The sequence below is a fragment of the Pseudomonas sp. AC255 genome (genome assembly GCF_979258175.1).
Window position 1 is genome coordinate 3,248,252 of sequence record NZ_OZ409841.1, and the last position, 115,343, is coordinate 3,363,594.

98 protein-coding genes, 1 tRNA gene and 5 pseudogenes (1 of these 104 cut by a window edge) are annotated in these 115,343 nt (G+C 59.3%); 37 read left to right on the forward strand and 67 right to left on the reverse strand.

Annotation, left to right across the window (positions count from 1 at the left end; translation table 11 throughout):
• Both xdhC and guaD read left to right on the forward strand, forming a co-directional pair.
• Positions 1-858, forward strand: a complete 858-nt coding sequence (gene xdhC, locus ACZZ0K_RS14715) for a xanthine dehydrogenase accessory protein XdhC (RefSeq protein ID WP_258707844.1) — start codon at positions 1-3, stop codon at positions 856-858.
• 13 nt (positions 859-871) lie between these two features.
• Positions 872-2,176 carry a guanine deaminase gene (guaD, locus tag ACZZ0K_RS14720; protein WP_258707843.1) on the forward strand — a complete coding sequence of 435 codons (1,305 nt, stop codon included), beginning with the start codon at positions 872-874 and terminating at the stop codon, positions 2,174-2,176.
• Positions 2,177-2,451: 275 nt separating this feature from the next.
• Here the strand turns inward: guaD and ACZZ0K_RS14725 are convergent, their stop codons facing one another.
• A complete protein-coding gene (locus tag ACZZ0K_RS14725) occupies positions 2,452-3,216 on the reverse strand; it encodes a GntR family transcriptional regulator (RefSeq protein ID WP_007918375.1) in 765 nt (254 codons plus the stop codon).
• 357 nt (positions 3,217-3,573) lie between these two features.
• Here ACZZ0K_RS14725 and ACZZ0K_RS14730 point away from each other — a divergent pair, with 357 nt between their 5' ends.
• Positions 3,574-4,764: a benzoate/H(+) symporter BenE family transporter gene (locus tag ACZZ0K_RS14730; protein ID WP_323621436.1), complete on the forward strand. Its 1,191-nt coding sequence runs from the start codon at positions 3,574-3,576 to the stop codon at positions 4,762-4,764.
• Positions 4,765-5,004: 240 nt separating this feature from the next.
• Here the strand turns inward: ACZZ0K_RS14730 and ACZZ0K_RS14735 are convergent, their stop codons facing one another.
• A complete protein-coding gene (locus tag ACZZ0K_RS14735) occupies positions 5,005-5,349 on the reverse strand; it encodes a YggL family protein (RefSeq protein WP_056784184.1) in 345 nt (114 codons plus the stop codon).
• Positions 5,350-5,582: 233 nt separating this feature from the next.
• On the opposite strand from ACZZ0K_RS14735, the gene dacB reads away from it, so the two are divergent.
• Positions 5,583-7,043: a D-alanyl-D-alanine carboxypeptidase/D-alanyl-D-alanine endopeptidase gene (gene dacB, locus ACZZ0K_RS14740; protein ID WP_041479117.1), complete on the forward strand. Its 1,461-nt coding sequence runs from the start codon at positions 5,583-5,585 to the stop codon at positions 7,041-7,043.
• 145 nt (positions 7,044-7,188) lie between these two features.
• Here dacB and ACZZ0K_RS14745 read toward each other — a convergent pair whose 3' ends face one another.
• Together ACZZ0K_RS14745 and rlmKL are read right to left on the reverse strand one after the other, a co-directional pair.
• Positions 7,189-9,573, reverse strand: a complete 2,385-nt coding sequence (locus ACZZ0K_RS14745) for a sensor domain-containing diguanylate cyclase (protein WP_258707841.1) — start codon at positions 9,571-9,573, stop codon at positions 7,189-7,191.
• A gap of 144 nt (positions 9,574-9,717) precedes the next feature.
• Positions 9,718-11,988, reverse strand: coding sequence for a bifunctional 23S rRNA (guanine(2069)-N(7))-methyltransferase RlmK/23S rRNA (guanine(2445)-N(2))-methyltransferase RlmL (rlmKL, locus tag ACZZ0K_RS14750; protein WP_024012311.1), 2,271 nt, complete (start codon positions 11,986-11,988; stop codon positions 9,718-9,720).
• A 530-nt stretch (positions 11,989-12,518) separates the two neighbouring features.
• On the opposite strand from rlmKL, the gene rmf reads away from it, so the two are divergent.
• Entirely contained in the window at positions 12,519-12,734 is a 216-nt protein-coding gene (gene rmf, locus ACZZ0K_RS14755) for a ribosome modulation factor (RefSeq protein ID WP_003223300.1), read from the forward strand.
• 147 nt (positions 12,735-12,881) lie between these two features.
• Here rmf and ACZZ0K_RS14760 read toward each other — a convergent pair whose 3' ends face one another.
• Positions 12,882-13,904, reverse strand: coding sequence for a quinone-dependent dihydroorotate dehydrogenase (locus tag ACZZ0K_RS14760; RefSeq protein ID WP_252885648.1), 1,023 nt, complete (start codon positions 13,902-13,904; stop codon positions 12,882-12,884).
• Positions 13,905-14,120: 216 nt separating this feature from the next.
• Between ACZZ0K_RS14760 and ACZZ0K_RS14765 the strand changes: the two genes are divergently transcribed.
• Complete coding sequence (locus ACZZ0K_RS14765; RefSeq protein WP_463559158.1) at positions 14,121-15,365, forward strand: CmpA/NrtA family ABC transporter substrate-binding protein; 1,245 nt, start codon at positions 14,121-14,123, stop codon at positions 15,363-15,365.
• On the forward strand, positions 15,347-15,922 hold the full coding sequence (locus ACZZ0K_RS14770; protein ID WP_056784167.1) for an ANTAR domain-containing response regulator: 576 nt from the start codon (positions 15,347-15,349) through the stop codon (positions 15,920-15,922). Before ACZZ0K_RS14765 ends, ACZZ0K_RS14770 begins: the two co-directional genes overlap by 19 nt.
• A 96-nt stretch (positions 15,923-16,018) precedes the next feature.
• Here ACZZ0K_RS14770 and ACZZ0K_RS14775 read toward each other — a convergent pair whose 3' ends face one another.
• The gene (locus tag ACZZ0K_RS14775; protein ID WP_122740574.1) at positions 16,019-17,161 is read right to left on the reverse strand and encodes an IS481 family transposase; all 1,143 of its coding nucleotides are present in this window, start codon (positions 17,159-17,161) and stop codon (positions 16,019-16,021) included.
• A gap of 482 nt (positions 17,162-17,643) precedes the next feature.
• On the opposite strand from ACZZ0K_RS14775, the gene ACZZ0K_RS14780 reads away from it, so the two are divergent.
• The 6 genes and pseudogenes from ACZZ0K_RS14780 (at position 17,644) to cobA (ending at position 27,154) form a co-directional block, all read left to right on the forward strand.
• Positions 17,644-18,855, forward strand: a complete 1,212-nt coding sequence (locus ACZZ0K_RS14780) for a nitrate/nitrite transporter (protein ID WP_463559159.1) — start codon at positions 17,644-17,646, stop codon at positions 18,853-18,855.
• A gap of 7 nt (positions 18,856-18,862) precedes the next feature.
• Entirely contained in the window at positions 18,863-20,536 is a 1,674-nt protein-coding gene (locus ACZZ0K_RS14785) for a bifunctional protein-serine/threonine kinase/phosphatase (protein WP_258707839.1), read from the forward strand.
• Positions 20,537-20,910: 374 nt separating this feature from the next.
• On the forward strand, positions 20,911-23,364 hold the full coding sequence (gene nirB / locus ACZZ0K_RS14790) for a nitrite reductase large subunit NirB (protein WP_016773837.1): 2,454 nt from the start codon (positions 20,911-20,913) through the stop codon (positions 23,362-23,364).
• A complete protein-coding gene (nirD, locus tag ACZZ0K_RS14795) occupies positions 23,361-23,678 on the forward strand; it encodes a nitrite reductase small subunit NirD (protein WP_016773836.1) in 318 nt (105 codons plus the stop codon). Before nirB ends, nirD begins: the two co-directional genes overlap by 4 nt.
• Positions 23,678-26,388, forward strand: a pseudogene (locus ACZZ0K_RS14800) (nitrate reductase). Before nirD ends, ACZZ0K_RS14800 begins: the two are co-directional and overlap by 1 nt.
• A gap of 13 nt (positions 26,389-26,401) precedes the next feature.
• Entirely contained in the window at positions 26,402-27,154 is a 753-nt protein-coding gene (cobA, locus tag ACZZ0K_RS14805; protein WP_258707837.1) for a uroporphyrinogen-III C-methyltransferase, read from the forward strand.
• 88 nt (positions 27,155-27,242) lie between these two features.
• Here the strand turns inward: cobA and ACZZ0K_RS14810 are convergent, their stop codons facing one another.
• From ACZZ0K_RS14810 to ppsA, 8 genes are all read right to left on the reverse strand, one after another.
• Positions 27,243-28,277 carry an OmpA family protein gene (locus ACZZ0K_RS14810; RefSeq protein ID WP_039762998.1) on the reverse strand — a complete coding sequence of 345 codons (1,035 nt, stop codon included), beginning with the start codon at positions 28,275-28,277 and terminating at the stop codon, positions 27,243-27,245.
• Positions 28,278-28,384: 107 nt separating this feature from the next.
• Positions 28,385-28,975: an RNA polymerase sigma factor SigX gene (sigX, locus tag ACZZ0K_RS14815; RefSeq protein ID WP_016773832.1), complete on the reverse strand. Its 591-nt coding sequence runs from the start codon at positions 28,973-28,975 to the stop codon at positions 28,385-28,387.
• Positions 28,976-29,065: 90 nt separating this feature from the next.
• Complete coding sequence (locus ACZZ0K_RS14820) at positions 29,066-29,890, reverse strand: mechanosensitive ion channel family protein (protein WP_016773831.1); 825 nt, start codon at positions 29,888-29,890, stop codon at positions 29,066-29,068.
• Between the two features lie 2 nt (positions 29,891-29,892).
• The gene (locus ACZZ0K_RS14825; RefSeq protein WP_003223293.1) at positions 29,893-30,141 is read right to left on the reverse strand and encodes a hypothetical protein; all 249 of its coding nucleotides are present in this window, start codon (positions 30,139-30,141) and stop codon (positions 29,893-29,895) included.
• A gap of 63 nt (positions 30,142-30,204) precedes the next feature.
• On the reverse strand, positions 30,205-31,200 hold the full coding sequence (locus ACZZ0K_RS14830) for a zinc transporter ZntB (protein ID WP_016773830.1): 996 nt from the start codon (positions 31,198-31,200) through the stop codon (positions 30,205-30,207).
• 21 nt (positions 31,201-31,221) lie between these two features.
• The gene (gene rraA, locus ACZZ0K_RS14835) at positions 31,222-31,713 is read right to left on the reverse strand and encodes a ribonuclease E activity regulator RraA (RefSeq protein ID WP_039762996.1); all 492 of its coding nucleotides are present in this window, start codon (positions 31,711-31,713) and stop codon (positions 31,222-31,224) included.
• Between the two features lie 211 nt (positions 31,714-31,924).
• A complete protein-coding gene (locus ACZZ0K_RS14840) occupies positions 31,925-32,914 on the reverse strand; it encodes an alpha/beta fold hydrolase (RefSeq protein ID WP_252879746.1) in 990 nt (329 codons plus the stop codon).
• A gap of 184 nt (positions 32,915-33,098) precedes the next feature.
• A complete protein-coding gene (gene ppsA / locus ACZZ0K_RS14845; RefSeq protein ID WP_041479139.1) occupies positions 33,099-35,474 on the reverse strand; it encodes a phosphoenolpyruvate synthase in 2,376 nt (791 codons plus the stop codon).
• A 173-nt stretch (positions 35,475-35,647) separates the two neighbouring features.
• Here ppsA and ppsR point away from each other — a divergent pair, with 173 nt between their 5' ends.
• The gene (gene ppsR, locus ACZZ0K_RS14850) at positions 35,648-36,466 is read left to right on the forward strand and encodes a posphoenolpyruvate synthetase regulatory kinase/phosphorylase PpsR (RefSeq protein WP_252879745.1); all 819 of its coding nucleotides are present in this window, start codon (positions 35,648-35,650) and stop codon (positions 36,464-36,466) included.
• Between the two features lie 133 nt (positions 36,467-36,599).
• On the opposite strand, the gene prpD is transcribed toward ppsR, so the two are convergent.
• The 6 genes from prpD to ACZZ0K_RS14880 all read right to left on the reverse strand — a co-directional run bounded on the left by prpD (position 36,600) and on the right by ACZZ0K_RS14880 (position 45,183).
• The gene (prpD, locus tag ACZZ0K_RS14855) at positions 36,600-38,084 is read right to left on the reverse strand and encodes a 2-methylcitrate dehydratase (protein ID WP_463559160.1); all 1,485 of its coding nucleotides are present in this window, start codon (positions 38,082-38,084) and stop codon (positions 36,600-36,602) included.
• A gap of 186 nt (positions 38,085-38,270) precedes the next feature.
• A complete protein-coding gene (prpF, locus tag ACZZ0K_RS14860) occupies positions 38,271-39,461 on the reverse strand; it encodes a 2-methylaconitate cis-trans isomerase PrpF (protein ID WP_463559161.1) in 1,191 nt (396 codons plus the stop codon).
• 53 nt (positions 39,462-39,514) lie between these two features.
• The gene (acnD, locus tag ACZZ0K_RS14865; RefSeq protein ID WP_016773823.1) at positions 39,515-42,109 is read right to left on the reverse strand and encodes a Fe/S-dependent 2-methylisocitrate dehydratase AcnD; all 2,595 of its coding nucleotides are present in this window, start codon (positions 42,107-42,109) and stop codon (positions 39,515-39,517) included.
• A 197-nt stretch (positions 42,110-42,306) separates the two neighbouring features.
• Entirely contained in the window at positions 42,307-43,434 is a 1,128-nt protein-coding gene (gene prpC / locus ACZZ0K_RS14870) for a bifunctional 2-methylcitrate synthase/citrate synthase (protein WP_463559162.1), read from the reverse strand.
• A 136-nt stretch (positions 43,435-43,570) separates the two neighbouring features.
• Positions 43,571-44,464, reverse strand: coding sequence for a methylisocitrate lyase (gene prpB, locus ACZZ0K_RS14875; protein ID WP_024012298.1), 894 nt, complete (start codon positions 44,462-44,464; stop codon positions 43,571-43,573).
• Complete coding sequence (locus ACZZ0K_RS14880; protein WP_172834046.1) at positions 44,461-45,183, reverse strand: GntR family transcriptional regulator; 723 nt, start codon at positions 45,181-45,183, stop codon at positions 44,461-44,463. Before ACZZ0K_RS14880 ends, prpB begins: the two co-directional genes overlap by 4 nt.
• Before the next feature lie 404 nt (positions 45,184-45,587).
• Here ACZZ0K_RS14880 and rloA point away from each other — a divergent pair.
• The 4 genes and pseudogenes from rloA to pabB all read left to right on the forward strand — a co-directional run bounded on the left by rloA (position 45,588) and on the right by pabB (position 50,238).
• Positions 45,588-46,123, forward strand: a pseudogene (rloA, locus tag ACZZ0K_RS14885) (retropepsin-like aspartic peptidase RloA).
• 5 nt (positions 46,124-46,128) lie between these two features.
• Positions 46,129-47,664: an osmotic stress tolerance membrane protein RloB gene (gene rloB, locus ACZZ0K_RS14890; protein ID WP_024012295.1), complete on the forward strand. Its 1,536-nt coding sequence runs from the start codon at positions 46,129-46,131 to the stop codon at positions 47,662-47,664.
• Positions 47,664-48,650, forward strand: a complete 987-nt coding sequence (locus ACZZ0K_RS14895; RefSeq protein ID WP_056784132.1) for an alpha-L-glutamate ligase-like protein — start codon at positions 47,664-47,666, stop codon at positions 48,648-48,650. The genes rloB and ACZZ0K_RS14895 overlap by 1 nt, the downstream gene beginning before the upstream one ends.
• Before the next feature lie 244 nt (positions 48,651-48,894).
• Entirely contained in the window at positions 48,895-50,238 is a 1,344-nt protein-coding gene (gene pabB / locus ACZZ0K_RS14900) for an aminodeoxychorismate synthase component I (protein WP_150741373.1), read from the forward strand.
• 131 nt (positions 50,239-50,369) lie between these two features.
• Here pabB and thrH read toward each other — a convergent pair whose 3' ends face one another.
• A complete protein-coding gene (gene thrH, locus ACZZ0K_RS14905) occupies positions 50,370-50,987 on the reverse strand; it encodes a bifunctional phosphoserine phosphatase/homoserine phosphotransferase ThrH (protein WP_071171568.1) in 618 nt (205 codons plus the stop codon).
• A 165-nt stretch (positions 50,988-51,152) separates the two neighbouring features.
• Here thrH and ACZZ0K_RS14910 point away from each other — a divergent pair, with 165 nt between their 5' ends.
• The 3 genes from ACZZ0K_RS14910 to ACZZ0K_RS14920 all read left to right on the forward strand — a co-directional run bounded on the left by ACZZ0K_RS14910 (position 51,153) and on the right by ACZZ0K_RS14920 (position 54,789).
• Entirely contained in the window at positions 51,153-51,893 is a 741-nt protein-coding gene (locus tag ACZZ0K_RS14910; RefSeq protein WP_073473953.1) for a phosphoadenylyl-sulfate reductase, read from the forward strand.
• 574 nt (positions 51,894-52,467) lie between these two features.
• Positions 52,468-54,006: an NCS1 family nucleobase:cation symporter-1 gene (locus ACZZ0K_RS14915; protein ID WP_236169904.1), complete on the forward strand. Its 1,539-nt coding sequence runs from the start codon at positions 52,468-52,470 to the stop codon at positions 54,004-54,006.
• 54 nt (positions 54,007-54,060) lie between these two features.
• Entirely contained in the window at positions 54,061-54,789 is a 729-nt protein-coding gene (locus ACZZ0K_RS14920) for an aspartate/glutamate racemase family protein (RefSeq protein WP_252879741.1), read from the forward strand.
• Between the two features lie 131 nt (positions 54,790-54,920).
• On the opposite strand, the gene ACZZ0K_RS14925 is transcribed toward ACZZ0K_RS14920, so the two are convergent.
• On the reverse strand, positions 54,921-55,844 hold the full coding sequence (locus ACZZ0K_RS14925; RefSeq protein WP_258707832.1) for a LysR family transcriptional regulator: 924 nt from the start codon (positions 55,842-55,844) through the stop codon (positions 54,921-54,923).
• Positions 55,845-55,969: 125 nt separating this feature from the next.
• Here ACZZ0K_RS14925 and ACZZ0K_RS14930 point away from each other — a divergent pair, with 125 nt between their 5' ends.
• Positions 55,970-56,716, forward strand: coding sequence for a 3-oxoacyl-ACP reductase family protein (locus tag ACZZ0K_RS14930; RefSeq protein WP_150741369.1), 747 nt, complete (start codon positions 55,970-55,972; stop codon positions 56,714-56,716).
• A gap of 62 nt (positions 56,717-56,778) precedes the next feature.
• Here the strand turns inward: ACZZ0K_RS14930 and ACZZ0K_RS14935 are convergent, their stop codons facing one another.
• Positions 56,779-57,474 carry an HAD-IA family hydrolase gene (locus ACZZ0K_RS14935; RefSeq protein ID WP_236169901.1) on the reverse strand — a complete coding sequence of 232 codons (696 nt, stop codon included), beginning with the start codon at positions 57,472-57,474 and terminating at the stop codon, positions 56,779-56,781.
• 239 nt (positions 57,475-57,713) lie between these two features.
• On the opposite strand from ACZZ0K_RS14935, the gene ACZZ0K_RS14940 reads away from it, so the two are divergent.
• Together ACZZ0K_RS14940 and ACZZ0K_RS14945 are read left to right on the forward strand one after the other, a co-directional pair.
• Positions 57,714-62,492 carry an RHS repeat-associated core domain-containing protein gene (locus tag ACZZ0K_RS14940; protein WP_309475377.1) on the forward strand — a complete coding sequence of 1,593 codons (4,779 nt, stop codon included), beginning with the start codon at positions 57,714-57,716 and terminating at the stop codon, positions 62,490-62,492.
• Positions 62,489-62,917 (forward strand): DUF6896 domain-containing protein, encoded by a 429-nt coding sequence (locus tag ACZZ0K_RS14945; protein ID WP_056784098.1) that lies wholly within the window; start codon positions 62,489-62,491, stop codon positions 62,915-62,917. The genes ACZZ0K_RS14940 and ACZZ0K_RS14945 overlap by 4 nt, the downstream gene beginning before the upstream one ends.
• A gap of 76 nt (positions 62,918-62,993) precedes the next feature.
• Here ACZZ0K_RS14945 and ACZZ0K_RS14950 read toward each other — a convergent pair whose 3' ends face one another.
• The 4 genes from ACZZ0K_RS14950 to ACZZ0K_RS14965 form a co-directional block, all read right to left on the reverse strand.
• On the reverse strand, positions 62,994-63,161 hold the full coding sequence (locus tag ACZZ0K_RS14950; protein ID WP_016773805.1) for a hypothetical protein: 168 nt from the start codon (positions 63,159-63,161) through the stop codon (positions 62,994-62,996).
• A gap of 118 nt (positions 63,162-63,279) precedes the next feature.
• Complete coding sequence (locus ACZZ0K_RS14955) at positions 63,280-63,699, reverse strand: YMGG-like glycine zipper-containing protein (RefSeq protein WP_024012287.1); 420 nt, start codon at positions 63,697-63,699, stop codon at positions 63,280-63,282.
• A gap of 135 nt (positions 63,700-63,834) precedes the next feature.
• Complete coding sequence (locus tag ACZZ0K_RS14960; protein WP_016773803.1) at positions 63,835-64,206, reverse strand: hypothetical protein; 372 nt, start codon at positions 64,204-64,206, stop codon at positions 63,835-63,837.
• Positions 64,207-64,516: 310 nt separating this feature from the next.
• A complete protein-coding gene (locus tag ACZZ0K_RS14965; protein ID WP_024012286.1) occupies positions 64,517-64,705 on the reverse strand; it encodes a hypothetical protein in 189 nt (62 codons plus the stop codon).
• Between the two features lie 220 nt (positions 64,706-64,925).
• On the opposite strand from ACZZ0K_RS14965, the gene ACZZ0K_RS14970 reads away from it, so the two are divergent.
• Positions 64,926-65,204: a hypothetical protein gene (locus tag ACZZ0K_RS14970; RefSeq protein ID WP_056784095.1), complete on the forward strand. Its 279-nt coding sequence runs from the start codon at positions 64,926-64,928 to the stop codon at positions 65,202-65,204.
• A 57-nt stretch (positions 65,205-65,261) separates the two neighbouring features.
• Here the strand turns inward: ACZZ0K_RS14970 and ACZZ0K_RS14975 are convergent, their stop codons facing one another.
• The 5 genes from ACZZ0K_RS14975 to ACZZ0K_RS14995 form a co-directional block, all read right to left on the reverse strand.
• On the reverse strand, positions 65,262-65,582 hold the full coding sequence (locus ACZZ0K_RS14975; RefSeq protein ID WP_150741366.1) for a YbjQ family protein: 321 nt from the start codon (positions 65,580-65,582) through the stop codon (positions 65,262-65,264).
• Between the two features lie 70 nt (positions 65,583-65,652).
• On the reverse strand, positions 65,653-66,933 hold the full coding sequence (locus tag ACZZ0K_RS14980; protein ID WP_258707831.1) for a Y-family DNA polymerase: 1,281 nt from the start codon (positions 66,931-66,933) through the stop codon (positions 65,653-65,655).
• Complete coding sequence (locus tag ACZZ0K_RS14985; RefSeq protein ID WP_041479371.1) at positions 66,920-67,351, reverse strand: LexA family protein; 432 nt, start codon at positions 67,349-67,351, stop codon at positions 66,920-66,922. Before ACZZ0K_RS14985 ends, ACZZ0K_RS14980 begins: the two co-directional genes overlap by 14 nt.
• A gap of 248 nt (positions 67,352-67,599) precedes the next feature.
• Positions 67,600-67,689: transfer RNA gene (locus ACZZ0K_RS14990), tRNA-Ser, on the reverse strand.
• On the reverse strand, positions 67,685-67,921 hold the full coding sequence (locus ACZZ0K_RS14995) for a hypothetical protein (protein ID WP_150638707.1): 237 nt from the start codon (positions 67,919-67,921) through the stop codon (positions 67,685-67,687). Before ACZZ0K_RS14995 ends, ACZZ0K_RS14990 begins: the two co-directional genes overlap by 5 nt.
• A gap of 64 nt (positions 67,922-67,985) precedes the next feature.
• Between ACZZ0K_RS14995 and ACZZ0K_RS15000 the strand changes: the two genes are divergently transcribed.
• From ACZZ0K_RS15000 to ACZZ0K_RS15010, 3 genes are all read left to right on the forward strand, one after another.
• Complete coding sequence (locus ACZZ0K_RS15000) at positions 67,986-68,675, forward strand: crotonase/enoyl-CoA hydratase family protein (RefSeq protein WP_076566844.1); 690 nt, start codon at positions 67,986-67,988, stop codon at positions 68,673-68,675.
• Positions 68,676-68,894: 219 nt separating this feature from the next.
• Positions 68,895-69,617 carry a 1-acylglycerol-3-phosphate O-acyltransferase gene (locus ACZZ0K_RS15005; RefSeq protein WP_076566842.1) on the forward strand — a complete coding sequence of 241 codons (723 nt, stop codon included), beginning with the start codon at positions 68,895-68,897 and terminating at the stop codon, positions 69,615-69,617.
• Between the two features lie 132 nt (positions 69,618-69,749).
• Positions 69,750-70,721: a magnesium and cobalt transport protein CorA gene (locus ACZZ0K_RS15010; protein ID WP_056784082.1), complete on the forward strand. Its 972-nt coding sequence runs from the start codon at positions 69,750-69,752 to the stop codon at positions 70,719-70,721.
• Positions 70,722-70,789: 68 nt separating this feature from the next.
• On the opposite strand, the gene ACZZ0K_RS15015 is transcribed toward ACZZ0K_RS15010, so the two are convergent.
• The 3 genes and pseudogenes from ACZZ0K_RS15015 to ACZZ0K_RS15025 form a co-directional block, all read right to left on the reverse strand.
• Complete coding sequence (locus tag ACZZ0K_RS15015; RefSeq protein WP_252869065.1) at positions 70,790-71,518, reverse strand: amidotransferase; 729 nt, start codon at positions 71,516-71,518, stop codon at positions 70,790-70,792.
• A gap of 92 nt (positions 71,519-71,610) precedes the next feature.
• Positions 71,611-73,754, reverse strand: a pseudogene (locus ACZZ0K_RS15020) (3-hydroxyacyl-CoA dehydrogenase NAD-binding domain-containing protein).
• 24 nt (positions 73,755-73,778) lie between these two features.
• A pseudogene (locus ACZZ0K_RS15025) lies at positions 73,779-74,983 on the reverse strand (acetyl-CoA C-acetyltransferase).
• Between the two features lie 576 nt (positions 74,984-75,559).
• Here ACZZ0K_RS15025 and ACZZ0K_RS15030 point away from each other — a divergent pair.
• Positions 75,560-76,380 (forward strand): annotated as a pseudogene (locus ACZZ0K_RS15030) (c-type cytochrome).
• Between the two features lie 120 nt (positions 76,381-76,500).
• Here the strand turns inward: ACZZ0K_RS15030 and ACZZ0K_RS15035 are convergent.
• The 10 genes from ACZZ0K_RS15035 to ACZZ0K_RS15080 form a co-directional block, all read right to left on the reverse strand.
• Positions 76,501-77,304, reverse strand: a complete 804-nt coding sequence (locus ACZZ0K_RS15035; protein ID WP_056784068.1) for a transglutaminase family protein — start codon at positions 77,302-77,304, stop codon at positions 76,501-76,503.
• Positions 77,301-78,251 carry an alpha-E domain-containing protein gene (locus ACZZ0K_RS15040; RefSeq protein WP_016773788.1) on the reverse strand — a complete coding sequence of 317 codons (951 nt, stop codon included), beginning with the start codon at positions 78,249-78,251 and terminating at the stop codon, positions 77,301-77,303. The genes ACZZ0K_RS15035 and ACZZ0K_RS15040 overlap by 4 nt, the downstream gene beginning before the upstream one ends.
• A gap of 12 nt (positions 78,252-78,263) precedes the next feature.
• Positions 78,264-79,673 (reverse strand): circularly permuted type 2 ATP-grasp protein, encoded by a 1,410-nt coding sequence (locus tag ACZZ0K_RS15045; RefSeq protein ID WP_056784066.1) that lies wholly within the window; start codon positions 79,671-79,673, stop codon positions 78,264-78,266.
• A 477-nt stretch (positions 79,674-80,150) separates the two neighbouring features.
• Positions 80,151-80,498: a ribonuclease E inhibitor RraB gene (locus ACZZ0K_RS15050; protein WP_003223226.1), complete on the reverse strand. Its 348-nt coding sequence runs from the start codon at positions 80,496-80,498 to the stop codon at positions 80,151-80,153.
• A 209-nt stretch (positions 80,499-80,707) separates the two neighbouring features.
• Positions 80,708-80,941, reverse strand: coding sequence for a hypothetical protein (locus tag ACZZ0K_RS15055; RefSeq protein ID WP_122602845.1), 234 nt, complete (start codon positions 80,939-80,941; stop codon positions 80,708-80,710).
• A gap of 288 nt (positions 80,942-81,229) precedes the next feature.
• A complete protein-coding gene (speE, locus tag ACZZ0K_RS15060) occupies positions 81,230-82,105 on the reverse strand; it encodes a polyamine aminopropyltransferase (protein WP_016773785.1) in 876 nt (291 codons plus the stop codon).
• A 241-nt stretch (positions 82,106-82,346) separates the two neighbouring features.
• Positions 82,347-82,538 carry a PLDc N-terminal domain-containing protein gene (locus tag ACZZ0K_RS15065; RefSeq protein WP_016773784.1) on the reverse strand — a complete coding sequence of 64 codons (192 nt, stop codon included), beginning with the start codon at positions 82,536-82,538 and terminating at the stop codon, positions 82,347-82,349.
• Between the two features lie 71 nt (positions 82,539-82,609).
• Entirely contained in the window at positions 82,610-83,140 is a 531-nt protein-coding gene (locus ACZZ0K_RS15070; RefSeq protein ID WP_258707829.1) for a hypothetical protein, read from the reverse strand.
• A 158-nt stretch (positions 83,141-83,298) separates the two neighbouring features.
• Positions 83,299-83,817, reverse strand: coding sequence for an ankyrin repeat domain-containing protein (locus tag ACZZ0K_RS15075; RefSeq protein ID WP_150741359.1), 519 nt, complete (start codon positions 83,815-83,817; stop codon positions 83,299-83,301).
• 94 nt (positions 83,818-83,911) lie between these two features.
• Positions 83,912-85,750 (reverse strand): long-chain-acyl-CoA synthetase, encoded by a 1,839-nt coding sequence (locus ACZZ0K_RS15080; protein ID WP_258707828.1) that lies wholly within the window; start codon positions 85,748-85,750, stop codon positions 83,912-83,914.
• A 385-nt stretch (positions 85,751-86,135) separates the two neighbouring features.
• Here ACZZ0K_RS15080 and ACZZ0K_RS15085 point away from each other — a divergent pair, with 385 nt between their 5' ends.
• The gene (locus tag ACZZ0K_RS15085) at positions 86,136-86,414 is read left to right on the forward strand and encodes a DUF3509 domain-containing protein (protein ID WP_016773780.1); all 279 of its coding nucleotides are present in this window, start codon (positions 86,136-86,138) and stop codon (positions 86,412-86,414) included.
• Positions 86,415-86,494: 80 nt separating this feature from the next.
• Here ACZZ0K_RS15085 and mtnC read toward each other — a convergent pair whose 3' ends face one another.
• The 5 genes from mtnC to aroC all read right to left on the reverse strand — a co-directional run bounded on the left by mtnC (position 86,495) and on the right by aroC (position 90,715).
• The gene (gene mtnC, locus ACZZ0K_RS15090) at positions 86,495-87,178 is read right to left on the reverse strand and encodes an acireductone synthase (RefSeq protein WP_206420757.1); all 684 of its coding nucleotides are present in this window, start codon (positions 87,176-87,178) and stop codon (positions 86,495-86,497) included.
• A 4-nt stretch (positions 87,179-87,182) separates the two neighbouring features.
• On the reverse strand, positions 87,183-87,728 hold the full coding sequence (locus ACZZ0K_RS15095; RefSeq protein ID WP_038861971.1) for a 1,2-dihydroxy-3-keto-5-methylthiopentene dioxygenase: 546 nt from the start codon (positions 87,726-87,728) through the stop codon (positions 87,183-87,185).
• A gap of 92 nt (positions 87,729-87,820) precedes the next feature.
• On the reverse strand, positions 87,821-88,447 hold the full coding sequence (locus tag ACZZ0K_RS15100; protein ID WP_024012225.1) for a methylthioribulose 1-phosphate dehydratase: 627 nt from the start codon (positions 88,445-88,447) through the stop codon (positions 87,821-87,823).
• On the reverse strand, positions 88,444-89,589 hold the full coding sequence (locus ACZZ0K_RS15105; RefSeq protein ID WP_258707827.1) for an MFS transporter: 1,146 nt from the start codon (positions 89,587-89,589) through the stop codon (positions 88,444-88,446). The genes ACZZ0K_RS15100 and ACZZ0K_RS15105 overlap by 4 nt, the downstream gene beginning before the upstream one ends.
• 34 nt (positions 89,590-89,623) lie before the next feature.
• Complete coding sequence (gene aroC, locus ACZZ0K_RS15110) at positions 89,624-90,715, reverse strand: chorismate synthase (protein ID WP_258707826.1); 1,092 nt, start codon at positions 90,713-90,715, stop codon at positions 89,624-89,626.
• A gap of 130 nt (positions 90,716-90,845) precedes the next feature.
• On the opposite strand from aroC, the gene ACZZ0K_RS15115 reads away from it, so the two are divergent.
• The gene (locus tag ACZZ0K_RS15115) at positions 90,846-91,799 is read left to right on the forward strand and encodes an alpha/beta hydrolase (RefSeq protein WP_258707825.1); all 954 of its coding nucleotides are present in this window, start codon (positions 90,846-90,848) and stop codon (positions 91,797-91,799) included.
• 99 nt (positions 91,800-91,898) lie between these two features.
• On the forward strand, positions 91,899-92,690 hold the full coding sequence (locus ACZZ0K_RS15120) for a hypothetical protein (RefSeq protein ID WP_125918579.1): 792 nt from the start codon (positions 91,899-91,901) through the stop codon (positions 92,688-92,690).
• Positions 92,691-92,824: 134 nt separating this feature from the next.
• Here ACZZ0K_RS15120 and prmB read toward each other — a convergent pair whose 3' ends face one another.
• A complete protein-coding gene (gene prmB / locus ACZZ0K_RS15125) occupies positions 92,825-93,733 on the reverse strand; it encodes a 50S ribosomal protein L3 N(5)-glutamine methyltransferase (RefSeq protein WP_016773773.1) in 909 nt (302 codons plus the stop codon).
• 237 nt (positions 93,734-93,970) lie between these two features.
• Here prmB and ACZZ0K_RS15130 point away from each other — a divergent pair, with 237 nt between their 5' ends.
• From ACZZ0K_RS15130 to ACZZ0K_RS15150, 5 genes are all read left to right on the forward strand, one after another.
• Entirely contained in the window at positions 93,971-94,561 is a 591-nt protein-coding gene (locus ACZZ0K_RS15130; RefSeq protein WP_016773772.1) for a cysteine hydrolase family protein, read from the forward strand.
• A 131-nt stretch (positions 94,562-94,692) separates the two neighbouring features.
• Positions 94,693-95,013, forward strand: a complete 321-nt coding sequence (locus ACZZ0K_RS15135) for a hypothetical protein (RefSeq protein ID WP_041479344.1) — start codon at positions 94,693-94,695, stop codon at positions 95,011-95,013.
• A 74-nt stretch (positions 95,014-95,087) separates the two neighbouring features.
• Positions 95,088-95,645 carry a Smr/MutS family protein gene (locus tag ACZZ0K_RS15140; protein WP_016773770.1) on the forward strand — a complete coding sequence of 186 codons (558 nt, stop codon included), beginning with the start codon at positions 95,088-95,090 and terminating at the stop codon, positions 95,643-95,645.
• 458 nt (positions 95,646-96,103) lie between these two features.
• Positions 96,104-98,587, forward strand: coding sequence for a P-loop NTPase (locus ACZZ0K_RS15145; RefSeq protein WP_463559163.1), 2,484 nt, complete (start codon positions 96,104-96,106; stop codon positions 98,585-98,587).
• A 534-nt stretch (positions 98,588-99,121) separates the two neighbouring features.
• Positions 99,122-99,631 (forward strand): hypothetical protein, encoded by a 510-nt coding sequence (locus tag ACZZ0K_RS15150; RefSeq protein ID WP_463559164.1) that lies wholly within the window; start codon positions 99,122-99,124, stop codon positions 99,629-99,631.
• 283 nt (positions 99,632-99,914) lie between these two features.
• Here ACZZ0K_RS15150 and ACZZ0K_RS15155 read toward each other — a convergent pair whose 3' ends face one another.
• From ACZZ0K_RS15155 to ACZZ0K_RS15230, 16 genes are all read right to left on the reverse strand, one after another.
• Positions 99,915-101,270 carry a hypothetical protein gene (locus ACZZ0K_RS15155; RefSeq protein ID WP_463559165.1) on the reverse strand — a complete coding sequence of 452 codons (1,356 nt, stop codon included), beginning with the start codon at positions 101,268-101,270 and terminating at the stop codon, positions 99,915-99,917.
• A gap of 561 nt (positions 101,271-101,831) precedes the next feature.
• Positions 101,832-102,050, reverse strand: coding sequence for a hypothetical protein (locus tag ACZZ0K_RS15160; protein WP_423662451.1), 219 nt, complete (start codon positions 102,048-102,050; stop codon positions 101,832-101,834).
• A gap of 401 nt (positions 102,051-102,451) precedes the next feature.
• The gene (locus ACZZ0K_RS15165; protein ID WP_463559166.1) at positions 102,452-103,246 is read right to left on the reverse strand and encodes a DNA adenine methylase; all 795 of its coding nucleotides are present in this window, start codon (positions 103,244-103,246) and stop codon (positions 102,452-102,454) included.
• A 149-nt stretch (positions 103,247-103,395) separates the two neighbouring features.
• Complete coding sequence (locus ACZZ0K_RS15170; RefSeq protein WP_463559167.1) at positions 103,396-103,938, reverse strand: lysis protein; 543 nt, start codon at positions 103,936-103,938, stop codon at positions 103,396-103,398.
• Positions 103,920-104,483, reverse strand: coding sequence for a glycoside hydrolase family 19 protein (locus ACZZ0K_RS15175; RefSeq protein ID WP_463559168.1), 564 nt, complete (start codon positions 104,481-104,483; stop codon positions 103,920-103,922). Before ACZZ0K_RS15175 ends, ACZZ0K_RS15170 begins: the two co-directional genes overlap by 19 nt.
• Positions 104,484-104,532: 49 nt before the next feature.
• Positions 104,533-105,582, reverse strand: a complete 1,050-nt coding sequence (locus ACZZ0K_RS15180) for a phage late control D family protein (RefSeq protein ID WP_463559169.1) — start codon at positions 105,580-105,582, stop codon at positions 104,533-104,535.
• Positions 105,583-105,672: 90 nt separating this feature from the next.
• Positions 105,673-105,879 (reverse strand): tail protein X, encoded by a 207-nt coding sequence (locus ACZZ0K_RS15185; RefSeq protein WP_123377010.1) that lies wholly within the window; start codon positions 105,877-105,879, stop codon positions 105,673-105,675.
• On the reverse strand, positions 105,854-106,699 hold the full coding sequence (locus tag ACZZ0K_RS15190) for a phage tail protein (RefSeq protein WP_463559170.1): 846 nt from the start codon (positions 106,697-106,699) through the stop codon (positions 105,854-105,856). The genes ACZZ0K_RS15185 and ACZZ0K_RS15190 overlap by 26 nt, the downstream gene beginning before the upstream one ends.
• Positions 106,700-106,708: 9 nt before the next feature.
• Positions 106,709-109,492 carry a phage tail tape measure protein gene (locus ACZZ0K_RS15195; RefSeq protein WP_463559171.1) on the reverse strand — a complete coding sequence of 928 codons (2,784 nt, stop codon included), beginning with the start codon at positions 109,490-109,492 and terminating at the stop codon, positions 106,709-106,711.
• Positions 109,493-109,642: 150 nt separating this feature from the next.
• Complete coding sequence (locus ACZZ0K_RS15200; protein ID WP_463559172.1) at positions 109,643-110,242, reverse strand: phage tail assembly protein; 600 nt, start codon at positions 110,240-110,242, stop codon at positions 109,643-109,645.
• Positions 110,243-110,254: 12 nt separating this feature from the next.
• Positions 110,255-110,758 (reverse strand): phage major tail tube protein, encoded by a 504-nt coding sequence (locus ACZZ0K_RS15205; protein ID WP_073473004.1) that lies wholly within the window; start codon positions 110,756-110,758, stop codon positions 110,255-110,257.
• A 14-nt stretch (positions 110,759-110,772) separates the two neighbouring features.
• The gene (locus ACZZ0K_RS15210) at positions 110,773-111,939 is read right to left on the reverse strand and encodes a phage tail sheath subtilisin-like domain-containing protein (RefSeq protein WP_463559173.1); all 1,167 of its coding nucleotides are present in this window, start codon (positions 111,937-111,939) and stop codon (positions 110,773-110,775) included.
• Positions 111,940-112,042: 103 nt separating this feature from the next.
• Positions 112,043-112,414: a phage tail protein gene (locus tag ACZZ0K_RS15215; protein ID WP_463559174.1), complete on the reverse strand. Its 372-nt coding sequence runs from the start codon at positions 112,412-112,414 to the stop codon at positions 112,043-112,045.
• A 65-nt stretch (positions 112,415-112,479) separates the two neighbouring features.
• The gene (locus ACZZ0K_RS15220; protein WP_463559175.1) at positions 112,480-114,450 is read right to left on the reverse strand and encodes a phage tail protein; all 1,971 of its coding nucleotides are present in this window, start codon (positions 114,448-114,450) and stop codon (positions 112,480-112,482) included.
• Positions 114,443-115,051, reverse strand: a complete 609-nt coding sequence (locus ACZZ0K_RS15225; protein WP_463559176.1) for a phage tail protein I — start codon at positions 115,049-115,051, stop codon at positions 114,443-114,445. Before ACZZ0K_RS15225 ends, ACZZ0K_RS15220 begins: the two co-directional genes overlap by 8 nt.
• Position 115,052: 1 nt before the next feature.
• A protein-coding gene (locus tag ACZZ0K_RS15230) for a baseplate assembly protein (protein WP_463559177.1) crosses the window boundary here: on the reverse strand, positions 115,053-115,343 show its 3' portion. 591 nt of this gene lie beyond the right edge of the window; the window shows 291 of its 882 coding nt (coding positions 592-882); its start codon lies off the right edge, out of view — the gene reads right to left on this strand; the stop codon is at positions 115,053-115,055.

Genomic DNA, 115,343 nt, shown 5'->3' on the forward strand with positions numbered 1-115,343 from the left:
ATGTACAACTGGATCGACGCCCTCGCCGACCTGCAGAATCAGGGCGAGCCCTGTGTGCTGGTGACGATCATCGAAGAACTCGGTTCGACGCCACGCAACGCCGGCTCGAAAATGGTCGTCAGTGCCGACCGCCTGTTCGACACCATCGGTGGCGGGCATCTGGAATTCAAAGCCATGCAGATCGCCCGCGAGATGCTCGCCAGCGGCAAGCAGGACACCCATCTGGAGCGCTTCAGCCTCGGCGCCAGTCTCGGCCAGTGCTGCGGTGGCGCTACGGTGTTGCTGTTCGAACCGATGGGCCAGGTGCAGGCGCAGATTGCCGTGTTCGGTGCCGGCCATGTTGGTCGCGCCCTCGTGCCGCTGCTGGCCAGCCTGCCCTGCCGGGTGCGCTGGATCGATTCGCGCGCGGCCGAGTTTCCTGAACACATCCCCCACGGCGTGCGTAAAATCGTCAGCGAAGAGCCGGTGGATGAAGTCGATGACCTGCCCGCCGGCAGCTACTGCATCGTCATGACCCACAACCATCAGCTCGATCTGGAGCTGACCGCGGCGATTCTCAAGCGTAACGATTTCACTTGGTTCGGCCTGATCGGCTCGAAAACCAAACGCGCCAAATTCGAACACCGTCTGCGTGATCGTGGTTTCGACCCGAGCGTGGTGCAGCGCATGCGCTGCCCGATGGGCATCGGCGAAGTCAAAGGCAAACTGCCTGTGGAAATCGCCATCTCCATCGCCGGCGAAATCATCGCCACTTACAACGCCAATTTCGGCCAGCACAGCGCCCGCGCCGAACCGATTGCCCGACTGCTGCCCGCCTCGCGCCGCAGTCAGGCCGCCAAACTCAAAGCCTCAAACTGATTAGAGAACCCTCATGCCTCTGACTCGCAAAGCCTACCGCGCCGCCATCCTGCACAGCATCGCCGACCCTGCCGAAGTCGGCATCGAAGCCTCGTATGAATATTTCGAGGATGGCCTGCTGGTGATCGACGACGGCAAGATCAGCGCCCTCGGCCACGCCAGCGAACTGCTGCCAACCCTGCCGGCGGATATCGAGATCAACCATTATCAGGATGCGCTGATCACCCCCGGCTTTATCGATACGCACATTCACCTGCCGCAGACCGGCATGGTCGGCTCCTATGGCGAGCAACTGCTCGACTGGCTGAACACCTACACCTTCCCCTGCGAAAGCCAGTTTGGCGACAAGGCCCACGCCGACGAAGTGGCGGACATTTTCATCAAGGAACTGCTGCGCAACGGCACCACCACGGCGCTGGTGTTCGGCAGCGTGCACCCGCAGTCAGTCAATTCGTTTTTTGAAGCGGCGGAAAAGCTTGATCTGCGCATGATCGCCGGCAAGGTGATGATGGACCGCAATGCCCCGGACTATCTGGTCGATACCGCCGAATCCAGTTACGTCGACAGCAAGGCGCTGATCGAGCGCTGGCACGGCAAGGGCCGCTTGCACTATGCGGTGACGCCGCGCTTCGCCCCCACCAGCACCCCGGAACAACTGACCCTCGCCGGGCAACTGCTGACTGAATACCCGGATCTGTACATGCAGACCCACATCAGCGAAAACCTCAAGGAAATCGAGTGGGTCAAGGAGCTGTTTCCGGAGCGCAAGGGCTACCTCGACGTCTACGATCACTACCAACTGCTCGGCGAGCGCTCGATATTCGCCCACGGCGTGCACCTGTGTGACGAAGAATGCGCGCGGCTGGCGGAAACCGGCTCGGCGATCTCGTTCTGCCCGACCTCGAACCTGTTCCTCGGCAGCGGCCTGTTCAACCTGCCGATGGCCGAGAAGCACAAGCTCAATGTCGGCCTCGGCACCGACGTCGGCGGCGGTACCAGTTTCTCCCTGCTGCAAACCCTCAACGAAGCCTACAAGGTCATGCAACTGCAGGGCGCGCGGTTGAGCCCGTTCAAGTCGCTGTATCTGGCGACCCTGGGTGGTGCGCGGGCGCTGCGTCTGGAAGACAGGATCGGCAATCTGCAACCGGGCTCCGATGCCGACTTCCTGGTACTGGATTACAACGCCACGCCGCTGCTGAGTTATCGCTTGAAGCAGTCCAATAACATTGCCGAGACGTTGTTTGTATTGATGACGCTGGGGGATGACCGCACGGTGGCGCAGACGTATGCGGCGGGGGCGCTGGTGCATCAGCGCTAACCTCTTCGCACTGATCGTTCCCACGCTCTGCGTGGGAATGCAGCCCGTGACGCTCCGCGTCACTGGACGCGGAGCGTCCCTAGAGGCGTTCCCACGCAGAGCGTGGGAACGATCATCCCCGGTGGTGTTTACCCCGGGGGATTTTTGTTGCCGGTCAGGGGGCTATCGCTGGCAAGCCAGCTCCCACAGGGTTTTGTGGGGTTCACCAAATCTGCGATACACCGAGAAACCTGTGGGAGCTGGCTTGCCAGCGATTGGGGCGACTCTGTTTCAGATCAGAGCTTGGCCGCTGGACGCCCCGGCTTCTTGGTCTGCAACAAGTGCGAGAACACCGCATGCAGATCATCCGACGCGCCTTCCTCGTCGAGGTTGAGCTTGCTGTCGATGTGATCCATGTGATGCATCATCAGATTCACCGCCAGTTCGCCGTCGCGCTTTTCAATGGCGTCGATCAACTGCGTGTGTTCGTCGTACGAGCAGTGCGAGCGGTTGCCGCTTTCATACTGGGCGATGATCAGCGAGGTCTGCGAAACCAGGCTGCGCTGGAAGCTGATCAACGGTGCGTTCATCGCCGCTTCCGCCAGTTTCAGGTGGAATTCGCCTGACAGACGAATACCGGCACCGCGATCGCCGCGCGAGAAGCTGTCGCGCTCATCGTTGACCATCTGCCGCAATTCGGCGATCTGCTCGGCCGTGGCGTGCTGCACGGCCAATTCAGTGATCGCACGCTCGACCAGACGGCGGGCGAGGAACACCTGTCGCGCCTCTTCAACGCTCGGGCTGGCGACGACGGCGCCACGATTCGGCCGCAACAGCACCACGCCTTCATGGGCCAGACGCGACAGCGCGCGGCGAATGATGGTGCGGCTGACCCCGAAGATTTCCCCCAGCGCCTCTTCGCTCAACTTGGTACCGGGCGCCAGACGCTGTTCGAGGATGGCCTCGAAGATATGCGCGTAGACAATATCGTCCTGGGTTCCGCTGCGGCCGGCTTTGCCTGCTCGCGGTTGTTTCTTGAGGGGTTGCAACTGTTCGTTCATGGGCACTCGAGTCGGGAAAACTGCGGCGAATAGACCGTGACTGTAATACGGCACAGTAGGTCGCTGGCAAGTATCGCGTAAAAAACAGCGCGATTGTACACAATGAATGGTGGCAACACGACTGTACGGCTGTTTGCGCCTGCGGCTGTATTGCAACGGTTTGTCAGGTTTGAGTTTAGGCTTGATCGCAGAATCCGCTGCATGACCGCAATCCCCGTGGGAGCGAGCCTGCTCGCGAAAGCCATTTCACATTCACTATGAATGTTGACTGACATAGCGCTTTCGCGAGCAGGCTCGCTCCCACAGAGGTTCTGTGTTGTGGCGGACATCTCCATTGCTATAAGGAACACCGCCGTCATGACCGACGCCACCCACGCCCGCCTGCGCCCTCTGGCCGACACTTCGCCTTCCGCCATCGTTGCCGGTTTCATCGCGATGATGACCGGCTACACCAGTTCGCTGGTGCTGATGTTCCAGGCCGGGCAAGCGGCCGGCCTGAGCAGCGGGCAGATTTCCTCGTGGATCTGGGCGATTTCTATCGGCATGGCGGTGTGTTCGATCGGCCTGTCGCTGCGCTATCGCACGCCGATCACCATCGCCTGGTCGACACCCGGCGCGGCGTTGCTGATCACCAGCCTGGGCGGTGTCAGTTATGGCGAGGCAATCGGCGCCTATGTCACGTGCGCGGTGCTGGTGACGATCTGCGGCCTGACCGGCAGCTTCGAACGGCTGGTAAAAAAGATCCCGGCCTCTTTGGCGGCAGCTCTGCTGGCAGGGATTCTGTTCAAGATCGGCAGCGAAATCTTCGTCGCCGCGCAACACCGTACCGGTCTGGTGTTGGGGATGTTCTTCACTTATCTGCTGGTCAAGCGCCTGTCGCCGCGCTATGCGGTGCTCGCGGCGCTGCTGATCGGCACCGCGCTGTCGGGCTTCATGGGGCTGCTGGATTTCAACGGCTTTCATCTGGAAGTGGCCACCCCGGTCTGGACCACGCCGCACTTCTCCCTGGCCGCAACCATCAGCATCGGCATTCCGCTGTTCGTGGTGGCGATGACCTCGCAGAACATGCCCGGCATCGCCGTGCTGCGCGCCGATGGCTATAACGTCCCGGCCTCGCCACTGATCACCACCACCGGCATCGCCTCGCTGTTGCTGGCGCCGTTCGGCTCCCACGGCATCAACCTCGCGGCCATCAGCGCGGCGATCTGCACCGGCCCGCATGCCCATGAAGATCGCAACAAGCGCTACACCGCAGCGGTGTGGTGCGGGGTGTTCTACGGGATTGCCGGGGTGTTCGGCGCCACGTTGGCAGCGTTGTTTGCCGCGTTGCCGAAAGAACTGGTGCTGTCGATTGCCGCGCTGGCGCTGTTCGGCTCGATCATCAATGGCTTGAGCATTGCCATGAGCGAGGCGAAGGAACGGGAAGCTGCACTGATCACCTTTATGGTCACCGCGTCGGGGCTGACGCTGTTTTCCATTGGCTCGGCGTTCTGGGGGATTGTTGCGGGGGTGGTGACGCTGGTGATTTTGAATTGGCGTAAAGCTTAAGATCAAAAGCCCCTCACCCTAGCCCTCTCCCGGAGGGAGAGGGAACTGACCGTGGTGTCTGGAAGAGGTGCGCCACATGAGGTACCGAGTCGAACTCATATCTTGAAAAGCCCACAAATCGGCTCCCTCTCCCTCGGGAGAGGGCTGGGGTGAGGGGTGAATCCACCACTGAATCCAAGTCGAACACCCAAACCCCAGACGAAAAAAAACGGCGACCCGAAGGTCGCCGTTTTTTCAGTATCACTTAGCCGCGTTGATCGGCTTTTCCGGATACCACACATCCAGCAGCGGGCTGACTTCGTACTTGGTCAGCTCGGAGCGGTTTTTCAGCCAGGCTTCAACGGCAGCGCGCTGCTCTTCGTTGACCGAGCCACGCTTCTGCAGGCACACCAGACCGAAGTCGTCGCCGCCAACATAACCCAGACCGTTGGCTGCCATGGCTTCTTTGATGAATGCTTCGAGGAAAGCGTCAATGGCTTCTTCGGACAAGTCTTCTTTGAAGTCCAGGTTCAGTTCGAAACCCAGCTCTTGAAATTCATCTACGCACAGTTTTTTGCGCAGACGCTGGGAACGGTTAGTCGCCATTGGAACAATCCTCTTAAGTAATAACGGCCGGCACTTTACCAGTTTAAGCCAGCGATTGCCCGACTCTCTGGTCGCTGCGGCCGACCGCCTGTAAAAAAATAACCACTTGGCCGGCCCCGACACGGCACAAGCTGTTACAGCTTGGGGCATAATGCCGACACTTTCATGACCACTGAGGGCCTTTTCATCCATGTCCTCGTCTTTTTCCCCTCTTTTGCAGGGTTTTATTGCATATGATCAAATCGTTGCGTCCACTGTTTCTCGCCGGCCTTCTTCTGCCTCTGGCCCTGCCTGTCTCCGCTGCCACCATCAACACTTCCCTCACCCCGAACGTCGAAAAAGCCCTCAAGGCCAGCAAGCTGCAGCCCACTGCGCTGTCGCTGGTGATGGTGCCGCTCGACGGTCCGGGCACGCCGACCGTGTTCAACGCCGACGTCTCGGTCAATCCGGCCTCGACGATGAAACTGGTCACCACTTACGCGGCGCTGGAAATGCTCGGGCCCAACCATCAGTGGAAAACCGAGTTCTACACCGATGGCACCCTGAGCGGCGGCATTCTCAACGGCAACCTTTACCTCAAGGGCGGCGGTGACCCGAAGCTGAACATGGAGAAACTCTGGCTGTTGATGCGCGACCTGCGCGCCAATGGCGTGACCCAGATCACCGGCGACCTGATCCTCGACCGCAACTTCTTCGTGCAGCCGCAATTGCCGGAATTCAACGATGACGGCAACGACGACAACAAGCCGTTCCTGGTCAAGCCCGACTCGCTGCTGGTCAACCTCAAGGCCCTGCGCTTTGTTGCGCGCAATGACGGTGGCCGCGTGTTGATTTCCGTGGAGCCGCCGATCGCGAACATCCGCATCGAAAACACCGTCAAAGCCCTGCCGTCCAAGCAATGCACCGGCGGCGTGCGCTACAACCCGGTGCCGCAGGCCGATGGCAGCGTGACCGTAACCGTCGGCGGCCAGTTGGGCGAAGGCTGCAGCTCGCAGACTTATCTGTCGCTGCTCGACCACGCGACCTACACCGCCGGCGCCGTGCGGGCGATCTGGAAGGAACTGGGTGGCAGCATTCAGGGCAAGGATCGTCTGGCGCCGACGCCGAGCAGCGCCAAACTGCTTGCCCGTGCGTACTCGCCGGATCTGGCCGAGATCATCCGCGACATCAACAAATACAGTAACAACACCATGGCCCAGCAGCTGTTCCTCAGCCTTGGCCAGCGTTTCCGCAACGATGCCGACGGTGATGACGCGCGGGCTGCGCAGCGCGTGGTACGTCAGTGGCTGGCGAAGAAAGGCATCACCGCGCCGCATCTGGTGATGGAGAATGGTTCTGGTCTGTCGCGGGCCGAGCGGGTCAGTGCGCGGGAAATGGCCAACATGCTGCAGGCCGCCTGGCACAGCCCGTACGCCGCCGAATACATCAGCTCGCTGCCGATTGCCGGCACCGACGGCACCATGCGCAAACGCCTGAAAACCACGGCGATGCGCGGCGAAGCCCACGTCAAGACCGGCACCCTGAACACCGTGCGCGCGATCGCCGGTTTCAGTCGCGATGTGAACGGCAATACCTGGGCGGTGGTAGCGATCCTCAACGACAAGGCCCCGTTCGGCGCCTCGTCGGTGCTCGATCAGGTGCTGCTGGATCTGTACAAACAGCCGAAACTGCCGCAGACCGCTTCGGTGCTGTAACCCAATCCAAGCCACACCACAAAACCCTGTGGGAGCTGGCTTGCCAGCGATAGCGGACTGTCAGTCACCGAATATGCTGACTGGAATAACCCTATCGCTGGCAAGCCAGCTCCCACAGGTGTGTGGTGTATCGAGCATCAGCGGCTCAGCTCATCTCCCGCTCAACCCGATCCCGGCCATTCTGCTTCGCTGCATAAACCCCTGAGTCAGCGCGCAGCAACAGCGCATCCGCGCCCTCCCCCGGGCGCCAACTGGCGATGCCGAAACTGGCGGTGACTACGCCGACCACGTCCACCGGCGCGCCGCGCAAACCTTCCCACAATTCCCTCGCCAGCATGTAAGCGTGTTCGCCGTCGATGTCCGGGCACAGCACCATGAACTCTTCGCCGCCCAGACGGCAGAACACGTCGGTGCGGCGCAAGCGATGGCCGATCCGCTCGCAAACTGCTTGCAGCACGCGGTCGCCGACGGCGTGGCCGAACTGATCGTTGATGCGTTTGAAGTGGTCGATGTCGAGCATGATCACCGACAACTCACCGCCGCCACGCTCAACCCGGGCCATTTCGGTGGTCAGGCGTTCCTGGAAATAGCGGCGATTGTGAATGCCGGTCAGCGAATCGGTGATCGACAACGCGCGCAATTCTTCTTCCACGCGCTTGAGGTCAGAAATATCCGAGATGTAACCGTGCCACAGCACCCCGCCGCCCGGCAGCTCTTCCGGTGTCGCCTCGCCGCGCACCCAGCGCAGGCCGCGTTCAGGCAGTTGCACGCGGTATTCCTCGCGCCACGGGCTGAGATTTTCCGCCGATTCGCGGATGGATGAGCGCACGCGAATCGCGTCCTGCGGGTGAATGCGACTGAAAATCGCCTCGGAGTCGAGCAGCAGCACATCCGGCTCCAACTCGTAGATTTCGCGGATGCCATCGCTGGCGTAGATCACGCTGAAGCGTCCGTCGAATTCCATTTTGAATTGGTAAATGCCGCCCGGAACATGGGCGCTGAGCTTCTTCAGCAACGTGTCGCGTGCTGCCAGCACTTCGTGCACGCGTTTGCGCTCGGTGATGTCGATGCAGATCGCCAGATGACCGACCCACAGGCCTTGCTCGTCAAGCACCGGCGTGGCGAGCATGTTCACCGGCAGATGACTGCCATCGCTGCGCACCATGGTCCATTCGCGTGCTTCATGACCGCCGACTTCGCCGCCCTCGACCAGCATCGCGTGGCAAGTCGGGATGCTTTTGCCGTAGCGCGCACTCAACTCGGCCGAACGCGCCGCCAGTTCCCTGGGTAAATGCAGGTTCTCCAGGGTCATGCGCCCGACCACTTCGGCGCTGCTGTAGCCGAGCATTTGCTCGGCACCGGGATTGAAAGTGTTGATCACGCCGCGCAGGTCGGTGGCAATGATCGCGACCTGAGTGGCGGCATTCAGCACGCCGCGCAACTGACCGTGGGTGCCGCGCAGTTCCTGCTCGCGCTCGTGCAATTCCTGGGTGCGCACCTCGACCAGCCGCACCGCGCGCTGGCGCTGGCTGACCAGCACGTAAAGCAAGGCGCTGAGCAATGCGCTGAGCAAGCCGCCAAGAATGATCACGCTGCCCACCGACGAATGGTTGGCCTGCATGAACGCCTCGCTCGGAAGGATATCGACCTGATAGTCGTGGTCGGCCATGCGCAGCAAGCGCGTCGCCGCCAGATCGCCGGGCACCGCCTCGTTGCTCGATTCGAACAGCGCCTCGTGCTGATCCTGGGTCGACAGGTCGAGAATGCGCACCGACAGGTAATCGTGCAGGGCATCGGGCAAACCGTCGGCGAGCAACTGGCGCATGCTGATCACCGCCATCACATAGCCGAACGGCTGCGATTCTCCGGCGCGACTGACCGGCGCCAGTAGCAACACCCCACGCGCGTAGGACGGCTCAATCCCGACAAGATGCATCGGTTGCGACACCGCCATGCTGCCGAGCTGGTCGGCGCGTTGCAGGGTTTCGCGGCGCAAGGGTTGGGCGAGCAAGTCATAACCCAGTGGTGGCGCCAATCGGCTTTGGGTCTGGGTGTACAGCACCGGCACATATGCGTCGCGCGCTGCCGCCAGTTGCAGCTCGCCATTGGCGTCGAGCTCGCGAATGGTGAAGTTGCTCAGGCCTTCGTCACGCACCTGCTGTTCGAACGCGGCGCGTTCGGCACCACTGACTCTCGGGGCATAGGTATAGGCTTGGGTGCGCAGCAATAAAGGGCGGGAGTAGCCGTCGAATTCGGCGCGGGACACCGATTCGGAGTTGGCGAAGAACCGCCGCAGACCATCGAGACGTTGCTCCTGGTCCTGAAAACGTTCGGCGATACGGCTGTAGCGTTCGTTGGCCAGCAGTTGAAAGCGCTGACGCGATTGTTGCTGAAACTGGTTGAAGGTGCCCCACGCGAGCAGCCCGGTGAGAATCCCGCCGGCAAGCAACACCAGCAAAGCGACCAGCCAGGCTGAGACGTCTTCACTGATGAAACCGAGGATTTTCGGGCGCACGGGGTGCAACGGCATAAGCACGACTCACTCCGCCAGATTCACGGGAAAACCCCATTGGCGGTGTGTGAGTTATAGCTATTAGCCACTAATTTAGCCAGCACCGCTGGATCCACCGAGCCGTTAAAAATCAAGGCTCTGTGGATCCAACCAGTGAAAGCGTCAACGAGCCGTGATTTTCCAGGCGCGGTGGATCTTGGTATTGCGGGCGAAATCCGGATCAATGGTCTGCGCGCTGATTTCCTCGACCGCATAACGCTCGGCGAGGTTTTCCTCCAACTGGAACTTGCGGAAGTTGTTGGAGAAATACAGCACGCCACCCGGTGCCAGCCGCGCCATCGCCAAGTCGATCAACTGCACCTGATCGCGCTGTACGTCGAAGATGCCTTCCATGCGCTTGGAGTTGGAGAACGTCGGCGGGTCGATGAAGATCAGGTCGTATTCGTCGCGGCTGCTTTCCAGCCACGCCATCACATCACCCTGCTCCAGACGGTTCTTGTCCGAGAAGCCGTTCAGCGACAGGTTGCGGCGCGCCCAGTCCAGATAGGTTTTCGACAGGTCGACGCTGGTAGTGCTGCGCGCGCCGCCCTTGGCCGCGTGTACGCTGGCGGTCGCGGTGTAGCAGAACAGATTGAGGAAGCGCTTGCCGGCCGCCTCTTTCTGGATACGCATGCGCATCGGCCGGTGATCGAGGAACAGGCCGGTGTCGAGGTAGTCGGTGAGGTTGACCAGCAACTTCACACCACCTTCATTGACCTCGACGAACTTGCCCTGGGCCGCCTGACGCTCGTACTGCTTGGTGCCGCTCTGCCGCTCGCGGCGCTTGACCACCACGCGGTTCTTGTCGACGTTCAATGCCTGCGGGATGGCCGCCAAAGCGTCGAACATGCGCGCCGAGGCTTTTTCCGGGTCGATGGATTTCGGCGCGGCGTATTCCTGAACGTGCACCCAGTCGTGGTACAGGTCGATGGCCATTGCGTATTCGGGCATGTCGGCATCATAGACGCGGTAGCAATCGATGCCTTCGCGCTTGACCCACTTGCCCATCGCCTTGAGATTTTTCTGCAAGCGATTGGCAAACATCTGCCCGCCTTCGCTCAGGCGCGGTTGTTCGATCACTGGCGCCGGGGCTGGCGTCGGCTTGATCGGGTTGCCGTTCTTGTTGAACTTGCGCTCTTGCGGCTCGTCCGGGGTCTGGTCGTAAGCCGCTTGCTCGCGCTCGGCCTGACGCTGTTCCGGAGTGCGGCGTTCGCCAGTGACGAACTGATCGGGCAGGACCTTGATCAGCAGCAGCTTGCACGGCAGCGCGCCGTTCCAGAACGAATACTGTTTATGGCTGCGAATGCCCATGCGCTTGCCCAGATCCGGGGCGCCGGTGAACACCGCCGCTTCCCAGTTCAGGCAGGCCTGACGCAGACGCTCGCCGAGGTTCTGGTAGAGATACAGCAGGCTGGCTTCGTCACCGAGACGCTCGCCGTACGGCGGGTTGCAGATGACCAGACCTTTCTGGTTCTGATCCGGGCGCGGCTCGAAGGTCGCCACTTCGCCCTGGTAGATCTTGATCCACTCGCTGAGGCCGGCGCGCTCAACGTTATTGCGGCCTGGCTGAATCAGTCGTGGATCGGCTTCGTAACCGCGAATCCACAGCGGCGGTTTGGCCAGACCGGCGGCAGCACGCTCGACGGCTTCTTCGTGGAGTTTTTTCCACAGTGCCGGCACATGACCGAGCCACGCGGTAAAGCCCCACTGCTCGCGACGCAGGTTCGGCGCCATGTCGGCGGCAATCATCCCCGCTTCGACGAGAAACGTACCGACACCGCACATCGGGTCAGCCAGTGCGCCACCTTCGGCGGCAATTCGCGGCCAGCCGGAACGGATGAGGATTGCCGCCGCGAGGTTTTCCTTCAGCGGCGCCGCGCCCTGCTGCAAGCGATAGCCACGCTGGTGCAGGCTGTGGCCGGACAGGTCGAGGGACAGAATCGCTTCGCCGCGATCCAGTCGCAGGTGAATGCGCAGGTCCGGGTTGAGTTTGTCGATGGATGGACGATCGCCCTGTGGCGTGCGCAGTTTGTCGACGATGGCATCTTTGACTTTCAGCGCGCCGAAGTGGGTGTTGTCGATGCCCGAGCCGTGGCCGCTGAATTCGACGGCCAGGGTGCCGTCGCTGAGCATGTGATCCTGCCAGTCGATGTCGAGCACGCCGTGGTAGAGGTCTTCGGCGTCCTTCATCGGGAAACGCTTGAGCACCAGCAACACACGGTTGGCCAGACGCGACCAGAGGCACAGGCGATAAGCGGTTTCCATGGTCGCCATGCCACGCACGGCGGAGGTGTGCTCGCGCGCTTCTTCAAGGCCAAGCCCGACGGCTTCCTCGATGAGCAGGCCTTCAAGGCCTTTGGGGCAAGTGAGGAAGAGTTCGAAACGATCGGACATGGTAATTCCAGAGCCTTTGGCTAGTGGGCCGGCAACGCATTGCCGACCCGGTTTTCAATCAGGCGCTTTTCTGAAAGAGCGCCCGCGTGGCACGAAGGTGTGCCGTTCCATCCCCGCTGCTCGGGTTAAAAGAGCTTAGATGCCGGGACAGATAAAAAAGTTGGTGAAACAAAAAGACTGAAAGCGACCCTTCGTCGAATATTACCCAAGCGCAAACGTGGGTCATTCTCACTAAAGGATTAACCCCCTGAGTCAGCGGGGCGCCGATCATACCGGGGTTTGCGCAATGAACGTTGAATAAATACGCGGTTACTTATCGCCATAGCATCCTTTACGTTACGTGCTTATGACAAAACGATCATTCCCTCGGTGTGACTCATTGGTTAGAACTGAGCACAGGTTGACGTCGCAACGGCGTCAACACCTTGGCTCGCCACGCCGGCAGCGAGCCGCACGATGGCAGGTTTTTTCTGCCAGACCTCAATTGAGGTCAACGCGACACTACAGTCAACAAGTGAGGGAAACACCCTATGAGAAGACTTAAGCGTGATCCGTTGGAAAGAGCATTTTTGCGCGGATATCAATATGGCGTTGGTGGCAAATCCCGTGAGCTTTGCCCATTTACTCTACCGTCGGTACGTCAAGCCTGGATCAACGGCTGGCGAGAAGGACGCGGCGACAACTGGGACGGTATGACCGGCACTGCGGGAATCCACAGACTCAACGAACTTCACGCCGTCGGCTGACACAGGGCATTTATTCCGACACGACAATCTGAATTTGCATTGAATTAACCACGCACGTCCTTCCCGGACGGCGGGCTACGGCCCAGGGGCTCCTTCGAGGAGCCCTTTTTTATGCCTGCATTTTTGTGCCGAGCACATAACCCGGTGTTATTTTCGCAACGCGGCGATGGCGTCTACCGATTCACGAATCAGCGCCGGGCCTTTGTAGATGAAGCCCGAATAGATCTGCACCAGGCTCGCGCCAGCAGTAATTTTCTCCGCCGCGTGTTTGCCCTCGGTAATCCCGCCCGCAGCAATGATCGGCAAACGCCCGGCCAATTCGCCCGCCAGCACCTTCACGGTATGGGTGCTCTTTTCACGCACCGGCGCACCCGACAGACCGCCCGCCTCGTCACCATGCTCCATGCCTTCGACGCCGACACGGCTCAGAGTCGTATTGGTGGCGATCACCGCATCCATGCCGGTTTCGATCAACGCCTGGGCGACCTGCGCAGTTTCTTCGTCGGTCATGTCCGGCGCGATCTTGATCGCCAGCGGCACATGCTTGCCGTGACGCAGGGCCAGTTCGGCGCGGCGCGTGGCCAGGTCCGCGAGCAATTGTTTGAGCGAATCACCGAACTGCAGGCTGCGCAGGCCCGGGGTATTCGGCGAGCTGACGTTGACCGTGATGTAACTGGCGTGGGCGTAGACCTTGTCCAGGCAGATCAGGTAATCATCCACCGCGCGCTCGACCGGGGTATCGAAGTTCTTGCCGATATTGATGCCCAGCACGCCTGTGTATTTCGCCGCAGCGACCCGCGCCAGCAGGTTATCCACGCCAAGGTTGTTGAAGCCCATGCGGTTGATGATCGCCTCGGCTTCCGGCAGGCGGAAGATTCGTGGTTTCGGGTTACCCGGCTGCGGACGCGGGGTCACGGTGCCGATTTCGACAAAACCGAAACCCAGTTGCGCAAAGCCATCGATGGCCGCGCCGTTCTTGTCCAGACCTGCCGCCAGCCCTACCGGGTTCGGAAACTCCAGCCCCATGACGGTCACCGGCATTTTCGCCGGTGCCTTGCACAGCAAGCCGTTGAGGCCCAAACGTCCACCCGCGCCGATCAGATCCAGCGACAGATCGTGGGAGGTTTCCGGGGAAAGTTTGAACAACAGCTGACGGGCCAGGGTGTACATGGGCGGCAATGACTCGGGCGGCGAAAAGAGGCGGCGATTATAGCCGGGCATCGTCCCCCGGCGCGAGGCGCCTGCGCGAATCAGGCGACTGGCATATGCCTTGCACCACCCTGCTCATCAGTCTGCCGACCAATGACGGCGCGCAGGCCAGGACAATGGCGTCGTCCCCGGGTTTTGCCTGCGCAGAATCCGGGACGACGTTTTTTGAGGTAGCGTATGAACGAAACGTCCTTGGGGCCTCTGGCCTGGGTCAATGGCAGCGATGCGCCGGAGAAGAGCGCGATCAATCTCGGCTTCATGGCGCTGAGCGACTGCGCCTCGGTGGTGGTCGCCGCCACCCAGGGCTTCGCCCAGCCCTACGGCCTGACGCTGAACCTCAAACGTCAGGCCTCATGGGCCAACCTGCGCGACAAACTGGTCAGCGGCGAACTGGATGCCGCGCACAGCCTGTACGGACTGATTTACGCGGTGCACCTGGGCATCGGCGGCGTCGCCCCGACCGACATGGCAGTGCTGATGGGCCTGAACCAGAATGGCCAGAGCCTGAACCTGTCCCATGGTTTGCAACAGGCTGGCGTGAACAGTCCTGAAGCGCTCGATCAGCATGTGCACCAAAGCCGCGCAAAACTGACCTTCGCCCAGACCTTCCCCACCGGCACCCATGCGATGTGGCTTTATTACTGGCTGGCGAGCCAGGGCATTCATCCGTTGCAGGACGTCGACAGCGTGGTGGTGCCGCCGCCGCAAATGGTTGCGCACCTGCAAGCCGGGCGCATCGACGGCTTTTGCGTCGGCGAACCGTGGGCGGCCAGCGCCGTGCAGCAGAATCTCGGTTTCACCCTGGCGACCAGCCAGAGCATCTGGCCCGACCATCCGGAAAAAGTCCTCGGCTGCACCCGCGAATTTGTCGAGCAATACCCCAACACCGCGCGGGCGCTGGTCATGGCCATTCTTGAGGCCAGCCGCTTCATCGAAGAAAGCCCGGAAAACCGCCGCAGTACCGCGCAATTGCTCAGCGCCACCGAATACCTCGACACCCCCGCCGCCTGCATCGAGCCGCGTTTCATGGGCGACTACGCCGACGGCCTCGGCAATCGCTGGCAGGACCCGCATGCGCTGCGTTTTCACGGCGGTGGCGAGGTCAATCTGCCGTACCTCTCCGACGGCATGTGGTTCATGACCCAGTTTCGTCGCTGGGGTCTGTTGCGCGAGGATCCGGATTATCTGGCCGTAGCCCGCCAGGTTCAGCGTCTGGATCTGTATCGCGAGGCCGCCAGCGCTGTCGGTGTTGCGACTTCGTACGCAGACCTGCGCAGCAGCCAGTTGCTCGACGGCAAGGTCTGGGACGGCAGCGACCCGGCGGGTTATGCGCGCAGTTTCAAACTGCATGCCCTGAGCGACACCGCCCCCTTCTCGCCCAGCGCTGACAGGAGACCGCGAACATGTTGCGCATTCTGCTGATCAACGACACCGCGAAAAAAGTCGGACGCCTGAAAGCGGCGCTGACAGAGGCCGGCTTCGAGGTAATCGACGAGTCCGGCCTGACCATCGATCTACCGGCGCGCGTCGAAACGGTGCGCCCGGACGTGATCCTGATCGATACCGAGTCACCGAGCCGCGATGTCATGGAGCAAGTGGTACTGGTCAGCCGCGACCAGCCCCGGCCGATCGTGATGTTTACCGACGAACATGACCCGGGGGTGATGCGTCAGGCGATCAAGTCCGGGGTCAGTGCCTACATCGTCGAAGGCATTCACGCACAACGGTTGCAGCCGATTCTCGACGTGGCGATGGCGCGCTTCGAGAGTGACCAGGCCTTGCGCGCGCAATTGCAGGCCCGTGACCAGCAACTGGCCGAGCGCAAGCGCATCGAACTGGCCAAGGGTTTATTGATGAAGATGAAGGATTGCAACGAGGAACAGGCCTACACGCTGATGCGCCGCCAGGCGATGAGCCGCCAGCAGAAGCTGATTCAGGTGGCGGAGCAGATCATTGCCATGAGTGAGTTGCTGGGCTGAAATTTTCGCTGCAAATCAAGAGCCCCTCACCCTAGCCCTCTCCCTGTATGTACCGGGGACATGGTGGACACATGTTCGGAGACATGGTGGACGGTTTTAGATCTTCTTACCTGCCGTCACGATCTGCAAGTTCAAGTCGATTCGAGCGACACGATGTCTACTCCAGTAGACATCGTGGATGCCGTCCTCCGTCGTCTCCCTGATCGCTATGCACCTGCCATAAAAAGCCTTTCCGATCTTGTATTCCCGATTCCTCCAGAAGATTTCGCCTCCCACCTGTACCTTCCTGACCACATCTGCGTCGTTGTACTCCGGCTCCGCCGGTTGCTCCTGATATTCCCGTGGGCTGCCACTGTAACGAGTCGCCGGCACCGCCATGCCCAGCGCCTGATGAGGGCGTTTCTGGTTGTAGATGTCGCGCCAGGTATCAAACGCCCGTTGTGCGTCGTCGAGATCGGTGAAAAACCGGCCTTGCAGGACTTCATTTTTCAGGCTGCGGTGGAAGCGCTCCAGTTTTCCCTGAGTCTGCGGGTGATAAGGCCGGGAGTGGCCGACCTTGATGCCCTGGCTCATCAGCCAGACTTCCAGCGCGGTGTAAACGCCTGTCTGATCGCCCCATGGCGAGCCGTTGTCCATCGTCATGCGCAACGGCAGGCCGTAGCGTCGAAACGACCGGATTAGATGGTCCTGTACCGTTTGGCGCTGTTCATTGGCACATGCGGCAATGCACAGCGAAAAGCGTGAGTGATCATCCAGGGCTGTGAATGGATGACAACGTCCGTGGCTCAGACTGAAATGTCCCTTGAAGTCGATCTGCCATAGATCGTTAGGCGCTTCGTGCTCAAAGCGGATAAATGGTTTGATCTCGGCAGCCTTTGGATCAACACGCGAATGACGCTGCAAAACCGCATGCACCGTGCTGACGGAGGGCATCACAGCGCCTTCATCTTCCAGCACGCGCTTGAGCTTGCGGGCGCCCCAAGCCTCGTATTGCTGACTCATGGTCAAAATTTGCTGCTCAACCTCATCAGCACAACGTTTGGGTGATGTTTTTGGTCGCCGGGACTGATCGTGCAAACCCTCTGCACCCGAGGTTTCAAACCTGTTGAGCCATTTGTAGGCAGTACTTGGGCTGATATTGAATCGACGGCAAAGCTGCCGAATATTCACCCCTTCTTGCCGAGCCAAATGCACAAACTCTGTACGAAGTTGCATGGTGGATGCCTCTTGCCAGGACACAGGTCATTTCCTTGATGATGAGCAATGTGCCTATTAAAAAGTGTCCACCATGTCTCCGAACACCTGTCCACCATGTGTCCGGTACATACACTCCCGGAGGGAGAGGGGACCGACCGCGTTGTCTTGCGCTGTCCGCCGACCTGAACGACCGAGTCGATTATGGATTCACTCGAAATCGTTCAGATCGGCAAATGATTCGGCCATCCCCCGCTCGGTTCCCTCTCCCTCTGGGAGAGGGCTAGGGTGAGGGGCTTTTGCTTTTCAGCTGTTGGCACAAATCTCGCTAAGTAAACCGCACAGGTAACCAACGGCGGTTGCCCCACCTACGACAAAGACGTCGCTCACCCCGTTCGCCCCCCGGCGAATCAGGTAGCGGCGTTTTTGCGTTTTGGCCCCACAGAACGGGGCCGGTGGTGCGGCCGTGAGGCGCTCCACCTGCTGTGCATGACTCCTTTCGAGACTCTTTTCAGCCGAGGTGCGCGATGAATTCAAGCTTCTGGAAATCCGGCCATACCCCGACCCTGTTCGCGGCCTTTCTGTATTTCGACCTGAGCTTCATGGTCTGGTACCTGCTCGGCCCGCTGGCGGTGCAGATTGCCGCCGACCTGCACCTGACCACCCAGCAACGCGGCCTCGTCGTCGCCACGCCGATTCTCGCCGGCGCGGTGTTGCGCTTCGCCATGGGCATGCTCGCCGATCGCTTGTCGCCCAAGACCGCCGGACTGATCGGCCAGGTCATCGTCATCTGCGCGCTGTTCGACGCCTGGAAACTGGGCATCCACAGTTATGAACAGGCGCTGATCCTCGGCCTGTTCCTTGGTATGGCCGGCGCGTCGTTCGCCGTGGCCCTGCCGCTGGCCTCGCAATGGTATCCGCCAGAGCACCAAGGCAAAGCCATGGGCATCGCCGGTGCGGGCAACTCCGGCACCGTGTTCGCCGCGCTGCTGGCGCCAGTGATTGCCGCCGCGTTCGGCTGGAGCAATGTCTTCGGTTTCGCCCTGATCCCGCTGGTTTTGACCTTGGTGCTGTTCGCACTGTTGGCAAAAAACGCCCCGCAGCGGCCAAAGCCGAAAGCCATGGCCGACTACTTCAAGGCCCTCGGTGATCGCGACAGTTGGTGGTTCATGTTTTTCTACAGCGTCACCTTCGGCGGTTTCATCGGCCTGGCGAGTGCCCTGCCCGGTTACTTCAACGATCAATACGGTCTGAGCCCGGTAACCGCCGGTTACTACACCGCTGCCTGCGTGTTCGGCGGCAGCCTGATGCGGCCATTGGGTGGCGCGCTGGCCGATCGCTTCGGCGGCATCCGCACCTTGCTGGCGATGTACACCGTCGCTGCCATCTGCATCGCAGCGGTGGGCTTCAATCTGCCAAGTTCCTACGCGGCGCTGGCGCTTTTCGTCTGCACCATGCTCGGCTTGGGCGCCGGCAACGGTGCGGTTTTCCAACTGGTGCCGCAGCGTTTTCGTCTGGAGATCGGCGTGATGACCGGGCTGATCGGCATGGCCGGCGGAATTGGCGGCTTCGCCCTGGCGGCCGGTATGGGCGCGATCAAGCAAAGCACCGGCAGTTATCAATTGGCGCTGTGGTTGTTCGCCAGCCTCGGCGTGCTGGCATGGTTTGGCCTGCACGGCGTCAAGCGTCGCTGGAGAACCACCTGGGGCTCGGCGGCGGTGACAGCGGCGCGGGTCTGAGGCCTCAATGGCCCTGCAACTGAGCTTCGCCGAAGCCAGCGCCACCGGCCCGCGCGCGGAGAATCAGGACGCCCTGCGTTCAGTGACACCGGCGCCGGCACTGGCGGTGAGCAAGGGTTATCTTTTCGCCATCGCCGACGGCGTCAGCCAGTGCGCCGATGGCGGCCTCGCCGCGCGTTCGACCTTGCAGGCCCTGGCGCTGGACTACTACGCCACGCCGGAAACCTGGAGCGTGGCCCAGGCGCTGGATCGCCTGCTGCTCGCGCAAAATCGCTGGCTGCAGGCCAACGGCGGCGGGCAACCGCTGCTGACCACGGTCAGCGCGCTGGTGATGCGCGGTCGGCGCTTCACCCTCGCCCACGTCGGCGATTGCCGGGTCTATCGCTGGCACGCCGAGCGCTTGCAGCGCATCAGCGAGGATCACGTCTGGGAGCAACCGGGCATGCAACACGTGCTCAAACGTGCGCTCGGGCTCGATCAGCATCTGGTCCTGGATTTCCTCGACGGCGAACTGCGTGAGGGCGAAAGCTTCGTGCTGCTCAGCGACGGCGTCTGGTCGACCTTGGGCGATACCGCGATCGCGGCGATTCTGCGCGATCAAGTGGATCTGCACAGCGCGGCGCAAACCTTGGTCAACGCCGCGCATCTGGCCGGCAGTCAGGACAACGCCAGTGCCCTGCTGGTGCGCGTCGATGCGCTGGGCGAAGCGAGCATCGGCGATGCGCTGGTGCAATTGCAGCAATGGCCACTGCCGCCAACGCTGAAACCCGGGCAAGCGTTTGAAGGCTGGCAGGTGCAAGGCATCATCGGCCAGAGCCAGCAATCATTGCTGTATCGCGTGCTCGATAGTCAGGGCCAGCCTTGGCTGTTGAAGACCTTGCCGACGCGCTTGGCCGACGACCCGCAAGCCGGGCAGGCGCTGCTGTCCGAGGAATGGTTTCTCAAGCGCGTGGCCGGCCGGCATTTTCCGCAAATCCATGCCTGCACTCAGCGTCAGCATTTGTATTACGTCATGCGCGAATACGCCGGGACGACGCTGGCCGACGTGTTTCAACACAGCGGCCTGTTGCCTTTGGCGCAGTGGCAGGACATCGCCGAGCGGCTGTTGCGCGCGGTCGGGTTGCTGCATCGACGGCAGATTCTGCATCGCGACATCAAACCGGAAAATCTGTTGCTGGGGGATGACGGCGAGCTGCGCCTGCTGGATTTCGGTCTGGCTTACTGCCCCGGGCTGTCGGAGGACGCGCCGGCGACGCTGCCGGGAACGCCAAGCTTTATCGCCCCCGAAGCGTTTCGTGGCGAACCACCGAATGCGCAGCAGGATTTGTATTCAGTCGGCGTCACTCTCTATTACCTGCTCACCGGGCATTTCCCCTATGGCGAGATCGAAGCGTTTCAGCGGCCCCGATTCGGCGTGCCGGTGAGTGCCAGTCGCTATCGCCCGGACTTGCCGGACTGGCTGGCGCAAAGTCTGGAACGTGGCGTTGCCGCCGATCCGCAGCAACGCTTCGAAACCGCTGAAGAGTGGCTGCTAGTGCTGGAACAGGGTGAGCGGCAAAGTTTGAGTGTGCGGCCCCGGCCTTTGTTGGAGCGGGAGCCGTTGAAGGTCTGGCGGACGATGGCGCTTCTGGCATTGATGGGTAATGTGGTGCTGCTGGTTTTGTTGTTTCATCAGCCCTGAAAAGATCGCAGCCTTCGGCAGCTCCTACAGTTGGTTGCGTACACCTGTAGGAGCTGCCGAAGGCTGCGATCTTTTGATCCTGCGCTCCAAAAAGCGCAACACGCCTCGAGAAAGTGCATCGAGCCAGCTCCAATCGGGCAAAAAAACCAGCAATTGCGGCGCCATAACAAGTTGGCACAACCACTGCATTACCCTTTTCACCATACATAAAGCCCAACCTTCAACGACGAAGGCTGCGCTTCCCGAGAGAACGGGACCAGGACAAAGGCGTCCTCGCTAGGCAACTAGCGGGACGCCTTTTTTTGTTTGCGCAAAATTTGTCGAGCAAGGCCCGACGGCCCACCAGAGGCCAGCCGCAGCTCCCGGAGAACCTGATGAAAAAACTCAAACTGGTGATGATCGGCAATGGCATGGCCGGGGTGCGTACCCTGGAAGAACTGCTCAAGCTGAGCGACGAGCTCTACGACATCACCGTCTTCGGCGCCGAACCGCACACCAACTACAACCGCATCCTGCTGTCGCCGGTGCTAGCCGGTGAGCAGACCTTCGAAGAGATCGTGCTCAACGACCTCGACTGGTACCTGGAAAACAACATCAAATTGCTGCTCAACCGCAAAGTGGTGGAGATCGACCGGGTCAAACGCCGAGTGATTGCCGAGGACGGCACCGAGGCCGAGTACGATCGCCTGCTGATCGCCACCGGCTCGACCCCGTTCATCCTGCCAATCCCCGGCAACACTTTGCAGGGCGTGATCGGTTACCGCGACATCGCCGACACCCAGGCCATGATCGACACCGCCAGGACCCACAAGCACGCCGTGGTCATCGGCGGCGGTCTGCTCGGCCTCGAAGCGGCCAACGGCCTGATGCTGCGCGGCATGCACGTGACCGTGGTGCACCTCGGCGAATGGCTGCTGGAGCGGCAACTGGACAAGACCAGCGGCCAGCTTCTGCAATCGGCGCTGGAATCCCGTGGCCTGCATTTTCGCCTGTGCGAACAGACCCAAGCCCTGCACGACGCCGGCAATGGCCGGGTCGGCTCGGTGCAGTTCAAGAACGGCGACATCATCCCTGCCGATCTGGTGGTGATGGCCGCCGGCATCCGTCCCAACACTGAACTGGCAGAAAAGGCCGGCATTCCGTGCAATCGCGGGATTCTGGTCAATGACACCCTGCAAACCTACGACCCGCGCATCTACGCAATCGGCGAATGCGCCAGCCATCGCGGCATCGCCTACGGTCTGGTCGCGCCGCTGTTCGAACAAGCCAAGGTCTGCGCCAATCACCTCGCGCAACTGGGTTTCGCTCGCTATCAGGGTTCAGTGACCTCGACCAAATTGAAAGTCACCGGCATCGACCTGTTCTCCGCCGGCGATTTCATGGGCGGCGAAGGCACCGAGACCATCACCCTCTCCGACCCGATCGGCGGCGTGTACAAAAAACTGGTGATCAAGGATGACGTGCTGGTCGGCGCCTGTCTGTACGGCGATACGGCAGATGGCGGTTGGTATTTCCGGCAGATTCGTGAGAATCACGCCATCGGCGAAATCCGCGATCACCTCATGTTCGGCGAAAACGCCTTAGGCGACGTAGGACATCAGGGCCAGGACAAAGCCATGGTCATGGCCGACAGCGCCGAAGTCTGCGGCTGCAACGGTGTGTGCAAGGGCACCATCGTCAAGGCGATTCAGGAACACGGCCTGTTCAGCGTCGATGAAGTGAAGAAACACACCAAGGCTGCCAGCTCCTGCGGTTCCTGCGCCGGTCTGGTCGAGCAAATTCTGATCAATACCGTGGGCGGCGCGGCGGACGTCAAACCGAAAAGCGAAAAAGCCATCTGCGGTTGCAGCGACCTCAACCACGGGCAGATTCGTCAGGCGATCCGTCAGGAACACCTGCTGACCATCGCCGAGACCATGAGCTACCTGAACTGGCGCACGCCCAATGGCTGCGCGACCTGTCGCCCGGCGCTCAACTACTACCTGATTTCCACCTGGCCGGGCGAAGCCAAGGACGACCCGCAATCGCGTCTGATCAACGAACGCGCCCACGCCAACATCCAGAAGGACGGCACCTATTCGGTGGTGCCGCGCATGTGGGGCGGCGTGACCAATCCGTCGGAACTGCGGCGGATCGCCGATGTGGCCGACAAGTACAACGTGCCGATGGTCAAGGTCACCGGCGGTCAGCGCATCGACTTGCTGGGGATCAAGAAACAGGATCTGCCCGGCGTCTGGAAAGACCTCGACATGCCGTCCGGCCACGCCTACGGCAAATCCATCCGCACGGTGAAAACCTGCGTTGGCAGCGAGTTCTGCCGCTTCGGCACGCAGAACTCGACGCAACTGGGCATCGAACTCGAGCACGACCTGTTCAACATGTGGTCGCCGCACAAGGTGAAGCTGGCGGTGTCCGGTTGCCCACGCAACTGCTCGGAAGCGGGCATCAAGGACGTAGGAATTATCGGCGTCGACTCCGGCTGGGAGATGTACATCGGTGGCAACGGCGGGATCAAGACCGAAGTCGCCGAGTTCTTCGTCAAGCTCAAGACTGCCGAAGAAGTCCGCGAATACAACGGCGCGTTCCTCCAGCTCTACCGCGAAGAAGCCTTCTACCTCGAACGCACCGTGCACTACCTGCAACGGGTCGGCATGGAGCACATCAAGAAGAACGTGCTCGAAGACGCCGAGCGGCGCAAGGCCTTGAACGAGCGCCTGCAATTCTCCCTGTCGTTCGAACAGGACCCATGGAAAGAGCGCCTGGCGCAGCCGCAACTTAAGAAAGAATTCGACGTGATTCCCGTGAAAAACCTGGAGGTGCCGGCATGAACTGGCTCGATATCTGTGCGCTGGAAGAGATCAACGCCCTCGGTTCGCGGATCATTGCCGGGCCGAAAGGAGACATCGCGATTTTTCGTACAAGCGACGACGAGGTTTTCGCACTCGATGACCGCTGCCCGCACAAGGGCGGCCCGCTGTCGCAAGGTCTGATCTATGGCAAGCGCGTGGCCTGCCCGCTGCATAACTGGCAGATCGACCTCGAAACCGGCGAAGCCCAGGCGCCGGACATCGGCTGTGCGCACCATCATCCGGCGCGGGTCGAGAATGGCCGGGTGCAACTGGCCCTGCGGGACGCCATCTGATGAACCGCCAGACGACCGCCTCGACCTGCTGTTACTGCGGGGTCGGCTGCGGCGTACTGATCGAGCATGACGGCGAGCGCATCCTCGGCGTCAGCGGCGATCCGGCGCACCCGGCCAACTTCGGCAAACTGTGCAGCAAAGGCTCGACGCTGCACCTGACCGGCGACCTCGCCGCCCGCGCCTTGTACCCGGAACTGCGCCTGGGCAAAGGCCTGGCGCGCAGCCGTACTGACTGGGATACCGCCCTCGACCACGCGACCAACGTGTTTGCCGAAACCATCGCCGAACACGGCCCGGACAGCGTGGCGTTCTACATCTCCGGGCAGTTGCTCACCGAGGACTACTACGCCTTCAACAAACTGGCGCGGGCGCTGGTCGGCACCAACAACATCGACAGCAATTCGCGGCTGTGCATGTCCTCGGCGGTGGTCGGCTACAAACGCAGCCTCGGCGCCGACGCGCCGCCGTGCAGTTACGAAGACCTGGAGCTCAGCGACTGCGTGATGATCGTCGGCAGTAACATGGCCTACGCCCATCCGGTACTTTTCCGTCGACTGGAGGAAGCCAAATCCCGTCGCCCGCAGATGAAAGTCATCGTGATCGACCCGCGTCGCACCGATACCTGCGATTTGGCTGACCTGCACCTGGCGATTCTTCCGGGCACCGATGTCGCTTTGTTCCATGGGATTTTGCATCTGCTGTTGTGGGAAGACTGGATTGATCGCGATTTCATCAAGGCGCACACCGAAGGCCTCGCCGAACTCAAAACCCTTGTGCGCGATTACACCCCGCAAATGGTTTCGCAACTGTGCGGCATCAGCATCGAGCAACTGCAGCAATGCGCAGAATGGGTCGGCACTGCGCCGAGCTTCCTGTCGCTGTGGTGCATGGGCCTGAATCAGTCCACCGCCGGCAGCGCAAAAAACAGTGCGCTGATCAATCTGCACCTGGCCACCGGGCAAATTGGCCGGCCCGGTGCTGGACCTTCTCCCTGACGGGTCAGCCAAACGCCATGGGCGGGCGGGAAACCGGCAGTCTGTCCAATCTGCTACCGGGCCATCGCGATGCCGGCAATGCGGAACATCGCGCCGAGGTGGCGGCGTACTGGGGCGTCGAGAGCTTGCCCGAGGCGCCGGGCCTGAGCGCCATCGAGCTGTTCGAAAGCCTGCGCAGCGGCAAGATCAAAGCGCTGTGGATCGCCTGTACCAACCCGGCGCAATCGATGCCTGATCAGAGCGCAGTACGCGCAGCGCTTGAGGCCTGCCCTTTTGTAGTGTTGCAGGAAGCCTTTCGCACCACCGAAACCGCTGCGTTTGCGGACCTGCTGTTACCCGCCGCCAGTTGGGGCGAGAAAGAAGGTTCGGTGACCAACTCCGAACGGCGCATTTCCCACGTGCGCAAAGCGGTTGTCGCACCGGGCGAAGCGCGGCCGGACTGGGCAATCACGGTGGATTTCGCACAGCGTCTGGAGAAACGTCTGCGCCCCAGGCAGCCGAGCCTGTTCGCTTTCGATCAACCTTCGCAGTTGTTTGATGAATTCAAAGCGCTGACCCGTGGGCGAGACCTGGATCTGTGCGGAATCAGTCATGCCTTGATCGACGAGATCGGTCCGCAGCAATGGCCCTTCCCTGCCGGCGCCCGGCGAGGCACTACAAGACTCTACGAAGACGGCGTCTTTCCTACGGCTAGCGGCCGCGCGCAATTCATTGCCGATCCGTACCGCGCCGCCAAGGAACAACGCGACGCGCGCTTCCCGCTGACTTTGATCACCGGTCGCCTGCGTGACCAGTGGCACGGCATGAGCCGCACCGGCACCGCCGCGCAATTGTTCGGCCACGTCAGCGAAGCCGTGCTGAGCCTGCACCCTGACGAAATGCGTCGGCACCGCTTGCAGCCCGGTGATCTGGTCAATCTGAAAAGCCGCCGTGGCGCGGTGATTGTTGCGGTCGGCAGCGACGACAGCGTGCGTCCGGGCCAGGCGTTTCTGCCGATGCACTGGGGCGATCGCTATCTCAAGGGCGGCGTCAACACGCTGACCTTGCCGGCGTTTGATCCACTGTCCAAACAACCGGAGCTCAAGCACAGCGGCGTGCGTCTGGAGGCAGTCAACCTGCCGTGGCAACTGTTCGCCTTGATCGAGGGTGATGTTCAACGGCATTTCGAGACGCTACGGCCGCTGTGTGAGGCGTTTTCCTACGTCAGCCTCAGCCTTGTCGGTCGTGAGCGGCCAGCGTTGCTGATACGCGCTGCACACGATGAGGCGCCCGATCCACAGTTGCTGGGCGAGATCGACCAATGCCTCTCGCTGCTGGATGGCCCGGTTCTGGCCTACGACGACCCTCGCCGAGCCATCGGCAAGCGGGTGCGTATCGAAAACGGCCGTATCACCGCGATTCGCCTGGCCGGCGAAACCCTGGCGCAACACTGGCTGCAAAGCCTGTGGCTGGAGGGCCGCGCCGACCAACAACTGCGGCGCTGGCTGCTCGCGCCGATGAGCGCGCCGCCGGGCACTGTCGGAGCGATCGCCACCGACAAGACCTTGTGCAATTGCGAAAACGTCAGCCTCAACGCAGTCTGCGCCGGCATTCGCCAGGGCCTGGATCTGCAAGGCCTGAAAAACAATCTCCGATGCGGTACTCAATGCGGTTCCTGCGTGCCGGAAATCAAGCGTCTGCTGGCTGCCGAAGCGCGGCCGGTCGCGGTCATTTAACGAGGACAACACCATGAATGCGAAAGTCTGGCTGGTGGGCGCAGGCCCTGGCGATCCGGAGTTGTTGACGCTCAAAGCGGTGCGGGCGTTGCGCGAGGCCGATGTGGTGATGATCGATGATCTGGTCAACGACGCCGTGCTGGAACACTGCCCGACTGCGCGGGTTATTCCCGTTGGCAAGCGCGGCGGCTGCCGCTCGACGCCGCAGGCATTCATTCATCGCCTGATGCTGCGTTATGCACGCCAAGGCAAATGCGTAGTGCGCCTGAAGGGCGGCGATCCGTGCATTTTCGGCCGCGGTGGCGAAGAAGCGCAGTGGTTGCGCGAGCGCGGGGTTGAAGTGGAACTGGTCAATGGCATTACCGCCGGGCTGGCCGGGGCGACGCAGTGCGATATTCCGCTGACGTTGCGGGGCGTGGCGCGCGGAGTAACGTTGGTGACTGCGCACACCCAGGATGACAGCCAGTTGAACTGGCAGGCGCTGGCGCAAGGCGGGACGACGCTGGTGGTTTACATGGGCGTGGCCAAGCTGGGCGAGATTCGTGATCAGCTGCTGGCGGGAGGGATGGCGGCGGATACGCCGGTGGCGATGATCGAAAACGCCTCGTTGGCGCATCAGCGTGAATGTCGCAGTGACCTGAGTGCGATGGCTGAGGATGCCTCGGCGTTTGAATTGAAGAGCCCGGCGATTCTGGTGATTGGTGCGGTGGCTGGTGTCGTGCAAGAGCAAAAGATCGCAGCCTTCGGCAGCTCCTGCACGGCGTAACGCGCGCACGCGCTTTTAAGCGGCGAAGCCAAATCGCAGACAAAGAAAAGCCCGGCCTGAGCCGGGCTTTTCCATCAGCGGCAGCTAATTACTTAGCTTGAGCTTCAACCTGCGCTTCTACGCGACGGTTTACAGCGCGGCCAGCTTCAGTTTTGTTGTCAGCAACTGGGCGGGATTCGCCGTAGCCAACAGACTGAACGCGGGACGATTCAACACCGTACTGGTTGGTCAGAACTTGCTTAACGGCGTTTGCACGACGCTCGGACAGTTTCTGGTTGTAAGCGTCAGGACCGACGGAGTCAGTGTGACCTTCAACAGTAGTGGTGGTGGATGGGTACTGCTTCATGAAGTCAGCCAGGTTTTTGATGTCGCCGTAGCTGTTAGGCTTGACTACCGACTTGTCGAAGTCGAATTTCACGTCCAGCTCAACACGAACAACTTCAGCAACTGCTGGGCAGCCATCAGCGTCAACGGTTACGTTGGCTGGGGTGTCCGGGCACTTGTCAACGTTGTCGCAAACGCCATCGTTGTCGCTGTCGGAGCAGACTTCAGCAGGTGCTGGAACTGGAGCAGCAGCTGGCTTGGAGCCGCCACCGAAGTTCACACCGATACCGACGCTAGGAGCCCACTCGGTGTCGCCCTGGTCGATGTTGTACTGAGCTTCAACGCCGGCACGGGCGTAGAAGTTCTCGGTGAAGTACAGCTTGGCACCGCCGCCAACGTTGGCGAAGGTGGAACGGTTACGACCGTTCGAACCGTTCTGGTCGATGCTCTGGTCAGAGAAACCGGCCGAAACGTATGGACGAATCATGTCGCCTGGGTTGTTGAAGTGGTACAGAGCGTCCAGAGCGGTGTTAGCGCCTTTGACGTTCTTGCCATCGTCGGCACGTACGTTGTGCACTTCGTCGTAGCCCAGACGCAGTTCAACGTCGTCGGTCAGGAAGTAACCGATCGAACCGCCGAACAGGTTGCCGTTGTTCTTGAAGTTACGAGCGCTGTCGAATTGTTCTTTCTTAGCGAAGCCTTCGATTTCAACTGCGCCTTGGCCTTGTGCCAGAGCGCCGAACGAAGTGGCGGCAATCAGAGAACCAATGGCCAAGCCCAAGGTGTTTTTCAGTTTCATCCGTTAAATCCCCATCTGGTGATTGTGAAGCAGTCCCGCAAACCGGGGGACAACTCGGCGGCAAGTCTATCAGAACTTGCCTACACGTAAGAGATATTTGCGCTGAACTAAGTTTCAGCAATGCCTGCAAATTTCTCACGCAATTTATCTAGAGCGCGTTTGTAACGCATTTTTGTCGCACTCAAACCCATGTGCATGATGTCTGCGATCTCCTGAAACTCCAGCTCTGCGACAAATCGTAGCACCAGAATTTCGCGGTCAATCGGATTCACATACACCAGCCAGCGATCAAGCCCACCCTTCTCCTCCGGCTTCGGCGCCTTTTCTTCAGACGCTTCTTCAAGAGGGTCCAGACTGAGAGCGTCCATCAAGCGACGCTTACGCCGTTCCTTCCGATACTGCGTGATGCATTCGTTGTAAGTGATGCTGTAAAGCCAGGTTTTGAACTTCGATTTCCCCTCGAAGTTCTTCAGGCCGTACAGCACCTTCAGCATCACTTCCTGACAGACATCGTCTGCGTCGCGATCGTTCCCAAGATATCTCGCGCAGACGTTAAATAATGTTCGCTGGTAACGCCGCATCAACTCTTCGTAGGCGCGCGTTACGTGAAACAGCTCGGTATGCGAGCGCGCGACCAACTCCTCATCAGAGAGCTCGCGGGGGTCGTAGCGCGTGGATAGCGGTTGGGCTTTATTCAAAACAAGTCGTGCCGACAGTCAGGTCAATGTCCGCCACAACCAGCCTCGGCTGGCATTTTGCGGCGGCATACATTAGCAGGGTTTGCCGGTTTAGCGGCTACTCACATGCTGTTCCAGCAGGATCCGATTGGAGAGAGAGACTAGCTCACCCTCATCGGTCAGCAATGTGGTTTTAACCGTGCCGATCTCTTCGATCTGGCCTTCGACCTCGCCAACACGCACTTGTTGCCCAACCTCGTACAGCTCACGCACATAGATTCCCGCAAGAATCTGACCGGCGATTTCCCGGCTTCCCAAACCCATGGCCAGCGCAACTGCCAGACCAACGGTAATCAATACGATGACAATCACATGGTTCAGCAGGTCGGTCTTGACCTCGAGCTGGCTGATCGCTACCGAGATGCTGATGATGATCACCAGCCCCTGCGCGATCCGCCCCAACCCCGAAGCGTAGTCCAGGCCCACGCCTTCTGCTGCGCCGCGCACCAGCCCGTTGGCCAGTTGCGCCAGCAGGACACCGACCAGCAACACCAGCGCGGCGCCGAATACTTTCGGCAGATACAACGCCAGCATGTCCAGCGTAGCTGAAACTCGCTCGAGGCCAAGGGATTCTGCCGCAGAAACCAGAAAAATCAGCAGAACGAACCAGTAGACGATTTTACCGATCAGCGTCGAGATCGGCACTTGCAGCCCGGCGCGCGACATCAGCTTGGTCAGCCCGGTACCGCCCATCAGGCGATCAAGGCCCAGTTTTGCGAGCAATTTGGAGAGCAAGGTGTCGAGCAGCTTGGCCACGACGAAACCCAACAGCAGCACAACCAGTGCGCCGAACAGGTTCGGAATGAAGTTAGCGACTTTGGTCCACAACGCAGTCATTGCAGTGACGAGGCTCTGAGTCCAGAGATCAAGTTCCATATTCAATCAGCCTTATCAGCAGTGCGAGCGGTAGTTTTACGAAGACGGGAAACCGGCGAGACATGCGCCGAGCCATTGTTCAGGGCGATCATCAGCGCGGGCAGCCAGCGGCCCAGCAGGCTGAACAAATCACCGGCGCCGACCTGGCGGTTGGCGGTTTTGAGTACGCGGCCCAGGCACGCATCGTCGTCGCGGCTGGACGGCGAAGCGTTGAGCATGTCGCGCAAAGACTGTTCAAACGGATCGTGCATACGCACCTCTCGTGATGTCTGTGAAAGACGCGGGCAGATTTGCTCGGGTCACATGCGCCATGTTCACACCCAGCGCAATCGACGGAACAACCACCACTGACCGAACGCCAGGGCGAGTACCGTTAAGCAGGCAATCAGGAAACCATACGGGCTTTCGGCAAACGGAATACCGCCGACATTGATGCCCAGCAGACCGGTGATGAAACTCATCGGCAAAAAGATGCAGGTAATGATGCCGAAGCGGTACATGGTGCGATTCATGTGCACGCTCAAACGCCGGTCTTCGGCCTCCAGCACAAGCCCCACACGCTCTCGAGTCAATTCGAGCTCTTCCAGATAACGGGTCAGGCTGTTGTTCAATTCGTTCCAGTAGTCGGCGTCGTCTTCGACGAACCACGGCAATTTTATCCGCGTCAGCTGTCCGAAAATATCCCGCTGTGGCGCAAGAAAACGCTTCAGCCCGGCCGCTCTACGGCGGATGTGCAAAATCGCCCCGTGCTCGGGCGTATACCGTTCGTCGGCGTCGAGTTTTTCTTCCTCTTCATCGACCACTTCCGACAGGCACGTGACCAGATCCTGCACTTTATTGGTGAGGAACTGCGCCAGATACAGCATCAATTCAGAAGACGTTTTCGGACCTTTGCCCTCCCCCAGCAGCGCCAGCAACTCATCCGTAGCCCGCAACGGGCGCAAACGCAGGGAAATCACCCGCTGAGCGGAGGCGAAAATCCGCACCGAGACCATGTCTTCCGGCTCGGCGCCCGGGTTGAGATTGACCCCGCGCAGAAACAGCAGCAGCTCGGAGTCGGGCAATGGCAACAGACGCGGGCGGGTGTTCTCTTCCAGCAGCAGATCGCAGGTGAATTCGTTGAGCCCGCTGGATTTGCGCAGCCAGGTTTGGGTCTGCGGATGGCTGCGATCCCAGTGCAGCCACAGGCTTTCATGGGCCTGCAGCTGCAAATCGTCGAGCTCAGTCCTGGCTATCGAACGCGCACCGCCCTTGCCGTCCAGTACCAGGGCATGTACCAGCCCCCATTGCGCGTTTTCTTCCTCGAACATCCGCATCCCTTGTCGAAAACCTTATTCAGGCATTTTCAGCGGAGTCGGCGAAACGATCACGCCGTTGTTGTCCGCATAAATGTACTGGCCCGGGTGAAACGTTACGCCTGCGAAAGTCACCGGGACGTTGAGGTCGCCAATGCCGCGCTTGTCGGTTTTCATCGGGTGACTGGCCAGCGCCTGCACGCCGAGATCGGTCTGGGCGATGACGTCGACGTCACGGATGCAACCGTAGATCACCAGCCCTTCCCAGCCGTTCTGCGCGGCCTTGGCGGCGATCATGTCGCCCAGCAGGGCGCGGCGCAGCGAACCGCCGCCATCAACCACCAGCACTTTGCCTTTGCCGTTGAGTTCGGCTTGCTCCTTGACCAGCGAATTGTCTTCGAAGCACTTGATGGTCACGATTTCGCCGCCGAAGGAATCCCGGCCGCCGAAATTGCTGAACATCGGTTCCAGCACCTGCACCAGCTCCGGGTAGGCGTCGCACAGGTCAGGCGTAAGGTAATGTTCCATCGAAAAACTCCTGTAACAAGGAAGACGATCAAGGGATGCCGCATTCTGATGAGACGAGTTCCGGCGGTCGCTGTTTACCTTAGTCCATGCCATGGTCGCTGACGCAACCTGAACAAACCCTGAAACGTAATAGCTAAACAGTCACGAAATATGACCAGAACCGCACAATGCGTCATATCTTAGCCGCAAGCCAGGCTGAACGGAACGCCCCTCACACTGCGGCGGCCAGATTCGCTGGCTGCGCAAGCAACGGTGTCTGCTGATCCTTCAACCAGCGCGCCACCAGCGGCCACACTTCAGCCTGCGCTGCTTTGCTCACCAGCATTTCGACATGGCCGAAATTATCCGAGAAGCCCTGCTCGCGGCCCAGGTTGATGAACTGCTTGCACTCTGAGCCGATCTGCTCGAACAGCTTGCGGCAGGCCCACGCCGGATCCTGATGATCGCCCGCTGCCGTCACCGCCAGCACCGGTACCTGAACCTCGGCAAGTCCGGCCCACCAGTCCTTGTCCTTGTCGCCGAAGCGACCGAACAAGCCGTACCAGCGCATGCTTTCGATGGCCAGGCCGATCGGTTCGTCTTCCGGACCGCGTTTGAGGCGTGAGCCGGACAACTGCGCGAAACGCTTGAGAATAAAGCGCCCGCCCCACTCCACCGGTGGGATTTTCAACGGCCAGTAGGTGCGGCTGACCTGGGTGCCGAAAAACGCCGCCGAGGCCACGGCCGGTTCGCCGAGATACTCGCCACCGAGCGCCGCCGCCAGGGTGATGCCGCCCAGCGAATGGCCGATCCAGTGCGGGATCTGTCCGCTCTGCTCACGCACGAACGCGGCAATCGCCGGCAGATCGTAACGGGCATAATCGGCCACGCGGTTGCGCCGATAGTCTTCGTTGCGCTGGGACAGGCCGTGACCGCGCATTTCCGGAATCCACACGTCGAAGCCCAGCCGCGTCAGATACGCGCCGAGCCCGAGGCCTTTGGGGGAAAACCAGAAGCGCCGATTGGAAAAGCTGCCGTGTAACAGAATCACCGGCACGCCGCGTGGCGCCGTGTCATCGGCCATGCCCAGGCGGGTGACGGCGATCTCTACGGACCAGTCCGGGCTGTTGCCGGGTTTCAATCGATAGACGTCTTCGCTCAGATCGCCGCGCCGCTCGGCGCTGATCAGCGCGACAGGAAACAGGTTGCTGCTGCTTTGCATAATGCTCTTGCACAAAAAAGGGCGGCATCCGATGGAGCCCGCCCTACTTCAATCTCAAGGCCCGGCCCATGTGGGAGCGAGCCTGCTCGCGAAAGCGGTGTATCAATCAACATCCATGGTGAATGTTGCTCCGTCTTCGCGAGCAGGCTCGCTCCTACAGGGGCGCGGCCCGTTCACATGTTGATCAAGCCTGCGCCTGACCTTCGGCGAGGAAGAACCAGGTTTCCAGCACGGTGTCCGGGTTCAGCGACACGCTCTCGATGCCCTGTTCCATCAGCCACTTGGCCAGATCCGGGTGGTCCGAAGGACCCTGACCGCAGATGCCGATGTACTTGCCAGCCTTGTTGCAGGCCTGAATGGCGTTGGCCAACAGTTTCTTCACCGCCGGATTACGTTCGTCGAACAGGTGCGCGATGATCCCCGAGTCACGGTCCAGACCCAGCGTCAGTTGGGTCAGGTCGTTGGAGCCGATCGAGAAACCGTCGAAGAATTCGAGGAATTCCTCAGCCAGAATCGCGTTGGATGGCAGCTCGCACATCATGATCACGCGTAGACCGTTCTCGCCACGCTTCAAGCCGTTCTCGGCGAGCAGATCGACCACCTGGCTGGCTTCGCCGAGAGTACGGACGAACGGCACCATGATTTCCACGTTGGTCAGGCCCATCTCGTTGCGCACGCGTTTCAGCGCGCGGCATTCGAGTTCGAAGCAGTCGCGGAACGATTCGCTGATGTAACGCGAAGCACCACGGAAGCCCAGCATCGGGTTTTCTTCTTCCGGCTCGTAGAGCTTGCCGCCGATCAGGTTGGCGTATTCGTTGGACTTGAAGTCCGACAAACGCACGATGACTTTTTTCGGCGTGAACGCTGCAGCCAGGGTGCTGATGCCTTCCACCAGTTTGTCGACGTAGAAGTCGACCGGGTCGCTGTAGCCGGCAATACGCTTGTCGACGCTGTCCTTGATTTCCTGCGGCAGGCCGTCGTAGTTCAACAGCGCTTTCGGGTGCACGCCGATCATGCGGTTGATGATGAATTCCAGACGCGCCAGACCAACGCCGGCGTTCGGCAATTGGGCGAAGTCGAAGGCGCGATCCGGATTGCCGACGTTCATCATGATCTTGAACGGCAGCTCCGGCATGGCATCGACGGAGTTCTTCTTGATGTCGAAGCCCAGTTCGCCTTCGAAAATGTAGCCGGTGTCGCCTTCGGCGCAGGATACGGTCACGCCCTGGCCATCCTTCAGCAACTGGGTGGCGTTACCGCAACCGACCACCGCCGGAATGCCCAGCTCACGGGCGATGATCGCCGCGTGGCAGGTACGCCCGCCACGGTTGGTGACGATGGCGCTGGCGCGCTTCATCACTGGTTCCCAGTCCGGGTCGGTCATGTCGGAAACCAGCACGTCGCCCGGCTGGACTTTGTCCATTTCCGAGACGTCTTTGATGATCCGTACTTTGCCGGCGCCGATGCGCTGGCCGATCGCCCGGCCTTCCACCAGCACGGTGCCGGTCTCTTTCAGCAGGTAACGTTCCATGACGTTGGCCTGGGTGCGGCTTTTCACGGTTTCCGGACGCGCTTGCACGATGTACAGCTTGCCGTCGTCACCGTCCTTGGCCCACTCGATGTCCATCGGGCAGCCGTAGTGCTTCTCGATGATCATCGCCTGCTTGGCCAGCTCGCTGACTTCGGCGTCGGTCAGGCAGAAACGCGCGCGTTCGGCCTTGTCGACATCGACGGTCTTGACCGAACGACCGGCCTTGGCCTCGTCGCCGTAGATCATCTTGATGGCTTTGCTGCCCAGATTGCGACGCAGGATCGCCGGACGACCGGCCTCCAGCGTGCCTTTGTGTACGTAGAACTCATCCGGGTTGACCGCGCCTTGTACGACGGTTTCGCCCAGGCCGTAAGCGCCGGTGATGAACACCACGTCACGGAAACCCGATTCGGTATCGAGGGTGAACATCACGCCGGCGGTGCCGGTTTCCGAGCGCACCATGCGCTGCACGCCAGCCGACAGGGCGACCAGTTTGTGGTCGAAGCCCTGGTGCACGCGGTAGGAAATCGCACGGTCGTTGAACAGCGAAGCGAACACCTCTTTGGCGGCGCGGATTACGTTTTCCACGCCACGGATGTTCAGGAAGGTTTCCTGCTGACCGGCGAACGAGGCATCCGGCAGGTCTTCGGCGGTAGCAGAAGAACGCACGGCCACAGCCACATCAGGATTGCCCGCCGACAGCGCGGCGAACGCGGTGCGGATCTCGGCATTCAGTTTTTCCGGGAATTCGGCGTCCATGATCCATTGGCGGATCTGCGCGCCGGTCTTGGCCAGGGCATTGACGTCGTCGACGTCAAGCGCGTCGAGGGCCTTGTGGATCTGCTCGTTCAGGCCGCTCAGTTCGAGGAAGTCACGATAGGCCTGAGCCGTCGTGGCGAAGCCGCCGGGGACCGAAACACCGGCGCCTGCCAGGTTACTGATCATCTCGCCCAGGGATGCGTTCTTGCCCCCCACATGCTCAACATCGTGTTTGCCGAGCTTATCGAGGGAAACTACGTACTCTACCAAGGTGATCTCTCCACTAACTGTGTTGGAAAAGCTCAGAAACCGGCGGCCCGGGGAGCCTTGGCCGGTTGTATGGCCTGGACCTGGAAAATAAGTGAGAATGCGGGCCAATGGCGGCCGGCAAATCGCGCCTATCATATCCAGAAATGCTCATCAGCTTAAGGCCCAAGGTGCAAATGAAACGATCTGCTTTCTTCATCTCCGATGGCACCGGCATTACCGCCGAAACCCTGGGTCAAAGCCTGTTGGCGCAGTTCGAAAACATTACCTTCAGCAAATTCACGCGGCCCTACATCGACAGCGTGGAAAAAGCGCGGGCCATGGTACAACAAATCAACAAAGCCGCTGAAACCGACGGCTTTCGGCCGATCATCTTCGACACCATCGTCAATCAGGACATCCGTGAGATTCTCGCAACGTCCAATGGTTTCATGATCGACATTTTCTCGACTTTCCTCGCGCCGCTCGAACAGGAGCTTACCGAGCACTCTTCCTACACCGTCGGCAAGTCCCATTCCATCGGGCACAACTCCAATTACATGGAGCGCATCGAGGCGGTGAACTTCGCCCTCGACAACGATGACGGCGCGCGCACCCACTATTACGACAAAGCCGATCTGATACTAGTGGGCGTGTCGCGATGCGGCAAAACGCCGACGTGTCTGTACATGGCCATGCAGTTCGGTATCCGCGCGGCCAACTATCCGCTGACCGAAGACGACATGGAGCGCCTGACCCTGCCGCCGGCCCTGCGCGCCCATCAGCACAAGCTGTTCGGCCTGACCATCGACCCCGACCGCCTGACTGCGATCCGCAACGAGCGCAAGCCCAACAGCCGTTATTCGAGCTACGCCCAGTGCGAATTCGAAGTGCGCGAAGTGGAGAACCTGTTCCGCCGCGAGAACATTCCGCACATCAATTCCACGCATTTTTCCGTCGAGGAGATTTCTGCGAAGATTCTGGTGGAAAAAGGCGTTGAGCGGCGGTTCAAGTAGGTTTGCGGTGCCTGATCTGACGCTATCGCGGGCAAGCCCGCTCCCACAGGTTCTGAAGGCGTTCACAATTTCTGTGTTCATCACCATTCCCTGTGGGAGCGGGCTTGCCCGCGAAGAACGATAACGCGGTCTGTCAGAGCACAAACAGATCGATGAATCGATTCACCGCTGTGGCTTCCAGCCGCGCCTGATCCTCACAGAGCGCAAATATCTCAGCGCAACGCTGGCCGGCGAAACGCGTGGCCAGATTGGCCTTGAACTTGTCCTCCAGCAACGGAATACCTTCGGCGCGGCGGCGGCGATGGCCGATCGGGTACTCCACCAGCACTTTATCGGTGCTGCTGCCATCCTTGAAAAACACCTGCACGGCATTGGCAATCGAGCGCTTGTCGGCTTCGAGGTATTCGCGGCTGTAACGTGGTTCTTCGACGATGACCATTTTTTCGCGCAGCACATCGATGATCGGATGCGCCTTGTGGAAGTCGTCTTCGTAGTGCTCCGCCACCAGATTGCCGAATGCCAGCGGCACGGCAGTCATGTATTGCAGGCAGTGGTCGCGGTCGGCGGCATTGGCCAGCGGGCCGACCTTGGAAATGATGCGGATCGCCGATTCATGGGTGGTGATGACGATGCGGTCGATCTCATGCAGGCGATTGCGCACCTGCGGATGGAGGGTCACCGCCGCCTCGCATGCGGTTTGCGCATGGAATTCGGCGGGGAAGCTGATCTTGAACAGCACGTTTTCCATCACGTAACTGCCGAACGGCCGGGAAAAGCTGAAAGCGCGTTTGTCCGAGGGTTTCAGCGCCAGATCGTTGTTGGTGTGGCTGAACGAAACGTCATAGAAGCCCCACTGCTTCGCGCTCAAAACTCCGGGAATGCCCATCTCGCCGCGCATGGCGATGTCGGCCAGCCTTACGCCGCGACTCGCCGCATCCCCCGCCGCCCAGGATTTGCGCGAGCCGGCGTTCGGCGCGTGACGATAGGTGCGCAGCGCCTGACCGTCGGCGAAGGCATGGGACAGCGCCGACAGCATCTGCTCGCGATTGGCACCCATCAGTCTGGCGCTGACGGCGGTCGAGGCGACTTTCACCAGAATGACGTGGTCGAGTCCAACCCGGTTGAAGGAGTTTTCCAGAGCGATCACGCCTTGAATCTCGTGGGCCATGATCATTGCTTCCAGCACATCGCGGACCGTCAGCGGCGCTTCACCGTTAGCGACGCGTTTTTGCGACAGGTGATCGGCAACGGCGAGGATGGCGCCGAGGTTGTCCGATGGATGGCCCCATTCGGCGGCAAGCCAGGTGTCGTTGTAATCGAGCCAACGGACGATACAGCCGATGTCCCACGCGGCCTTGACCGGATCGAGGCGATAACGGGTGCCCGGCACTCGTGCGCCGAACGGCACCACCGTGCCCTCTACGATCGGGCCGAGGTGTTTCGTGCATTCGGGGAAACGCAGGGCCAGCAGACCGCAGCCCAGCGTGTCGATCAGGCAGTTGCGCGCGGTGTTCAGCGCCTCGGCGGATTCGGGCTTGAAGGTGAGGACGTAGTCGGCGATGTCCTGCAGGACTGCGTCGTAATCGGGACGGTTGTTCAGGTCGACGTTGGCGCTCATGTTCGATTCACTCGTAAAGTGGTTCGTTGATGGGACCTCGGTTCAGGGCTAACGATTTCTTATGATTGAAATGCAATCCACTGTGGGAGCGAGCCTGCTCGCGAAGGCTGAGCGTCAGTCAACATTTGCATGTCTGATGCATCGCTTTCGCGAGCAGGCTCGCTCCCACAAGGATATTGCTGTTGCTTAAAAGCAATCGCCGGGCACGCGGACATAGCCTTCCATGAGCACCCGCGCACTGCGACTCATGATGGCTTTCTTCACCACCCATTCGCCATTCTCCAGCGTCGCTTCAGCGCCCACGCGCAAAGTCCCCGACGGATGGCCGAAACGCACCGCGTTGCGTTCAATGCCTCCCGCAGCGAGATTCACCAACGTGCCGGAAATCGCTGCCGCCGTGCCGATCGCCACTGCCGCCGTGCCCATCATGGCGTGGTGCAGCTTGCCCATCGACAACGCGCGCACCAGCAGGTCCACATCACCAGCGGCAATCGCTTTACCACTCGACGCCACGTAATCCGCAGGCTTGGCGACGAATGCGACTTTCGGCGTGTGCTGCCGCTTGGCGGCTTCTTCCAGATTGGCGATCAGGCCCATGCGCAACGCACCGTAAGCACGAATCGTCTCGAACATCAGCAGCGCTTTTGGATCGCCGTTGATCGCGCCCTGGAGTTCGGTGCCGGTGTAACCGATGTCTTCGGCGTTGACGAAAATCGTCGGGATCCCGGCGTTGATCATGGTCGCCTTGAACGTGCCGACACCCGGCACTTCCAGCTCGTCGACCAGATTGCCCGTAGGGAACATCGAGCCACCGCCGCCCTCTTCTTCCGCCGCCGGATCCATGAATTCGACCTGCACTTCGGCCGCCGGAAAGGTCACGCCGTCGAGTTCGAAATCGCCGGTTTCCTGCACTTCGCCGTTGGTGATCGGCACGTGGGCGATGATGGTCTTGCCGATATTGGCCTGCCACACGCGCACTACCGCCACGCCGTTGTGCGGAATGCGGCTGGCGTCGACCAGACCGTTGCTGATGGCGAACGAACCGGCCGCCGCCGAGAGGTTGCCGCAGTTGCCGCTCCAGTCGACGAACGGCTTGTCGATCGACACTTGGCCGAACAGGTAATCGACGTCGTGATCGGCGCGGGTGCTTTTCGACAGGATCACGGTTTTGCTGGTGCTCGACGTTGCGCCGCCCATGCCGTCGATTTGCTTGTCGTAGGGATCGGGGCTGCCGATCACTCGCAGCAACAAAGCGTCGCGCGCCGGTCCTGGGACCTGCGCTGCTTCGGGCAGATCCTTGAGGCTGAAGAACACGCCTTTGCTGGTGCCGCCGCGCATGTAAGTCGCAGGGATTTTTATTTGTGGTGCGTGAGCCATGGTGCTCCTTACCGAAGGCATGGGACTTGAAAATCCCATGCCCACAAGTTGATTTAAACGGCGACCGCCGAGCCTTCGAGGAAGTCCTGCGCGAAGCGCTGCAACACGCCGCCGGCCTCGTAGATCGACACTTCTTCAGCGGTATCGAGACGGCAGGTCACCGGCACTTCGACACGCTCGCCATTCTTGCGATTGATCACCAGCGTAAGATCCGCACGCGGCTTGCGCTCGCCGATCACGTCGTAGGTTTCGCTGCCATCGATGGCCAGAGTGTGGCGGTTGGTGCCAGGTTTGAATTCCAGCGGCAACACGCCCATGCCCACCAGGTTGGTGCGGTGAATGCGCTCGAAACCTTCAGCGGCAATCGCCTCGACACCGGCCAGGCGCACGCCTTTCGCCGCCCAGTCGCGGGACGAACCCTGACCGTAGTCGGCACCAGCGATGATGATCAGCGGCTGCTTGCGCTGCATGTAGGTTTCGATGGCTTCCCACATGCGCATGACCTGGCCTTCCGGCTCGACACGCGCCAGCGAACCCTGCTTGACCTTGCCGTTTTCCACGACCATTTCGTTGAACAGCTTCGGATTGGCGAACGTCGCGCGCTGTGCGGTCAGGTGGTCGCCACGGTGGGTGGCGTAGGAGTTGAAGTCCTCTTCCGGCAGGCCCATTTTCGCCAGGTATTCGCCGGCGGCGCTGTCGAGCATGATCGCGTTCGATGGCGACAGGTGATCAGTGGTGATGTTGTCCGGCAGCACCGCCAGCGGGCGCATGCCCTTCAACGGACGGGCGCCGGCCAGTGCGCCTTCCCAGTACGGCGGACGGCGGATGTAGGTGCTCATCTCGCGCCAGTCGTACAGCGGCGCGACTTTCGGCCCGGTGTCTTCATGCACGGCGAACATCGGGATGTAGACCTGCCGGAACTGCTCGGGCTTGACCGACGACTTCACCACCGCATCGATTTCTTCGTCGCTCGGCCAGATGTCCTTGAGGCGGATTTCCCGGCCATCGACCACGCCCAGCACATCCTTCTCGATATCGAAACGGATGGTCCCGGCGATCGCGTAGGCAACCACCAGCGGCGGCGAGGCGAGGAATGCCTGTTTGGCGTACGGGTGAATGCGGCCGTCGAAGTTGCGATTGCCGGAAAGCACCGCGGTCGCGTACAGATCGCGGTCGATGATCTCTTGCTGGATCAGCGGATCGAGGGCGCCGGACATGCCATTGCAGGTGGTGCAGGCAAACGCGACGACGCCGAAGCCGAGCTGTTCCAGCTCAGTGGTCAGCCCCGCTTCATCGAGGTACAGCGCCACGGTTTTCGAGCCCGGCGCCAGCGAAGATTTGACCCACGGCTTGCGGGTCAGGCCGAGCTTGTTGGCGTTGCGCGCCAACAGGCCAGCGGCTATGACGTTGCGCGGGTTGCTGGTGTTGGTGCAACTGGTGATGGCGGCGATGATCACCGCGCCGTCGGGCATTTGCCCCGGCACGTCATCCCACTGGCCGGAGATGCCTTTGGCTGCCAGATCCGATACCGCAACGCGGGCGTGCGGGTTGCTCGGGCCGGCCATGTTGCGCACCACCGAGGACAGATCAAAAGTCAGGCCGCGCTCGTATTGCGCGCCTTTCAGGCTGTCAGCCCAGAGGCCGGTCAACTTGGCGTATTGCTCGACCAGTTGCACTTGCTGGTCTTCACGACCGGTCAGTTTCAGGTAATCGATGGTCTGCTGGTCGATGTAGAACATCGCCGCCGTGGCGCCGTATTCCGGGGCCATGTTGGAGATGGTCGCGCGGTCGCCGAGGGTCAGCGCTGCTGCACCTTCACCGAAGAACTCCAGCCACGCGCCAACGACTTTCTGTTTGCGCAGGTATTCGGTCAGGGCCAGGACCATGTCGGTGGCGGTGATGCCCGGTTGCAACTTGCCGGTCAGTTCGACGCCAACGCTTTCCGGCAGGCGCATCCACGACGCGCGACCGAGCATCACGCTCTCGGCTTCGAGGCCGCCGACACCAATGGCGATCACACCGAGCGCATCGACGTGCGGCGTGTGGCTGTCGGTGCCGACGCAAGTGTCGGGGAACGCCACGCCTTCGCGCACCTGAATCACCGGGGACATTTTCTCCAGGTTGATCTGGTGCATGATGCCGTTGCCCGGCGGGATCACATCGACGTTCTTGAAGGCCTTTTTGGTCCAGTTGATGAAGTGGAAACGGTCTTCGTTGCGGCGGTCTTCGATGGCGCGGTTCTTCTCGAAGGCCTGGGCATCGAAACCGCCCGCCTCGACGGCCAGCGAGTGGTCGACGATCAATTGCGTCGGCACCACCGGGTTAACCTGCGCCGGGTCACCGCCCTGCAAAGCGATGGCGTCACGCAGACCGGCGAGGTCGACCAGCGCGGTCTGGCCGAGGATGTCATGGCAGACCACCCGCGCCGGGAACCACGGGAAATCGAGGTCGCGCTTGCGTTCGATCAGTTGCTTGAGCGAGTCGGTGAGCGTGGCCGGGTCGCAGCGACGCACAAGGTTTTCCGCCAGCACGCGGGAGGTGTACGGCAGGGTGTCGTAGCTGCCAGGCGCAATCGCCTCGACCGCCGCGCGGGTGTCGAAGTAATCCAGCGGCGTGCCGGGCAGGTTCTTGCGGAATTCTGTGTTCATCGGGTCAGGACTCGGGTCACGGTGATTGCAAAGGGTGGGCCAGAAACCTGAGTTACACACCGTCCACTGTGGGAGCGAGCCTGCTCGCGAAAGCGGTATATCAGTCGACATCAATGTTGAATGTCAGTCCGTCTTCGCGAGCAGGCTCGCTCCCACAGGGTCTAGCGGTGTTCTCTGGTTCCGGGTCAGCCCACCATTCAGCGACGTTCGATTGCCACGAACTTGCGCTGTTCGACGCCGGTGTACTCGGCGCTTGGGCGGATGATGCGGTTGTTGGCGCGTTGTTCGAACACGTGCGCGGCCCAGCCGGTCAGGCGCGAGCAGACGAAGATCGGCGTGAACAGCTTGGTCGGGATGCCCATGAAGTGGTAAGCCGAGGCGTGATAGAAGTCGGCATTCGGGAACAGTTTCTTCTGCTCCCACATGGTCTTGTCGATGGCCTCGGAAACCGGGAACAGCACCTTGTCGCCGACCTCGTCCGCGAGTTTTTTCGCCCAGCCCTTGATCACCTCGTTGCGCGGGTCGCTGTCCTTATAGATCGCGTGGCCGAAGCCCATGATTTTGTCCTTGCGCTCGAGCATGCCGAGGGTGCCTTTGATCGCCTCTTCCGGCGACGAGAAGCGCTCGATCATTTCCATCGCCGCTTCGTTGGCGCCGCCGTGCAATGGACCGCGCAGCGAACCGATTGCCGCTGTTACGCAGGAATACAGATCGGAAAGGGTCGAGGCGCAAACCCGTGCGGTGAAGGTCGAGGCATTGAATTCGTGCTCGGCGTAGAGGATCAGCGACACGTTCATGACTTTGACGTGCAGTTCGCTCGGTTTCTTGCCGTGCAGCAAATGCAGGAAGTGGCCACCGATGGTCGGCTCGTCGCTGACGCAGTCGATGCGCTTGCCGTCGTGGCTGAAGCGATACCAGTAGCACATGATCGCCGGGAAAGCGGCGAGCAGGCGGTCGGTCTTGTCGCGCTGTTCGGCGAAGTCCTTCTCCGGTTCGATGTTGCCGAGGAATGAGCAACCGGTACGCATGACGTCCATCGGATGCGCGTCAGCCGGGATGCGCTCAAGCACTTCCTTGAGCGCTTGCGGCAGGTCGCGCAGCTTGCTCAGTTTGCTTTGATAGTCGGCCAGTTGCGCTTTGGTCGGCAGTTCGCCGTACAGCAGCAGATACGCGACTTCTTCAAATTGCGCGTCGGCGGCCAGTTCACGCACGTCGTAGCCGCGATAGGTCAGCCCGGCTCCGGCCTGGCCCACGGTGGACAGTGCGGTTTGCCCGGCTACCTGGCCACGGAGCCCGGCGCCACTGAGTACTTTTGCTTCGGCCATTGTGTTCTCCAATCTTCTTGAATTTGTATGGGGAAACTTGTGGGAGCGAGCCTGCTCGCGAAAGCGTCGTGTCAGTCACTTTGACATTGCCTGATCCACCGCTTTCGCGAGCAGGCTCGCTCCCACAGGGTTTTGTTCAGCCTTTCTTCTGTGCAAACAACGCATCGAGCTTCTGCTCGAAGGTGTGGTAGTCGATGCGATCGTAAAGCTCCATGCGAGTCTGCATGGTGTCGATGACATTCTGTTGCGTGCCATCGCGGCGGATCGCCGTGTAGACATTTTCCGCCGCCTTGTTCATCGCGCGGAATGCCGACAGCGGATACAGCACCAGAGAAACGTCGGCGCCGGCCAGTTGTTCGGTGGTGTAAAGCGGCGTTGCGCCGAACTCGGTGATGTTGGCCAGGATCGGCGCTTTCACGCGGTTGGCGAACAGCTTGTACATGTCCAGCTCGGTAATCGCCTCAGGGAAAATCATGTCAGCGCCGGCCTCGATGCACGCCGCCGCACGATCGAGTGCCGATTCCAGACCTTCCACCGCCAGCGCATCGGTGCGCGCCATGATCACGAAGCTGTCGTCGGTGCGCGCATCGACGGCGGCTTTGATGCGATCGACCATTTCCTGCTGGCTGACAATTTCTTTATTCGGGCGATGGCCGCAGCGCTTGGCGCCAACCTGGTCCTCGATGTGAATCGCCGCCGCGCCGAACTTGATCATCGACTTGACCGTGCGCGCGACGTTGAAGGCCGACGAGCCAAAACCGGTGTCAACATCCACCAGCAGCGGCAGGTCGCAGACATCGGTGATGCGACGCACGTCGGTCAGCACGTCGTCCAGCCCGGTGATGCCCAGGTCCGGCACGCCCAGCGAGCCTGCGGCCACGCCGCCACCGGACAGGTAGATCGCCTTGAAACCGGCGCGCTTGGCCAGCAGCGCGTGGTTGGCGTTGATCGCGCCGACCACTTGCAAAGGATGCTCGCTGGCGACCGCATCGCGGAAGCGCTGGCCCGGCGTGTTCAGGTTGGAAGTCATGCATCACCTCGTTCAGTGGCTGTCTTGTTGTGGGCGCCGTCCTCGTAGTGACGGGCGATGTTGCGTTTCGAGGCGCCGATGTGGCGGCGCATCAACAATTCCGCGAGTTCGCCGTCACGGTCGGCGATGGCATCGAGAATGCGGTGGTGTTCGGCGAAGGCCTGATGCGGGCGATTCGGCGTGGTGGAAAACTGGATGCGGTACATGCGCACTAGTTGATACAACTCGCCGCAGAGCATCTGCGTCAGCGTGCGATTGCCGCTGCCCTGGATGATCCGGTAATGAAAGTCGAAATCGCCTTCCTGCTGGTAGTAACCGACGCCGGCCTGAAACGCCGCATCGCGCTCGTGGGTTTCCAGGACCCGGCGCAGTTCGTCGATCTCCTCGACGCTCATGCGCTCGGCGGCGAGGCGGCAGGCCATGCCTTCAAGGGATTCACGGATTTCATAGAGTTCGATCAATTCGGCATGGCTGAGCGAGACCACCCGCGCACCGACGTGCGGCACGCGCACCAGCAAGCGCTGCCCTTCCAGACGATGGATCGCCTCACGCAGCGGCCCCCGGCTGATGCCATAGGTGCGCGCCAGCTCCGGCTCGGAGATCTTGCTGCCCGGGGCGATTTCGCCTTTGACGATTGCGGCCTGGATGCGCCGGAAGACGTTTTCCGACAGCGTCTCGGAATCGTCGCCATTGATGACCGGGGGATCGAGCTGATCCAGCATGATTGTCGACACCTTTAAATCCAATGCGGCAAAAACTAGCCAATCTGGCCCGATGAGTCAAAGGATAAATAGGCATTGTCGACAATCGTCTAATAACCGCTGCCAATCGATCATCTATTACTGTGGGAGCGAGCCTGCTCGCGAAGGCGGCAGGTCAGTCGGCTTCTGCATCGAATGACACAGCGCATTCGCGAGCAGGCTCGCTCCCACAAGGGTGGCACCCCTTGCAGGTTTTGGGTCGGCGCAAGCGCTGGCGCCATAAAACCACCGTGCTAGAATGCCGCCCGCATTTGCGGGTCTTTTGTACGGCTTGCCATAAAAAGCTGCCAGGCACACGCGGGGGCTTGCGCACGGTTGTGCGGGCACCTGAACCGATAACGGAACGCTGCGCACCAGGATTTATGAGACTCAAGCCTTTCCCCACCTTTTTTGCTCTGTTTTGCCTGCCCGGCCTCGCCGCCGCGGGGAAAAAACCGTGTATGGCCTCAACGAATACGCTTCGCTTGACGGCATCAATCTCGAAGTTGCGGCCAAACTCGACACCGGGGCGAAAACCGCCTCGCTGAGTGCCCGCGACATCAAACGCTTCAAACGCAACGGTGAATCCTGGGTACGTTTCTACCTGGCGATCGACACCGCGCATTCGCACCCCATCGAACGGCCGCTGGCGCGGGTCAGCAAGATCAAGCGCCGCGCCGGCGACTACGATCCGGAAGAAGGCAAGCAGTACACCGCCCGTCCGGTGATCGAGCTGGATATCTGCATGGGTTCGGCAATGCGCAGCATCGAAGTGAACCTGACCGACCGAAGTGCGTTCCAATACCCGCTTTTGATCGGCTCCGAGGCGCTGAAACGCTTCGACGCGCTGGTCGACCCCAGTCTTAAATACGCTGCCGGCAAACCTGCCTGCACCATCGCCGCTCACACCGCCGAGTAATTTCCATGCGTTCTCTAACCTTCCACCTGAAAATCCTGATCGCCGTGCTGGTGCTGCTGGGCGTTTCGGTTACGGCCTATCAGATTTTCGTGCTCGGCATCCCGGTGACCGAAGACGCCACCGACGACCTGTGGAACATCGACGCCAAGGTCGAGTTCGTCGCCAGCACCAAAGATCCGGTGAAGATCCAGATGTTCGTGCCGCCGTTGAGCCGCGACTACGTCAGTCTCAACGAAAGCTTCATTTCCAATAACTACGGCGTAGCGGTGAACCGCATCGACGGCAACCGCAAGGTGACCTGGTCGGCCCGTCGCGCCAAGGGTAACCAGACGCTGTATTACCGTCTGGTGCTGACCAAGCGCTACACCGCGGAAAAATCCAAGGTCAAAGGCCCGACCTTCCGTGACAGCATGGTCATCGAAGGCCCGGAAAAGATCGCCGCCGAAGCCCTGCTCGCGCCGATCCGCCAACATTCGGCCGACGTCGAAACCTTTATTGGCGAGGCGATCAAGCGCGTCAACAACGTGAATGACGACAACGTCAAATTGCTGCTGGCCGGCGATCCGTCGACTTCGCACAAAGCCAAGATCGTCGAACTGCTGCTGTCGATTGCCCACGTTCCGGTAGAAAAAGTCCACACCATCCGCCTCGTCGCCGATCAGCCTCAGACTCCCGAACTGTGGCTGCGCAGCTTCAACGGCAACGACTGGTTGTACTTCAACCCGGAAACCGGTGAGCAAGGCCTGCCGACCGATCGCCTGCTGTGGTGGACCGGCGACGAAAACCTGATCACCGTCGACGGTGGCAAGAAAGCCAACGTGACCTTCAGCTTGAACAACAGCGAGATGAACGCGATTCGTCTGGCCAAGCTGACCGACGAAAACACTGACGCCAACTTCCTCGATTACTCGCTATACGGCTTGCCGCTGCAGACCCAGCAGACCTTCATGATCATGGTGATGATCCCGATCGGTGTGCTGGTGATCCTGATCCTGCGCAACCTCGTCGGCCTGCAGACCCTCGGCACATTCACCCCGGTGCTGATCGCCCTCGCCTTCCGCGAAACGCAGCTGGGCTTCGGCATCCTGCTGTTCACAGTGATCACCGCGCTGGGCCTGTCGCTGCGCTCGTATCTCGAACATCTGAAGCTGCAAATGCTGCCGCGCCTGTCGGTGGTGCTGACGTTCGTGGTGGTGTTGATTGCGGCGATCAGTCTGTTCAGCCACAAGCTTGGCCTTGAGCGCGGCTTGTCGGTGGCGCTGTTCCCGATGGTGATTCTGACCATGACCATCGAACGTCTGTCGATCACCTGGGAAGAACGCGGCGCCAACCATGCGCTGAAAGTCGCGATCGGCACGCTGTTCGCCGCCTCTCTCGCACACCTGATCATGACCGTGCCAGAGCTGGTGTACTTCGTATTCACCTTCCCGGCGATCCTGCTGATTCTGGTCGGTTTCATGCTGGCGATGGGTCGCTATCGCGGCTACCGCCTGACCGAACTGGTACGTTTCAAGGCCTTCCTGAAGAAGGCTGACGCCTGATGTTCGGTTTCTGGAAGACCTGGAAGGCCCTCGAGGCGCGCGGCATCATGGGCATCAACCGCCGAAACGCGGACTACGTGCTCAAGTACAACAAGCGCAGCCTGTACCCGATCGTCGATGACAAGATCCTGACCAAGGAACGCGCCATCGCCGCCGGCATTCATGTGCCGGAGCTGTACGGGGTGATCTCCACCGAGAAGGAAATCGACAAGCTCGACGAGATCATCGGCGGGCGCAGCGACTTCGTGATCAAACCGGCGCAAGGCGCGGGTGGCGACGGCATCATCGTCATCGCCGACCGCTTCGAAGGCCGCTATCGCACGGTGTCGGGCAAGATCCTCGCCCACGAGGAGCTGGAACATCACATCTCCAGCATCCTCACCGGCCTGTACTCGCTGGGCGGCCACCGCGACCGCGCGCTGATCGAATACCGTGTGACCCCGGACCAGATCTTCAAAAGCATCAGCTACGAAGGCGTGCCGGACATCCGCATCATCGTGCTGATGGGTTACCCGGTGATGGCGATGTTGCGTCTGCCGACCCGCCAGTCCGGCGGCAAGGCCAACCTGCACCAGGGCGCCATTGGCGTCGGCGTCGATCTGGCCACCGGCCTTACGCTGCGCGGCACCTGGCTGAACAACATCATCACCAAACACCCCGACACCACCAACGCGGTGGATGGCGTGCAACTGCCCTACTGGGACGGTTTCATGAAACTCGCCGCCGGCTGCTATGAGCTGTGTGGGCTGGGTTATATCGGCGTGGACATGGTGCTTGATCAGGAAAAAGGCCCGCTGATCCTCGAGCTGAATGCGCGGCCGGGGCTGAACATTCAGATCGCCAACGATTGCGGGCTGACCTTGCGTACCCACGCGGTTGAAGCGCGGCTGGAAGAGTTGAAGGCGCGGGGCGTGACGGAGTCGGTTGAAGAGCGGGTGGCGTTTACCCAGGAGATGTTTGGGCATATTCCTGCGGTCGAGGGCTGATCCTCCACATTGATAGTTCCCACGCTCCGCGTGGGAATGCAGCCCGTGACGCTCCGCGTCACAGTGGACGCAGAGCGTCCATGGCGGCGTTACCACGCGGAGCGTGGGAACGATCAATCGGCTCCCTTTCCCCCTCGCCCCCTTGGGGGAGAGGGTTGGGGTGAGGGGGAGGCTTTTGACTTTGATCTGGCAGCGCAGAGGGCTACAATCCCCACCCCGCCTCAACGGCCGATCTGCCCCGCCCATGCTGACCTGCTCCGTACACCCACTGCCCTACCGCGCCAATCCGGCCGACTATTTCGCGGCCATTCGCAACGCACCCGGCGCCGTGCTGCTCGACAGCGGCCGGCCGAGCGCTGAACGCGGCCGTTATGACTTGCTCAGCGCCTGGCCGCTGGAACAACTGGCGGTGTTGCCGGACGAAAGCGGTGCGCATTTCCTCCAGCGCCTGCGTGACCACCTCAGCCGCTTGGGCGAAGCGCAGTTGCCTGCCGGGTATGAATTACCATTCGCCGGCGGACTGATCGGTTATTTGAGCTACGACTTCGGCCGGCATCTGGAAAACCTGCCGAGTCAGGCACTGGATGACCTGCAACTGCCCGATGCGCGTTTTGGCCTGTACGACTGGGCGCTGATCAGCGATCACCACGCGCAAACCAGCCAACTGGTCTTTCATCCTTCGCTTGTCGACAGTGAACGGCAGCGATTGGTCGCGCTGTTCACCCTGCCTCAAGTTGACGCGCTGGTGCCCTTCAGACTGAACGCCCCGATGGCCGGTGACCTCTCGGCCGACGATTACCGTCAGGCGTTCGAGCGCATTCAGGAGTACATCCAGGCCGGCGACTGCTATCAGGTCAACTTTGCGCAACGCTTCCGTGCCGAATGTCTGGGCGATCCATGGCTGGCCTATTGCGCATTGCGCCAGGCCTGCCCGACGCCGTTCTCCGGTTTCCAGAGCCTGCCCGACGGCGGCGCGGTGCTGAGCCTTTCACCGGAACGCTTCGTCAGAGTCAGCCAGCGTCAGGTCGAAACCCGTCCGATCAAGGGCACCCGCCCTCGCGGCCTGACTCCAGCCGAAGACGCCGCCAATGCCGCCGAACTGCTGGCCAGCCCCAAGGATCGCGCGGAAAACCTGATGATCGTCGACCTGCTGCGCAACGACCTCGGGCGCACCTGCCGCATCGGCTCGGTGCGGGTGCCGGAGTTGTTCAGTCTGGAGAGCTATCCGAATGTGCATCATCTGGTCAGCAGCGTGACCGGTGAACTGGCGGCGGATCGTGACGCGCTCGACCTGATCGCCGGCAGCTTCCCCGGCGGCTCGATCACCGGCGCACCGAAGATTCGGGCGATGCAGATCATCGACGAGCTGGAGCCGACCCGGCGCGGTTTGTATTGCGGCTCGTTGCTATATCTGGACGTGCGCGGTGAGATGGACAGCTCCATCGCTATTCGCAGTCTGTTGGTCAAGGATGGCCAGGTGTGCTGCTGGGGCGGCGGCGGGATCGTCGCCGATTCGGACTGGCAGGCGGAATATCAGGAGTCGATGACCAAAGTCAGAATTCTCTTGGAAACCCTGCAAAACCTCTGAGGAATGATCGTTCCCACGCTCCGCGTGGGAATGCAGCCCGGGACGCTCCGCGTCCCATCCAAAGCCGAACGCGGAGCGTCCGTTGAGGCATTCCCACGCAGAGCGTGGGAACGATCATCAGGTAGCAAGGCTTACAGGCTGAGATCGCGGTTTGAAGCCTTGAGAAATTCCTGCTTCAGCTCTTCAAACGTATGCACCGCCGGGAACTGCGGAAACTCGCGAATCACGTTGTCCGGCGCATGAAACAGAATCCCCGCGTCCGCCTCGCCGAGCATGGTCGTGTCGTTGTACGAATCACCCGCCGCGATCACCCGGTAGTACAGGCTCTTGAACGCCAGCACCGACTGGCGCTTGGGATCTTTCTGACGCAGTTGATAGCTGGTCACCCGCCCGCTTTCGTCAGTGATCAAGCGATGGCAAAGCAGAGTCGGGAAGCCCAGCTGGCGCATCAGTGGCTGTGAAAACTCATAAAAGGTGTCCGAGAGAATCACCACCTGAAAGCGCTCGCGCAGCCAGTTGACGAACTCCACCGCGCCGTCCAGCGGTTTGAGCGTGGCGATCACTTCCTGAATATCCGAGAGCTTGAGGCCGTGCTCGTCGAGGATGCGCAAACGCTGCTTCATCAATACGTCGTAATCGGGAATGTCCCGGGTGGTGGCCTTGAGGGAGTCGATTCCGGTTTTTTCGGCGAAGGCGATCCAGATTTCCGGTACCAGTACCCCTTCAAGATCCAGGCAAGCAATTTCCACAAGACACTCCCGTTTGTAGTGATTATTTGAGTCAAGCGAGGCCGAACTCTAGCGTCTGCACCAGACGCGCGCAACGCAGAGGACGCCCCGGCCGCGGCAGCTTTTTGTTACCATCGGCCCCCTATAGAGCGCCCGAGCGCCATTGACCTGTAGGAAGCCGACCTGATGAGCCCAACGTTCGACGTCGTGGAACTCGCCACGACCTATGCCAACAAATCCGCCCAGGACATCCTCAAGCTCGCCTTCGCCGAGTTCGGCGATGACTTGTGGATATCTTTCAGCGGCGCCGAGGACGTGGTGCTGGTGGACATGGCGTGGAAGCTGAACAAGAACGTCAAAGTCTTCAGCCTCGACACCGGCCGCCTGCATCCGGAGACTTACCGCTTCATCGAGCAGGTGCGCGAGCATTACCAGATCGATATTGAAATCGTCTCGCCGGACTACACGAAACTCGAACCGTTCGTGAAGGAAAAAGGCCTGTTCAGCTTCTATAAAGATGGCCACGGCGAATGCTGCGGCATCCGCAAGATCGAGCCGCTGCGCCGTAAGCTGTCCGACGTCAAAGCCTGGGCCACCGGCCAGCGCCGCGACCAGAGCCCGGGCACCCGCAGCGCCGTGGCGGTGCTGGAAATCGACACAGCCTTCTCGACACCGGAACGCACCCTGTACAAGTTCAACCCGCTGGCGCAGATGACCAGCGAGGAGATCTGGGGTTACATCCGCATGCTCGAACTGCCCTACAACAGCCTGCACGAGCGCGGTTTCATCAGCATCGGCTGCGAACCCTGCACCCGCCCGGTGCTGCCGAACCAGCACGAGCGCGAAGGCCGCTGGTGGTGGGAAGAAGCCACGCAGAAAGAATGCGGACTGCACGCGGGGAATATCATCAGCAAGAGCAAGGTCTGATCCCCCATTTATAGAAAGACCTGTGGGAGCAAGCCTGCTCGCGAAAGCGCAGTTCCAGTCAACGTTTCAGTTGCCTGATACACCGGATTCGCGAGCAGGCTCGCTCCCACATTGATATGTGCCGGGCACGCAAAAGGTGTACACAAGGTTGTCACCATCGGTGCCATTTATGTGTGCACTTTCTGTTTTTACGCCCTGAAAAGTTACATCCCCCAGCAGAATCCCGTCTGCGTGCGCCCCCCGCAAAATCCCTCCTCCAAAAAAAATACCTGTCCAATCGATCAATTTATATCGCCGGTTTTTCAGTCACTTACCCCGCATTGATAACTATTCGAAATGAGCCCTGGCGCTTATAGATTGGCAACTGGCACAAATCTGGCTTTATCGCATACATGTTTTGTATACAAAACTGCAAAACATGCACACTTTCGATCCGCAAGCCTGAAGCGCCCTATCCCGTACAGGCTGCAGATGCCCCGTAACCAGTGATGCCTTCACCGTCGCGACGAAGATTTGTCGAGCCTGAGCGCTCATGCACAGTCATCGCGGGAGTGACCGTCAGGAGCCTGCCGGAATGCGTACAAGTCTTTCGAATAACATCGCGCTGAATCTGCCCTCCTCCACGCTTGATCAACCGTTGCTTGATGACGGACTGAGCGAGCCGCTGCAACTGAGCCCGCGTCTGCACAACAGCGATCTGGCGCCGACCAAAGCCGAAGGGCGGCGCTGGGGCCAGTACAGCATCTTTGCCCTGTGGACGAATGACGTGCACAACATCGCCAACTATTCGTTCGCCATCGGCTTGTATGCACTGGGTCTGGGCGGCTGGCAAATCCTCTTGTCACTGGGGATCGGCGCGGCGCTGGTGTACTTCTTCATGAACCTGTCCGGGTACATGGGGCAGAAAACCGGGGTGCCGTTCCCGGTGATCAGCCGGATCAGTTTCGGCATCCACGGTGCGCAAATTCCTGCATTGATCAGGGCGGTTATCGCCATCGCCTGGTTCGGTATTCAGACGTACCTCGCCTCGGTGGTATTCCGCGTCCTGCTGACCGCCGTGCATCCCGGCTTTGCCGAATACGATCACGACTCAATTCTGGGCCTGTCCAGTCTGGGCTGGGTGTGCTTTGTAGCAATCTGGCTGGTGCAACTGGCGATCCTCGCCTACGGCATGGAGATGGTGCGCCGTTACGAGGCATTTGCCGGGCCGGTGATTCTGCTGACCGTAGCCGCACTCGCCGGGTGGATGTACTTCCAGGCTAACGCGACCATTGCCTGGTCGATCCGCGAGCCGCTGACCGGTGGCGAGATGTGGCGCAACATCTTTGCCGGCGGCGCGTTGTGGCTGGCGATCTACGGCACGCTGATCCTCAATTTCTGCGACTTCGCCCGTTCTTCGCCGTGCCGCAAAACCATCAAGGTAGGAAATTTCTGGGGTTTGCCGGTGAACATTCTGGTGTTCGCTGCGATAACCGTACTGCTGTGTGGCGCGCAGTTCCAGATCAACGGGCGAATCATCGAAAGCCCGACCGAGATCATCGCTTCGATACCCAACACGTTCTTTCTGGTGCTCGGCTGCCTGGCTTTTCTGATCGTCACCGTTGCGGTGAACATCATGGCCAACTTCGTCGCCCCGGCGTTCGTCCTCAGCAACCTGGCGCCGAAGTACCTGACATTCCGTCGCGCCGGATTGATCAGCGCGACCATCGCCGTGCTGATCCTGCCGTGGAACCTCTACAACAGTCCGCTGGTGATCGTGTATTTCCTGTCGGGCCTCGGCGCCCTGCTCGGCCCGTTGTACGGGGTGATCATGGTCGACTACTGGCTGATCCGCAAAGGCCGGATCAACGTGCCGCAGCTCTACAGCGAAGATCCCAACGGCGCTTATTACTACAGCCGTGGCATCAATTTCCGCGCGGTGGCGGCGTTTATTCCTGCAGCGCTGATCGCCATCGTTCTGGCCCTGGTACCCGGTTTCCACAGCGTCTCACCGTTCTCCTGGCTGATCGGTGCCGGCATCGCCGGCATGCTTTACCTGATCATCGCCAAGCGCCAGACCCATTACGCCGAAGTCAGCGGTGAATGCATCGCTGTGGATAACGTCAGCCACTGATCCCTTCGCGGCCCGGTTTTCGGGCCGCACCACTGCCCGCAATAAGGATTTTCCATGCGTATTCTCGTGGTCAACGTCAACACCACCGAATCCATCACCGACGCCATCGCCCGCTCGGCGCAGGCCGTCGCTTCGCCCGGTACCGAAATCGTCGGCCTGACGCCGTACTTCGGCGCCGAATCGATTGAAGGCAATTTCGAAAGTTACCTGGCCGCCATCGCCGTGATGGATCGAGTGATGTCTTACGATCAACCCTTCGATGCGGTGATCCAGGCCGGCTACGGCGAACATGGCCGCGAAGGTTTGCAGGAACTGCTCAACGTGCCAGTGGTAGATATCACTGACGCGGCGGCCAGCACCGCGATGTTTCTCGGCCATGCCTACTCGGTGGTGACCACACTGGATCGCACCGTGCCGCTGATCGAGGATCGGCTGAAATTGTCCGGTCTGTGGGATCGCTGTGCCTCGGTGCGCGCCAGTGGTCTGGCGGTTCTGGAGCTTGAACACGAACCGCAGCGCGCACTGGAAGCGATCGTGCAGCAGGCCGAACTGGCGGTGACCCAGGACAAGGCCGAGGTGATTTGCCTGGGCTGCGGCGGCATGGCCGGGCTGGACGAGCAGATTCGCCGGCGCACCGGCGTGCCGGTGGTGGATGGCGTGACAGCGGCGGTGACGATTGCCGAGTCGCTGGTGCGTTTGAAGTTGTCGACGTCGAAGGTTCGCACTTATGCGACGCCACGGCCGAAGAACATTGTTGGCTGGGCGCAGCGCTTTGCTCGATAGACCGAGTGATCGTTCATCGCGGGCAAGCCCGCTCCCACAGGGTTTTGTGTTGTTTGCAAGATGTGTGAACAACTCAAAACTTGTGGGAGCGGGCTTGCCCGCGATAGCCGCAACTCGGTTTGATGCCTGGCTCAGATAGCACTAAACCGCCGCCCCAGTCCCTGCTCAGCAAACTGTTCAATCACAAAATCCACAAACGCCCGGGTCTTGCCCGGCAACAATTTGTGCTCGGCGTAATAGATCGAAATGTTGCCGTCATCGACAAACCAGTCCGGCAGCACTCGCTGCAACGTCCCTGCGTGGAGATACGCGACCGCAAACGGCATGCTCACCAGCGCAACGCCCAAACCTTGCATCGCCGTTGCACAGGCAGCCTCGGAATCACTCATGGTCATCCGCGCCCGCAATGTCAGCGGACTGTGTTGCTGATCGCGGTGAGTCAGTTGCCAGGAGCGCACGCGCCCGGTCTGCGGTGAGCGAATCAGAATGCCGTCGTGTTGCTTGAGGTCATCGGGATGGCTGATCGGCGCATGTTTTTGCAGATAGTCCTCCGATGCCACCAACACCCGATGCGCCGGTGTCAGCCTGCGCGCAACCACGCCTTGTGGCAGTTCAAAGCCGCCGCCAATCGCCGCGTCGAAGCCCTGCCCGATCAGGTCGACCTGGCGGTTATCGAAATGCCAGTCCGGGTTGATCGCCGGATAGCGCCGCAGAAACTCACCGAGCAGCGGCACGATATACAGACGACCGAACACCGTGCCCATGCTGACTTTCAGCGTGCCGGCCGGTTGCCCGCCGGCACTGGCCAGATTGGCTACGGCATTCTGGATGGTGGTCAGGCTGGCGCTGACTTCACTCAAAAACAGCTGCCCCGCTTCGGTCAACGTCAGGCTGCGTGTACTACGCTGGAACAGCCGCACGCCAAGCCGCGCTTCCAGTTTCGCCACGCTCTTGCCGACCGCCGCCGGGGTCAGGCTCAAGCGTCGCGCGGCTTCGGCAAAGCTGCCGACTTCGGCGCTGCGCACAAAGCATTCGATACTGCTGAATGTTTCCATGATCGCCACTATAAACTTCTGCTTTACACAGACTATAGCAATCATGGTCTACCTGGTTGTCGATACCAGGCCGATACTCGGCACCAACACCAAGGCATTCCGCCTTGAACACTTGGAGATCGAACATGACCACTCAACACCTCAGCGGCAAGGTCGCTCTGATTCAAGGCGGTTCGCGCGGCATCGGCGCGGCCATCGTCAAACGTCTGGCCGCTGAAGGCGCCGCTGTCGCTTTCACCTACGTCAGCTCCGCCGCCAAAGCTGAAGAACTGCAGAACAGCATCACTGGCAACGGCGGCAAAGCCTTGGCGATCAAGGCAGACAGCGCCGATGCCAGGGCGATTCGCCACGCCGTCAGCGCCACCGTCGAAGCGTTTGGACGCCTGGACATTCTGGTCAACAACGCCGGCGTACTGGCCATCGCGCCGCTGGAAGACTTCAAACTCGAAGACTTCGATCAGACCCTGGCCATCAACGTGCGCAGCGTGTTCATCGCTTCGCAGGAAGCGGCGAAACACATGGGCGAAGGCTCGCGGATCATCAACATCGGCAGCACCAACGCCGACCGCATGCCCTTCGGCGGTGGCGGTGTCTACGCGATGAGCAAATCGGCACTGGTCGGCCTGACCAAAGGCCTTGCCCGCGATCTCGGCCCGCGGGGCATCACCATCAACAACGTGCAACCTGGCCCGGTCGACACCGACATGAACCCGGCCCATGGCGAATTCGCCGACAGCCTGATCCCGCTGATGGCCGTCGGTCGTTACGGCACCGCCGATGAAATCGCCAGCTTCGTCGCCTACCTGGCCGGGCCTGAAGCCGGCTACATCACCGGTGCCAGCCTGACCATCGACGGTGGTTTCGGCGCCTGACAGACCGGCAAGAAAAAACGCCGCCCTTCTTTACAGGAAGGACGGCGTTTTTGTGCGGACGGTCAAGCCAGTTCCAGCGTCGGCAAGCCAAAGGCGCTGGGCTTAAATGCTTTCAGCGAGCGGATAATGCCGTCAGCGTGAGCATATTTCTCATCAGCCATCGCTGCGTCGGGGATGGCGATTGCGGTCATGCCTGCCGCTTTCGCGGCGGTGACGCCGAACGGCGAATCCTCGAACACCAGACAATCCCCGGGCGCGATGCCCAGGCGCCGGGCGGCGGTGAGGAAGATATCCGGCGCCGGTTTGGCCGCGCCGACTTCCGGATCGTCCGCCGTGACGATGAAATCGAACAGCGCAAACCACTCACGGTGCAAGGTGGTTTTCTGCCCGAACGACTGGCGCGACGAACTGGTGCCGACTGCGATCGGGATGTTGTGCGCCTTGAGGTGACGCACCAGCGCTTCGGCCCCCGGCATCGCTTGCGCCTTGGGGAAACGCTCGCGCATCAGCGGCTCGCGAATCTGCAGAAATTCTTCCGGAGTGATCGGTAACTCCAGCGCCTGCACCACGTAGTTGGCCAGGTCATTGGCACCGCGACCAATGATGTTTTGTTTGACGCTCCAGTCGAAGGTTTTCCCGTAGCGCCCGGCAATCAGCGAGGTGACCTCGGTGTAAATGCCCTCGGTGTCGAGCAGCAAACCGTCCATATCGAAAATCACGGCCTTGATCGGGCCGAACGTCTTCAGCGGTGCATTCATCATCGGATCCGTTAACAAAGACATCCCGGGCGACAGGCAGCGTGCCGCAACGCGGATCTGATTAATGGGTTCAGCAGCATAGCGAGGCCGATGGACATTGAGCAACGGGCAATGCCATCGACGCCTTTTCGCATTTAGCGAAAACTCCTACAGACACTGCCTACTTCCCCGACTTCTTTCCTTTTTGATCCCCCGCAAAGTCCGCGCTCCCGTTTCTTCATATGCGCGAGCGACTGCGAATGTTTCAACCCGATCAGCTCCTGGCCCTGAACAACAGCATCGGACTGCTGGTGGTGGCCGCCCTGAATCCGAAGCAGCCAGATTTTGAAGCGCTGATCGACGAGTTCCGCCTGTGCCTGAACAACTACGACGCCTGGGCCGAGCAATTCTGGACGGGGACGGCGCTGGACATCGAGCAGGTGTTCAAGGTTGGCAATGACGTACAACTGAGCGCGCCGATCACTTCGCGCGCACCTGTCAGTTCATCGGTGGTCATGTGTTCGGCCAGCGGACCGCTGACCCTGGTGCATCTGTTTGAAGCAGCGCGCTTCGTGCCGATCGGCGACACCCCGGTGACCCTCGAACCGCTGCTCAGCGACGTCGACGGCGTGCTGACCTTCGGCGAACCAAAGCGCTACACCATTGGCCCGAGCGGGATCCTCGAGGTGACCGATTGCATGCGCGGCCAGCGCTATCGCGTCACCTTCTTTCCCAACGTTTCCTCCGCCCATGTCCGCGCCCTGTATGCCTCATATGAAGGGGTCATTGCCGGTCTTGAAGGCTGGCTGCGCAACGAATGGACAGGCTTCCAGCCGCAGTGGACGGAGTTTTCCAGCGCCGGTTTTCTTGATCGTTACGGGCAGTTGCAACGGGCCGATTGGCGCGGCCTGGAAAAAGCCCTGAATGGCGTCTGGGATGACATTCAGCAGCTGTTTGCCCTACTTGCCGATCTGCAGGAGCACAGCGCAAAGCTCCTCGAATATCTGAGCGAAGTCGAACTCGAGGCGCTGCTTGCTGCTTCAAACGAAGCGATCGCCAACGCCTTGTTGATGCTCAGCGACGAGCCGTTGTTGTTCATTCATCTGGCCGCGTTCACCAGTTGGCTGAAGATGCTGCCGCCGCAATACCTCGCCGAGGTGGTGGCCGAAGTTCGCACCGAGTTGCTGATCAGCTTCCTGTTGATGCGCGTGGCGGGCGGTGCCGGCGTATCGCTGCGTTTGAGCGGCAAGGTCTTGGCGAAGATCAAGTCGCCAAGGGCGCGGGAGTGGCTGGCCGCCTCAGCCTTGCGTCTGGCTGAGCTGACTTCGACACCGGAACTCAAACAGCACGCGAGCACGCTGAAGCCGCTGATGTTCCATGCCCGCGAAGTGGAGCTGAAGCCGACGCCATCGATTCCGCTGAACATTCGTCAGGCCGACGCGGTGGTGCTCCGCGTGCCGAATCCGGCGCCGCTCGCGCGGGAAAAATCCCAGGGCATGGCGCGCCTTGAGCGCCACGAGCCCCACGACGACGCCCCCGACCAGGCGAAAAACCCCAACGGCGACGCCGCCGACTGCGTCCCCAATACCTGCAAAAACGGCTGTCCGGTGTCGATGGTCACCGGCGAAGAACTGCTGACCCTGACCGACGCGGTGCTCGATGGCGTGCTGCCCTTCGAGTTCACCCGCTTGTACCGCAGCAGCGCGGTCGAGATCGACATCGGCCTGGGTTTCGGCTGGAGTCACACGCTCGCCCATCGGCTGGCCTTCGACGGCGATGGCGTGATCTGGATCGACCACGAAAACCGCCGCACTCGGTTTCCCCTGCCCAATGTCGCGCGCCCGGCGATCCACAACAGCCTGTCGCGGGCGGCGATTTTTCTCGGTGCTGAGCCGGAAGAATTGATCCTGGCGTTGGCCGGCGACAGCGCGCGGTTCTACCACTTTCGCGCCGGCCGGCTGACGGCGATCAGCGATGTCTACGGCAATCGTCTGACCCTGCAACGCGATCGCTCCGACCGCATTCAGCGTCTGGACAACGGCGCCGGCCGCGCCCTGCTGTTGCGTTATGACCGCGCGCAGCTGGTGGCAGTCGATTATCAGGTGTTCGTCCAAGGCGAGTGGACCACCGAGCAAACCCTCGCCACCTACAGCTTCGATGCCCGGCAACGCCTGCTGACCGCGACCAACGCGGTCGGCGACAGCGAACGCTACGACTACGACGATCACCACGTCATCCTCCAGCGCCAGCTGACCGGCGGCGCGAGCTTCTTCTGGGAGTGGCAGCGCGAGGGCAAAGCGGCGCGCTGCGTGAGGCATTGGGCGTCGTTCTCGCAGATGAACACCCGTTACGTCTGGAACGATGACGACGCCAGCGTGACCGTGCATTACGTCGACGGTACCGAAGAAGTTTACGTCCACGACGAACGTGCGCGGCTGGTGCGGCAGGTCGCGGCCGATGGTGGCGAGCAGCTCAAGGCTTATGACCAGCAGGGGCGATTGATCGCCGAGCAGGATGCTTTGGGCGCGGTTACCGAATACCGCTACGACGAGGTCGGACGGCTGATCGCGCTGATTCCGCCGGACGATGCACCAACGTCCTACGAGTACCGCAACGGCTTTCTCTACAAGCGTTGCCGTGGTGATGCGGTGTGGATCTTCCGGCGCAACGCTGAAGGCGCCGTCACCGAAGCGGTCGATCCCGACGGCCAGGTCACCCATTACTACTACAACCTGCGCGGGCAATTGCTGTCGCTGCGTTATCCGGACAGCAGCCGCCACCGCTGGGTGTGGAACGAGCTCGGCCAGCTCATCGAAGAAACCCTGCCCGATGGCGGCGTGCGGCGCTTTTCCTACGATGCGCTGGGACGGCGGATTACCACCCAGGACGAATTTGGTGTTGTCAGTCGTCAGCAGTGGGACGCGGCCGGCCGACTGATCCTGACGACTTCTCCTACGGGCAGCACGCGCGCCTACAGCTACGGCGCCTACGGCCAGATCACCGCTGAGCGCGACGAGCTCGGGCGCATTACCCGCTACGAATATGACGATGATTTGCACCTGGTCTCGCGACGGATCAATCCCGACGGCACCCACGTGCAGTACCGCTATGACCATGCGCGGCTGTTGCTGACCGAGATTGAAAACGAGTCCGGAGAAAAGTACCGACTGGATTACACGCCGACCGGATTGATCCGACAGGAAACCGGGTTTGATGGGCGGCGCACGGCGTATGCCTACGACCTCAACGGGCACCTGCTGGAGAAGACCGAGTGTGGCGAGCAGGGTTTATCGCTGGTCACCCACTACCAGCGCGATAAGGCCGGGCGCTTGCGGGTCAAAACCCTGCCCGATGGCGCCAAGATCCGCTACGACTACGATCGCCTCGGTCGGTTGATCGGCGTCGATGACGGGCAAAACCATCCGCTGGCCTTCGAGTACGACCGTCAGGACCGGCTGATCACCGAGCATCAGGGCTGGGGCACCTTGCGCTACGCCTATGACGCCTGCGGTCAGCTCAAGCGCCTGCGCCTGCCGGACAACAGCAAGCTCGATTACCACTACGCCAAGGGCGGTGCGCTGTCGGCCATCGACCTTAATGGCACGCCGCTCACGCGCCACGTCTACCAGTCCGGTCGCGAACAGCAACGCCAGCAAGGTTTGCTGCTCAGCGAATATTCTTACGACGATCAGGGCCGCTTGCTTGCCCACGCTGTAGGTCATCGCCACGCTTCGCTGTACCGCCGCGATTATGCCTACAGCGCCAACGGCAATCTCGAGCACATTGCCGACAGCCGCCACGGCCAGCGCACTTATGGCTACGACGCCCTCGACCGGTTGATCCGCGTACGTCACTCACGCGACGAGCTGCCCGAATCCTTCGCCCACGACCCGGCCGGCAACCTGCTGATGCAGGATCGTCCCGGCCCTGCGCAGATCAAGGGCAATCGCCTGTTGATGCAGGGCGACCGTCATTACGACTACGACGCCTTCGGCAACCTGATCCGCGAACGCCGTGGCCACGGCCAGACCCTGGTCACCGAATACCGCTACGACTGCCAGCACCGCCTGATCGGCCTGACCCGCCCCGACGGCCAGACCGCCACTTATCACTACGACGCCTTCGGCCGGCGCATCCGCAAAACAATCGACGGCGCCGTCACCGAATTCTTCTGGCAAGGCGAACACCTCGTCGCCGAAAGCAGCGCCACGCAATACCGCAGCTTCCTCTACGAACCCGGCACCTTCCGCCCACTGGCGATGCTCGACGGCAAAGGCCCGAAAAAAGCCTGCCCGTTCTACTACCAACTCGACCACCTCGGTACTCCGCAGGAACTCACCGACTACAGCGGCGAAATCGTCTGGTCCGCGCAATACGACGCCTACGGCAAAGTCGCCGCCGTCACCCTCGCCGGCGAAGACTACCTCGACCAACCGCTGCGCTTTCAGGGGCAGTATTTCGATGTTGAAAGCGGATTGCATTACAACCGGCATCGGTATTACGACCCAAGGCTTGGACGGTATTTGACGCCGGACCCGGTGAAGCTGGCGGGTGGGTTGAATCAGTACCAGTACGTGCCGAATCCGACGGGGTGGGTGGATCCGTTGGGGTTGACGTCCAACTGCCCTCCGCCGAATAAGCCTAGGTGTGAGGTGCCGGGGGCGAGTGATAGGGTTAAGGTTGATGAGGGGGAGCCGGACCTACCGGCCATTGCTCACAATATAGATCCAAACACTCTGAAACGAGTACATGCAATCGCGGGTAAGACCTCAACTAGGACAGTAGATGGGTATAAGGACAAAATGCGTGACGGATTCAATTCAGTACGCCCCATTGACGTTCTAGAACATAACGGCAGTTTATATATTCTGGATGGACACCACCGCGCAGCAGCTGCACGACAAACTTCGACCAATGTGACGATTAAACTCATAACAAATCTGAAAGCGTACGAAGGATCTCTAAGAAGCATTGAAGATATATTAGAGTCAGCAAATAATGTAGGCTTCGACAGATTGGAGCACCGGAGAAGAAGATGAGTGATCAAAGTGAAAATCTGGAGACCCTGATAAATGATTTTATCTCCATGGTAGATTCCAGCACGTTGATACTTGAAAGAAAATTTGGCACTCGAGATATTCGAAAGCTCTGGTATACCAAGGCGATCAAGCGATGCGGGAGAGTCACTCGAGGCGTTAAATATGAATTGCACGGCATTGGCTGCCGCATCAATCTATCGACAGGAACCGTAGATTTTGACTATGGACCTAATGGTGAAATCAATGGATTCGACACTTGGCGCTTATACAACTTTGCTTGTGAACGACCATCTAAGCATAGAAAGTATTGCAACGAAGAAACTATCGAAAAAGAATTCGCCGAATACATCAATCTAAAAAAAATCAAAAAAATTTCAGCCATAAGTAATCTATATATCTGGGCCGACTCGAAAGAAACGACCTAAACACGACCACAAAGAGGGCCTGTGGACTCAGGCCCTTTAAACCAATATTCAAAATCTCCATTCACCAAGAACACTCTCACTGCTCATCCCCATCCTCCTCATACTCCATATCCGCCTCATCCGCATCATTCAACGGCACCGTCGCATCATCCATCAGCGAGCCGGGATCTTCATTCCCCGGATCATTGATAAACGGCAATCCACTCGGGCCCTTCTCTTCTTTGCCTTCGGTTTCGGGAGTCATGGCGCACCTCTTGAGCGTGTGGGATGTATCACTTTCGAAAAGCCCTATCGCCAATCGTTCCTCTGCCTGACGGCCAGACACGAAAAACCCGGCGCCAGGCCGGGTTTTCGTTGATCAATCAGCGATGTTTATTTTTGTGTTTGTTCTTGTGCTTGTGGCCGCCGGAATGAGATCCGCCGTCGTCGTCGCCAAGATTGTTACCTACCGCGCCGCCTGCTGCGCCGCCCAGGCCCGCGCCAATGGCGGAGCCGGTGGAGCCGCCGAGGCTGTTGCCGACGACCGAGCCGCCTGCTGCGCCAAGACCGCCGCCAATCGCGGCTTCGGTGCGGTTGCGTTTGTTCGCGCCGACGGCACTGCCGGCCGCGCCGCCAACACCTGCGCCGACCGCTGCGCCCGTACTGCCGCCAAGTTGTCCGCCAACCACATTACCCAGCGCACCGCCGAGACCACCGCCTACGGCAGCGGTGCCATCTCCGGCCGCCATCGCGCCCTGCGCCACGACCAAGCCAAAAAACAGTGCAGATAATGACAATCGCATATGAACCTCGCAGTTCCCGAATCGGGACAGTCCGCCCAAGCGGGGCGTATGCAGATTGGAGATGATTTCGGACGAAACGTTCAGCCATGAAAAAGCCCGACATCGAGTCGGGCTTTTTCTGACAGGCCATCAGTCTCAGTGGCGCTTGTGACCTTTGCCCAGGTTGCTGCCGACTGCGCCGCCGGCCGCGCCGCCCAGACCTGCACCGATGGTGGCGCCGTTGCGGCCGCCCAGGCTGTTGCCGATCACCGAACCACCGGCTGCACCGACACCGCCGCCGATCGCCGCTTTGGTGCGGCTGCCCTTGCGTGCGGCGACGGCACTGCCTGCTGCGCCCGCGACGCCAGCGCCAATGGCGGCACCGGTGCTGCCGCCCATTTTCTGACCGACCACGTTACCCAGCGCGCCACCCAGGCCACCGCCCAGCGCAGCGGTGCCATCACCGGCAGCCATCGCACCTTGAGCAACCAGAAGGCCAAGAACCAGAGCAGGCAGTGTTAAACGCATGACGAAAACCTCAAATAAACGGGATGACGAAAAGGAGCGGGATTTAATGCGCTCGGCCCAGGAAAGTCCAGACGCGGGCGGCAGCGTCGATTGGACCGCAATCGTGGAAAAGGTTTTATGCCGGGCAAAAAAAGCCCGCTGGGGAGACGGGCTGGAGACTTGCTTTCTAACGGATGGCTTCACACTACGTTGGCCAACGTGAAAAGTTTGTGAAAAAAACCGACATTAATGTCAATGCCTGCCAGAGATTTCAAACCCCTATTCTTGCGCACATAAAAAACCCCGTTCAGTGACGGGGTGCAGGATGAAATCACTTTCTGGTCCTTGCCGTGACCTTGGGCAGGAATTTCGCTTTCGGCCCTTTTGGGGCCGTGGATTTGATTTTGCCGATGCTGACCGGATCCTCGCCAAACCCCGACTGATACTCCGACTGACCGCAGCGCACACAGTTGTTGAATGAAAACTCAGCGCCATCATCTTCGATAAATGGACCTGACATAGACTCTCCCCTACGCAACCGGGCCGACACCGGCAAAACAGTTTTGCCTGAAAATATCGTCCCTCAGCGCTTTTGAGACTAGATGGTCACTACTGGACTTGCTGTCCAGAAAGGCTGATCACCGACGAATGGAAAAACGTGTCGCGAGCGATCATTCGCTAAAGATTTCCATCGAACGGCCGCTGCCCTTACTCCTACAAATGAATCTCAAGGAGAGATCATGCAGATCAATGGATTCCCGAACATGCCAGTCGTAAAACTCACGGACGAGCAGATCGCTGCCGGCAAGGCCGGTGCGGAAAAACTCAAGGAAAAGATCGCCTCGGGTGAAATCACCATCAAATACCCAGACAAACCGCTTCTGCAACCGGGCGTCGTCTACCATCCCAGCGAGCCCGCACCATCGGCGCAGCCTGACGGGACGCCGCCCCTCGTTGCCATCGATACACCGCTGACCTATGACTCAAGAGGCGCTGTGTTGCTCAAGCCTCAGGGCTGATTGATACGGAAAAAAGCCCATTCCTCGTGCGAGTGGGCTTTGCCTTGAACGCAATGATCAGTGCAGCTTCACCGCCGTTCCGGTCACAAACACGACAACCATGCCACCCTTGCCTGCCGGCATGCTGATCTCAAAATCCACGCCAACCACAGCATCAGCCTGCAATGCCCGCGCTCGATCTTTCAGTTCGTCGGTGGCCTGAATGCGTGCTTCTTTAAGAGCCCGCTCCAACGTCTGCGAGCGCCCGCCAAAGAAGTCGCGCATGCCGGCGAACATATCGCGGATCACGTTGACCCCTTGCACAGACTCGGCGCTGACAATGTCCAGATAGGCCGTGATCTGCCGCCCCTCGACGGAATGAGTGGTGGAAATGATCATGAAAGTCGTCCTTTTACTGCAAAAGTGAAGGCGGCGATTGTAACGCGGCACCAGGCCTGGCAACCGTGCCTCAATTGGATTTAACGACCCACAATTGATCCAGCTTCGTCGTAAAACTCGAACTCATCATCTCCCGCCGCATGCCCCAGGCCGGATCCGCCGGCACACTCCCCGCTCGCAACGTTCCATGCCCCCAGCGCTGATTGATCTGGTCGAGCACCCCCATCACCTTCTCCGCCGTCTGCGGTTGCGACTGGGCAAACAAGTCTTCGGTAAATTCTCCGGGCTGCCGAAGATCCATCAATAACACTTCAGCCTTGCTGTACTTGAAGCCCGGCCGGAACAATCGATCAACCGCCTCGCTCGCCACCTTGCTCAGCAATCGCACATCATTGGTCGGATAAGGCAACTCGATCAGCGCGCCATTGGCGTACTTCGCCTCTTCCGGATTGAACATGCCGGTGCGGATACTCACGCGGATCTTTTTGCACAGCGAATTCTGCGCGCGCAGCTTTTCCGCCGCTCGATGCACATAAGTAGCAACGGCTTCCTTGATCGGCTCGATGGTAGTCAAACGGTTGCCGAACATGCGGCTGCTGCAGATTTCCTGCTTCGGCGGTTCTGTTTCCGACAGTTCCAGACAGGATGTGCCACCCAGTTCGCGCGCGGTCTTCTCGATCACCACGCTGAACTTGCGCCGCAGTGTCCACGGATCGGCCTTCGCCAGGTCCATCGCACTTCTGATTTGCATGCTTTCCAGATGAGCTTTCATCCGCCGTCCGACGCCCCACACTTCACCGACATCGGTATTGCGCAGCACCCAGTCGCGTTTGGACGGATCGCAGATGTCGACCACGCCGCCGGTGTGCGCCTGTAGGCGCTTCGCAGTGTGGTTGGCGAGCTTGGCCAGCGTTTTCGTGGGGGCGATGCCGACGCCGACCGGGATGCCGGTGCGCTTATAAACAGCAGAGCGAATGGTTCGGCCAAAACCTGTCAGGTCCCCAGGAATGCCGCTGAGATCGGCGAACGCCTCATCAATGCTGTAAACCTCGACCGCCGGCACCATGGACTCGATGATCGTCATCACCCGTTCGCTCATGTCGCCGTACAACGCGTAATTACTGCTGAACACCTGAATGCCGTGGCGGCGCAGATCATCACGAATCTGAAAATACGGCGCGCCCATTTTCACAAAAGGTTTGGCATCGTAGCTGCGCGCGATCACGCAGCCATCGTTATTGCTCAGCACGACAATCGGCGTCTTCGCCAGATCGGGCCGGAACACTCGCTCACAGCTGGCATAGAAGCTGTTGCAATCGATCAGCGCGAAAACCTGCTCACGATTTGCCATGGTCGCGCACGCTGTAAGTCACCACACCCCAGATCACCAGCTCATCCCCTTCCATCACATAGCGAGGCGGGTATTTGCTGTTGGCCGAAAGAAGGATGATGGTGTTGTCGCGCATGTGCAGGCGCTTGCAGACAGGTTCGGAGTTGAGACCGGCGATGACGATATCGCCGTGCTCGGCATTCAAGCTGCGGTCGACGATCACCAGATCACCGCAAAATATCCCGGCGTCCTGCATGCTCTCGCCTTCGATCTTCGCCAGATAAACGTGCGGTGCACGAATATCAAAAACCTCGTCCAGAGAGATGTGCTTTTCAATGTGATCAGCCGCGGGCGAAGGAAAACCGGCGGGAATCCGAAACGAATACAGCGCAAGCTGTTCGCCCGCGCCTGACAAAGGGCCGAGGATGGTGACGCTCATGATACGAACCTGATAGTGAATTTACTGTATGCGTATACAGTAGACTCGGGACGGTTCGGGGGTCAATGAGGCGTGTAGGAGATTTCGACGGGTGACAGGGTTTTGTACAACTTCTTGGTAATAAAAGACTGCCAACTCACGTTTCAGAGGCTTCGAACCAGTGGTCCTTTAGAAACTTTTTCCAGACACCAAAAACCACAAACCCCCGACTTTCTCTAGGAAAATCAGGGGTTTGCGTTTACTTAATGTGGCGGTGAAGGAGAGATTCGAACTCTCGATACAGTTTCCTGTATACACACTTTCCAGGCGTGCTCCTTAAGCCACTCGGACACTTCACCGTATCTCTGCAGACATGTTCTGTCTGTCGAGGCGCGCTAATGTAGTCGAAAGCTTTTCCGATGGCAAACTTTTTTTCAGAATTTTCATGCGCTTAAGAGAGGCCGTTGCGTTCAGCCAGAGCGGACGATGGCAAACCTGCCAATCTCGGGTAAGCCGTGCGCTTCCTTTATAGAAGGCAACACGCGCGCAGCGCTGGCCGAAGCGCAAAACGGTGACTGGCAGGTCAGTCACGGCGCTTTACCTGGCCTGCGGCGGTGGGTAACGTCTGCCCATCTTTCTAATAAGGAATAGCGTCATGAGCGAGTTGATTGCCTACCACCTCGAAGACGGTATCGCGACCCTGACCCTGAACAATGGCAAGGTCAACGCGATTTCTCCGGATGTGATTGCGGCGTTTAATGCGGCGCTGGATCAGGCGGTGGCGGATCGCGCCGTGGTGATCATTACCGGGCAGCCGGGGATTCTCTCCGGTGGTTATGACCTGAAGGTGATGACGGCCGGTCCGAAAGAGGCCGTTGCGCTGGTGACAGCCGGTTCGACCTTGGCGCGCCGCCTGCTCTCTCACCCGTTCCCGGTGATCGTTGCTTGCCCGGGGCACGCCGTGGCCAAGGGTGCTTTCCTGCTGTTGTCCGCCGATTACCGCATCGGTGTCGACGGCCCGTTCAGCATCGGTCTGAACGAAGTGCAGATCGGCATGACCATGCACCATGCCGGTATCGAGCTGGCACGCGACCGCTTGCGGCGTTCGGCTTTCCATCGCTCGGTAATCAATGGCGAGATGTTCGATCCGCAAAGTGCCGTTGATGCAGGCTTCCTCGACAAAGTCGTCACTGCCGAAGAATTGCAGGGCGCCGCGCTGGCTGCCGCGCGTCAGTTGAAGAAGATCAACATGCTGGCGCACAAGAACACCAAGCTCAAAGTGCGCAAGCAACTGCTGGAAACCCTCGACGACGCGATCCTGCAGGATCAGCAACATCTGGGCTGACTCGTCCAAAATCTGCCGGTAAGAGAATAGCCCGACCTTGGTCGGGCTTTTTCTTACGTTCAGCGTTGAAGATTCGCTGAAAGCTCTAGGACGCGCCTGACAGGCAATGCTGAAACATGCGCTTAAACATCGGCCATCTCCGGACTCTATAGCGGCAATTGCCGAAAACAGTGCACATCCGTACACTGCGCCACCTTTTGTCCCGGTGGGCCTGCAAAAATGCTGTTTGTGTTTCGTATGTTGTTGATGGGCCTGCACTTTATTCTGGCCGGCGTGCTCGGCGTGATCCTTGGATTGTGCCGCCCGTTCAACCCGGACAACAGCCGACTCTGCGCCCGCCTCTACGCTTTGCCGGCGATGTGTATCTTGCGTTTGCGGGTCAAGTCCGAGGTCAACGGCTTGATGAACAAGCCCGACAGTTGCGTGATCATCGCCAACCATCAGTCAAACTACGATCTGTTCGTGTTCGGCAATGTCGTCCCTCGTCGCACCGTTTGTATCGGCAAGAAGAGCCTGAAGTGGGTGCCGTTGTTCGGCCAGTTGTTCTGGCTGGCCGGCAATGTGTTGATCGACCGTGGCAATGCGCACAAGGCGCGGCAGTCGATGCTGACGACGACCCACACCTTGCAGAACGAAGACACCTCGATCTGGGTGTTTCCGGAGGGCACCCGCAACCTCGGTGAAGATCTATTGCCGTTCAAGAAAGGCGCGTTCCAGATGGCGATTGCTGCCGGCGTGCCGATCGTTCCGGTGTGCGTGAGCAGCTATATAAAGCACATGCGCCTGAATCGCTGGCGCAGTGGCAACGTTCTCATACGTTCCTTGCCGGCGATTCCTACAGTCGGATTGACCATGGACGACATGCCCATGCTGATCGAGCGATGCCGCGAGCAGATGCGCGAGTGCATCGAATCGATGGATCGGCAACTGCAAGCCGCGTGAAACCAAACCCGCCCCGTGCGGGTTTTCTTTTGCCGGGTGAACTGTAGAAGTTTCACTGACTCTCAAGCAGCGACACGGCTAAGCTGAAGCCTAGTTTCCCTGCCATCTGCCAAGAAGAAGTGAATCACCACCATGGGTCGAGTTGTTGCTGCTGCGGTGTACAGCGAGGGTAAGAAAGTCACCAATATTGCGCTGGACGAAGGTGCTGCCTGGGCCGCCAAACCCGGCCACTTCGTCTGGATCGGTCTGGAAGAACCGGACGCACAGGAATTATCCAACCTGCAACGACAGTTCAACCTGCATGAACTGGCCATCGAAGACGCGCTGGAAAAACACAGCCGACCAAAACTGGAAACCTTTGGTGACGCTCTGTTTATCGTCACCTACTCACCGGTTCGCGAAAACGGCGTTTTGCAATTCATCGAAACGCATATCTTCGCCGGCAGGGGTTACATCATTACCGCACGCAACGGCCATTCCGCGTCGTACGCCTATGTGCGTCAACGCTGTGAGGCGCGTCCGCTGTTGCTCGAGCACGGGGAAGATTTCGTCCTGTATGCGCTGCTCGATTTCGTCATCGAAAACTATCAGCCGGTGGGCGAAGCGATCCACGCCGAGATCGATGAGCTGGAGCGCAACGTGCTGTGCAGCGCCCTCAACGAGCGCGACATCCAGAAGCTGCACGGTCTGCGCCGCGATGTGGTGCGCTTGCGTCGGTACGCGGCACCGATGGTGGAGATCGGCGAGGAGCTGCAAAAGCTCAGTTTCCCGTTCATCGACAAGAACATGCGCCCGTACTTTCGCGATGTGCAGATTCATGTAACGCGGCAGATGGAAGACCTGACCACGCTGGCGGACATTGCCAGCCAGACCATCGAGATTGGCGTGTTGCTTGAGGCATCACGGCAGAGCGTGGTGCAGCGCAAGTTTGCAGCGTGGGCGGCGATTCTGGCGTTCCCGACTGCGGTAGCGGGGATCTACGGGATGAATTTCCAGAACATGCCCGAGTTGACCTGGCATTACGGTTATTTTGCAGTGCTGGGGTTTATTGCGGTGGGGTGTGTGAGTTTGTGGGCGAGCTTCAAGCGGTCCGGGTGGCTGTAGCCGGGACCGCGTTGCCCCGGAGATTCGCGAGCAGGCTCGCTCCCACAGGGATTGTGGGAGCAGGCCCTTTAGCGTTGAGCCGTTTCTGGCTTGTGCGCCACGAAGCGCATCATCCACTCCGCAACCGTAGCGCCATGATGTTCCTGCTCAAGGCTGGCCATGCCTTTGCTGTAAATCTGCGAACCCAGCGCTTCCTGGCGCAGATCAAGGAGCGCGCGGGAGTAATCGTGAATGAATTCCGGGTGGCCCTGGAAGCACAGCACTTGATCGTTGATGTGATAAGCCGCGAACGGGCAGAAATCGCTGGAGGCGATGACCGTGGCGTTTTCCGGAAGCTCGGTTACCTGATCCTGATGACTGATCAGCAGTGTCAGCTCTTCGCGCACCGGGCTCATCCACGGTGCCTTGGCTGCCAGCTTGTAATTGTGAGTACCGACGCCCCAACCCTGGGAGGCCCGCTCGCTCTTGCCGCCAAGCAGCAACGCCAGCAATTGGTGGCCGAAGCACACGCCGAGCAGTTTGTCGCCGCGTTCGTAGCGATCCAAAAGGTACGTCTTGAGGGTCTGGATCCACGGATCCGTACCGAACGAATCGGCTTTGCTGCCGGTGACCAGATACGCATCGAAAATCTCGTCGTCGCTAGGATACTCACCCTTCACCACGTTATAGACAGTGAAATCAGCGGCGATCGGTTGTTGCGAGAACAGCCGCTGAAACATGTGCCCATAGCCCTGATATTGGTCAATCAATTCGGGCCGCAGGATGTCGGTTTCGAGAATGCAGATGCGCAGCGACATAAAAAATACCTGACACGTGATGGGAATAATGAACACCCCAGAGCCTGCCCTGAAACACCCGGCCAAGGCAAGCCCCGAAATGCTCGCCGGCCCTAGAACATTTCACCTTTCGCCGCTTTGTCCAGCAGCAGCGCTGGCGGGGTAAAGCGCTCGCCGTATTGCTCGGCCAGATACTGCGCGCGGGCGACGAAGTCCTTCAGGCCATACTGGTTGATGAACTGCAGCGCCCCGCCGGTCCACGCGGCGAAACCGATGCCGAAGATCGAGCCGACGTTGGCATCCGCCGTCGAGGTCAGCACGCCCTCCTCCACACAGCGCACGGTTTCGATGGCCTGCACGAACAACAGACGATCACGCACATCCTTCGCAGAGATCTGTCCGTCGGCCTTCTCGAAGCGCGTTTTCAGCTCCGGCCACAAATGCTTCTGCGAGCCCGCTGGATACTCATAAAAACCGCCTCCGGCAGCTTTGCCCGGTCGCTTGAATTCATTGAGCATCAAATCGATCACGGCGAAGGCAGGGTGCTCAATCAGCGGTTTGCCTTCTGCCTGCAAGTCCTTGGCCGTCTGCTGACGGATATGGCTCATCAGGCTGAGGGAAACTTCATCGGAGATGGCCAGCGGCCCGACCGGCATCCCGGCCTTGCGCGCTTCGGTCTCGATCATCGGCGCACTGACACCCTCGCCGAGCATGGCGATGCCCTCGTTGGTGAATGTGCCGAAAACCCGCGAGGTAAAGAAGCCGCGACTGTCATTGACCACGATCGGAGTTTTCTTGATTTGCAGAACGAAGTCGAAACCGCGAGCGAGAGTTTCGTCGCTGGTCTGCGCGCCCTTGATGATTTCCACCAGCGGCATTTTTTCCACCGGACTGAAGAAATGCAGGCCGATGAATTTGCTTTGATCGGGCACGGCCGTCGCCAGGCCGGTGATCGGCAGGGTCGATGTGTTGGAGGCGATGACAGCGTCGCCACCCACCACCTGTTGCGCGGCGGCAGATACCTTGGCTTTGAGCTGGCGATCCTCGAACACCGCTTCGATGATCAGATCGCAACCGGCCAGATCGGCATCGCTTTCGCTCGCAACGATGCGCGCCAGCACCGCCTCGCGCTGCTCGACAGTCAGCTGGCCACGGGCAACTTTTTTATCCAGCAGCGCCGCTGAATGCGCCTTACCTTTCTCGGCAGCAGCGAGATTGATGTCCTTGAGGACGACTTCGATACCGGCCGAAGCGCTGACAAACGCGATGCCCGCGCCCATCATTCCGGCGCCGAGCACACCGACTTTCCGGGTTTTACAGGGCGCAAAACTTTGCGGTCTGGAACCGCCGGCGTTGATTTCGTTCAACTGGAACCAGAACGTGCCGATCAGGTTTTTCGAAATCTGCCCGGTCGTCAGCTCGGTGAAGTAGCGGGTTTCGATCAGGTGCGCGGTGTCGAAATCGACCTGAGCGCCCTCCACCGCCGCGCATAGAATCTTCTCCGGCGCCGGAAGGGTGCCTTGAGTTTTCGCGCGCAGGATCGACGGCGCAATCGCCAGCATCTGCGCCACTTTCGGGTTCGATGGCGTGCCGCCAGGAATCTGGTAGCCCTTCACGTCCCAGCGCTGCACTGCCGTCGGATTGGCGAGAATCCACGCGCGCGCCTTGGCCAGCAGCTCATCGCGATCCGCTGCCAGTTCATCAATCAGCCCGGCCTGCAACGCCTGTTGCGGGCGCACCTTCTTGCCTTCAAGCAAGTACGGCAGGGCTTTTTCGATACCGAGCATGCGCACCATGCGCACCACCCCGCCGCCGCCCGGCAACAGGCCCAGCGTCACCTCCGGCAAACCGAGTTGCACCGAGGCATCATCCACAGCGATGCGATGGTGGCAGGACAGACAGATTTCCCAGCCGCCGCCCAGTGCGGCGCCGTTGATCGCCGCGACCACCGGTTTGCCGAGGGTTTCCAGGCTGCGCAATTGCGCCTTGAGGGTCAGCACCATGTCGTAGAAAGCTTTGGCTTCGGGTTTGCCGACCTTGATCAATTCATTGAGGTCGCCGCCGGCAAAAAGGTTTTCTTCGCGGAGGTGATGATCACTCCGGCGATGCTGTCTTTCTCGGCCAGCAAGCGGGCAACGCAAGCGGCCATGGCCTCGCGGTACACGGCGTTCATGGTGTTGGCGCTCTGGCCCGGCATGTCCATGGTCAGCACGACGATAGCGTCCTGGCCTTTTTCGTAACGAATGGCTTCGCTCATAACAGGGTTCCTTGAAGTCGGGGCTCAGAGGCGTTCGATGATGGTGGCAATGCCCATGCCGCCGCCGACACACAGCGTCGCCAGGCCGTAGCGCAAGTTGCGCGCTTCCAGTTCATCAAGCAGGGTGCCGAGGATCGCGCAACCGGTGGCGCCCAGCGGGTGGCCCATGGCGATCGAGCCGCCGTTGACGTTGACCTTGCCCGGGTCGACGGCCATGTCCTTGATGAATTTCAACACCACCGAAGCAAACGCTTCGTTGACCTCGAACAGATCGATGTCCTCCACGCGCAGTCCGGCCTTGGCCAAGGCTTTGCGGGTCGCCGGCGCTGGGCCGGTGAGCATGATGGTCGGATCTGTGCTGGTGACGGCCGTGGCGACGATACGCGCGCGTGGCTGCAGCCCCAGCGCGCGGCCCTTGGCTTCGGAGCCGATGAGCATCAGCGCCGCACCGTCGACAATTCCGGAACTGTTGCCCGGCGTGTGCACGTGGTTGATCCGCTCGACATGGCTGTAGACCCGCAACGCCGTGGCGTCGAAGCCCATTTGCCCGATCATTTCGAAACTCGGCTTGAGCTTGCCCAGGCCCTCGAGGGTAGACTCGGCGCGGATGAACTCATCGTGGTCAAGCAGGATGATGCCGTTCTGATCCTGCACCGGCACCAGCGACTTGTTGAACGAGCCGTCGGCCCGCGCTCGTGCGGCTTTTGCTGGGAGTGCAGTGCGTAGGCATCGACATCCTGCCGGCTGAAGCCTTCGAGGGTGGCGATCAGATCGGCGCCGACGCCTTGCGGAGTGAAATGGCTGTGCAGGTTGGTCTGCGGGTCCAGTGCCCAGGCGCCGCCATCGCTGCCCATTGGCACCCGCGACATCGACTCGACGCCGCCAACCACCACCAGATCCTCGAATCCTGAGCGCACTTTCATCGCGCCAAGATTCACCGCTTCCAGACCCGAAGCGCAGAAACGGTTGATCTGCACACCGGCGACGCTGACGTCCCAGTCGGCCACTTGCACCGCCGTCTTGGCGATGTCCGAACCTTGATCGCCGATCGGCGTGACGCAGCCAAGGACGACGTCATCGACCTGACTGGTATCCAGCGCGGTGCGCGCCTGCAAAGCGCTCAGCAAACCGGCCACCAGGTTGACCGGCTTCACGCTGTGCAGCGCGCCATCGGCCTTGCCTTTGCCACGCGGAGTGCGTAACGCATCGAAAATCAAAGCTTCAGTCATGACGTCCTCGAACCTGATTTATTGTCACTTCACTTTCGCCCTGCGCCCACTGGCAAGCAATGACCACATTGCTCAAAGCCCTTGACGCACACGCTCAGACGGACGGTCATGCGGCATGAGGTGAACCGGTTCAGGTCGTCGAGTCGTCTAGCCAGCGGGCGGCAAAGAAGCTGGCAATACGCCTCATGCTTTTTAAAAGCTTTTTCCAAGATCACCATATGAAATGGATCTAAGCGAAGGCTGACGTGGGCTCTAAGGTGAAGATGTACGCCATCGTCGTCGGGTTTTGCCGAGACGGGCGTCCTTCAACAGGAAGTGCACCGCGTGCCGTCAGGGATATGCAGTCAGGCACGCATCAGGAAATAACAATAAAGGCGGTCAAGCCATGTTCAAACAACCGAAAGTACGTCAAGCAGGACTCATTCTTTTCGCCACGACGCTGTTGTTGATCTTGCCGAATCTGACCAAGGTCATCGGCTGATTCAAACGTCGCGTGCTGTATGTCGCCATTGAAAATGTGACTGGCCCGCTACCCGGGCCAGCGCGGTTGTGCCAACCTTTGCGCACTACCACGACATGGACGGCGATCATTTGAAAACGCTCATTGCGCTCGGTGCCTTGCTGCTGAGCTTGCCCTTGTCCGCCGCACAACTGGATCTGCAGTTGGGCGCAAACAGCCGCACCTGGCAGACCGAAGAGCTGCTCAAACACCCTCAGTTGCAAACTCTCACGATCAACAATGATGTTTCCTACAAGAAGGACATGACCTATCAGGCTGTGCCTCTGGCCGCCTTGCTAACGGGCGTTAGACCTGAGGATCACTTGCAAGCGGTGGCGCTGGACGGCTTTGCCGCAGAGTTGGCCGCTGCGCCATTGCTGAACAAGGACGGCGCGCGGGCATGGCTGGCGATCGAGGATCCGGCGCAGCCGTGGCCACCGCTGTCAGCCGGCAAGCACAGCGCCGGGCCGTTCTATCTGGTCTGGACCGATCCGCAGGCGGGCAATATCAGCCCCGAGCAGTGGCCGTTCGAAGTCGCCAGTATCAAGCTGATGGCCCCGGTGGCCCAACGCTTTCCTGCCCTGCTGCCCGATCCTGCCTTGAAGGCCGATGATCCGGTGAACCAGGGTTTTGCCCTGTTTCAAAAAACTGCCTGGCCTGTCACCGGTTGAATGGTGCCGGAGACGCGCAGTTCGGTCCGGATCTGAATATTCCGTATAGCCCGACCGAGTATTTCGGGGCGGATTTCTTGAAGCGCTACATCCGCGATCCGCAGAGCTTGCGTCAGTGGCCGCAGGCGAAGATGCCGGGGTTCTCCGCGCAGGTGTTGCCGGATGGAGACCTGGAAATGCTGGTGGGCTATCTCAAGCATATGGCCGGGCGCAAAGCCAAGCCTTGATGCAGTCCCCTTGTGGGAGCGAGCCTGCTCGCGAAGGCTGAGTGTCAGACGCTGATTGGCTGGCTGATGAACCGCTTTCGCGAGCAGGCTCGCTCCCACATGATTTTTGCGTGCGTCGAGCTATTGCTGCTGCACGGAAATAACCGGTGTCGGCGAGACGAACACCTTCGCATGCATCTGCTCGCAGCCACCGCCCCGGCGCATGCCACGGACCGGGCAGGCATCGAGATAATCAAGGCCCACCGCCAGCTTCAGGTGTCGCTCCGGGCGCGCCAGTTGGTTGGTCACGTCGAAGCTGTACCACGCGTCATCCAGCCACGCTTCCGCCCAAGCATGACTGGCCAGATGCTCGCAATCTTCGCTGTACAGATAACCCGACACGTAACGCGACGGCACGCCGAGGCTGCGCGCGCAGGCGAGAAAGGCGTGGGCATGATCCTGACAGACCCCGGCCCGACCGGCGAAAGCTTCGGCGGCGCTGGTGTCGACTTCGGTGGAGCCCGGCGTGTAGCTCATGTGCTGATTCAGACCGTGCATCAAGTCGATCAGCGCGGTGCGGTCTCGCCGCTGCTTGCAGTTCTTCGCGGCAAACTCGCGCAAGGCTTCGTCGGCTTCGGTCAGGCGCGTGAAGCGCAGGAACGGCAGCGCCGACTGGCTCTCATGTTCGGCCTCGCGCAATTCGTCGATATCGACCTGACCCCGGGCGCCAATGATGATCGCTTCGTGAGGCTCGTCCATGGTCAGCACATGCAGGATGTTGCCGAACGGATCGAGCTGCGCACGCACCGGACGCGGCAGGTCGAGTTGCCAACTGAGGACATGCTGACGCTCGCTGTCGTGGGGTGTCAGGCGCAGGTACTGGATGCTCGCGCGCACCTGATCTTCGTAGTGATAGGTGGTCTCGTGGCTTATGGAAAGTCTCATGCAGCCTCCAGATAGGAACTGTGAATGGCGTTGCCCAACTGGCGCACCAGCGGGATGAATTCGGTCAGCCAGGCGTGCAGGCCTTCTTCGAGAATTTCGTTGATGCCGGTGTAACGCAGGCGCGCATCCATTTCCGCCGCCAGGCGTTGTGCCGGGCGGCCGTTGGCGCCGGGCAGCTGGGCCAGGATCTGGTCGATCTCTTCGGTACAGGCACGCAGCGAACGCGGCACATCGGCGCGCAACAGCAGCAATTCGGCGACATGCCGGGCGCCGGGCGCGTCGCGGTAGATTTCGGTGTAGGCCTCGAACGACGACAACGCCCGCAGCAGCGCACTCCACTGGTAATAAGCGTGCGCGGTGCCATCGCTGACCGCTTCGGCCTGATCGCCGGCCATTTCGTAACGCGCATCAAGCAGGCGCAGCGTGTTGTCCGCGCGCTCGATAAACGTGCCCAGACGAATAAAGCGAAACGCGTCGTTGCGCATGATCGTGCCGTAAGAGGCGCCGCGAAACAGGTGCGAACGCTCCTTGATCCATTCGCAGAAACGACTCATGCCATAGCGGCTCAAGCCCTGTTCGGCGATGCCGCGAATTTCCAGCCAGGTCGCGTTGATGTTTTCCCACATGTCCGCAGTGATTCGCCCGCGCACGGCATGGGCACTGGCCCGCGCTGCACCAAGGCAGCTGTAGATACTGGCCGGGTTGGCCGCATCCAGTGCGAAGAAATGCAGCAGGCGCTCTGCGTGCAGGTCGCCGTGGCGTTCAAGGTAATCGTCCAAGGTGCCGGTGATCAGCAACGGCATGGCGAGTTCGTGCAGACCGTCGCCGCGCCCGTCCTGCGGCATCAGCGACAGCGAATAACTGATGTCGAGCATGCGCGCGAGATTCTCCGCACGCTCCAGGTAACGCGACATCCAGTACAGATCCGAGGCAGTTCTACTTAACATGGCAAGCTTCCTTCAATCCTCGACTACCCAGGTGTCCTTGGTCCCGCCGCCCTGGGAGGAGTTCACCACCAGGGAGCCTTCACGCAACGCGACACGGGTCAAACCGCCAGGCACCACACGGGTTTCGCGGCCGGACAGCACGAACGGACGCAAGTCGATATGGCGCGGCGCGATGCCGTTTTCGACAAAGGTCGGACAGGTCGACAGCGACAGCGTCGGCTGCGCAATGTAGGCATGGGGTTTGGCTTTGATGCGCTCGCGAAAGGCATCGATTTCCGCCGTCGTCGCGGCCGGTCCGACCAGCATCCCGTAACCGCCGGAGCCCTGGGTTTCCTTGACGACCAAATCCGCAAGATTGGCCAGTACGTGGGACAGCTCGGACGGGTTGCGGCATTGCCAGGTCGGCACGTTTTTCAGGATCGGCTCTTCGTCGAGGTAAAAACGGATCATGTCGGTGACAAACGGGTAAACCGATTTATCGTCCGCGACCCCGGTGCCGATGGCATTGGCCAGCACCACATTGCCGGAGCGATAAGACGACAGCAGCCCCGGCACGCCGAGCATCGAGTCCGGGTTGAACGCCAGCGGATCAAGGAACGCGTCGTCGAGGCGGCGATAGATCACGTCGACCGCTTTCGGGCCATCGGTGGTGCGCATGAATACCTTGTCGTCACGCACGAACAGATCTGCGCCTTCCACCAGTTCAACGCCCATCTCCCGCGCCAGAAACGCATGTTCGAAGAACGCGCTGTTGAAGCGTCCCGGCGTCAACACCACCACGCTCGGGTTGTCGATCGGGCTTGAGCTTTTCAGGGTGTCGAGCAGCAGATTGGGATAGTGATCGATCGGGGCGATGCGCTGGGCGGAGAACAGTTCGGGGAACAGGCGCATCATCATCTTGCGGTCTTCGAGCATGTAGCTGACGCCACTGGGTGTGCGCAGGTTGTCTTCGAGAACGTAATAAGTGCCATCGCCATCGCGCACCAGATCGACGCCGGAGATGTGCGAATAGATATCGCGGTGCAGATCCAGACCTTGCATCGCCAATTGGTATTGTTCGTTGGCCAGCACCTGTTCGGCGGGAATGATCCCGGCCTTGATGATGCGCTGCTCGTGGTAGAGGTCGGCGAGAAACATGTTCAACGCCTTGACCCGCTGGATGCAGCCGCGCTCGACAATCCGCCATTCACTGGCGGGAATGCTGCGGGGAATGGTGTCGAACGGAATCAGGCGCTCGGTGCCCTGCTCGTCGCCATAGAGCGTGAAGGTGATCCCGGCCCGGTGAAACAACAGATCGGCCTCGCGGCGGCGCTGCGCGAGCAGCTCGTCGGGCGTCTCGGCCAGCCAGCGGGCAAATTCCCGGTAATGCGGGCGGACCAGGCCGCCGGCATCGTACATCTCGTCAAAATAGGTGCGGATCATGCCGTACTCCTTGTCACTCCGGACATACAGGCCTTCGCAAGGCCCGTGCCATCGGCATAAACGCTTTGATTTCAATCGGTTGTAGATCCACGCCGAACGCTGCGCACCATTCCTGTGCGGCAAATGCCCCGGCCCGATTGCCCCCGCTTCATTGCGACGCACTGCATCGCCTATCACCAGCATAGTCAGAGTTGATTTCACTGCCCGGCCACGACTGCGGATAATCCGCGCATTCGCTGCAAAACTTCCCCGGCACGCCGGCGCGAAGGAGACAGCTCAACTGATCTGAACTGCCTTGGCAGCCCCGTCCCGACAGGACTTTATTGCATACCCGTCTTCCCTTTTAGCCACCCTCTCCGGTGGCTTTTTTTTGCCCGGGATTCTTGTTTCAGGGTTTTGCCACTGCGATGTGCAGAAGCCAGAAACGACAACGGCCGACCCGAAGGTCAGCCGTTGTCCGACAAACAATGCGCAATATCAATTCAACCGGTAACGATTGCGCACCTCCTGCTTCACGCCCCAACCCTCGATAATGCCGCCCAGCGGTTCGACCACGGCAGAAAAGCCTTGCTCGAAATCGCCGATGTCGTCATAGGTTGCGTACATAACTTTGCTCAATTCCAGCGACCAGGCGCCGTCGTCGCGCGCACTGACCTGGGCATTGATGGATTCACCGCGAAATTTGCCTGCTGCCCTGCGCGCCCGCTCCTCGTCCGGGAAAATCGCGTAGAACTCGATGGGATGGAACCGGGAAAAATCGAAGCCGCCTTCTTTCATGCGGCGCAGAACGTTGCTGCTGATGTCTTCTTGATAGGCTGTGCTCATGAATCGTCCCCCTCGATTGATGGATAGACTTTCCGTATTCCCGCCCCGGGCCTTTTGGCCTAAGTACTACGGCAACGTGGTTGCGCGCGGGAAACAAGCATGTAGCTGACAAGACCAGACCTTAGCGATCCATTCGCTGATCTCGCTTGCAGAGTAGCCCCAAGAGAGCGCCGCTGCCAAGGCCTGGTTTACGAGATGACAGGAAGTGTTCAGACAGGGGTGATGCTGCGGATTTCGATGCCATTCTGGGTCTTGAGGTTTTTCACCTCGGCATCGGTGGTGCGCCCTTGCAGGTCGTTGAGATCCAGCTTGGCGGCAACCGGAAGAAGCCGCTCCTTGATTAGCCGAGCGGCTTCATCATCGGACGGGCATTCCTCACGTTCGAAGACTTCATCAACAATTTCGCCGTGATCATCCACGAAAGTGACTTTCCACTTTTGCATCAGTGCCTCCTCGATCAACCCGTAAATGGGCTTACCTCTATCTCGACTTTTTTCCGCGAGAGTTGGTTCAAAAGGATTACAGCCGCCAACGGTGAAAATAACCATCCGATCGATAGGGCGGACTCTGTGGCGAGGGGATTTATCCCCGTTCGGCTGCGCAGCAGTCGTAATACCGTCCATTGCGGTTCAACGGAGACACCGCGCAGGCCGGTTCAGGGATACTGCGCCTCCCAGAGGGGGTAAATCCCCTCGCCACAAAAGCTCCCTTGCAGAGCGCCTTCAGCGTGATCAGTCGTTGCTTGGCTTGTTGACCGCTTGCAGCACGTATTGCGGCAAGGCGAACGCGCCGATGTGGATTTCCGGATTGTAGTAACGGGTGACGATGCCGCTGCCGATGAAGCGCTGTTGCAGGGTTTCACGGCTGAGCTTGCGGTAGGCCGGGTTGGTCGAGCCCCAGGCGAAGGTCATCGAGCCGCCGATGTAGGTCGGCACGGCGGCCTGGTAGAAGTGCCAGTCCGGGAACAGGCTGCGCAGGCGACCGGCGGTGGTTTTGACTTCGTCGATCTGCATGAACGGCGTGCCGTTCTGAGTCACCAGGATGCCGCCTTCGTTCAGGCAGCGGTGGCACGCCTGGTAGAAGTTCTCCGAGAACAGCACTTCGCCCGGGCCGATCGGGTCGGTGGAGTCGGAGATGATCACGTCGAATTTTTCAGTGGTGGTGGCGACGAAACGCATGCCGTCATCGATCACCAGGTTCAGGCGCGGATCATCGTAGGCACCGGCGGAATGGTTCGGCAGGAATTCCTTGCACATGTCGACCACAGTGCCGTCGATTTCGACCATGGTGATGTGCTCAACGCCGGCGTGTTTGGTCACTTCGCGCAACATGCCGCCGTCACCGCCGCCGATGATCAGCACGCGCTTGGCGGTGCCGTGAGCAAGGATCGGCACGTGGGTGAGCATTTCGTGGTAGATGAATTCGTCGGCCTCGGTGGTCTGGATCACGCCGTCCAGCGCCATCACCCGGCCCATGCGCGGGTTCTGGAAGATCACCAGATGCTGGTGTTCGGTGCGCACTTCGTGCAGCAGTTTTTCCATGCGAAAACGCTGGCCGTAGCCTTCGTAGAGGGTTTCCAGGTACTCGCTGGTCTTGGTGACGGTCATGGTCAAGTGCTCCGATAAATGCGCGGGCGCCATCGTGGGGACGATTGCCCGGGAAAGGCGCGCATTCTACGTTGCCGAAGATGACAGGTCGAACCTCCGGTTGTTTTTTACCAGCGCAAACCACTGTGGGAGCGAGCCTGCTCGCGAAAGCGGAGTATCAGTTGCCGGTGATGGCGACTGACACAACGTCTTCGCGAGCAGGCTCGCTCCCACAGGGATGACCGTGTGATCGAAAATCAGCTCAGATCCGGACGTTACCCCGTGGCCCGGCAATAGCCCAGATGATCAGGCCCAGCACCGGCAGGAGGATAATCAGCAACACCCAGACGATTTTCATCCCGGTGGAGGCGCCGCTTTTGAGCACATTGATGATGGCCCAGATATCGAGGGCAAGGATGATCAGGCCGATCAGACCGTTGAACGTGGAACCCATGGTGTCGCTCCAGAATAGTGGCATGCACTTTTAGGATAGACGGTCGCGCGCAGGGTTCCCTTTTATTGCGTTCAGACGTGAACGGCGACCTTCAAGGCTTCCAGCGCTGGCGCAGCGGCGATGCCGACTTCGGCGCACAGTTCCAGCACCCGTGGCACGTCGTTGCCGTAGACCAGCACCACCTGCAGTTCGTCGTCGAGCAACTGGCTGAAGTTCATCAACGTGTAACCGCCGTTTTCCTTGTTCAGGCTGCTCATCTGCACCTGGATGCGGTTGAGTGCGGTCAGTGCTTCGGTCTTGGCCAGTTGTTTGGGCTTGAGGTTGAAATCCACGCCGGGGCCAAACGAAGCAACGATTTGTGCGAACAGATCGACATAGGTATCGGCCTGGAACAGCACAGTTTCCGGCAGGCTGCCGACCACTACCCACTCACCCAGCGGGATCGGGAATGTGTCGTCGTAGTTGATGTCCGGATTGGCGGCCAGAAAAGCATTGGCATCGGCGTAGGCCTGCGCGGCTTCGTCGGCCACTTTCAGGATCTCGTCCTCGCCCATGCAGCCGGAGCTGATTTTGCTGATGAGTTCGACGAGTGCGGCTTTCATGAGGGCGGATCCTGTAGTGACAGTAGAATTTCGGGCGCGAAGAATAGCGCAGAAAAGCAAAAGATCGCAGCCTTCGGCAGCTCCTACAGGTCCTGCGTTCACTTGGCGAACGCATCAAGTGTAGGAGCTGCCGCAGGCTGCGATCTTTTGATCGTTTATCAGGCCAACAACTTTTCCAGCTGCGCAGTGGTATCGACTGCACCCATGGTCCGCGCCGCATCCAGCGCGGTCACGCCATTGGCGTCCTTGGCTCTCGGGTCAGCACCCTGGCCGATCAGGTAATCGACGATTTCAACGCGGTTGAACATCGCCGCCATCATCAGCGCCGTGCGGCCGTCGAAGGAAGAACCTTCAATCTCGGCGCCCGCCTCGACCAGCGCCTTGACCACCGCCAGATCGCCTTTGAACGCAGCGCCGGCAATCGGGCTCTGGCCGTTGCCATTACGCATTTCCGGATCAGCTTTGTGTTTAAGCAGAACCTTCACCGCATCAACATGGCCGTAGTAGCTGGCGAGCATCAACAAGGTGTCGCCCTTGCTGTTTTTCAGGTTCACCGGCAGTCCGGCGGAGACAAGGCGATCAAGCATCTCGGCATCACCGTCGCGCGCCTTGTTGAAAACCTGCTCGGTGAATTCGGCAGCTTCTTCAGGGGTCATCTGGCGGCTTTGGTCAGACATGTGGCACTCCATTTCGGTCTATCGGAAGCCGACAGTTTCCCGAGCGCGACGGTGCCTGTCACTCGGTTTTTTCCGAGCGTCCCGATAGCCACGCTCAATACCGATGTTTGCCTTGTTGAATTTCAGCGAGGATTTGCTCACTGACATGCACATAAGTTTCGCTGCCCGGCAGCCAGGCGAAGATCGGGTCATCGCCCGTGAGGCCGGGATCGAAGCCTTCTGTTTTCAGGCGAGTCTTCTGGTACTTGAACGTGCCGGTGGTTTCCATTTTCACTTTCACCCGCAGGAACAACGGCACGGCATAAGCCGGCATACGTTGCCGGACGAAACTCAGCAATTCAGCGAAATCCAGCGTGGCCAAGGATTCCGCAGGAGTGATGGCGGCCATTCCGGCGCGCCCGTTGGTGTTGGGGATTTCGACACCGTAGGCCACGGCTTCAGCAATCAATGGATGTTGCAGCAACAGGTTCTCGACTTCGGTGGTCGACACGTTTTCACCCTTCCAGCGATACGTATCGCCGAGGCGATCAACAAATTGAGCATGGCCGAAACCGATGTTGCGCAGCAGGTCGCCGGTGTTGAAAAAGCGATCGCCCTTGTTGAACACATCGTGCAATACGACGCGGGCGGTTTTCTGCGGATCGGTGTAACCGTCCAGCGGCGCTTTTTCGTCGATCCGCGCCAGCAGCAGGCCTTGCTCGCCCTTGCCGACCTTCCGCATGAAACCATCTTCGCCGCGCAACGGTTCGCCACTGTCATGGTCGTAAGCGACCAGTTCCCAGGCCATCAGCGAAAACCCGACGGTGTTGTCGAAATTGAGGATGTTGGTGAAACCGATGTTGCCGTCGCTGGCCGCGTACAGCTCACAGATATGCTCCACCGCAAAACGTGATTTGAACTCGGCCCAAGCACCAGGACGCAGGCCATTGCCGATCATCTTGCGCACATCGTGACGGCTGTCATCGACGCTGACCGGTTGCTCGACCAGGTAGCGGCACAATTCGCCAACATAGCCGATGGTGGTCGCGCGATAGCGGCGCACATCATTCCAGAACTGGCTGGCGCTGAATTTGCGGCGGATGGCGAAACCCGAGGCGCCGTTGATCGCCGATCCCCAACACACGCACAGACCTGTGGCGTGATACAGCGGCAAGGTGCAGTAAACGACATCATCCGGGCGCATATCGAGGGCGATCATGCCGAAGCTCGCCGAACTGCGCATCCACCGTCCGTGCTTGAAAACCCCGGCCTTGGGCAGACCGGTGGTGCCGGAGGTGTAGATGTAGAAACACGGATCGTCGAAGAATACTTGCGCGCTGCTCGGCGGGTTATCGCTGCTGGCGTCAGCACTGGCGCTGATCAGATTGACGTAATCTTCGGGCGCGATGCCCGGGTGGCTGTATGTGTCCTGATCAGCGACAAACCAGGTGCGGGGCGCTGCGATCGCTACCTGATCACGCACGCCGGCATAGGCAGCGGTCAGTTCTTCCCCGACCACGATGGCCACAGGCGCAACCAGATTGATGCTGTGAACAAGCGTGTCGCGCATCAATGAGGTGTTGAGCAGCGCACTGACCGCGCCGAGCTTGGCCAGCGCCAGGATTGTCACCAGTAATTCCGCACGGTTCTCGATGAACACCGCGACCACATCGCCTTTGCCGATACCTTGCTCGCTCAGATAATGCGCAATGCGATTGGCCCACTGGTTGACCTGTGTGTAGGTCAATGCCACGTCGCCCTGCAATAACGCCACACCATCGGGATTGCGCAGCGTCGCCTGCTCGAACGTCCAGCCCAGGCCACACGTTTGGGTCGGATCCGTAACGTTGGCCACTTTCATGCCTTTGACCACCCGGGGGATGGCCTTGGCGATTATCGGCAGTTTGCGGAGCATCATGCCCCAGGTAATCGTGTCGCTTGGTGCGTGACGCATGAAAGCTCCCCGTTCGATCTTGACGTGCAGACCGCTGTTCTTGTTATCGGGTAATGACTGCGACCGACGCGTTTACATCGTGGGTCTAGAAGGAAAGTACGTCAGTGCTCGCGGGGCTGTACACGCGGTTTTTGCAATGATTTGTATCCCGCCGCGCCTACGGGGAAGAGCGGATTCTGGTACGGACGTTTGGTTCCGTTGTACGGAGAAAAATCACGCAAAATGCAGGATGCACGATGGCCATTCATGCAGATTGCACGACGCCTGCAAAATGCAATGCCTTCAACTTATTGATTTTAAAGGGATTTTATTCGCATCAATACTGGCACAAACGCTGCAACTACCTCCGCATGCTTGCCATTCAAGTACATACGGAGCTGATGACATGAGCCTGATTCAAGAAAAATTTACATCGCTGTTCTCCAACTACGAAGTCAGCACTGCCCCACGTCCTGACGGTGGCATCCTGCTCACTCTGCGTAGCAGCGACGGCAAAGTCTTCAAACGCGCCCTCTCGTATCAGCAACTGCATGCCGGTGACCAACTGTCGTGGGCGATCAGCGCGATCCGCCGCGACCTGGCCGAACAAGCCAGCGAGCTGCCGCAAATTGCAATGCTGCAGAGCCAGCAGCGTTTTGCTCTGCCGACGTATCACTCGCTGTAATTTGCTTTAAACAAAAACAGGTCGTGGAGCATGTGTTTCACGGCCTGTTTGTTTATGTCTGCCACATATTTACTGTGGGGTCAGAACGCTTCCGGTTCGATCCCGGTAAAGCTGTCCACCGTCACGTGTCCTGCCAACTCCCCGCCTTCACGCGCCAGGCCACAGGTTTTCATGCCGGCTGACTGGGCAGCGTCGAGCTCTTCGACGATATCCGACAGGAACAGGATTTCATCGGCTTCAACACCCACCGCCTGCTGAATGTTGCGGTAGGACTGCGCCTCACGCTTCGGCCCCGATGTGGTGTCAAAATAGCCGCTGAACAGCGGTGTCAGATCCCCCGCTTCCGAGCAACCGAAAATCAGTTTCTGTGCCTGGATCGAGCCGGACGAGTAAACAAACAGTTGATAACCGGCCGCATGCCAACGTTGCAGCGCTTCAACGGCATCCGGATAAACATGCCCTTTCAACTGCCCGGCCTGATAGCCCTGCGCCCAGACCATGCCCTGCAACGCCTTGAGCGGCGTGGCTTTGCGGTCTTCAGCGATCCAGCTCAAGAGGATTTCAACAACCCGCTCGACATCGGCCTGCGGCTCGTTGCTGTCGCGACGCACGGCGTCGAGCTGTTCGGCGACATCAGCACGCGAAGCGTTCTGGCGCACAAATTCGGGCAAATGTTCGGCGGCGTAGGGAAACAGCACGTCGAAGACGAAACTCACCGCGCTGGTGGTGCCTTCGATGTCGGTGAGGATGGCTTTGATCGACACGGTTTCAGTCCTCCAGACGCGGGAAACGACCGGCGATGTCTTCGCCGGTGAAATTGGCAACCCAGCCTTCCGGGTTGTTGAACAGACGAATCGCCACGAAATGCGGATGTTCGCCCATGTCGAACCAGTGCTTGGTGCCGGCCGGAACCGAGATCAGGTCGTTCTTTTCACAGAGCACGGCGTAGACGTAATCGTCGATATGCAGGGTAAACAAGCCACGACCGGCGACGAAAAATCGCACTTCGTCTTCGCCATGGCGGTGCTCTTCGAGGAACTTGGCGCGCAGCTCGGCTTTTTGCGGATGATCACTGTTGAGGCTGATCACATCGACCGTAATGTAACCGCGCTCGGTCATCAGTTTGTCAATCTGCTCTTTGTAGGCGCTGATGACCTCTTCCTGACTGGCGCCGGGCTGAATCTTCGCGGCGGCCTGCCAGCGGTCGAAACGCACGCCCTGCTCGGCCAGCGTCGAGGCGATATCTTCGAAATGGGTCAGCACCTTATTGGGAATCTCAGGGCTGGAAACGTGATAAACGGACAGGCTGCTCATGGGCAATTCCTCGGTAGCGGCGGCGCCGTCCGGCTCTTGAAGACCGGTCGGGCGCCGCATGGCATCAGGCAAACAGGCTGTTTCAGATGAATTCAGCCTTGGCGGTTCATGACGCTGCGGGTTTTCAACTCGCATTCAAACAGGAATTCAAAAGCCTCGATCTGCCGCAGCGCGTCGCTCATCTGCGCGCCCCAGGTGTAGAGGCCATGACCGCGAATCAGATAACCGACGCAATCAGGATGGGCGTCGAGCCAAGGCTGCACCTTGGCGGCGAGGCGCGCAATGTCCTGATCGTTGTCGAAAATCGGCACACGCACCCGTGATTCGTGGGTGGAAATGCCGCTGAAGGCTTTCTGCAATTCGTAGTCTTCAAATTCGATGAAATCTTCCGGGGTCAGGCGCGACAGCACCGTGGCATTCACCGAATGGGTGTGCAGCACCGCACCGATTTCCGCGCGCCAACTGTAGAGCTGGGTGTGCAGCAAGGTTTCGGCGGAGGGTTTCTTGCCCGGCTCCAGGCTATTGCCGGACAGATCGGTAGCGAGCACGTCATCCACACCCAACTGGCCCTTGTGCTTGCCCGATACGGTCAACAGCGCTTCGCTCGGCGACAGGCGTGTCGAATAGTTGCTGCTGGTGGCTGGCGACCAGCCACGGCCATATAGAAAACGCCCGGCGTCAACGATCTGCTGGGCGAGCTGTTCACGGCTAAGGCTCATGGCCTGTCCTCTTGCATACATGTGGCAATGATAACGGCAGCGGCAAGCGCTGCGAGACTGGCAATACTAAAGGTCAATGTTGCGCCGAGGGCATTCCAGCTGTAGCCGGAATACAGCGCGCCGAGCGCCCCGCCGGTGCCGGCCAGTGCCGCATACAGCGCCTGGCCCTGGCCTTGCTGGCGGGCGCCGAAACTACGTTGCACGAAAGCGATGGCAGCCGCATGAAAGCTGCCGAATGTCGCTGCATGCAACACCTGGGCAAACAACAACACCCAGAGAAACTCCGCAAACGAACCGAGCAGCACCCAACGCAACGCCGCCAGCAGGAAGCTCGCCAGCAGCACCCTGCGCAGGGAAAAGCGCGCCAGAATGCGGCTCATGGCCATGAACATCAGCACTTCCGCAACCACACCCACGGCCCAGAGCATGCCGATGACGCCACGGCTGTAACCGAGGCGTTCAAGGTGCAAAGTCAGAAAGGTGTAATACGGCCCGTGGCTGACCTGCATCAGCGCGACGCAAGCATAAAACGCCAGCACGCCGGGATGACGCAATTGCTTGAGGAAGCCCTCACCCGTCGGCCGATTGCCTTGCGCGGGCTGCGCATTCGGCACCCACAGGCTGCTGAGAACGATACCGGCCATGATCAGCACCAATGCCGCTGGGTAGATGTCCAGACTCAGCCATTCGAACAGCCGTCCCAGCACCACCACAGTGATGATGAAACCGATCGAGCCCCACAGGCGAATCTGGCTGTAACGCGAGGTCTGCCCCTGCAGATGCGCGAGGGTGATGACTTCGAACTGCGGCAGCACCGAGTGCCAGAAGAATGCATGCAGGGCCATGACCATCGCCAGCCAGGCGTAGGTCTGACTGACGAAGATCAGCGAAAAGGTCAGCAACGTACAGACCGCGCCAAAACGCACGATGGCCAGACGCCTGCCGGTGTAATCGCCGAGCCAGCCCCAGATGTTCGGCGCCACGCAGCGCATCAGCATCGGAATCGCCACCAGCTCGCCGATGCGTGCGGCGCTGAAGCCGAGGTGATCGAAGTACAGCGCCAGAAACGGCGCTGTCGATCCGAGCAAGGCGAAATAGAACAGATAGAAACTGGACAGCCGCCAGTAAGGAAGCGCCGCCACGCCGGTTATGCCGCGACGGCTTTGAGCGCAGCCATCAGAGCTGGCCCAGCACCGGCGTGCTCACGCGCACATCGGCGTTCTGCCCACGGTGGCGCAGCAGGTGATCCATCAGCACGATGGCCATCATCGCTTCGGCGATCGGCGTCGCGCGGATGCCGACGCATGGGTCGTGACGCCCCTTGGTGATCACATCGACCGGGTTGCCATCCACGTCGATCGAACGCCCCGGGGTGGTGATGCTCGAGGTCGGTTTCAACGCCAGATGCGCAACGATCGGCTGCCCGGACGAGATACCGCCGAGGATGCCGCCGGCGTTGTTGCTGAGAAAACCTTCCGGCGTCAGTTCATCGCGGTGTTCGGTGCCGCGCTGGGCGACACAGGCGAAACCGGCGCCGATCTCGACGCCTTTGACCGCGTTGATGCTCATCAGCGCGTGGGCCAGTTCGGCGTCGAGGCGATCGAAGATCGGCTCGCCAAGACCCGGCATCACGCCTTCGGCGACCACGGTGATCTTCGCTCCGACCGAGTCCTGATCGCGGCGCAACTGGTCCATGTACGCTTCCAGCTCCGGGACCTTGTCCGGGTCAGGACTGAAAAAGGCGTTTTCTTCGACCGAATCCCAGGTCTTGAACGGAATTTCGATCGGGCCGAGCTGGCTCATGTAACCGCGAATGACGATGCCCTGACTGGCCAGATACTTCTTGGCGATCGCACCGGCCGCCACGCGCATGGCGGTTTCCCGCGCGGAACTGCGGCCACCGCCGCGATAATCGCGTTCGCCGTATTTATGGTGATAGGTGTAGTCGGCGTGAGCCGGGCGGAACAGGTCCTTGATCGCCGAGTAGTCCTTGGACTTCTGGTCGGTATTGCGAATCAGCAGGCCGATCGAGCAACCGGTGGTGCGACCCTCGAACACGCCGGAGAGGATTTCGACTTCATCGGCTTCCTGGCGCTGAGTGGTATGGCGGCTGGTGCCAGGCTTGCGGCGATCGAGGTCGCGCTGCAGATCTTCCAGGGAAATCTCCAGGCCCGGCGGGCAGCCGTCGACAATGGCGACCAACGCCGGACCATGGCTTTCGCCAGCGGTGGTGACAGTGAACAACTTGCCGTAGGTATTGCCGGACATGCAGGACGCTCCGTGAAATCAAACCCGAATTCTTGATGCGCGCCAGTATACGCAGGCTAACCGAGTAGTTCATCCTCGAACCTTAGTGGTGCCGGCGAGTCCAACCGGCACCTTGACCAATGATGGCGTGATGATGCTGCGAGTTCTGATCTTGAGTCTTACCCTCTTTACCGGCTTTGCCCAAGCGACAGTCCTACAGCGCCCGGTCACTCTGGACACCGGCAGCGGCGAACTTTTCGGTTCGCTGTTGCTGCCCAAGTCCGACAGCCCGGTGCCGATTGTTCTGATGATTTCTGGCTCAGGTCCTACAGATCGCGACGGAAACAACCCCGACGGCGGACGCAATGACAGCCTCAAGCGCTTGGCCTGGGTGCTGGCCAAACACAACATCGCCAGCGTGCGCTACGACAAGCGTGGCGTTGCGGCAAGCCTGGCGGCAGCTCCCGATGAACGTGATTTGTCTGTAGAAGGCTACGCTGCGGACGCCGTGGCCTGGGGGCAGAAGCTCAAGGCCGATCCGCGTTTCGGCAAACTGATTCTGCTCGGCCACAGCGAAGGCGCGCTGATTGCCAGCCTCGCCGCGCCGAAGCTGGACGCAGCGGCGGTGATCTCGCTGTCCGGCAGCGCGCGCCCGGTCGATCAGGTAATCCGCGAACAGTTGGCGCGCAGCCTGCCGCCGCCACTGATGCTGCGCAGCAACGAACTGCTCGACAGCCTCAAGGCCGGCCATACCGATGACAACGTGCCGCAGCCGTTGCAGGTGATCTTTCGCCCGAGCGTGCAGCCGTACCTGATTTCGCTGTTCCGTCAGGACCCGGCGCAAGCCTTTGCCCAGCTGAAAATGCCGGCGCTGATTGTCCAGGGCAGCAACGACATTCAGGTCGGCACCGAGGACGCGAAGCTGCTCAAGGCGGCGAAACCGGACGCGCAAATGACGGTGATCGAAGGCATGAATCACGTGCTGCGCATCGTCCACAACGACATGAAGCGGCAATTGGCCTCCTACAAGGACCCGAATTTGCCCCTGGCCGCCGAACTAGGCGCCGCCGTCATCGAATTTATTGACGGAATTCGTGCAAGTTAACTGCGTTTTACCCTCCAGCCTCACAGAAAACGGCCGATAAGCCTTTGTCGCCAGCGCAACGTCTGGCGGCAAGCAGGGCTTGGACAGGATCTCGCCGTTATGACTGAAACCCAGACTTCACCCGACACCAGCGCTGAAAAAGACGCACCGCCAGCGGTCGAACTGCCGTGGGCGGACGTTCAGGCCGAGCACCACAAGATGCTCCGCCTGGCGCCGCTGCAGACCGACCGCAATACCGGCGGCCGGCCGTTGCGCTTTGTCGAATTCGGTTACGCCGAGCGCAACAGCAAAGAGCGCAGCCTGATGCGCATGGCGATCAAGCTGCCCAACCAGCGCGTGCGCAAAGAGCAGAATCATCTGGATGTGTGGGTCGACCACGCGAGCAAACGGGTGAGCTTCGGTCCCGATAGCGGCTTGCAGATTGAACCGCTGAATCGCGGTATCGGCCGCTTCATGGCTGCGCAAGGCATCAATTGGGCGAAAAAACGCTGGCCCGGCTACACCGTCGACGGCATGGACCTGAACAACAAGGACGCGCTCAACGAAGACACTCGCTTGCGCCGCGACCATTTCCTGCGCGTGCACGGTTTCGATGTGGCTTACGCCGACGCCCAGCATTTGAAAGGCAGCATCAAGGCGGTGCAGGTCGGTGATCTGCTTGGTGACTGGAACAGCGAAAAGCTGCAGATCGTCGAAATTCTTGAAGCCGCGCAGATGCTGCAGCAGGCCGAACAGAATCTCGCCGAGCAGGAAGTGAAGCTGAAGAAGCAGGAAGAAAAAGTCAGCAAGTTCAAGCGCGAAGACGCCGGGCTGCGTTTCACCATTACGTGTCTGGTGGCATTTGCGGTGTTTCAGGCGGGGTTGTTGATCTGGATTGCTACGCACCGCTGAGGGCTTGAGCGCGTACTGATCGTTCCCATGCTCTGCGTGGGAATGCAGCCCGGGACGCTCCGCGTCCCAAAAGCGGACGCAGAGCGTCCATTGATGCATTCCCACGCGGAGCGTGGGAACGATCTGTCACAACCTTAGACGCGGGACGCGAACAGGGCCTGATGCGCGCGGCACTGCTCCGCTGTCAGCATGAACACACCATGCCCACCACGCTGGAACTCCAGCCAGGCGAAATCGACTTCCGGGTACAACGCCTCGACGTGCACTTGGCTGTTGCCCACCTCGACAATCAGCAAACCCTTCTCGGTCAGGTGATCCGCCGCTTCGGCGAGCATGCGCCGGACCAGATTCAGACCATCATCACCGCAGGCCAGACCGAGTTCAGGCTCGTGCTGATACTCGTCTGGCATGTCGGCGAAATCTTCCGCGTCGACGTAGGGCGGGTTCGACACGATCAGGTCGAAACGCTGACCCGGTAAGCCGTCGAAACCATCACCCTGCACGGTATAGACGCGCTCATCGACGCCATGGCGCTCGATGTTCTGATTGGCCACTTCCAGCGCCTCGAACGACAGGTCCGCGAGCACTACCTCGGCATTCTGGAATTCGTAAGCGCAAGCAATGCCGATGCAGCCGGAGCCAGTGCACAGGTCGAGAATTCGCGCCGGTTCGTTGCCGATCCATGGCGCAAAGCGGTTTTCGATCAGTTCACCAATCGGCGAACGCGGGATCAACACGCGCGGGTCGACGATGAACGACATGCCGCAGAACCAAGCTTCACCGAGCAGATAGGCGGTGGGAACGCGATCCTCGATGCGGCGCTTGAGCAAGCGCTGCAGATTGACCAGTTCGTCATCTTCCAGCGCGCAATCAAGATAGCTGTCGGCGATTTCCCAAGGCAGGTGCAAAGCGCCCAGTACCAACTGGCGCGCCTCGTCCCAGGCGTTGTCGGTGCCATGACCGAAAAACAGATCCTCCCCATGGAAGCGGCTGACGGCCCAACGGATGTGGTCGCGCAGGGTACGAAGTCGGGAAGTGATCACGGCGTAGAACTCCAGAAAAAACGACTGGCGATTCTAGCAGCCAAAACGCGCGACGACGACGCAGGAAAAACCACGCGGCTCCGGTAGGAGTTTTCTTTTTTGCATCAGGCATTGAACGGAACGTGTAACTTGACAAGGCTGCAGGCCAAGAACGACGGCGCCTACGATGGTAGCGATTCACAGAACCGCTCAGCCAGAGGACAATGTCGCAAAAGCCCCACCCCGAGGAGCCCCAGAATGTCCGTTCCAAAAACGATGTTTCAACTCAGCGGCCGCGGTTACGCAGCGGCCACACTGAGCCATGCCACCGTGGTCATCATCGATGCCCAGAAGGAATACCTCAGTGGCCCGCTGGCCCTGAGCGGCATGGACGCGGCCGTCGCGAACATCAAACAAGTGGTTGCCGCAGCCCGTGCCGCCGGTCGGCCGATCGTGCACGTGCGTCATCTCGGCACCGTGGGTGGCCTGTTCGACCCGCAGGGCGAACGTGGCGAGTTCATCCCTGGTCTGGAACCACAGGGTGATGAAACCATTATCGGCAAACTGCTGCCGAGCGCGTTCCATGGCACCGAACTGCTCGAGCGTCTGCAGAACCTCGGCTCGCTGGACCTGATCGTTTGCGGTTTCATGAGTCACTCCAGCGTCAGCACCACGGTGCGCGCGGCGAAGAACCTCGGTTTCCGCTGCACTCTGGTCGAAGACGCCTGCGCGACACGCGATCTGCCGTTCAAGGGCGGCGTGCTCAGCGCCGAACGCGTGCAGGAAGCGGAAATGGCAATCATGGCTGACAACTTCGCCACGCTGGCAAAGACTCAGGACCTGATCTGATCCTGCCCTTGTGAGCGGTGCGTTGGCGCCGCTCATCCGCTATATCCGCTGATTTGCCGCAATTGCCATAGCCTCAGGAACAACCCGGTCAACTCCCGGTCGAAGGGCCGATACCATTGAGGAAGGTCGGAATGAAGTTATCCGATGGATTTGACGCACGCCGTTTGCGGCCCAAAGGCCAAAGCAACTGGCGTTTTCGATTTGGCGCGGCGATCTCGGCCATTCTGGCGACGTTCGGCGTGCTGCTGGCGATGGCTGGGGCAGCCAGCCTGCTCGGCCGCCCGCCGGCGCTGGGTGACCTGAACGCATCACCGCTGGGCTCGGCAATCATGCTCGCCGTCGGCTTGCTGTTTCTGTATTTCGGCGTTGCCCTGTGGCGCCGCTGCCGCCGTCGCGCACGGCAATCGCGGGAACTGAACATGGCCCCGCATCTGATGAAAAAACACGACTGACCCAACGGCCTGGCTTTTTGCCGGGCCGTTTTCTGTCGACTTGGGTAAACTGGCCGCCCTTCGCGGAGGCTGACATGCAAGACGACGATTTTTCTCTGTTCAAAAGTGCGATCCAGGGCGTCAAGCCTATCAAGCACGACCGCGCCGACACCGGCAAACCCAAGGCTGACCGCGCGCAGATTGCCAAGCTGCGTCAGTCCGCCACCGTGCGCAGCGACACCACTATCATTGATGGCTTGTCCGACCAGTTCGTGATCGACGTCGGCCCGGAAGACGAACTGATGTGGTCCCGCGACGGCGTGCAGGAAAGCCAGATGCGCAAGCTCAAGGTCGGGCAGATCCCGTTCGAAGGCAGCCTCGACCTGCACGGCATGAGCGTGGAAAAGGCCCGGGAGACGCTTTGGGCCTTTCTCGCCGAAGCGACCAAGTTCGAAATCCGCTGCGTGCGCGTGACTCACGGCAAGGCCGTGCGCCTCGATGGCAAGCGGCCGATGATCAAAAGCCATGTCAACACCTGGCTGCGCCAGCACGCCCAAGTCCTCGGCTTTTGCTCCTGCCAGGCCCGTCACGGCGGCGCCGGCGCGGTTTATGTGATGCTGAAACGGACGATGATGGAAGGCCGCGACGAATAAAGCCATCACACCGAACTTGCAGGGTTGTGTCCGCCACCGTACCCTTGCCCTTTGCGAAAATCCCCACAGGTAGTTTCATGTCCCTGGAACAGAATTACACCGCTATGTTTCGGAGGATCTAGCAAGTTACCAGGAGCAATGAAATCAAGGGGTTAGCTCTGATAAATACCCCTCATTACATGCCATGACACGATTGTTGGTACGGAAAATGGTACAAGTTCTTCCTCCGAAAAGCTCTGCATTGTCAGTGACAATGCAGAGCTTTTCGGAAGAGAAAATGCATAGCGCTCGATGGAGGGGCAGCGGAACGTCAGAAAGCGATCATTTTAGTAAAAAGTGCTATCAATCAAAAAACTTTGCAATCAGGCGACCGGAAGAACGAAAGCCAGATTGACAAAAAAACACTGAAAATATCAAAATGCCATCCTTTTGAGAGTCAATCTAAGGAAGGCCCAAATATGAATGATTCCATTCTAAACGCAATAAAAAAAGGGGATTTGATTCTATTTTTAGGAGCGGGGGCCTCTGCAAACTGTAAAAACAGAGAGTCACCAATATTAATGTCAGGAGATCTAGCTCGCCAAATGGCAAGCTTAGCGAGCCTTCCTTACAATGATGAAAACTTGGACGTCGTATACGAAGCAGCTAAAGAACTTCTCGGCGTCAGGCTTGATCAGTTTTTAGAAGAAAGCTTCAACCATATAACCCCATCAGCAGACTATGACACGCTCGCAAAATACGTCTGGAAAAGAATTTACACTTTAAATATTGATACAGGTCTTGATCGAGCACTTGCGCGCTTAAGCAGCCAAAACATCAACAAACTATCCGCTTCAGACCCTTTCATTGATCCATCTCCATTTTTCGAAAATCTAGAATACATCAAGCTCAATGGAACGGCGGACCGAATCCAAGACGGCGTGATATTCTCATCTTCGGAATATGCCAAAGCCACAGCAAGCCATCTCCCTTGGTACTCGCAATGTGCTTCAGACTTCGTTAGATCACCTATATTATTTATAGGGACGCAGCTTAATGAACCGCTTTTGAAATATCATATAGAGCGGTATCAAACATTAAATCCGCAACCGCAGGGCGTCAGCTACTTGATCGCTCGCTCTGCAACCGCGATTCAAATCGCCGCTCTGAAGCGTTACAAGATTGAATTCATTCCCGGAACGCTTTCTGATTTTACATCGTGGCTATCTGCAGAAATACCTTCTCCTCCAAGCCCAATAAATGTCGCCCAAGAAAAACTTCCTCAACTAAAAGATTTCGCAGAAAAAACTACGGAAGAAAAAGAACAATATATTGAACTATTCGAAAACGTAAAATCAATAAAACGCGAAAATTTCGATAAAACACCTAAGACCAATGAAGCAACAATCAAAGACTTTTATAAAGGCTTTAAACCCACCTGGAATGACATTATTGAAGAGATACCTGCAAAGCTAGACATATTGACTGAATGTATAGAAAAAATCTCCAACATCAGTTTAGAAACCGAACAAAAACTTATTCCACTTATAGGTCCTGCAGGTTCTGGAAAGGCCACCTTAGTTAAGCAAATTTGTCACCACTTCTGTCTAATAGAGGACTGGGGCGTTTACTTTATTGAGGGCACACCAGAAAAATTGATAGACACGCTAGTTGCTATTGAACAGGCTTCAGAGCAAAGTCGACTGATAGTTGGCATCGATAATATCGAATTTTTGACCGACCAATTAGTTATAGCTCTTTCCTCGAAAAAGCTTACGAAAACGATACTGATAGCATCAGAGCGGGAAAGTACCTGGAATCGAAGAGCTCGTCATTCACTGCAAGACTTCTATCAACCGCCAACTTTTGTCCGTGAATTCTCCGCGAATGATGCGAAAAAAATCTTATTAAAACTCGAGAAATATGGCTCCTGGACTCGACTCGGAAGAATGTCTGAGAGCGAGAGAACCAAGGAACTCCTAAATAGATCCAAGAAGCAGTTGTTAATTGCACTATTGGAGGCAACTTTAGGTCGGGGTTTCGAAAGAATCATTGAAGAAGAGTATTCTGCAATCACATCTGAAGATGAAAGGACTCTTCTTGCGATTGTGGCTATTATTACAGATCGACGGTCGCACGCCCCCATATCACTAATAGACAGGGCGCTTGAAAAAATATCAATTTTGAGCGGAGCAACAGTAATCTTTAGCGGCTTAGCAGGAATTATACATCACCAAGGAAACGCAATGTTTGCTAGGCACCCTGTATATGCTAGATTCCTAATAGAGAGGGCTTTCGACCCTAGCTTGACAGCAAAAGCATTAAATGCGGTATTACAAGCATTCGCCGATTACAAAGCACCTGTAATCAGACATCTTAAGAAAACTGAGGCGACAATCTATAAGAGCCTCATCAATCATAAATTTTTATTCGAATCCCTTAAGGGCAAGCAGGACTTAATAATAGGCACTTATAGCAAGCTAGAAAAGAAATTTGAAAGTGATGGCTTGTTTTGGCTTCAGTATGGTCTTTCGCTACGTGACTTCAATCACAATGGTGAAGCCTTGGAAAAATTGAAGATTGCTAAAGAAGCTTACTCGATGCCTCACACATTGCATGCTCTTGGACAACAATTACTACTATCAGCGCTGGAAACTGAACATGAATCCACAGCGCTAAGCTTAGCCGATGAAGCTAAGGAAATTCTAGAGGCTCTCGACGACACCTATGAAAGCGACGATACTTATCCTATTGTCACGCTAGCAGAGGGGCATACAAATGTAGTTAGAAAGTTTTCTGAAGAGTCTGACGCTCGGAACTTAGCAAAATATTACTCAAGAAAACTTGAAATCCGATCCAAACAAAAGCCAGAGTATACTCGACTGAAATTGGCCTACGAAAGAATGTTTAGATATGCGGCTACTGGCGTATGGCAGGAGATTAATAGTATTACAGGAAAGTAAAAATTCTAGTACGCCACAAAGGTGTACTAGTTAACCCCTTACTACTTGTGTTAGTTTTCTACTTTTGCTGATTTTTTTCCAACGCAAAAGTAGAAAACATTACGAAACTCCAAATAATTCAAAACAGATAATCATCGGCATCTCAACACTCTGATAGATTGATTTTTTATTAAAAAGTTGTCATCAATAGCTATTACACGCATGTGGTGGTCGTTTCGCGGTCCGATGATGGATTGGGTGTAGCAACCCGCCTGCTACCCGCGCTGGTTGGCTAAAACATCACAGCAGCGTTGCGTTGTAGCAATTTCTAAGCATCAATAGGCCGGTCCCATGAAGCCGGCACCGCACTTGGTCCACTTCCCTGACGTCCTTTCACGGCATCTGTTCCTCGGTTAGAAGTCGCCGGATGCGTTTCCATTCACGAGATCAATTCTTTTTTCACGATAATGTCGCCATGAGCTTTAATGAAGCTGCCAAGCGCGGATAGCTAGGCACAGATGACTTCCTTATAAACTCTCGCAACTGGGAGGCTTTGTGGACGAGATAATCAAATTTTCGCTACCCGTAGTTTTGGCTATCCTCGCGTGGTGGCTCAAGCTTGCACGGGAGCACAGCACCGTTGGCCGAGCCATTTATTCCGAAATCAGAGCGCTGCAGGAGATAGCTACGCATCGTCACTTCTTGCAAGATTTTAGAACTCGCGCTGAGTTCTATCGCGCCAATCCATCGGAGCCGGCCGACCCCTATAAGATATCGGTGGCTGATCATTACTGTAGAGTTTATGCCGGCAACATCCAAAATATCGGATGCCTAGACTCGGAACAAGCAGCCCTCATTGTTAGGTTTTACCAGCTTGCGGACAGTGTTGTGAGAGACGTCTCGGAGGGTGGGCAACTGTATGAAGGCACTAATGATCCGAATGCGTACGAGGAGAACGCTTCGCTTTTAGAGCGAGCAATGCAGGTCGCAGATGATCTCAAAATCTTGCGAGAGAGACAGCGGGACGAGCCCTTCTATCGACGTTTTTTGAGATCAATTAAATGAATCAAATTACATAGTGCCTTTTCTACTTTAGCAATAGACATTAGAACCTCTCGATAAGTCCTTTAGAGCATTTGCCAATCGTCTTCGCCTTAGCTTCTGGCCGCCCGCAGTCATTCTAGGACCTCCGCTTTTGGCCGATTGATGGCTGTTGTGAAAAGCTATAACCGCCGTTCGCTCAAGTCATAACTAGCCAAATAGTCGCATTTCTCGAAATGACAGTACATCGCACAGTTTGTTGGAATGAGTTTCGCTTGATGTAGTTTTACCGTTCTGCATTATTCGTCTAGCCTTTGCTTGGTAAGACGAAAGGAGCTGCGGCTACATCAAATTTATCTACTGTAATGGTGATCTTATCGTCATCGGAGTCCATCTCACCGGCCACCTCAACGGTGCTGATCATAAATCCATTTCTGAGGTTTCTAGCGAAGGGATTTTCGTGGTTCGTAGGATCATTCCATCCGTGAACTCGAATGAACTCTTCAATAGATATTTCTCCTGCGAGAAGTCGAAGCAGCCCTCTAGAAGAAATTGTGATCTTATTGCCTTGCATAGAATATCTTCCTAATTGATCGTGTCCAACGCCCGGAGTTTTCAGAAGCGAAGCAGAACGATAGGCGGGTCGTAACGGTCTCGGTAAGTTTGGTAATGCGACTTGCAATGCTGCGGTCAATGTTTCGATTGCGTCATTCGTAGCTCGGTCAGAACGGGCCAGAATAGGAGCACAGATTAGCTCGTAGCTCATCTGAAATTTTGATGGACTGCCAAATGAATGATGTTGCTCATCTATGGTAGTTAGCAATACAGCGTCAATACTCTTATTCTGCCGAAGAAAATCTTCTGCAACCTCGCGTGCGCTATATGTATAGCTTGACTTCCCTTGACTCCCTTTTCTGATTAAATCGCAACCACCATCGCAGGCAATGATAATCCGCAGAGAATCTTCTGGCGCGCCATTTAGCTGTTTAATTTTCCCCTTGAGCGCACCAAATAAAGGATTGATAGCTTTTGATGTTGCTACAGTGTAGCTAGTATAACTGCCTCCGCCATTCTCCCAATTCGGATCATAAACAATTTTAAAGTTGATGTTATTTTCGCTACGTTCAAAAATTGATTTTATTGTAGGGGCTTCTCGTATTGTATAAAACCATGGTTCAAGCTCTGTTTTGATGAAGCTACTCATCTCAGATTTATCAGGTAGCATCAGGCGCATTTTGCTTCTATGGCTAGTGCCAGTGGTTTCTCCTCGCACATCTGTCCAAAAATTTCCGGGGCGCACTCCAAACTTAGATGCAAGCCGAGAAATCTCATCATTGATAAATCTTAGGGGATTCTGAGCGTCAAGCCCATCATCCGATATTGTGGTGATATCACCTGTGACCGTTAGTGCGCCGCCATCTTGCTTATTTATGGTCCACTGGAAGTCAGGGCGACGTCCATTTGGCAAGGCCTGTTCATGCTTAAGATGCCCCGCCTGGGAGAGCCCATGTAATATTACTAGCTCCCACATTACATGAAGCCGGGTAGCGTCTGTAGCGTTGAGTCTGTTAATGATTGTCGTGAGCTGGGCGGAGTTTAGCGTTTTCGCAAGGTCATTGATCCGAGCTTGTATTGCTCTGCGTGAAAATACGAAATTAGTCACTCCTTTCCTCCACGAGTCAGTCATCGTCCATGGAGGACATTATGGCATTGCACTCGACGAAGGATAGACTATCGGTCGAAAGCAGCGATCAGGCGCGTTCGCTTTTGGCCGGTAGCGGTCGCATGCGAACGTCCGCTTCTGGCCGAAAGCGGCCGTTGACCCTCTGACAGTATTAGGATGGGCTTGGCGTGAATTCGTGGGCGGGCGAAAGGCTCATAGGCGTTGCAAGTTCTAATCTCTCCTTCACCGCCAAATTCAGAGAACGCAATCCCCCTGATTCCACTAGAGAAAGTCGGTGGCTTTTGGTTTTTGGTGTTAAAAAATGAGGTCATGAGACAGCTCATTCAAGACTTGGTGTCGGCGGGGTTAATCACGGCAGTAATTGTTGGCACGGCGAGATACGCGTTATCACCTAGATACATACGGTGACCCCTGCAGGTCCATTCGATGGCGCGCCGAAAACGTCATGGTTAGCCAGCAAATCTGGATGATCACACTCAGAGTCTTTCGGATAACGCTCGGTTGATCGACATTGGCCGTTTGCTTGGTCGTGACGATTCTCTAACTCTGTCGTAAACGCATGATTGCTTCGGTAATCGCGTTTGCGTTTGCGTCGAGCGTTTGCAAGGCCTCGGTAGCGTTATCGGCAACTTCATCCGCGCCCGCCCCCGAGATCCAGTGAGTAATCTCTTCTATCGCCGCACCCAGAGCATGCTGGTTATGCAGTAACAGTGTCAGCGCATCGGCAGTGGTGATATTGGAGCTTGCAGTACTTGGCATGTGGATCGTCCTTGTGAAAGCTTCGTAAAAATGTGGTTTTTGCACGCTCAATCAGGGTAGCCCAACACTCAATCTCTTGAGGTCCATTCAGCATCGGAACAGCGCATCTGTCCCAGATCTGTCCTAGAACTTTCCCTCCTTGGCCAATTGATAGCAACAAGCGGGGGCGGGTTCAATCCAGAGCGGCGACTGGAACCTCCGTCTATCGGTTTGTAGATGGGCGTGCACCTTGATGGCCCATTGCAGTTGTTGACGACCAATGAACAGAACGCCGTTTATTTTTGAATTGGCCCCCAGATCTTGGTCAGGCGAGGGGGCATTTTGTCTGAGAAGCGGCAATCAAACCTGCCAACAGTGGATAGCCAAATGCCGGCAGGCTGGTTCTGACGCTTTGCTCATCATCAAAACAAGCCCCCCAAGGATTCCGGCGTCCAGTTCAAGATTACCAACTCGCCGCTCACCTCGGCTTTGCCTTGCCGTTGGTTGGTATTGCAATAACGGATATCCAGTGTCTCGAAGTGGAAGCCTTCGAACACGCGGCGGATGTCTGGGTGGTCGTTGATGCTGACCATCACTTTGCCTTTGCAGCGGCGCATGAAGTCGGCCATCCGCTCGTAGTTCTCGAATGGAAAGTCCACGCCATAACCGGCGGTCTGCCAGTAAGGCGGGTCCATGTAGTGAAAGGTGTGGGCGCGGTCGTAGCGTTCAGCGCATTCAAGCCAGGGAAGGTTTTCGACGTAGGTGCCGGACAGGCGCTGCCACGCGGCCGAGAGGTTTTCTTCGATCCGCAGCAGGTTGATGGCCGGAGCAGTCGTCGCCGTACCGAACGTCTGACCGGAGACCTTACCGGCGAAGGCATGGTGCTGCAGGTAAAAGAATCGGGCGGCACGCTGAATGTCGGTGAGAGTTTCGGGGCGGGTCATTTTCTGCCATTCGAACACCTGCCGCGAGCTGAGCGCCCATTTGAATTGGCGCACGAATTCTTCGAGGTGGTTCTGCACGACGCGGTAAAGCGTGACCAGGTCGCCGTTGATGTCGTTGAGAACTTCGACCGGCGATGGCTGGGGTTTCATGAAGTAGAGCGCGGCACCGCCGGCAAAGACTTCAACGTAGCATTCGTGTGGCGGAAAGAGCGGAATGAGGCGGTCGGCCAGGCGGCGTTTGCCGCCCATCCAAGGGATGATGGGTGTAGACATGAAAGCAAGACCTTTACTGTATGAATAAACAGGTGCTAGGCTCGCCGCGCTTTGTGCACGGAGCGAGAGCCTTGGCTGGACTTGCAGGGACCATCTGCAGGGACGGCGGTCGATCCGGATGTTGACGCATCCGGACCGGCCGCTCTTTTTCACTTCGATGTTGAGACTTCTTTGGCGTATGCCTGACAGGCCGCTAGGGCAATCAGCCCCCGGTCGCCGTCATCGGTGACGCCGATAATTCGTTGAGCATGCGCTGGGTCAAGTTTGGCTCTTGTGGGGCCATGAACCACGCCGCCGGTGGCGGTGGTGGCTGACACTGATCCGTTGCCGGCGCCGGTGGTGGCGTCGAGTAGGACTGACAAGCGCAGATCAGCAGTGGCAAGGCGGTCGCGCAGGCGACCTTGATCACGTTGGGCATCACTCAAGGCTCGGTAATGGGTTTGTTCGCTGGTAGCCAAGCGCTGCTCGAGCGCAAAGCGTTTTTCCTGTTCGGCACGCTGCTGCGCAACCGTGGCCAGGGCCAACTGGTTAAGGGTTTCGGTGTGGAGTCGCGCCTGCTCTGCGAACTGTTTGCCGTAGCGCCAATCCTGGACTTGCCAAGTAATGGCCGCGGAACCACCGACCAAGACGACCAGCAGCACGCCTTTTGCCAGTAGCCGATACGGCGCCGGGATCAGTTCGCCGAGACGCATAGCACCGCCCTCGCCCGCCCCCACAACTCCAACCGATCCTGCAGACCGTTGAGACCGCCATTGATCCTGCGGGTGATCGTGTTGAATTCGTTTTGATCGGCCAGCGCGTTCAGCCCATTCACTGACCAGAACCACGCGGCCGACTCGGCAGCCCACTGCGGCAGCTCCAGCAGTTCAGGCGTGCGCAGCAATCGCTCGTCACTGAACAGCGCCAAGCTGCAGCGCAGGTAGTTGTCGTGGCCAGTGACCTGGATCAGGCCGCGACCGCGATAGCGCTGGCCATCACCATCCGCTGCCGGCGTGTTGCCCAGTTTTGCAGCCAGGTTGCCGGTGTCGTATTTGCTCAAGTACTGATCGCCGCCCAGTTCCCGGACGTACTGCAGCTGACCCGACTCGTGACCGACTTGCGCCAGAAACGCGGCTTGGCGTTTCGGCGTGTTGATCTGTCGATGGGCCATGGCTGCGTTGAGGGCGGATACAAAAACGCCCGCTTGGCGGCGGGCGTTGGGCATGATGCTTTGCAGCTGTTGTTCAGTGATGGACATACAAACTCCAGACGTAAAAAAAACGCACTCAGGCGGCGATGGGATGCGGCTATTGCTTCTCGATGTTCACAACCTTGAGGGGTGGTTTCGGCCCTTTCTTTTTCTTGCCCTTGGATTTACCGGCTTTGCCGGCGTTGCATTCGACCGTGGTCGACCAGCCGGACTGGGTGAACACCTGTTCGACCGAATCCGCCAGGTATTCGCCATCAAGCCCGACCTTGAAACCCTGAGCGATGATGGGACGCTCGGCAAAGATGTCCGTCCGGCCGGGCATCTCAAACCGCACATCGGCGGTCGATCGGTTGAACGCTGACAAACGGGCCTTTGCCGCCGCCTCAGCGGCGCCTTTATCTGGGTAGATATGGCGGTCGGTATGCACTGCCGGCAGGCCATCCGGCGCGTCATCGTTGTCGATGGTGACCACCGCGAGCTTGCCGTTCTTTTTGTCCTGATGCTTGGTGGCCACCGCCTTGTGTGAGTTGCGATCGCCTAGGCTGAATTGCCAGCGACTGAGGTCACTGCGGGTCAGCGTGATAGCGCCAAATGCTTTGCCGCTGGCCGTCTGGCCACCTTGACGCGGCATCACTAACAGCTTGCCGTCGGCGACCTTGGCTGTGCAGTCGTACTGCCTGGCCAGACGCGTGATGAAATTGAAATCGGACTCGTTGAGCTGGTCGACGCGGGCGACCTTGGTCGACACCCGACACACCGGCGTCCAGCCATTGCGCGCGGCGACGTCAGCCACGATCTTCGACAGCGGCACGTCTTCCCAGCTTCCGCTACGGATGGTCTTGCCGCTGCCACGCATGTCGCTGGCCTTACCCTTGATCACGAGGGTATCCGGCGGGCCTGATACCTCGACCGTGTCCACGGTGTAGCTGCCCATTCGCGCCAAGCTCGTTTCGGCGTAACCCAGGTAGATCTCGATTGAGCTGCCACGCCGGGGCAATTGCACTTGCCCATCACGGTCGTCTATACGCAACTCAAACTCGTCGGACTCCATACCGGGCTTGTCAGAGGTACGCAGCAACAACAGCCGATCATTGATCTTGGCCGTAACATCGGCGCCATCGGCGACAATGCGAAACATCGGAGTCATGGATTTTTCCCAATAAAAAACCCGCACAAGGCAGGTCAGAAAACAAGGTGTCGTGAGACGGTGCGGCACCGGCGAAGGCATCGCCCAGGATCAATCCCACAAGCTGACGCCCTCATTGGTCGGACTGGGCAGATCCGGCAGGACGATGATCACGCCAGACCGGAACGGCTGAGGCTCATCGGCCAGTCCCTGATTGGCATCGAGTACGGCCTCGACGCTGCCATTGAGATGGCCGTAAACGTTGTTGCAAATGACATCGAGCATGTCGCCGTCAGACGTCCTGCATGTCGTCGCCATAGCGCTCAAACTCCAAAGTGAACCCCTGTTTGCGAGCAATCCCGCCGTGCAGCAGTGCGGACTGTTCCTCGTTGATGTTTTTCAGGCACCACGTCCCGATCACCTCGCCATAGCCCGTGGTCAACGTCAGCGGTTGCAGCCTGGCGCCGATGGAACGCAGGGTGTCGAGCTGCTTTAAACCGCCTTTGAAGCCCGGATAGATCGTGCCCTTGAGCGTCAACTTTTCATCGCCCATACCGATAGCCTGCTTCGCCGGCCGGCGCGTCAACCGCTCCTGCGAAGCCCAGCGGAATTCGGTCGAACGGCTCAGCTCATCAAAAGCTGCCGTGTCGAGGTTGAAGTAATACGGCTCAATTTTCGGATCGCATGGCTGAATAATCATCAGGTGCGGGAACGGCTTCACCGCCTCCGGCGCCGGCGTGGCTTCCCCAGTAAAGGAACTGGTGGGCACGATGTTAGCGAGAGACGGGCTGACCTTGCCGGCGACGTTGTTAATCGCCGTGGCCGCTTTGCCCGCCTGTTCCTTCAATGTGCCCAGCCGCTCCTGCACTTCGGCCGCCGCCCGGGTGGCGCGGCCGTACACCGCCGCCACCTGACCGACCTTGGCCTGAGCCGCGTCGACGCCGCGCATCACCCGCTGAAGCTTGGCGCCGATGGCTGGACCAACGAACGGGATTTTTTCCAGCTCGGACGCGGCGCCGGTCAGTTCGCGGATCGCGCCGTTGACCGGGGTCAGCATGCCGTCAGCACTGCGCCGCCCGGTTTCCGCTGCCTCGACCAAATACTTCAGGCTCGATTGGATTTGCTCCATGTAAGCCATGATACCTCCTTAGACATGGGGTTCGTCGTACAGCTTGGCGGCGTTACTCTTCGCCGCATCCGCCATCATTCGCTGCATGTGCGGCATCAGATCCTGCGCCAAAGCTTGCGGGTCCTTGACGTCGCCCTGCACCGTGACCGGCATGTTCAGCGAGTACTGAAACTGCTGGTCCACCTTGGCCGGCACAGGTTTTTCTGGCTCCTTGGGTTGGATCGCCAGCGCCGCCGACTTGAGCGGCGCCGTCACCGCCATCGAGCGCGCGACATCCCCCAGCGCTGGTCCTTGCTGGCCCGCTGACGCCATCATGAGCGGCGTGGTCGGCACCGGCGCCTTTGCCGTTTGCTCGGGCTTTTCATCCTCGCCACCAAACAGCGACTTACCCAGAGATCCGCCCAGCGCCGCACCGCCCTGACTGCCCAAGTAAGCACCGATCAGGCCGCCGATGGCGGTGCCGATGATCGGCACCACCGAACCGATGGCGGCGCCTGCTGCTGCGCCTGCCATCGTGCCGGCGAGATTGCCCGCAGCCGCACCGTAGCCCTCGGCTTTTTCATCCTTGGTCTTGGCGTTTTCAAACGTCTCGTAGGCCATCGCCCCAGACTCCAGCAGCGTACCGCCCGGGATCATCTTGGCGACTTTGCCGACCTTACCAACGGCCTGTACAACCCCGCCCAGCTTGGCCATCGTACCGGCCGGTACTGGCGGTACCGGAGGAATTGGCGGACGTACCACTGGAACAGGTGGACGTGATATCGGTGGACGCGACGACCCAGGGCGAGGCAGCGGCCGACGCCGCGAAACATGGCGCCGCGAGCCGCGACCACGCCGACGAGATTCGCCTTGAATATCCGCACCGCCGGCGCCGCCCAGAGCATTAGCGTTGACGACGAAAACCTTCCTGACTGCGTCGTCACCTCCGGCCTGACCGCCTTCATCACCTCCCGACGCCGCTTCCTTGGCCAGTGATACGACTTTGAGGCCAGTGGTGACCAGATCGAATTTCCCGGGTTTCTTGTCGCTGGCATCATCGGTGCCATCTGCCGGCGAGCCCTTGAACGCCGCCACTGCCTTGAGGCCGGTTTCAACCAATGACAGCGCTTTACCGGCCTTACCCTTGGGTTCGGCATTGCCGCCAGCGCCATCCTCGGCGTTGGTCACAAAGACCCTTTGCACTTCGCCGGATTTGCCCTTACCCAAGGACCCGCGCGCCAGATTCAACAGGCCTTTGCCGATCTTGAATGAGCTGACGATTCCTTTGAGCGCAACCAACCCACCACCGACCGCGGCGATACCCATCACCACCCCGGGCGCGCTGTCAGACAGCGAAGTGACGCCCTTGGCAACCTTGGTCAACGACTCCGCGACGACATCCGTCACCGGCCGCAAGGCATCGCCGATGCTGCGCATGGCGTCATCCATCGACTGGGCCATTTCTGCCCATTTTTGCGATGACGACTCGCGCCGCTCGGCGAGGTTTTTATCGAGGATCCCGGTCGCCTCACGCGAATCGTTTTTGAGCTGGCTGTACAGCGCCTTGTTCTGCATGTAGGCCGACAGCGCGGCCTTGACTTGCATGTCGGCGAACAGATCGCCGGTGCGCAGGGATTCTTCCAGCGAGGCCATCATGGCCTTCGCCTTTTCTGGATTGGCTTCCTTGCTGATTTTGGACGTCGCTTCGGCCATAGCCGCCGCGCGCTTTGGATCGGTCGCCTGAATGTATTTCTGAGCCAACGCCATACTGGTCTCAAGCGTCGACATACCGTTTTGCAAACCGGTCTGCATCGATCCCTTGTAATCGATCCCGGCTTTTTCGTAAGCCTTGACCGTATCGGTCGAACCGATTTTGCCCATCCAGTTTTTCAGGTTGTTGGCCGCTTCGTCCGAACTGCCTGCCTGCTTCATCTGGACCTGCAACATGGCGCCCAATTGCGTCACCGCGTCCAAGCCGGTGATGCCGTTGCTGGCCATGTTGGCCAGCAGTTCCGGAAACCACTTGGCCATGTCGGCCGCTTCAAAGCTGCCCGCCTGCCCTTGGTACGCAATCGCTTCCAGCGCCTGCTGCATCTGCTTGGGGTCGGTGATCTTGGCGTTCTGCCCTAGGGCGTTGATCATCTTCGCCGTGTCGACGCCGCTGGATCCCTGCCCCACGACAAACTTGGCCGCGACAGGCGCGTATTCCAGCGCCTTGCTCAGGTCCATACCGGCGCCGACCAACTGATTGACCACGTCGGCCACATCGTTGCGCGCCATGCCGGTATCGCGTGAAGTGTCGATGATCTTGCGCGACATCTCCTGCTCTTGCGGCTTGTTGGCAATGCCGGCCTTGATCGCGATGTCTCGCACAATGGCGCCAAAATCAGCGCTGACCTTGGTCGGTACCGCCATGGCACCGACACCGACCACCGCTGCACCGACGGCGCCCTTCATGCCCTTTACGCCAGAATCAATCTGCTGATGACCCTTGGCTTTCAGCTCGGCTTTGTTGGCCGTCTGCCCCATCGAGCGATAGGCTTTTTCCAGCCGGCCGACCTCGACCCCCTGCTTTTTCAAGCTGTCGAGGTTCGAGTTCAAACGGTTGAGTAATTTGGACGCGCCGGCAGCGCCGGTGTCGTGAGCCTTTTTCCATTCTTCACGCAGGCGGATGGTGTCGCCAATCGTGCGCTGCAGCACACGCGCTTTGTTGCCTTCTGCCTCAAGGCGCTTGATGCGCCCGGTCACATCCTTGAACGCGGCGCCGACCGTGGAACTGACGGCACCGCCGATCACCAGCCCGAGGGCGAGTTTGTTTGCCATGTCATGGCCCTCATGTGCCCAGCACTACCGATGGCGGCTCAATCCGTGAGCCACCACACCATATCCGCGAACGGCATAGACTGGATCTCGGCGGCGGAAAATCCGGTTTCCGCCGCTAGACGTTTCGCCGCCGACTTGATAACGCTGGGGTTAAAGCCCGTCGTCGTTGTCCATGCGAAAATAGCCGGCCTGTAAGCGGTTAAAATCCACCAGCTTCAGCCCCTCCAGATCCGCCACAGGCGCACCGGACAGCGCAGCAAACAACACCAGCTCGCGCTGCTCATCATCGCCACCCACCTCACAGTTGGCCGCCCGCACGTCGCCCACGGTTGGCGAACGCAAAGCCAGTTTGTCGACCGTCACGCCGTTGATCTCACTCGGACACGACAGCGTTACCAGCACCTGATCGGTGGTCAGCGACAGCCACGCCGGCATCGAGTCCGAATAATCGGTTTTCGGTACCAGGTGCGAATACGCCGTTTGCACGCGGCGATAATCCGTCAGCTTGAGGCCTTCCAGATCCTTCAGTCCGACTTCGGCCAGACCGGCGAACAGCATCAGTTCGCGCTGTTCATCATCGCCGTTGGCAGCACGGTCAGCCGCGCGCACTTCACGCACGGTCGGGTTGCGCAGGTTCAACGTCTCGACGTCGATGCTATTGGCTTGGCTTGGGCGGGTGAGCGTTACGACGGCACCGACTGCACTGAGCGACAGCCAGGCCGGATGGTTTTTAGCGATTGCTTGGGTCATCTGAATCTTTCCTTACAGGCCGAGCGCCTGGCGCACTTCGAGGAGTTGGTCTTTCCCGTCGATCACTTGAATGCCGGCGACCATGTCGATCTCGTACATCAGGCGCCCGTCGATTTCGAGCTTGTAATACGTGACCGCAACGGCGTGTTTGATCTCGGCAGCATCACCGGCTTTCCAGTCACCCAGATCGACCTCTTTGAGCCGGCCGCGCAGGGTGGCAACGACCGCTGTCACCGCGCCTTTTTGGCCCTTGAAGGCACCTCGGAACGTGGCGTTGAACGCCGTGCCGTCAGCCAGGCCGAAGTATTTGAGCGACTCGCGGCGCACGCCCTTGGTGACAAACGAGGCTTCCATTTTTTCAAGCCCCTGATCCATCTCGATGGGGCCGGCCATGCCGCCCCCACGATATTCGTCAGTCTTGGTGGTCAGCTTGGGCAGCGTCAGGCTGGGCACGTCGCCGGAGAAGTTCACGCCGTCGACGAACAGGTTGGTGTTGTACAAAGTCTGAGGAATCATTGGTTACGCCCCCTTTAGGCTGCTTCAAGCACTTCGGTCATCCACTGATCGGTGACTTCGAAAAGGAAATTCGGGTTTTCTGCAGGCGGCACGTCGGTGAAACGGATACGCCAATACACCTTGCCTTGGGCGATCTGGCTGGCCGTGTTCAATTCGGTGTCGGGGAAGACTTCAAAATTGATGATCGCGCCTTGGGCTTTCAGGTCGGCCATGAACGCGTTGAGACCGTTGGTGACATCGGTCACGTAGGTCTTGGTGATCGAGCGGTCGACCGCCCATTTATGCCCTGCCTGCACCGCGTCCATGAGGATGAACAGCGTGCGAACGCGGGTAACAAACGCCCACTTCGGATCGCTCGACAGCGTGCGGTTACCCCACAGGCGGTAACCGTCGTCGCGAATGATCGTGGTGATATTGGCGTTGTTGAGCAGGTTGGCCCGACAGGTTTCGTCGCCGTCCAGGTACTCGACCGCGCGGCCGGTACCGGTGATGCCGGTCAACTCCTTGTTCGACGGCGAGGCCCAGAACCCGTATTCAGCATCCGTCCAGGCGAACAGCCCTGCTGCCCAAGCCGAGCCGGGCGCGTCGACCGTCGAGCTGGTGACGGTGTCCCAGTACCTAACACCGGGGTCGACCATGAACAGGTTGCGACTGCCGAAGTTCTCGGCGTAGGCAATAGCGGCCTCGTCGGTCGTCCCCGGGCCGTCGATGATGCCGATAGCGCGCAGCTTCTGCGCCACGCTGTCGATGGCCGTGGCCACCGCCTGAGTCGCCGTATGGCCAGGCGCGATCAACAGCCGCGGTTGGGCGTTAAAGAGGCTTTTGCCATCAAGCAGCGCCTGTAGTCCGGTGCGCTGGCCCGAGGCAAGAACGCCGCCGATGATCGCCGAGGTCTGCAGCGCGGGGTCTTCCAGCTTGGCCACACCGATGGCGACGATCACCGCTTTGGCCTTGACGTAGATGGCCTGACAGGCCTTGGTGATCGCCGAGTCAGGGCCGAAAGCGGCGATGGCTTCGCGCTCAGTGGTGATCAACTTCAGCTCGCCCGCCTTGGCCGTACCACCGCCGAGAACGCCAGGTGTGAAGGTATCGCACAGACCGATAATCGACGACGACGGCAGCGAGATGGTGCGCGCGCCAGTATCGACCGACGTGGTCGTAACGCCGTGGAAAAAACTCATAAGGATCAGTCTCCAGAATCGAAAAAGCCCCGCATAAGCGAGGCTGTGAGGGTGTTCGTGTTACGCGTAACGGAAAAGAAAACGCCCCGTCAGTGCGGGGCGTCTATTGGATCTGCTCAATCAACCAGGACGGTGCGATCGGACGATGATCGATCAGTGGGAATTGATCCCCTTGCGGCCATTCGCGCAACAGCCGGCGGTAGCGTTGCAGGTCGGCATATTGCTCAGGCGTGATCGAGGTCAACCCGCCTTCTTCGACTTCGTCGCGATGGCGGGAAACCAGAGGGTCAGTTAAGAGCAATTGCGAATCGCGCCAACCACGCTCCTCAGCAACCTGCGCCTCGTAAGTTGGCAGGGGCTTATCGATCAACTCCGGGCCGCTGACAGGCGTGAAGTCAATCATCTTCCCCTGTGACTCGCCCTTCAGTAGTTGCGCATGGCGCTCAGCTGTAATCTCGATCACGTCATCCGGCATCGACGAATGAATCGAAGGATCAAAAAACCGCACTTGGACGGTGAAGCGAACATAGCTAGTTCTCCCTAGTAGCCCATGGCAAACCATGCGCAGGCTGACGGGACCGCAGCGATTACAGCCGCCGAACCCTTGTTCAACGCGCCGATGTTGTGCGCCGTGAAGCCGTTCCCTGCGACAGTGAACGTCCAAATGGATACGCTTGGTGCGCCGCCATTGTCTTGGCTGCAAATCCAAGCACAGCGGTTTGGAAAGGCCACCGGGAAGGTGGCACCTACCGACGTTGTCGTGATGCCCGTCGAACCCCATTGAAGAATAAGGCCGCTGGGAAGCTTCTGATAACCGCTAGGTAAAGAGGCCATGAAGGCCGCGCTGTGTTTAAGCGCCGCCGTTCCCGAGCCTATCCAGTTGGCACCAACCTTGACTAATTGCAGGTCTTCGCCGGTGCCAACCACGATCGACGTCAAGGGCGATCCATCGCAGGAAATTACGTCAGCCCCGGTGCGGGACAGCGTATGGCTGCCAATGCCCGTATTTTTGTAATGCAGAACCGAGCCATCAGCGATGCCTGCCGTGGACGGCAGGAATGAGTTGCCGGCGCCGATGTTTAAGTTTTTGCCAACGTGGCCAGCATTCGCAAATGTGCCAGTCCCGATATCTGCCACACCGGCCAAGTTACCTAGCGCGCGTTGGACAAACTCCGTCGTCGCAAATGACTTACCGTTTTCAAACTGCGGCTGCGTCAACCAGTTGGAACCCTGCATCACGGCGCAATACTTGAGCGCCGCAGTACCACCCAGTAAGCGCCATTGAGTATCGATGCGGACAAATTCGGCCGTGTCAGCCACCCCAAACATGATCGATCCAACTGAGCCGATTGACGTATACAGCGCGTCCCCGGCCGCCGGCTGAATGCTCAGGCCAACCCCGCTAGAGCAAACAAGGGAAATTGTCGCGCCTTGGGCAACGCCCGCTGTAGGGGGTAGCGTGGCCACCAATAATGCAGCCCCTGAAAAATTGTGCATTCCCCCTACATGCGCCGCTGTAAGCGCCGTATTCACCCCATTGGTCGTAAAGGATGAATACTCAACGCCCATACGCTTAACAAATTCGGTATTAGCGAGCAGCTTACTGCTGTCGAATTGACCCGGGGTATTTCCCGTGGGATTGATCAGCGCCGGCGAGTTGATCGGCGCGAAGCCTTGCGTGACGTTCTGGAAGGTCAGCGCCGTGGTGCCCAGGACAATCGCCCCGTCAGTGATCAACTGCCAAAGCGTATCCGCCAACGTCGCGCCCTGCTCGACCGACACCAGCAATGCCGACGTCACCTCGGCATTCGAGTCAGCATCCACCGCACGCGACCAGCCTGCGGCTGCTGCAACCCAAATGCCATTGTCTTTTGCGGCGTTCTGGTTTTTCACGAGTACCCGGTCACCGACAGCCAGTGCCACGCCGTCAATGGACTGAAGCCCGGTCAGCGCAATGTTGGCCGTGGTCGCAACCCGCACCGACTGCTTGTTGTCGAGCTTGTACAGCTCTTCCAGAATCTTTGCGTCGACGTACTCACGCGTCGCCAGCACCACCGACGGGTCAATCTTGAGCTGAATGTTGCCGGTGCTGGTGACAATGAAGTTCATCCGCACGATTTGCGTGCGGCCCGAGCCTTGCGACAGCAGAGGCTTGAAGCTCGGCGCGCAGTTGGCCACCGCCACCAAATCGCCGTCGGCATCATAGAGGCCGATTTCTCGGATCCACTTACCGCCCTCGTCGGCCGGGATGATCTGCTCGGCGATGATCACCGCCGGGTTAACCGGGTCGATCTTCAGTTGGTTGAGCGGCTTTCGGCGCCACTCATTGAGCAGCTTGATTTGACTGGCCGATGGCACCGGGTTGGGCGGATCCGCCAGCCCGTTCGGGTTGGCATCCCCCACGCCCATTTGCGTGATCAGCCAGGGAATGCCGAGCGCGTCGGCGTTCGCCTGCTTGGCCATCCCCACATTCGTAAGGATCGCGAAAAACTGCGAATTCGCATCAATCATAATAAACGTCCAGGGTGTCTATGGTGTGTTCGCGGCCAACCACGCCAACGCTGCCAGTAACCTCAATGTCACGCATGACGGGTGGGTAAACGTCGATTTCGTCGCCTTCGTAGAGGGCTACCGCGATATTCAAATTGCCTTGAGTTTCCAGGCTGATCGCCAGCCCGGTCAGTTGCCGGGTGACGGGCTTGGCATCGTCAATCAGGCGCTCAAGCTCCTGATACATTTCTTCGGAAATGCCGGTATCCAGCACCCCGACCTTCAGCGCGAAGGTGCCCGGCACGCCCTCGGGCACGGTCTGAAACCACTCGACAATCTCGATCAGATAGCCCAGCGGTTCGACCACGCGGCGCAACGCGCCGATGGTGCCTTTGTGCTTGTGGATGTAGTACGAGGCCTTGATGGCTGCGCGCTTGGTCGCCTCAGTCCACCGGTAATCCCAGCGATCCACCGACCATGCCCAAGCGAGATGCGGCAGCAAATGCACCGGGCAGGTGTCAGCGTTGTAGAGGTCGCGTAAAGGGACAATCGTCTTTTCGAAAAAAGCGGCCTCCATGGCCCGTTCAAGTTGCGTGCTGTTGAGCGGTAGGAGACTTTTCATATCAGCCCGCCAGCCTCACGTTGTAGCGCGTACAGAACGCCGCTTGCGCCTTGGTCGGGACCAGATCCTGCCAGCCGACCAACTCAACTCGGGCAACGCCGGCAACGTGCAACTGTGCGTCAACAGCGGAGCGAGCGACCTCGACGCCCAAGCGCTTGCGTGGATTGATCCAGCCTGCCAAGCGGTTTTTGGCCTCGGCCAAACTGGCATCCGCTTCCGGACCAGCGCTGGCCATGTGCAAGATGGCGTCAATCTCGTAACGGATCACCTCTGCGCTCTGCACAGTCACGCG

Excerpts from the sequence above, each read along its gene's own strand:
- xdhC (WP_258707844.1), top strand. The coding sequence starts at position 1 with ATGTACAACTGGATCGACGCCCTCGCCGACCTGCAGAATCAGGGCGAG.
- guaD (WP_258707843.1), top strand. The coding sequence starts at position 872 with ATGCCTCTGACTCGCAAAGCCTACCGCGCCGCCATCCTGCACAGCATC.
- ACZZ0K_RS14725 (WP_007918375.1), bottom strand. The coding sequence starts at position 3,216 with ATGAACGAACAGTTGCAACCCCTCAAGAAACAACCGCGAGCAGGCAAA.
- ACZZ0K_RS14730 (WP_323621436.1), top strand. The coding sequence starts at position 3,574 with ATGACCGACGCCACCCACGCCCGCCTGCGCCCTCTGGCCGACACTTCG.
- ACZZ0K_RS14735 (WP_056784184.1), bottom strand. The coding sequence starts at position 5,349 with ATGGCGACTAACCGTTCCCAGCGTCTGCGCAAAAAACTGTGCGTAGAT.
- dacB (WP_041479117.1), top strand. The coding sequence starts at position 5,583 with ATGATCAAATCGTTGCGTCCACTGTTTCTCGCCGGCCTTCTTCTGCCT.
- ACZZ0K_RS14745 (WP_258707841.1), bottom strand. The coding sequence starts at position 9,573 with ATGCCGTTGCACCCCGTGCGCCCGAAAATCCTCGGTTTCATCAGTGAA.
- rlmKL (WP_024012311.1), bottom strand. The coding sequence starts at position 11,988 with ATGTCCGATCGTTTCGAACTCTTCCTCACTTGCCCCAAAGGCCTTGAA.
- rmf (WP_003223300.1), top strand. The coding sequence starts at position 12,519 with ATGAGAAGACTTAAGCGTGATCCGTTGGAAAGAGCATTTTTGCGCGGA.
- ACZZ0K_RS14760 (WP_252885648.1), bottom strand. The coding sequence starts at position 13,904 with ATGTACACCCTGGCCCGTCAGCTGTTGTTCAAACTTTCCCCGGAAACC.
- ACZZ0K_RS14765 (WP_463559158.1), top strand. The coding sequence starts at position 14,121 with ATGAACGAAACGTCCTTGGGGCCTCTGGCCTGGGTCAATGGCAGCGAT.
- ACZZ0K_RS14770 (WP_056784167.1), top strand. The coding sequence starts at position 15,347 with ATGTTGCGCATTCTGCTGATCAACGACACCGCGAAAAAAGTCGGACGC.
- ACZZ0K_RS14780 (WP_463559159.1), top strand. The coding sequence starts at position 17,644 with ATGAATTCAAGCTTCTGGAAATCCGGCCATACCCCGACCCTGTTCGCG.
- ACZZ0K_RS14785 (WP_258707839.1), top strand. The coding sequence starts at position 18,863 with ATGGCCCTGCAACTGAGCTTCGCCGAAGCCAGCGCCACCGGCCCGCGC.
- nirB (WP_016773837.1), top strand. The coding sequence starts at position 20,911 with ATGAAAAAACTCAAACTGGTGATGATCGGCAATGGCATGGCCGGGGTG.
- nirD (WP_016773836.1), top strand. The coding sequence starts at position 23,361 with ATGAACTGGCTCGATATCTGTGCGCTGGAAGAGATCAACGCCCTCGGT.
- cobA (WP_258707837.1), top strand. The coding sequence starts at position 26,402 with ATGAATGCGAAAGTCTGGCTGGTGGGCGCAGGCCCTGGCGATCCGGAG.
- ACZZ0K_RS14810 (WP_039762998.1), bottom strand. The coding sequence starts at position 28,277 with ATGAAACTGAAAAACACCTTGGGCTTGGCCATTGGTTCTCTGATTGCC.
- ACZZ0K_RS14820 (WP_016773831.1), bottom strand. The coding sequence starts at position 29,890 with ATGGAACTTGATCTCTGGACTCAGAGCCTCGTCACTGCAATGACTGCG.
- ACZZ0K_RS14825 (WP_003223293.1), bottom strand. The coding sequence starts at position 30,141 with ATGCACGATCCGTTTGAACAGTCTTTGCGCGACATGCTCAACGCTTCG.
- ACZZ0K_RS14830 (WP_016773830.1), bottom strand. The coding sequence starts at position 31,200 with ATGTTCGAGGAAGAAAACGCGCAATGGGGGCTGGTACATGCCCTGGTA.
- rraA (WP_039762996.1), bottom strand. The coding sequence starts at position 31,713 with ATGGAACATTACCTTACGCCTGACCTGTGCGACGCCTACCCGGAGCTG.
- ACZZ0K_RS14840 (WP_252879746.1), bottom strand. The coding sequence starts at position 32,914 with ATGCAAAGCAGCAGCAACCTGTTTCCTGTCGCGCTGATCAGCGCCGAG.
- ppsR (WP_252879745.1), top strand. The coding sequence starts at position 35,648 with ATGAAACGATCTGCTTTCTTCATCTCCGATGGCACCGGCATTACCGCC.
- prpD (WP_463559160.1), bottom strand. The coding sequence starts at position 38,084 with ATGAGCGCCAACGTCGACCTGAACAACCGTCCCGATTACGACGCAGTC.
- prpF (WP_463559161.1), bottom strand. The coding sequence starts at position 39,461 with ATGGCTCACGCACCACAAATAAAAATCCCTGCGACTTACATGCGCGGC.
- acnD (WP_016773823.1), bottom strand. The coding sequence starts at position 42,109 with ATGAACACAGAATTCCGCAAGAACCTGCCCGGCACGCCGCTGGATTAC.
- prpC (WP_463559162.1), bottom strand. The coding sequence starts at position 43,434 with ATGGCCGAAGCAAAAGTACTCAGTGGCGCCGGGCTCCGTGGCCAGGTA.
- prpB (WP_024012298.1), bottom strand. The coding sequence starts at position 44,464 with ATGACTTCCAACCTGAACACGCCGGGCCAGCGCTTCCGCGATGCGGTC.
- rloB (WP_024012295.1), top strand. The coding sequence starts at position 46,129 with ATGCGTTCTCTAACCTTCCACCTGAAAATCCTGATCGCCGTGCTGGTG.
- ACZZ0K_RS14895 (WP_056784132.1), top strand. The coding sequence starts at position 47,664 with ATGTTCGGTTTCTGGAAGACCTGGAAGGCCCTCGAGGCGCGCGGCATC.
- pabB (WP_150741373.1), top strand. The coding sequence starts at position 48,895 with ATGCTGACCTGCTCCGTACACCCACTGCCCTACCGCGCCAATCCGGCC.
- ACZZ0K_RS14910 (WP_073473953.1), top strand. The coding sequence starts at position 51,153 with ATGAGCCCAACGTTCGACGTCGTGGAACTCGCCACGACCTATGCCAAC.
- ACZZ0K_RS14915 (WP_236169904.1), top strand. The coding sequence starts at position 52,468 with ATGCGTACAAGTCTTTCGAATAACATCGCGCTGAATCTGCCCTCCTCC.
- ACZZ0K_RS14920 (WP_252879741.1), top strand. The coding sequence starts at position 54,061 with ATGCGTATTCTCGTGGTCAACGTCAACACCACCGAATCCATCACCGAC.
- ACZZ0K_RS14925 (WP_258707832.1), bottom strand. The coding sequence starts at position 55,844 with ATGGAAACATTCAGCAGTATCGAATGCTTTGTGCGCAGCGCCGAAGTC.
- ACZZ0K_RS14930 (WP_150741369.1), top strand. The coding sequence starts at position 55,970 with ATGACCACTCAACACCTCAGCGGCAAGGTCGCTCTGATTCAAGGCGGT.
- ACZZ0K_RS14935 (WP_236169901.1), bottom strand. The coding sequence starts at position 57,474 with ATGAATGCACCGCTGAAGACGTTCGGCCCGATCAAGGCCGTGATTTTC.
- ACZZ0K_RS14940 (WP_309475377.1), top strand. The coding sequence starts at position 57,714 with ATGTTTCAACCCGATCAGCTCCTGGCCCTGAACAACAGCATCGGACTG.
- ACZZ0K_RS14945 (WP_056784098.1), top strand. The coding sequence starts at position 62,489 with ATGAGTGATCAAAGTGAAAATCTGGAGACCCTGATAAATGATTTTATC.
- ACZZ0K_RS14950 (WP_016773805.1), bottom strand. The coding sequence starts at position 63,161 with ATGACTCCCGAAACCGAAGGCAAAGAAGAGAAGGGCCCGAGTGGATTG.
- ACZZ0K_RS14955 (WP_024012287.1), bottom strand. The coding sequence starts at position 63,699 with ATGCGATTGTCATTATCTGCACTGTTTTTTGGCTTGGTCGTGGCGCAG.
- ACZZ0K_RS14960 (WP_016773803.1), bottom strand. The coding sequence starts at position 64,206 with ATGCGTTTAACACTGCCTGCTCTGGTTCTTGGCCTTCTGGTTGCTCAA.
- ACZZ0K_RS14965 (WP_024012286.1), bottom strand. The coding sequence starts at position 64,705 with ATGTCAGGTCCATTTATCGAAGATGATGGCGCTGAGTTTTCATTCAAC.
- ACZZ0K_RS14970 (WP_056784095.1), top strand. The coding sequence starts at position 64,926 with ATGCAGATCAATGGATTCCCGAACATGCCAGTCGTAAAACTCACGGAC.
- ACZZ0K_RS14975 (WP_150741366.1), bottom strand. The coding sequence starts at position 65,582 with ATGATCATTTCCACCACTCATTCCGTCGAGGGGCGGCAGATCACGGCC.
- ACZZ0K_RS14980 (WP_258707831.1), bottom strand. The coding sequence starts at position 66,933 with ATGGCAAATCGTGAGCAGGTTTTCGCGCTGATCGATTGCAACAGCTTC.
- ACZZ0K_RS14985 (WP_041479371.1), bottom strand. The coding sequence starts at position 67,351 with ATGAGCGTCACCATCCTCGGCCCTTTGTCAGGCGCGGGCGAACAGCTT.
- ACZZ0K_RS15000 (WP_076566844.1), top strand. The coding sequence starts at position 67,986 with ATGAGCGAGTTGATTGCCTACCACCTCGAAGACGGTATCGCGACCCTG.
- ACZZ0K_RS15005 (WP_076566842.1), top strand. The coding sequence starts at position 68,895 with ATGCTGTTTGTGTTTCGTATGTTGTTGATGGGCCTGCACTTTATTCTG.
- ACZZ0K_RS15010 (WP_056784082.1), top strand. The coding sequence starts at position 69,750 with ATGGGTCGAGTTGTTGCTGCTGCGGTGTACAGCGAGGGTAAGAAAGTC.
- ACZZ0K_RS15015 (WP_252869065.1), bottom strand. The coding sequence starts at position 71,518 with ATGTCGCTGCGCATCTGCATTCTCGAAACCGACATCCTGCGGCCCGAA.
- ACZZ0K_RS15035 (WP_056784068.1), bottom strand. The coding sequence starts at position 77,304 with ATGAGACTTTCCATAAGCCACGAGACCACCTATCACTACGAAGATCAG.
- ACZZ0K_RS15040 (WP_016773788.1), bottom strand. The coding sequence starts at position 78,251 with ATGTTAAGTAGAACTGCCTCGGATCTGTACTGGATGTCGCGTTACCTG.
- ACZZ0K_RS15045 (WP_056784066.1), bottom strand. The coding sequence starts at position 79,673 with ATGATCCGCACCTATTTTGACGAGATGTACGATGCCGGCGGCCTGGTC.
- ACZZ0K_RS15050 (WP_003223226.1), bottom strand. The coding sequence starts at position 80,498 with ATGAGCACAGCCTATCAAGAAGACATCAGCAGCAACGTTCTGCGCCGC.
- ACZZ0K_RS15055 (WP_122602845.1), bottom strand. The coding sequence starts at position 80,941 with ATGCAAAAGTGGAAAGTCACTTTCGTGGATGATCACGGCGAAATTGTT.
- speE (WP_016773785.1), bottom strand. The coding sequence starts at position 82,105 with ATGACCGTCACCAAGACCAGCGAGTACCTGGAAACCCTCTACGAAGGC.
- ACZZ0K_RS15065 (WP_016773784.1), bottom strand. The coding sequence starts at position 82,538 with ATGGGTTCCACGTTCAACGGTCTGATCGGCCTGATCATCCTTGCCCTC.
- ACZZ0K_RS15070 (WP_258707829.1), bottom strand. The coding sequence starts at position 83,140 with ATGAAAGCCGCACTCGTCGAACTCATCAGCAAAATCAGCTCCGGCTGC.
- ACZZ0K_RS15075 (WP_150741359.1), bottom strand. The coding sequence starts at position 83,817 with ATGTCTGACCAAAGCCGCCAGATGACCCCTGAAGAAGCTGCCGAATTC.
- ACZZ0K_RS15080 (WP_258707828.1), bottom strand. The coding sequence starts at position 85,750 with ATGCGTCACGCACCAAGCGACACGATTACCTGGGGCATGATGCTCCGC.
- ACZZ0K_RS15085 (WP_016773780.1), top strand. The coding sequence starts at position 86,136 with ATGAGCCTGATTCAAGAAAAATTTACATCGCTGTTCTCCAACTACGAA.
- ACZZ0K_RS15095 (WP_038861971.1), bottom strand. The coding sequence starts at position 87,728 with ATGAGCAGCCTGTCCGTTTATCACGTTTCCAGCCCTGAGATTCCCAAT.
- ACZZ0K_RS15100 (WP_024012225.1), bottom strand. The coding sequence starts at position 88,447 with ATGAGCCTTAGCCGTGAACAGCTCGCCCAGCAGATCGTTGACGCCGGG.
- aroC (WP_258707826.1), bottom strand. The coding sequence starts at position 90,715 with ATGTCCGGCAATACCTACGGCAAGTTGTTCACTGTCACCACCGCTGGC.
- ACZZ0K_RS15115 (WP_258707825.1), top strand. The coding sequence starts at position 90,846 with ATGATGCTGCGAGTTCTGATCTTGAGTCTTACCCTCTTTACCGGCTTT.
- ACZZ0K_RS15120 (WP_125918579.1), top strand. The coding sequence starts at position 91,899 with ATGACTGAAACCCAGACTTCACCCGACACCAGCGCTGAAAAAGACGCA.
- ACZZ0K_RS15130 (WP_016773772.1), top strand. The coding sequence starts at position 93,971 with ATGTCCGTTCCAAAAACGATGTTTCAACTCAGCGGCCGCGGTTACGCA.
- ACZZ0K_RS15135 (WP_041479344.1), top strand. The coding sequence starts at position 94,693 with ATGAAGTTATCCGATGGATTTGACGCACGCCGTTTGCGGCCCAAAGGC.
- ACZZ0K_RS15140 (WP_016773770.1), top strand. The coding sequence starts at position 95,088 with ATGCAAGACGACGATTTTTCTCTGTTCAAAAGTGCGATCCAGGGCGTC.
- ACZZ0K_RS15145 (WP_463559163.1), top strand. The coding sequence starts at position 96,104 with ATGAATGATTCCATTCTAAACGCAATAAAAAAAGGGGATTTGATTCTA.
- ACZZ0K_RS15160 (WP_423662451.1), bottom strand. The coding sequence starts at position 102,050 with ATGCCAAGTACTGCAAGCTCCAATATCACCACTGCCGATGCGCTGACA.
- ACZZ0K_RS15165 (WP_463559166.1), bottom strand. The coding sequence starts at position 103,246 with ATGTCTACACCCATCATCCCTTGGATGGGCGGCAAACGCCGCCTGGCC.
- ACZZ0K_RS15170 (WP_463559167.1), bottom strand. The coding sequence starts at position 103,938 with ATGCGTCTCGGCGAACTGATCCCGGCGCCGTATCGGCTACTGGCAAAA.
- ACZZ0K_RS15175 (WP_463559168.1), bottom strand. The coding sequence starts at position 104,483 with ATGTCCATCACTGAACAACAGCTGCAAAGCATCATGCCCAACGCCCGC.
- ACZZ0K_RS15180 (WP_463559169.1), bottom strand. The coding sequence starts at position 105,582 with ATGACTCCGATGTTTCGCATTGTCGCCGATGGCGCCGATGTTACGGCC.
- ACZZ0K_RS15185 (WP_123377010.1), bottom strand. The coding sequence starts at position 105,879 with ATGGCGACGACATGCAGGACGTCTGACGGCGACATGCTCGATGTCATT.
- ACZZ0K_RS15190 (WP_463559170.1), bottom strand. The coding sequence starts at position 106,699 with ATGGCTTACATGGAGCAAATCCAATCGAGCCTGAAGTATTTGGTCGAG.
- ACZZ0K_RS15195 (WP_463559171.1), bottom strand. The coding sequence starts at position 109,492 with ATGGCAAACAAACTCGCCCTCGGGCTGGTGATCGGCGGTGCCGTCAGT.
- ACZZ0K_RS15200 (WP_463559172.1), bottom strand. The coding sequence starts at position 110,242 with ATGACCCAAGCAATCGCTAAAAACCATCCGGCCTGGCTGTCGCTCAGT.
- ACZZ0K_RS15205 (WP_073473004.1), bottom strand. The coding sequence starts at position 110,758 with ATGATTCCTCAGACTTTGTACAACACCAACCTGTTCGTCGACGGCGTG.
- ACZZ0K_RS15210 (WP_463559173.1), bottom strand. The coding sequence starts at position 111,939 with ATGAGTTTTTTCCACGGCGTTACGACCACGTCGGTCGATACTGGCGCG.
- ACZZ0K_RS15215 (WP_463559174.1), bottom strand. The coding sequence starts at position 112,414 with ATGCCGGATGACGTGATCGAGATTACAGCTGAGCGCCATGCGCAACTA.
- ACZZ0K_RS15220 (WP_463559175.1), bottom strand. The coding sequence starts at position 114,450 with ATGATTGATGCGAATTCGCAGTTTTTCGCGATCCTTACGAATGTGGGG.
- ACZZ0K_RS15225 (WP_463559176.1), bottom strand. The coding sequence starts at position 115,051 with ATGAAAAGTCTCCTACCGCTCAACAGCACGCAACTTGAACGGGCCATG.